Here is a 115343-nt window from a genome sequence, read left to right as displayed (position 1 = left end):
GTTGCAATGCATCTCGGACACTTGGGCATCGCCGATGCGAAGCCCGCGGCAGCCCGCAGCGTCGACCAGCTCCCACGCCTTCCTGCCCGGCGGATTCTTGAAGGTGGAGCCGCCCGTGCGGGTGTTGACCGGCTGCGTCAAGGAACGCGCCTCGGTGATCGCGTTCATCTCGGCGAGGATCTCGTCCGAATTGCCCGGACGGCCCTCGAACAGCGCTTCCGTGAAGATCACGTCGTCCGGCACGCTCGAATGGCGATAGGTGAAGCCCATCTGCGCATTGGAGAAGCTCACCGCTTCGCCATTGCGTGTGACACCCTTGGCCTCGACGAGCACGTCCTTCGTCTCGCCGCCATAGGCGCCGCCATTCATGCGCAAAGCCCCACCGATGGCGCCGGGGATGCCGCGCAGGAAGGACAGGCCCGCAATACCGGCCTCCGCCGCCGCGCGCGCCACCTTCACGTCAGGCGCGCCAGCGCCGGCACGCACGCGATGCCCCGGCTCGACCGACACATCGGCAAGGCCTTTGCCCAGACGGATGATCACACCTTCCCATCCGCCATCGCGAATGAGCAGGTTTGAGCCGAGGCCCACGACGAGAACCGGCACGCTGCGATCGAGGTGCTGCAAAAAGTATGCGAGATCATCCGCATCGACCGGCGTGAACAGCACCTGCGCCGGACCGCCTGTGCGGAACCACGACAGCGGCGCCGTCGGCGCATTCGCCTCCAGCTTACCACGCAGTTCGGGCATGCCGGCTTTCAGGTCGGGAACGATATCGGCAAACATCAGGCAGCCTTCTCGCCCAGATGCTCGAGCTCGCCCGGCAGCGCGTAGGCCCATTGGGTGATGTTGCCGGCGCCGAGGCAGATCACGTAGTCACCCGGCTGCGCTATGCCCTTCACGAGGCCTGCGAGGTCCTCCGACTTTTCGAGCGCCATCACGTTGCGATGGCCGCGCGCCTTCAGGCCCGACACGAGGCCGTCGCGGTCGGCGCCCGGGATCGGCTGCTCGCCAGCGGCATAGACCGGCGCGACGATGACCGCATCCGCATCGTTGAAGCAGGTGCAGAACTGGTCGAACAGGGACGACAGGCGCGAATAGCGGTGCGGCTGCACCACGGCGATCACCTGTCCGTCCGTCGCGGCGCGCGCGGCTTTCAGCACCGCTGCGATCTCGATGGGATGGTGGCCGTAATCGTCGAACACGGTGATGCCGTTCCAGTCGCCGGTGCGGGTGAAGCGGCGCTTCACGCCGCCGAAGCCGGCAAGTGCCTTGCGGATCGCATCGGGCGAGACGCCGAGCTCGTGCGCGACGGCAATGGCGGCGGTTGCGTTGAGCGCGTTATGGGCGCCCGGCATCGGCAGCACGAGGTCTTCCAGCTCGAGACGGAAACCCGGACGGCGGTCGCGGATCATGACACGGAACTTGGTCTGTCCGCCGCGCGGATCGACATCCATGATGCGCACGTCCGCCTGCGGGTTCTCGCCATAAGTGATGATGCGCCGGTCCTCGATGCGACCCACGAGATCCTGCACGGTCGGATGGTCGATGCACATCACCGCGAAACCGTAGAACGGGATCGAGTTGATGAAGGAATGGAACGCGTCCTTGATCGCGTCGTACGTGCCGAAATGGTCGAGATGCTCGGCATCGATGTTGGTGACGATGGCGACGTCCGCCGGCAGCTTCAGGAAGGTGCCGTCGGATTCGTCCGCCTCCACCACCATCCACTGGCCATCGCCCATGCGGGCATTGGTGCCGTAGGCATTGATGATGCCGCCATTGATGACAGTCGGATCGAGCCCGCCCGCATCGAGCAACGTGGCGACGAGCGACGTCGTGGTGGTCTTGCCGTGGGTGCCGGCCACCGCGACGCAGGACTTGAAGCGCATGAGCTCGGCCAGCATCTCGGCGCGGCGCACGACGGGCAGGCGCTTCTCGCGGGCGACGATCAGCTCTGGGTTGTCGCGCTTGATAGCGGTCGAGACCACGACGATCTCCGCATCGTCCACATTCTCGGCCTTGTGGCCGATGAAGGTCTTGATGCCCTTATCGTTGAGGCGCCGGACGTTGTAATTGTCGGCGGCGTCCGAGCCCTGCACCGTGTAGCCCAGATTGTGCATGACCTCGGCGATGCCCGACATGCCGATCCCGCCGATGCCGATGAAGTGAATGGGACCAAGCTTCGGCGGCAGTTTCATGGTTTTTTTCCGTTATTGTTCGAAGGAATGAGGGTAAGAACGGCTTGCGCCAGACGTTCCGCCGCATCCGTGATCCTGGCGCTATGTGCAGCGGCGGCGGCTTTGGTCAAGCGGTCAGGCTCTTGAAAAAAGAGCTGAATTTCGTTTGCCAGACGCTCAGGGGTGAAGTCCGATTGCGGACAAACGATGGCAGCGCCCAAATCTCCAAGGGTTTTGGCGTTGGCCGCCTGGTCCTGATCGAGAGAGCCCGGCAGGGGCACGAGGATCGAGGGACGGCCGATCACCGCCAGTTCCGCCACCGTCGAGGCGCCCGACCGCGAGACCACGAGATGGGCCTGGGCCAGTCTTTGCGGCAGGTCCTTGAAGAAGGGCTCCGCCTCGAATTCCACATCGAGATTCCGGTAATGCTCGCGCACGCGCTCCAGATCCTCGCCCCTTGCCTGCTGCGTGACGCCGAGACGTGAGCGCAGATCCGGTGGAAGCAGTTCGATTGCGGGCGGCACTACATCGCTCATCACCCGCGCGCCCTGGCTGCCACCGACCACGAGGAGGCGGAGTTTTCCGTTGGGCTCCAGGCTCGCATAGGGATGCTTCGCCGCCTCCAGAACCGCGGGACGGATCGGGTTGCCCGTGTGGACGAGTTTGCCCGGCACATTCGCCGGAACGCCCTTGATGTCGGCGAAGCCCGTGGCGATCACGCTGGCGCGGCGGGCGAGCAGGCGGTTAGCGCGGCCCATTACGCCGTTCGCCTCGTGGATCACTGTCGGCACCTTGAGGAAGGATGCGGCCAGAACCGGCGGCACGGTGGGATAGCCGCCGAAGCCGGCGACGACATCGGGCTTCATCTGCCGAATGAGAGAAGCCGATTTCAATGTTCCCCGCCCCAGCAGCAGCGCGGCCTTCGCCATCTGCGGTAGCGAGCGGCCGGACGGAGTAGCGGAGGGAATTTCGACGATCTCGTCGGCCGGGAACGAACCCGCATAGGCGTTGGCACGCTTGTCGGTGGCGAGCGCCACCTTGGCGCCGGAGGCCTTCAAGGCATTGGCGAGCGCTTCGGCCGGAAACAGATGACCGCCAGTGCCGCCGGCGGTCAGGAGAATGAGAGGAGCGCTCATCAATGCGCCCGATCCTGATTGTAGTGGTCCATCATCTCGGCGCGCGGGCGCCGCCGCGTGAGCGCGATGAGGAAGCCCATGCCGAGAGCGAGCGAGAGCAGCGACGAGCCGCCATAGGAGATGAAGGGCAGCGTCATGCCCTTGGCCGGCATGAGATGCACGTTCACCATCATGTTGATGCAGGCCTGCAGGCCGAACATGAAGATGAGGCCCGTGGCCGCGAGGCGGCAGAACGTATCCTCGCTGCGCCGCGCGAGCGTCAGGCCGCGCAGCACGATGAAGGCGAAGACCATGAGCAGCACGATGCAGACGACGATGCCGAATTCCTCGGCCGTCACCGCGAAGATGAAGTCGGTATGCGCATCGGGCAGGATGCGCTTGACCGTGCCCTCGCCCGGACCGCGCCCGAGCCAGCCGCCGCGGGAGAAGGATTCCATCGCCGTGTCGACCTGGAAGGTATCGCCGGAATCCTTGTCGAGGAAGCGCTCGATGCGGGCGCGCACGTGCGGCAGGAATTCATAGGCCGCCACGATGCCGACAAGCCCGGCGCCGCCGAGACCCATCACCCAGAACCAGTGCAGGCCCGCGATGAAGAACAGGCCGCACCAGACGATGGTGACGAGCATGGTCTGGCCGAAATCAGGCTGGAGGATGAGCGGGATGATGGTGGCGGGCAGAAGCAGGAAAGCCAGCAGGGTGCCCGGTACGTCCTTGCGCCGCGCGCCTTCCGAGAAGGCCCAGGCGGAGAGTACCACGAAAGCGGGCTTCACGAATTCGGAGGGCTGCAAGCCGAGCGGGCCGATCATGATCCAGCGATGCGCACCCTTGATCTCGGGACCGTATTGGAACGCCAGCAGGATCAACACCATGCCGACCGCATAGACCAGCAGCGCCAGACGCCGGATGTGGCGAAGCGACAGGAACGAGACAGGGATCATGATCGCGAGCGCCGGGATGAGGAACATCACCTGCCGGTTCACGAAGTGGAAGGTGGAGAGGCCGAGCCGCTCTGCGACAGGCGGGCCGCCCGCCATGAGGAAGACGAGGCCCGCCAGCATGAGGATGGCGAGACCTGCGAGGAGCAGGCGATCGACAGTCCACCACCAATCGCCGAAGGCCGAGCGTTCCGCACGTGACACCATGTCTAAGCCCCCTTGGCTTCGATGCCGGGTAACGCCCGGACCAGATCGCGGAAATGATTTCCGCGCACTTCGTAATTCGGAAATTGATCGTAGGACGCGCAGGTCGGCGACAGCAGCACGACGGCGGAGCTGCCCAGCGCCTGGGCATCCGCTGCCGCCTGTGCCACAGCCTTATCGAGAGTGCCGCTCTGGACATGGGGAACGTCGCTGCCGAGCGTCCCGGCAAATTCATCCGCGGCCGCGCCGATGAGATAGGCCTTGCGGATCCTCGGGAAGTAGGCTCTCAGCGGCTCGATGCCGCCTTCCTTCGCCTTGCCGCCGAGGATCCAGAAAATGTCGTCGAAGGACTTCAGCGCCTTCTCGGTGGAATCCGCGTTGGTGGCCTTCGAGTCGTTGATGAAAAGGGTCGATCCGATGCGGCCGACCTCCTCCATGCGATGCGGCAGGCCAGGGAAGGTCTGCAGGCCGGAGCGGATCTGCTCCGGAGAAACATTCAACGCCAAAGCGACCGCGACTGCCGCAGCGGCGTTCTGCGCATTGTGTGCACCGCGCAGAGAACCGATGCCCGACAGATTGGCGATGGGAGCAGCGTCGGAATCCGTCACGCCGACAAGCGTTTCACCGTCCGCAAAGACGCCCTTCCCGCTTAACGGCTCGACCGAGACGCGGGCAACGTTGACGCCAGTGCCTTCGCAGGTATCCGCAATCGCGCGGCTCGTCGGATCATCAACCCCGATGACGGCAAGCCCCGCCTTCGCCACCAGACGCTCCTTGATCGCCGCATAGAGCGCCATCGTCCCGTGCCGGTCGATGTGATCCGGCGACAGGTTGAGATGAACGCCAATCGTGGCGCTAAGCGACGGCGCGAGGTCGATCTGGAACGAGGAGCACTCGACCACGTGGATGCGGCTGTCCGACGGCGGCTCGAGCGACAGGATCGCGGTGCCGATATTGCCGCCCATCTGCACGTCGCGGCCGGCCTCGCGCAGGATATGCGCGATCAGCGCCGTTGTGGTGGACTTGCCGTTCGTGCCGGTGATGGCCACGAAGGGTGCGTTCGGTGCGATTTTCGCCCGCTCGCGGCAGAACAGCTCGATGTCGCCGATGATCTCGACACCGGCTTGCCTCGCCAGCGTCGCCGACCAGTGCGGCTCGGGATGGGTCAGCGGCACGCCCGGCGAGAGGATGAGGGATGAGAAGCGCGACCAGTCGGCCTTGCGCAGGTCGGCGGTCTCGATGCCCTTCGCGTTGGCCTCGGCCATCTTTGCCGGGTTGTCGTCGCAGGCGATCACATGCGCCCCGCCCTCCTTCAGGGCAAGCGCTGTCGCGAGCCCCGAGCCGCCGAGGCCGAAGAGCGCGACCGTTCTGCCAGCGAAGGTGGTGACGGGGATCATGCGTCTTACCGCAGCTTGAGGGTGGCGAGGCCGGTGAGCGCGAGCACGACGGCGATGATCCAGAAGCGGATCACCACCTGCGGCTCGGTCCAGCCCAGCTGCTCGAAATGATGGTGGATCGGCGCCATCTTGAAGACGCGCTTGCCCGTGAGCTTGAACGACGTGACCTGGATGATGACGGACATGATCTCCAGCACGAAGAGGCCGCCGACGATGGCGAGCACGATCTCGTGCTTGGCCGCGACCGCGATGGTGCCGATCATGCCGCCGAGCGCCAGCGAGCCCGTATCGCCCATGAAGATCTGGGCCGGCGGCGCATTGAACCAGAGGAAGCCCAACCCCGCGCCGATGAGCGCGCCGCAGAGCACTGCCAACTCGCCGGTGCCGGGGATGAAATGGATCTGCAGGTAGTTGGAGAACACCGCGTTACCGGACAGGTAGGCAATGAAGCCGAAGGTGCCTGCCGCGATCATCACCGGCACGATGGCAAGGCCGTCGAGACCGTCGGTGATGTTCACCGCATTGCCTGCGCCGACGATCACGAAACCGGCGAAGACGATGTAGAACCAGCCGAGGTTGAAGATCAGGTCCTTCGAGAACGGCAATGCCAGTTTGTTGGCAAGGCCGGGCGTCGCCATATAGGAAATCGCGATGCAGGCAAGGGCTGCGATCAGCGCTTCGATGGCAAGGCGCGAGCGGCCGGAAAAGCCCTTGTGCGACTGCTTCGTGACTTTGAGATAATCGTCATAGAAGCCGATGGCGCCGAAGCCCACGGTGACGAACAGCACGATCCAGACATAATGGTTTTCAAGGTTCGCCCAGAGTAGGGTCGAGATCAGCACACCCGCGAGGATCATCAATCCGCCCATGGTCGGCGTACCACGCTTCGTCAGCAGGTGCGATTGCGGCCCATCCTCGCGGATCGGCTGGCCCTTGCCCTGGCGCAGACGCAGGAGCGAGATCATCCACGGGCCGAACAGGAAGACGATCAGCATGGCGGTCGCGGTCGCGCCGCCAGTGCGGAACGTGATGTAGCGGAAGACGTTGAGGGGGCTGAAGTAAGGGCTGAGCTCAGCCAACCAGGTGAACATCGATCATCCTTTCAGCGCGTGGGCGGTCGGGCTCGCGCCGTAACGTTCTTTCAAGGCTTTGACAATCAAGGCCATCTTCATGCTGAGCGAGCCCTTGACGGTGACGGCATCACCTGGACGCACAGCCGCGCAGACCTCATCGACCAGTTCGGCGGAGGTATCCGCGTGGACTGCGATCTTCGCCTTCGGCAAAGCATCGACGAGATTTTTCATGAGGGGACCGCCGGCAAACAGCAGGTCGATCTTGTTGGCCTCGATGGCTTCCGCGAGCTCCGCATGCAGGCGCGGGCCCGTTTCGCCCAATTCCTTCATGTCGCCGAGAACGGCGATGCGCCGCGCGCCGCGGCCGAGTTCGACGGCGCCGAGATTGGCGAGTGCCGCGCGCATGGAGGCCGGATTGGCATTGTAGCTCTCGTCGATCAGAAGCGCCTCACCGTCGCCGATGGTAAGCATGGTCCGCTCGCCGCGCCCGACCGGCGGCTTCAGCTCCGCGAAGGAGAGCGCCACCAGCGCGAGATCGGCGCCGAGTGCGTGGGAGGCTGCGAGCACGCTTAAGGAATTGAGCGCGATGTGCCGGCCGGCCGTGCCGATCCTGTAGGTCAGGGGCTGACCGAAGATCGTGGCATCGACCACGGAATGATCGGGCTTCACGATGATGCGGTGAGCGCGGATATCCGCCGCCTCGTGCTCGCCGAAGGTGATCACACGGCCCGCCGCGGATGCAGAGGCATGGGCACGCATGCGCTCGAAATAGGCGTTGTCGCGGCTGATCACCGCCGTGCCGCCGGGCTCAAGGCCGGAAAAGATCTCGCCCTTGGCATCGGCGATGCCCCAGAGCGAGGGAAAGAACTCGATATGGACCGGCTCGATGGTGGTGATCACGGCCACATGCGGACGCACCATGCCGGTCAGCGGCATGATCTCGTAGGCATGGTTCATGCCGATCTCGAACACGCCGAAGGTGGTCTCGCGCGGCATCCGGGCCAGCGTCAGCGGCACGCCCCAGTGATTGTTGTAGGACGCGACCGAGGCATGCGTCGCGCCTTCGCGCGACAATGCAAGGCGCATGGCCTCCTTCGTGCCGGTCTTGCCGACGGAGCCGGTGATCGCGACGATCTTCGCATCGGTGCGCTTGCGCGCGGCACGGCCCATCTGGCGCATGGCCTCGAGCACATCCGGCACGACGATGAGCCTGTCGGAGCCTTGAAAGGCAGGAGCCTTTTCCTCTGACACGACGGCGGCAGATGCGCCTTTATCCAGCGCGGCCCGCACGAAATCGTGCCCGTCATGAACGTCGCCCTTGATGGCGAAATAGAGATCGCCCGGCTCCAGCGTGCGCGTATCGATGGACGCGCCTGTGCCTTTCGCGAAGCCGGCGCCGATGCGGGCGCCGGTGGCGGCTGCAATCTCATCTTTTGTCCAAAGGGGCGAATTCATCCCTGCCTCTCCGCAATGGCCGCCCGGACCTCGTCGTGGTCCGAGAACGGCAGGGTCCGGTCGCCGATGATTTGGCCGGTTTCATGGCCTTTTCCGGCCACGACCAGAATATCGCCTTGGCGAAGCTCGTTCACGGCCGTGCGGATGGCTTGAGCCCGATCCCCGATCTCGCGGGCGCTGGGTGCAGCTTTGAGAACTTCGGCGCGGATTGCGGCCGGGTCTTCCGAGCGAGGATTATCGTCCGTGACGATGACAACATCCGCCTTGTCGGAGGCAATGCGTCCCATGAGCGGACGCTTTCCCCGATCCCGGTCACCGCCGCAACCGAGGACGCAGATCAGCTTTCCCTTGACGAAGGGACGCAGCGCATCGAGCACATGGGCGAGCGCATCGGGCTTGTGCGCGTAATCGACGATGCAGATGGCGCCGTCCACCTCGCCCACCTGCTCCAGGCGGCCGGACACGCCTTTGAGGGTTCGGAAGCCCTCAAACACCTCTGCCGCCCTGCTCTCGCTTTCGACGGCGAGTACAAGGCCTGCGGCCACGAGCGCATTCTCGACCTGGAAGGCGCCGAGAAGAGGTAGCGTGGTTCGGATGGTTTTCCCAAAAGCATCAACGGTGAGTGCCTGCGTGAAGCCTTCCGCGCGCGCTTCGACGAGACGAATCGCCTCGCCCGTGCTGCCGGTGGTGAGAAGCTTCAGGCCGCGATTGCGCACGCCCTGCAGGAACACATCCGCATAAGGGCCGTCCGCATTGATAATGGCGGGCGCGTCGCCCGGCAGAAGCGTGTCGAACAGGCGCATCTTCGCCGCCGCATAGGCTTCCGTCGTCGCGTGGTAATCGAGATGATCGCGGCCGAGATTGGTGAAGCCCGCAGCATCGAGATGCACGCCATCGAGACGGCGCTGGTCGATGCCGTGCGAGGAGGCTTCCATCGCAAGCCGCGTGATGCCATCGTTCGCTAAGCGATCGAAACTCTCGTGCAGGGAGATCGGATCGGGTGTTGTCAGCGAGCCGTAGGCTTTTCCGTCCGAGGTGATCACGCCAAGCGTGCCGACGCTGGCGGATTTGTATCCCAGATGGGCGAACAACTGGCGCGTGAAATCGGCCACTGAGCTCTTGCCGCTCGTGCCCGTGACGGCGACGATCTTCTCCGGTTGCCTCGGATAGAAGCGTGCGGCGGCGAGAGCCAGCGTGCGGCGCACGTCGTCCACCTGAACATAAGCGATATGGCCCGGGAGATCCGACGGACGCGCCGCCTCACCGACAATGGCGACGGCGCCTGAGGCCACGGCCTGCGGCACGAAGCTCATGCCGTCCACCCTCGTGCCGGGCACGGCGAAGAACAGGGTGCCCTGCTCCACCTTGCGGCTGTCGGAAGCGATCTTCGAAATGACGAGAGGGGCATGCTCATGCCCCTGTGCCAGATCGACAAGATCGCCGAGATGCATGGTCCGCGCGCTCATCGGTTGCTGCCCCAGGCACCGAGGCGCGACATCAGCGGGAAAGGCTGTGCCGGCGGCTCGAAGCGCGGCGGAACACCGAGCAGCGGCGCCACGCGCTCGATCACGTTGCCGGTCACGGGACCCGCGTTCCAGCCTGCGGTCGAGAAGCCATAGGTGCCTTCCACCGCCTGCGGCTCGTCCATGATGGTGAGGAACACGTATTTCGGCTTGTCGGCCGGAACGACGGCGGTGAAGGTGGTGAAGTTCTTGTTCTTGGCGTAGCGGCCGTTGATCACCTTCTCGGCGGTGCCGGTCTTGCCGCCGACGAAGAAGCCTGCGACGGAGGCGGAGCCCGCCGAGCCTTCCGGAGTCGATGCGTTGAGGCGCATCACATAGCGCATGGCCTCGCTCGTCTCGGGCTTCAGAACCTGCAGCGCGTTCTGGCGCGCTTCGGCCTCGTTGCGTTTGAGAACGGTCGGCTTGATCAGCACGCCGCCATTGACCAGCGCGCCGACAGCCATGAGCGCCTGAAGCGGCGCGACCGCGAGGCCGTGGCCGAAGGCGATGGTCATGGTGTTGAGTTCGCCCCAGCGCGGCGGAATGATCGGCAGGGCGTTTTCCGGCATCTCGGTTTCGAGACGCGAGAGCTGGCCCATCTTGCGCAGGAACGTCTTGTGGCCCTCGACGCCGATGCCGAGCGCCATGCGCGCGGTGCCAATATTCGAGGAGTGCACGAACACTTCTGGCGTGCTGAGAACGCGCCGCGTCGGGTGATAATCGCCGATGGTGAAGCGGCCGTAACGCAGGCCCGAGCGCGCATCGAAGGTCGAATTGATGTTGTACTTGCCGGAATCGAGCGCCATCGCGACGGTGAGCGCCTTAAAGGTCGATCCCATCTCGAACACGCCGACATTGATGCGGTTGATTCGGTCCTTGTCGAGCGCATCGACCGGGTTGTTCGGGTCGTAATCCGGCAGCGACACGAGAGCGATGATCTCGCCGGTGTTGACGTCCAGGATAGCGCCGGCGGTGGCCTTGGCCTTGAACTTCGCCATGCCCTTGGCAAGCTCGTCACGAAGTGCGTGCTGCACACGCAGATCCAGCGACAACTGGATGGGTTTGAGGTCGGCGGCGGAGATGTTGAAGCCTGCGCCGTTGAGATCCTGCAGGCCCATGCTGTCGATGTATTTCTCGATGCCGGCGATGCCCACATTGTCCACGTTGGCGAAGCCGAGCACGTGCGCAGCCGCCTCCGCATTCGGATAGACGCGCTTGTTCTCCGGCAGGAATCCGATGCCGGGAATGCCGAGGCGATGCACCTCCGCCTGCTGGCGCGGTGTGATCTCGCGCTTGACCCAGACGAAGCCCTTCTTGGTGCCGAGCTTGTTGCGCAGATCCGTGGCGTCGAGGTCGGGCAGAACGGCGGTCAGGAGTTCGACCGCCTCATCCTTATCGACGATGTTGCGCGGCTCGGCGAAGACGGAGACCATCTTCACGTCAGTGGCGAGGATCTCGCCGTTGCGGTCGACGATATCGGGACGCGCAGCGGAAATCTCGGAAGACGCGACGCGGCGCACCTCGCTGGTGTTCTCGCTCGTGACGGCAAGGTAGACGAGGCGTCCGCCAATGAGACTGAACAATCCGACGAAGCAGGCTGCCGCGAGGCCAACGCGTGATGTGCTCTTGTCGTGGCGCAGACGAAACAGCTCGCGGGCGTGACCGAGCACACCACGTTTCTGTATGGGTTTCTTACCCTGCCATTCGGTTTGGGGCTCTTGCAACACGAGGCTCACCGTCTCGGGGTTTGGGTCGTCGGGGTGCGGGCGTCCGAACTCTTGTCCTTCGGCGTCGATGTCGGCCCGAGAAGCCCGAGCGCTTCGAGCTTGCGGCCGATCTCGTCCTCACGCGAGGGACGGTTCGGCAGGTCGGACAGGCGCGCGAGCTGCTGGATCTTCAGGGGCTGGAGATCGAGATGCTTGTCGGCGGCTTCCTGCAGACGGTCGGGGCGGTCGAGATATTGCCATTCGGCCTGCAGCACCGCGATGGCTTCGCGCTCGCGCTGCACCTTGGATTTCAGCTTCGCGACCTGCTCGGCATAATAGAGCGTGTCGTACTTGATCGAATAGGCATAGCCTGCCGATGCGATGAGAACAGAGATCGCAATGATGTGGAGCAGCCGGATCATCGGCGCCCTCCCCGTTTTTCGGCCGTCTGCGGCAACTCAGCCAGCATGGTGATGGCGCTCAAAGGCTCCTGCGGCGGCGTGTCGGTGCGTGCACCGGCCCGCAGCTTCGCGGAACGCGCCCGCGGATTGCGCGCCATTTCCTGCTCGCTCGGTCCGACAGGACCTCTGGTGATCGCATCGAAAGTGGGCTCCGGTGCGGCAGCCGTCGGCAGATGGCGCGAGCCGGTGGCCGCGCGCCCGGTACGGGCAGCGAAGAACTGCTTCACGATGCGGTCTTCGAGCGAATGGAACGTGACGACGACGAGACGACCGCCGGGCTTCAGAATGCGCTCAGCCGCGTGCAGCGCGCGCACCAATTCGCCGAGCTCATCGTTGACCGCAATGCGCAGGCCCTGGAACACGCGTGTCGCCGGATGGATGCCGCCGGGCTCCTGCCGGATCAGCGAAGCGACGAGATCGGCCAGCTGGCGCGTGGTTTCGAACGGCTGGCGGCGGCGCATCTCGATGATGGCGCGGGCGACCGCGCGGGCGCGACGCTCCTCGCCATAATGGTAGAAGATGTCGGCGAGCTCGGCCTCGGATGATTCGTTGATGAGATCGGCCGCGCTCGGGCCGCTTTGCTCCATGCGCATATCGAGCGGGCCCTCGTTGCGGAACGAGAAGCCGCGCTCGGCCTGATCGAGCTGCATGGACGACACGCCGATATCGAGCACGACACCATCGACGCTCTCGAAACCCTGCGATTGCGCAAGATCATCGAGATCGCCGAAGCGACCGGGAACGAGCATCAGGCGCTTCTTGAACTTGACCGCAAGGGAAGCCCCGCCCGTGATCGCATCGGGATCGCGGTCGATCGCAACAACCTTGTTTTGAGGATGCCCATCGAGAATGGCGCGGGTATATCCGCCGGCGCCGAACGTGCCATCGATGAATGTGCCGCCGCGCTTCACATCGAGCGCCGTGCACACCTCCTCCAGGAGAACAGGAACGTGACGGGACGGTCCGCCAGCGGCTCCGGCTCCTGGGCCGTCGCCGCGTCCCATCATCGTTCCCGTACTCCTGGTGAGGTGTTCTGCACTAACCTTGGCTCCATAACTCGACTTCCCAATGCTTTCTTCAGGTCTCGGACCTTCGTGCGCGCCTCCTCCAAGTGCGCACGGAAGCGCTCGGGCTCCCAAATCTGGAACTTGTGACCGAGTCCGACGAACGTCACCGTATCGCCAATCCCGGCATGCACTTTTACCGTATCCGTCAGGATGACACGCCCTTCCGGATCGACTTTCAGAATCTCGCTTGTCCCGAACAACGCCGTCGACAGCTGATCCCGCTCGTCCGAATAGGGCGACAGCGTCGACAAGAACGCATCGATCTCGTTCAGAAGCGTATTGCCGCCTGCGTCCAAGGCCTGCGCGTCCAGCGCCGGATGAACGTAGAGCCCCTCGAATCCGTCCCTGGCCAACACGGCCCGGAAGGATGCTGGGATCGAGACGCGACCCTTCGAATCCAACTTGTTGGTGAAATTGGACACGAAGCGGTTCATTGGCCGCAGCTCGCACGCTCCTGATTGTCAGCCCCAAGGCAGATCTTGAGGATCCGCCACCCGCAGCCGGTGATGACGCTACTTTCAGAAGCAGGGTGTCAGCATTTCTTGAGTGCTTGACGCCCCCTTCGGAAGACACCGTCGACGGGATGATTTGGGATAACATGGGATACTATGGGCGTCAACGGAACGGAGGTGGAGCACACGCCTCATGGCATGCGCTCTCCATGAGACGCATTTACGGTTAATGAATCGTAAGCAGAGCAAAGGTTTGCTCCGCTTTCCTGCAAATTTCAGGCCTGTGGAAAGATGGGGTCAGCCGGCCTATAAGCCGGGTTCTGTAGAGCCCAAAGTCTAAGACCTTGGACGTGGCGACCATTCCTCTGGGACGGTCATCGCTGACCGCCTCAAGCAACCAACCCGGACGACGAGCCTGGAAGCAGGCCTGGCGCGAACGCCTGTCGTCCCTATTCGGTTTTGCTCCTGGTGGGGTTTACCTTGCCGTCCGCATTGCTGCGTCCGCGGTGCGCTCTTACCGCACCCTTTCACCCTTACCCCGAGATCCGAGAACCTTTGCGGGGCGGTCTGCTCTCTGTGGCACTTTCCCTGGGGTTTCCCCCGCCGGACGTTATCCGGCACCTTGCTTCCATGGAGCCCGGACTTTCCTCCCCGAGATGAACTCGAAGCGGCCGCCCGGCCAGCTGACGGTAGGGATGTGGTGCAAAAGGCGGCCCCGCGTCAAGGCCGAAGGTTAATCGGCCGCGGCCGTCAACACCTTCACCTTGGCGCAATAGGCGCGCGATGCACCCGTCATGGCCTGCGTGCGGTGACCGAACTGATAGCGCAGGATGGTGCCGCAGGTGTCACCGCCGGCGAGCTTGTAGGCCTTGGCGAGATATTTCAAACCGTAACGGAGATTGGTTTCCGCATCGAGAAGGCCCGTTGCCGGACCCTGATAGCCGAGCGATTGCGCAGTGCGGACATTGATCTGGGTCAGGCCCATGTTCGGGCCGTTGCGGGCGCTGGCATTGTAGCGGCTTTCGAGCCGGATCACGGCATCCGCCAACTCATAGGGCAAGCCGTTCTCGGATGCATAGCGGACGATCAGCGGCTTGATCGCACTGCCACGAACGGCGTCGGATTGCCGGAGCTTCAGCCTGGCATCCATTGGCGTTGATGGAAGCGAAGCGGTCTGGTTGCCAGCCTCCTCGTCGTCCGACGGAGCGGCAGCCTTTACGACATTCTTGGACTGGGATTTGCCATCCTGAGCCTTGTCGGTCTTGGCCGCGATAGAGTTGTCCTTTGGCTTCTTCTTGTCCGATCCCTTGGCGGCCTTCGCAGGCTTCTCGGACTCGGCTGCCGCGGCGGTTTCTTCCTCGGCGACGGCTGCAGCCTCGGCGGCCGCAGCATTCAGGAATTCCTCGGCCTTGTCGGGGGAAATGACGTTATCGGCATTCCCGCCTTCCGCCCGGGCCTCGGCGGCCAGGATCAGTGCCGCGGCACCAAGAAACGCAATCGCGAGGGTTCTGAGCAGATGTTGCCAAGTCAAACCGAGACTCCAGCCGGCATAAATCGGAAGGCGCGGTCGGTGACGGCCAAATAAGGCGAAGATGTGGCTCCTCAGGCCGCATATTTGTTCAGAAAACGTTCAAGCTTGACCGTGTTCCCTCTACGCTGCCTGGCTTTGCGGCCTCAATTCTAGCCTCGGCCGAATTTGAAAATTTTTCGACAGCTTATCCGGAATGGGGAGGAACTCTTTCTCCTCCCGGGAGTTGGCGACAGCGTAAGGTCAAGCTAAACAGGAATGGGCAGCCTACAGCCCGCTCAACAACAGGGAAGCCTCCATGAAGAAGATCATGACAGCCATTGCCGCCGGTGCCCTCACCCTCTCGATGGCAGCCTGCAATACCCCCGGCGAGCGCGCAGTCGGTGGCGCGGCGATCGGCGGCCTTGCTGGTGCGGCCATTGGCGGTGCAGCCACGGGCCGTGGCAGCGGCGCTCTGGCGGGTGCGGCCATCGGTGCTGCCGGTGGCGCGATCGTCGGCGCGGCAACCACCCCGGCTCGCCCGGCCTGCCCCTACGGCACGTATCAGGACGTCTACGGCAACGTTTACTGCCGCTGATCGCGCATCCGAGACCGAATTCAGGGGTCGGGACATTCCCGGCCCCTTTTCTTTTGCCTGCACTTGAGCGTACGACTAATCGCAAGATGATTCAGTCGATTTGGGGTAAGCTGGGTGGCGCTGGCATCGGGCTCGCATTGGGCGGGCCGATCGGTGCTCTCCTGGGCGGTGTGGCAGGCCACGTTCTCATTGACCGCGAGGGCGCTCCTTTCGGAAAGCCGCCGCGCGACGTGCTGTTCACCATGGGTCTCGTGGCGCTCGCCGCCAAGATGGCGAAGGCCGACGGCGTCGTGGTCGATGTCGAGGTCAGGGCCTTCGAGCAGATCGTCGAGGTGCCGGAGAACGAGCACAGCAAGGTCGAGCGCCTGTTCAACCTCGCCATGCAGACCTCCGATGGTTTCGAGGCCTATGCCCGCCAGATCGGCGACGAATTCAAGGAAGAGCCTGCCCTGCTCGAGGACGTGCTCGACGGCCTGTTCCACATCGCCAAGGCGGACGAGGCGATCCACGAGGCCGAGTATGTCTATCTCAGGGACGTGGCGACGATCTTTTCCTTCTCCGACAAGGATTTCGAGCGCATCGCGGCGCGCCATGTGCGGCGACCGGACGATCCCTATCTCATCCTCAAGGCCGACCGGGGCATGAGCGACGAGGAGCTGAAGCGGCACTACCGCAGGCTCGTCGCCGAAAACCATCCCGACCGGGAGATCGCCCGCGGCCTGCCGCCCGAAGCCGTGAAGATCGCAACCGAGCGCGTGGCCGCCATCAACGCCGCCTGGGAACGCATCGCCGCCGAGCGGAACCTCAGGTGACGGCATGAGCGCTCTTTCCCCGGAAAGCCCGGTCGCCGGCAAGGTGTTTCCGTCGCCCAACCATGGGGAGCGCAAGGATGGCCGGCGCCCGAGCATGCTCATCCTCCACTACACGGGCATGCCGGACGAAGGCGAAGCCCTGCAATGGCTGTGTAATCCGGTCTCGCAGGTCTCGGCCCATTACTTCGTATTCGGCGACGGGCGCGTCCTCCAGCTCGTGCCGGAGATGCGCCGGGCCTGGCATGCGGGCCTCTCCTATTGGGATGGCGAGGCGGACATCAATTCCAGCTCCATCGGCATCGAGATCGCCAATCCCGGCCATCCGGGCGGCCTTCCCTCCTTCCCCGATGCGCAGATCGAAAGCGTTGCCGCGCTGGCCAGGGACATCGTCTCCCGCTGGCGCATTCCCGCGACCCGGGTGCTCGGCCATTCCGACGTCGCGCCCGGCCGCAAGGTCGATCCGGGCGAGCTGTTTCCCTGGCAGCGCCTGCACGAGGCCGGCGTCGGCCATTGGGTCACTCCTTCAGCCACGAGCGACGGCCGCTTCTTCTCGCGCGGCGACCAGGGCATGCCCATCGAAGCCCTGCAGGCGATGCTCGCCATGTATGGCTACGGCGTGAAGATCAACGGTGTCTTCGACGAGGACACGGAAAAGGTCGTCGCCGCCTTCCAGCGCCATTTCCGGCCCGAGCGCGTCGACGGCGTGGCGGACGCCTCGACCATCATGACCCTGCGCAACCTGATCGCCACGCGGCCACAGCTTGCCGCATGACAAAGAGTTAACTCGTAACGTCCCGGAAAATCGGCCACAATCACCCCTCATGACATCCTGTGTCAGAGCATCGGACCTAAAAGTGGTTTCCACTTTTAGGATCAATTCGATGCTCATCTATTGGAAGAGCGCATCGTTCGGAGCGGAAAACCGGATCCACTTTTCCGCACGATGCGCAGGAGAGAGGGTTTTTCGGTGCGTCGCGTCTGGTTGTGGGTGATCGGCATCTTGCTCATGGCAGGGACGGCTGGCTTCGTGCTGTGGAAGCCGACGGGCGGCAATGCCTCCGATCAGGCCTATCGCCTCGGCACGGTGGATCGCGGCCCGATCACGGCAAGCGTGCGCGCCACCGGCACGCTCAACCCGGTCACGACGGTGCTGGTCGGCTCCCAGCTTTCGGGGCAGGTGGTCGAGATCCTGGCCGACTACAACACGCCCGTGAAGGAAGGCCAGGTGGTGGCCCGCCTTTACGCCGAGCAGATCAAGTCGCGCCGCGACGCGGCCCTGGCAGATCTTGCCCAGGCGAGAGCCGATCTCGAGACCAAGCGCGCGCAGATCGACAAGGCGCGCTCCGCCCTGCAGCGCTCCGAAGCGCAGGCGAACGATCTTGCCGCGCAGCGCGACCGGGCGCAGGCGCAGCTGACGGAAGCGCAGCGCAATCTCGACCGGCAGCGGGAACTCAACACCCGTGCGGTGGGAACGCAGACGGCGCTGGAACAGGCCGGAACGCAGCTCGACATTCAGAAGGCGAACCTCACATCGGCCGAAGCGCAGATCGCCTCCAACAACGCCGAGACGGAAGGACTCAAGGCGGACCTCGCGCTGGCCGAGGCCGGCGTCAAATCGGCCGAGGCGATCATCCTGCAGCGGCAGGCCAAATTGAGAGACATCGAGATCGATCTTGCCCGCACGGACATCAAATCCCCGGTCGAGGGCGTCGTGGTCAAGCGCGACATCGAACTCGGCCAGACCGTCGCCGCATCTCTCTCCGCCCCGACCCTGTTCACCATCGCGCAGGATCTGCGCGAGATCGACATCTACGCCAATATCGACGAGGCGGATGTGGGCCGTCTCAAGGACGGGCAGAAGGTGAGCTTCACCGTCAACGCCTATCCGAACCGCAGCTTCGAGGGCAGCGTGCGCATGGTGCGCCTCTCCGCGCAGACGGTGCAGAACGTGGTGACCTACACCGCCGTGATCGGTGTGAGGAACCTGGATCAGGCGCTCCTTCCCGGCATGACGGCGAACCTCCAGATCATCACGGACGAACGCGAGGATGTGCTGCGCATCCCGAACGCGGCTCTGCGCTATCGGCCGACTATTGCTGTCGCCTCCGCTGAGCCGAGGACTGTTGCGCAGAACGGCCAGTCTCAACGGCGGCGTGCACGCAACCAGGACGCGGAAGCACAGCTGGACGAAGGCACCAGCGGACGCATCTACATTGTCGGGCAGGACGGCCATCCGCAGGCGGTGCATGTGCGGCTCGGCGTGACGGACGGGGCCTATACCGAGATTATGCGCGGCGATGTGCAGGAAGGCGCGGCGATCATCGTCGGAGCCCAGCGCGCCGATGCGGCGGAGGATGCGAACGGCTCGTCGTCGAACCGCCGCCCACGTCCGCCACGCATGTTCTAAGGAGCACGATGTGGCTCTCATCGAAACGCGCGATCTGAGACGGGTCTACGATCTCGATGCCGGCCGTGTCGTGGCGCTTGACGGAGTTTCCCTCGACATCGAGAAGGGCGATTTCGTCGCCGTCATGGGTCCGTCCGGCTCGGGCAAATCGACCTTCATGAATCTCGTCGGCTGCCTCGACAAGCCGACCGGCGGCCATTACCGGCTCGCCGGAACCGCCGTCGAAAGCCTCGACGCCGACGGCTTGGCACGTCTGCGCAACCGCGAGATCGGCTTCGTCTTCCAGCAGTTCAACCTGCTGCCCCGCGTCGATGCACTCGGCAATGTCGAGCTGCCGATGATCTATGCGGGCTTCGACCGCAGGACGCGCCGCGAGCGCGCCCTGCAGGCGCTTGGCCGTGTCGGCCTTGCCGAGCGCGCGCATCACCGGCCGATGCAATTGTCCGGCGGACAGCAGCAGCGCGTCGCGATTGCGCGCGCGCTCGTCAACGGCCCGAGCCTGCTGCTCGCCGACGAGCCGACCGGCGCCCTCGACAGCCGCACGGCGAACGAGATCTTGGGCCTGTTCCAGGAGCTCAACCGCGAGGGTGTGGCCATCGTGCTCGTCACGCACGACGCGGAGGTGGGACGCCACGCGCACCGCCTCGTGCGGTTCCGGGACGGGCGCGTGATCGAGGATCACCGCCAGATCCCTGTCGATGCGCGCGCGCTCACGCAGGAGGCTGCGGAATGAGACTGATCGAAGCCATCCGCTCCGCGCTCTCGGCCATTACGGCGAATGCCCTGCGCAGCCTGCTCACCATGCTCGGCATCGTCATCGGTGTCGCGGCCGTCATCGCCATGGTGGCGATCGGTTCGGGCGCACGCAATCTCGTCGACCAGCAGATCCGCTCGCTCGGCGCCAACCTCGCCATCGTCACGCCGGGAAACGTGACGCAGGGCGGTGCAAGGCTCGGCGCGGGCGCGGCCTCATCGCTGACCGACGACGACGCGCACGCGATACGGCGCGAAGTCGACGGCGTGGTGGCAGCAGCGCCCTTCGTGCAGGGCGGTGCGCAGGTTGTGGCCGGCGGCAGCAACTGGGGCACGCGCATCTACGGCATCGATCTCGACTGGTTCTCCGCCCGCGAATGGGATGTCGCCACCGGCCGCACCTTCGATCCGGAAGAGGTTCGTCGCGGCGACATCGTCATCCTGCTCGGCCAGACGGTGGCCAAAAATCTCTTCGGCGAGGACGATCCCATCGATCGGATCGTGCGCGTGCGCAACGTGCCCTTCCGGGTTATCGGCATCATGGCGCCGAAGGGCCAATCGGCCTTCGGCCAGGACCAGGACGACGTGGTTTTCGTGCCGCTCGATGCAGGCCGCCGTCGCGTGATCGGCCGCAATTACGCCAAGGACGGCTCCGTCGGGTCGATCTTCGTCAAGTTCGCCAATGAGAGCGACATCGAACCAGGTATCGAGAGCATGACGGAGCTCTTGCGCCAGCGGCACCGCATCAACGGCGATCAGGAGGACGATTTCTCGATCCGCAACCTGACCGAGATCGCCAACACCGCCTCCGCCTCCGCCAACACCCTGTCCATGCTGCTCGCGGCTGTGGCCGCCGTGTCGCTGCTCGTCGGCGGCATCGGCATCATGAACATCATGCTGGTCTCGGTCACCGAGCGCACCCGGGAGATCGGCCTGCGCCTCGCGGTCGGCGCGCGCCCGCGCGACATCCTGAGCCAGTTCCTGATCGAGGCGACGACGCTCTCCACCATCGGCGGAGCCCTCGGCATCGGTCTCGGCGCAGGCGCTGCCTATCTGGTCGCGCAACTCGCCGGCTGGCCTTCGCTCGTGTCAACCAACGCCATCATCCTTGCAGTGGGCTTCTCGGCGCTGGTGGGCATCTTCTTCGGGTTCTATCCGGCGCAACGCGCGGCGAAGCTCGATCCCATCGAGGCGCTGCGGCGGGAGTGACATCTTACGCGTGTCATCCCGGACGAGCGAAGCGAAGATCCGGGATCGTGAGGCGAGTAAAGCACTGTCATTCCGGGGCCGCGCAGCGGAGCCCGGAATCCATAACCACAACGTCTCAGGAAGGGACGAACCGCGTCACGCCTCTTTCTTCGACGTCAGCGGTTATGGATCCCCGCCTTCGCGGGAATGACAGTGTTGAGGTTCCAGCACCAGATCCTGCAAGCGATCCCGGGTTCCGCTTCGCGGCCCCGGGATGACAGTGAGAAACGCAAAGCTACTCCGCCGCCATGACGCGATAGCTTGCCGGATCGTAGTTGAGGATCGGGGCGAGCCAGCGCTCGACTTCCGCCACGCTCATGTCCTTGCGGGCCGCGTAATCCTCGACCTGATCGCGCTCGACCTTGGCGACGCCGAAATAGTAGGCGTCCGGATGCGACAGGTAGAGGCCCGACACGGAGGAGCCCGGCCACATGGCGTAGGATTCGGTCAGCGCCACGCCGATGCTGCGCTCGGCGCCGAGCAGGCTGAACAGCGTCGCCTTCTCCGTATGATCGGGCTGCGCGGGATAGCCGGGCGCCGGGCGGATGCCCTGGTACTCCTCGCCGATCAGGCCTTCGTTCGAAAGGCTCTCGTCCGCGGCATAGCCCCAGAACTCCTTGCGCACACGCTCGTGCATGCGCTCGGCGAAGGCTTCCGCGATACGGTCGGCGAGCGCCTTGACCATGATCGAGCGGTAATCGTCGTTGGCGCGCTCAAAGCGCTCCGCGATGCGCACTTCCTCGATGCCGGAAGTCACCACAAAGGCGCCGATCCAATCCGGCTTTCCGCTCTCGGCAGGCGCTATGAAATCGGACAGGCAGATATTGGGTTTGCCATCACGCTTCGAGAGCTGCTGACGCAGGCCGTGGAAGGTGGCGAGCTTCTCCGTGCGGCTCTCGCCCGTATAGAGGCGGATATCGTCGCCCACCGTGTTGGCGGGCCAGAAGCCGATCACCGCCTTCGGATTGAACCAGCGCTCCTCGACGAGCTGCTTGAGCATGTCTTGCGCGTCCTCCCAGAGCTGACGCGCGGCCTCGCCCTGCTTCTCGTCTTCGAGGATGGCCGGGAAGCGACCTTTCAGCTCCCAGGTCTGGAAGAACGGCGTCCAGTCGATATAGGGCACGAGTTCGCCCACATCGTAGCTGCGGAACACGCGCGCGCCGGTGAAGGTGGGCTTCGGCGGCTGATAGGCCGACCAGTCGATGGCGAGCCTGTTGGCGCGTGCCTTCTCGATGGAGAGGCGCTGCTTGTCGGCCTCCGAGCGCGCATGCGCATCGGCCACCTTGCGGTATTCGGAGCGCAGCGTGTCCACATAGCCGTCCCTCATATCGGGCGAGAGCAGCGACGACACGATGCCGACGGCGCGGCTCGCATCCGTCACATAGACAGCCTGACCTCTGTTGTAGTTCGGATGGATCTTCACCGCCGTGTGCACGCGGCTCGTGGTGGCACCGCCGATGAGGAGAGGAATGTCGAAGCCCTCGCGCTCCATCTCGCTCGCCACGTTCACCATCTCGTCGAGGGACGGCGTGATGAGGCCGGAGAGGCCGATCACGTCCACTTGCTCCTTGCGCGCCGTCTCCAGGATCTTCTGGGCCGGCACCATGACGCCGAGATCGATGACCTCGTAATTGTTACAGGCGAGCACGACGCCGACGATATTCTTGCCGATATCGTGCACGTCGCCCTTCACGGTCGCCATCAGCACCTTGCCGGCGGCGGAGCGCTCGCCACCGCCGCCATTGGCTTCCTTCTCCGCCTCCATGAACGGCATGAGATAGGCCACGGCCTGCTTCATGACGCGGGCAGACTTCACCACCTGCGGCAGGAACATCTTTCCGGCACCGAAAAGATCGCCCACCACGTTCATGCCGGCCATGAGCGGGCCTTCGATCACGTGCAGCGGACGCTCGGCCGATTGGCGAGCCTCTTCCGTGTCCTGTTCGATAAACTCGGTGATGCCGTTGACGAGGGCATGCTCGATGCGCTTCCCGACCGCCCAGGAACGCCATTCGAGATCGGCGGCCTTCACGGCGCCTGACCCGTCACCCTTGAATCGGGGTGCAGCCTCCAGCAGGCGTTCCGTCGCATCGGGACGGCGGTTGAGCACCACGTCCTCGCAGAGCTCGCGCAGCTCCGGATCGATCTCGTCATAGACGGCCAACTGGCCGGCATTCACGATGCCCATATCCATGCCGACCTTGATGGCGTGGAACAGGAACACGGAGTGCATGGCCTCGCGCACCGGCTCGTTGCCGCGGAACGAGAAGGACAGATTCGACACGCCGCCCGAGATGTGGGCATGCGGCAACGTCTCGCGGATGATGCGGGTCGCCTCGATGAAGGCGACGCCGTAGCCGTTGTGCTCCTCGATGCCGGTGGCGACCGCGAACACGTTCGGATCGAAGATGATGTCTTCCGGCGGAAAGCCGACCTGTTCGGTCAGGATCTTGTAGGCGCGCGTGCAGATCTCGACCTTGCGCTCCAGGCTATCCGCCTGACCCTGCTCGTCGAAGGCCATGACCACCACCGCCGCGCCATAGGAACGGCAGATCCTCGCGTGCTCCATGAAGGATTCCACCCCCTCCTTCATGGAGATCGAATTCACGATGGCCTTGCCCTGGATGCATTTGAGGCCGGCCTCGATGACGTGGAACTTGGAGGAATCCACCATCACCGGCACGCGGGCGATATCGGGCTCGGCCGCGACGAGGTTGAGGAACTCGGCCATCGCCTTCTCGGAATCGAGCAGGCCCTCGTCCATGTTGACGTCGATGATCTGAGCGCCGTTCGCCACCTGATCGCGCGCCACGTCGAGGGCGGCAGCATAATCGTTGTTGGTGATGAGCTTGCGGAACTTGGCGGAACCCGTGACGTTCGTGCGCTCGCCCACATTCACGAAAGTGATGTCGGAGGTGAGGTTGAAGGGTTCTAGACCCGACAGGCGCATGAGCGGCTTCATCTTCGGCACCGAGCGCGGTGCCTTGCCGGCGACAGCCTCCGCGATGGCGCGGATGTGATCCGGCGTCGTGCCGCAGCAGCCGCCGACTACGTTGACGAGACCCGCGTCGGCGAATTCCGCCAGCATCCTGGCGGTCGCCTCAGGGCGCTCGTCATAGAGGCCGAACTCGTTGGGCAGGCCCGCGTTCGGATAGGCGCAGACCAGTGTGTCGGCGACCTTGCCGATTTCCTGGATATGCGCGCGCATTTCACGCGCGCCGAGCGCGCAGTTGAGGCCGATGGAGAACGGCTCCGCGTGCCGCACCGAATGCCAGAAGGCTGTGGGGGTCTGGCCCGAGAGCGTACGGCCGGAGAGATCCGTGATTGTGCCCGAGATCATGATCGGCAGCTTCACGCCCTTCTCGGCGAAGACCTGATGCGTCGCGACGATGGCGGCCTTGGCGTTGAGTGTATCGAAGATCGTCTCGATCAGGATGATCTCGGAACCACCGTCGATCAGTCCCCTCACCTGCTCGGCATAAGCGTCGCGCACCTGATCGAAGGTCACGGCGCGATAGCCAGGATTGTTCACATCCGGCGAGATCGAGAGCGTGCGGTTCGTCGGACCGATGGCGCCGGCGACGAACCGGCGACGGCCGTCTTCCTCTTGCGCGATGAGCGCCGCCTCGCGGGCGAGGCGCGAGCCCTCAAAGTTCAGGTCGTAGACGATCTCCTCCATGCCGTAATCGGCCTGGGCGATGGAGGTGCCGGAGAAAGTGTTGGTCTCGACGATATCCGCGCCGGCGCGGAAATAGTCGAGATGCACGTTGCGGACCGCATCCGGCTGCGTGAGGATCAGAAGGTCGTTGTTGCCCTTGACGTCCTGCTTCCAGTCCTTGAAGCGCTCGCCTCTGAAATCCTCTTCCGAGAAGCGCGAGCGCTGCAGCTCCGTTCCCATCGCGCCGTCGAGCACGAGAATCCGCTTGGAGGCGGCTTCACGGAGCGCCTTGATCACGTCAGTGCCATTGGCGGGGCGAGGAATATACGCAGTCATTCGATCTGTTCTCGTTTCACCGCAGCCGAGTTGCTTCGACCGTCGGCGCAATTTCTGTAGGACACACACAAAGAATGCCCGGGAAAACCGGGCACCTGAAAACTTAAGCTGCGACCTTCACGCTCTGGTCGCGCAATCCGAGCAGATGACAGATCGCATAGACCAGATCGGCGCGGTTCATGGTGTAGAAGTGGAACTCGTTCACGCCACGATCGACGAGATCGATCACCTGCTCGGCTGCAACGGCGGCAGCGACGAGCTTGCGGGTCTCGACATCGTTGTCCAGTCCCTCGAAGCGGGCCGCGAGCCAATCGGGCACGCTCGCGCCGGTCTTCGATGCGAAGTTCGCCGTCTGCTTGAAGTTCTGCACCGGCACGATGCCGGGCACGACGGGAATGTCGATGCCGCGCGCACGGACGCGGTCGAGATAGCGGAAGTAATGGTCGTTGTCGAAGAAGAACTGGGTGATGGCCCGGTCTGCGCCGCAATCGACCTTCGCCTTCAGCACGTCGATATCGGCGTCGAGCGACGCGGCTTCGGGATGCTTCTCCGGATAGCCGGAGACGGAGACTTCGAAATCGCCGATGGCCTTGATGCCGGCGACGAGATCGCAGGTCTGCTGATATCCACCGAGATGTGGAGTGTAGGCCGTGCCGAGACCCGACACCGGATCTCCGCGCAAAGCCACGATATGACGCACGCCCGCATCCCAGTAGGACTGAACAACCTCGTTCACCTCCTCCTTCGTTGCGGCAACGCAGGTCAGATGTGCGGCAGGCTTGAGATGGGTTTCCTGCACGAGACGCGAGACCGTGGCGTGCGTGCGCTCGCGGGTAGACCCGCCAGCGCCATAGGTGACGGAAACGAATTGCGGATTGAGCGGAGCCAGACGCTGAATGGAAGACCAGAGCGTCGTCTCCATCTCGGGCGTCTTCGGCGGGAAGAATTCGAAGGACACCTTGATCGGACAGGAGATCTGCCGGCTGGGGCGAAGGAGCGGTGACATCAGGCGACCTCTCTGTCGGGTTCACTCAAGGGCCAATCCGTCACTACACGGCGATCCTGGCCAAGCCAAAGGGATACCGTCAATTGCTCGTCGCCTGTCCGTGGCGGAGCGATCTCCCGGTTAAGCGTGCAATCGAGCCCCGCCTCGTCGAGCCAGCCGGCAACCTGGGCAGGCGCAAAGCCGAGGCGGCGATGGGCCTGCGCTTCACGCAGGAACTCGAGATTGTGAGGCGCGAAATCCACCACGAGAATCCGTCCACCCGGCGCGACGAGGCGCGCGGCCTCCCGGATCGCCCGGGCCGGGTCGTCGAGGTAATGCAGCACCTGATGGATGACGACGAGGTCGAAGGTGTTGCGCGGGAACGGGGGCGCATAGATGTCCCCCTGCCGCAATTCGATGCCCCTCAGACCCGCCTTCTCGAGATTGGCACGTGCCACTGACAACATGGCGTGACTGGCATCGAGTCCGACCGTCCGACTGGCACGCGGTGCCAGCAATTGCACCATGCGGCCGGTGCCGGTGCCGAGGTCGACGAGGTTACGGATCCTGGCCGGTCCCAGAGCATCGAGAACCGCCGCCTCGACGACCGCCTCGGGAGCATGGAGGGAGCGAATGCGGTCCCAATCCGGCGCCAGACGGGAGAAGAAGGCCTGAGCGGCTTGGGAGCGCTGGGCCCGCACGGCCTCAAGCCGGGTGCGGTCCTCCAGCAATTGCGGATCGGACCGGTCGAGGCTCTCCAGGGTCGGTCGGATGATGCGTAGGGCCACGCCCCGGTCGGTAAGCCGGAAGAAGGCCCAAGCCCCTTCCCGGTGCCGTTCCACGAGGCCAGCCTCGACGAGAAGCTTCAGGTGGCGGGAAATGCGCGGCTGGGACTGCCCGAGGATGTCCGTGAGGTCGGAAACGGAGAGCTCCCCTTCCGTCAGCAAAGCAAGGATCCGCAGGCGCGTTTCCTCGGCGGCGGCCCGCAGGACGTCCAGGGTCAGATCCAGCGATGGAGACGGGGTGTCAGGCACAGCCAAATCTCGCTCTTACATATAAAGATATATTTATATCTATTTTGAAGAGAGGGCAAGCGGAGGCTTGGCTTCGGGGCGACCATCGTTGCCATTCCCGGCCGGAGCGTCAGCGGAGGGGAAAAGAAACCATAGCAACAGCGCGTGGGAGTGAATCCCTTCCCTCGCTGCGCTCACCGGGGATGACAATCGTGACGTCATGGCCGGGTCTATTCCGGCCATGAGGGGGAAAGCGCTGCGCCTCATTCAAGCGAGATCACCGGCACAAGGCCGGTGATGACGAGGCGGATGCCGATGAATCGGCGGCTTAGCGGAACGGCGGTTCGTCGAAGCTGCGCAGCTTGCGGGAATGCAGCGAGGACCGCTGGCCTTTCAGGATGTCGAGCGCCGCCAAGCCGATCATGAGGTGCTCGCTCACGGCACGCTCGTAGAAGGCGTTGGCCGCGCCCGGCAGCTTGATCTCGCCGTGCAGGGGCTTGTCCGAGACGCAGAGCAGCGTGCCGTAAGGGACGCGGAGGCGATAGCCCTGAGCCGCGATGGTGCCGCTTTCCATGTCCACCGCGATGGCGCGGGACAGGTTGATCTGGCGCCGCTCCTGGCTCCAGCGCAGTTCCCAGTTCCGGTCGTCATAGGTCACGACCGTGCCGGTGCGCAGGCGCCGCTTCAGCTCCTCGCCGCGCTCGCCGGTGACCTGAACAGCTGCGTCCTGCAGGGCGACCTGGATCTCGGCGAGGGCCGGGATCGGGATTTCCGGCGGGACGGCGCTATCCAGAATGTGATCGCGCCGGAGATAGCCGTGGGCCAGCACGTAATCGCCGATGGACTGGGATTGGCGCAAGCCCCCGCAATGGCCGACCATGAGCCAGCAATGGGGCCGCAGCACTGCCAAGTGATCGGTGATGTTCTTCGCATTCGATGGGCCGACGCCGATATTGACCAAGGTCACCCCATGCCCGTCCTTGCGCATGAGGTGATAGGCCGGCATCTGGAAACGGTGCCAGGGCGATGAGCCGATCAGCTCCTCGACCACGGCCTCATCAAGCCCCCGCTCGATGGTGATGCCGCCCGGCAGGACGAGCCGGGTAAAGGGCCCCTCCTCGTTCGCCAGCTCCTTCACGGCCCAGCGGATGAACTGGTCCACATAGCGGTGATAGTTGGTGAGCAGGATCCAGGGCTGGGCGCAGCGCCAGTCGCTGCCGGTATAGTGCACGAGGCGACGCAGCGAATAATCCACCCGGGCCGCGTCGAACAGGGCCAGCGGTCGAGGCTCGTCCTCATGGAAGATCCAGGTCCCGTCGGCAATCTCGTCGCCGACCTTGGCAAGAAGCGGGGTTGGGAAATGCTGGGCGAGTTCGGAGGCGGAATGCGCGCCCCGACCCAGCTCGTCGCCGCGCTCGAAGACGTAAGGGTAAGGAATCTCCTGGTCGCTGACGCCCACCTCCATAGTGGCCCCGTAATCGCGGACGAGATAGTTCAGCTGCTCCAGCAGATAGCTTCGGAAAAAGGCCGGCTGCGTGATGGTCGTCGCATAGACGCCGGGCCCCTGGAACTTGGCATAGGCGCGCTGCTTGACGGGCGGCAGGGAAGCCGACCGGTAATCAAGACGCAGCTCCGGATAGCGGAAGCGGGATCGCTCAAAGGGCGTGGGCGGCGTGCCAGTGGCAAAAAAATGCTCCAGAGCCTGGCGCTGCGCCTCGATGGCGCTGTCATGGAGCTCGATCAGCCGCTCGACGGCTTCTTCAGGGGTGGCAACGGATTGGAAGGTGGAGATGTGATCGACTGGCACGTGGACTCTCTTCTTATGTCTCGTGCCTCAAAGGTCATACACTGTTTCGTTGAAGAACCCAACTGGGTTGATTCAATTCGCGTCGGCGGGCCTGGGCAAAGAAAAAGGCGGAGGGCCTCAAGAGCCGCATCCGCCTTTCCCAAATCTGTCCTGTGAGAAGGATTACCGCGAGAACTTCTTGTACTTGATCCGGTGCGGGATCGTGGAATCCGTGCCGAGGCGGCGCTTCTTGTCCTCTTCGTAATCGGCGAAGTTGCCCTCGAACCATTCCACATGGCTGTCGCCCTCGAAGGCGAGGATGTGAGTGGCGATGCGGTCGAGGAACCAGCGATCGTGCGAGATGATCACGGCGCAACCGGCATAATCCTCCAGCGCCTCTTCGAGCGCGCGCAGGGTATCCACGTCGAGATCGTTGGTCGGCTCGTCGAGGAGCAGGACGTTGGAGCCCGACTTCAGGATCTTGGCGAGGTGAACGCGGTTGCGCTCGCCGCCCGAGAGCACCCCGACCTTCTTCTGCTGGTCGGAGCCCTTGAAGTTGAAGGCCGAGCAATAGGCGCGGGCATTGATCTCGCGCTTGCCGAGATAGAGAACCTCGTTGCCGCCCGAGATCTCCTCATAGAGGGTCTTGTTGGCATCCAGCGAGTCGCGGCTCTGATCGACATAGCCTAGCTTCACGCTCTCGCCGATCTGGATTGATCCCTCGTCCGGCTGCTCCTGACCCGTGATCATGCGGAACAGCGTGGTCTTACCGGCGCCATTCGGGCCGATGACGCCGACGATGCCGCCCGGCGGCAGCTTGAAGGACAGGCCGTCGATGAGAAGCTTGTCGTCGAAAGCCTTCTGGAGGTTGTCGAACTCGATGACGTTGTTGCCGAGGCGCTCGGCGATCGGGATGATGATCTGGGCGGTCGTAGGGCCCTTCTCGCTGGCCTTGGCCACGAGGTCCTCATAACGCTGAATACGAGCCTTCGACTTGGCCTGACGGGCCTTCGGCGAGGCCGACACCCACTCGCGCTCACGCTCGATGGTGCGCTGGCGCGATTCTTCCTCGCGGCCCTCCTGCGCGAGGCGCTTCTGCTTCTGCTCGAGCCAGGACGAGTAATTGCCCTCGTAGGGAATGCCCCGGCCGCGGTCGAGCTCGAGGATCCAGCCCGTCACGTTGTCGAGGAAGTAGCGGTCGTGGGTAACGATCAAGATCGCGCCCGGATAGTTGCGCAGATGACCTTCGAGCCAGGCAGTGGTCTCGGCGTCGAGATGGTTGGTCGGCTCGTCGAGGAGCAGGAGTTCCGGCTGCTCCAGGAGCAGCTTGCACAGGGCCACGCGGCGGCGCTCACCGCCCGAGAGCTTATCCACGGACCAGTCGTCCGGCGGGCAGCGCAGGGCGTCCATGGCCTGATCGACCTGGGAATCGAGATCCCACAGGCCCTTGGCCTCGATCTCGTCCTGGAGACGGGTCATCTCGTCCGCCGTCTCCTCGGAATAGTTCATGGCGAGCTCGTTGTAGCGGTCGAGGATCGCCTTCTTGGCGGCCACGCCTTCCATGACGTTCTCGCGGACATTCTTCGACGGGTCAAGCTGGGGCTCCTGCGGCAGGTAGCCGACGCGGGCCCCCTCGGCGACCCAGGCCTCACCGGTCCAGTCCGTATCGGTGCCGGCCATGATACGCAGCAGGGTCGACTTACCGGCGCCGTTGACGCCGAGCACGCCGATCTTGGCATCCGGGTAGAAGGAAAGATGGATATTGTCCAAGACCTTCTTGCCGCCCGAATAGGTCTTGGAGAGGCCACGCATGTGGTAGATGAACTGACGGGACACGGGAAAAGCCCTGCTGATGTGATGGAGTTGAATGGAGTTGCGCGTCAGTTAGCAGGGGGAGCCTGTATGGGCAAGGCGGATGGATGTCGCCCATCCTTTCGCCGTCATCCCGGACGGCAGAGCCGATCCGGGATCGTCGGCAGGACCAAGCGCCATTTTCGGCCTGCGATCCCGGGGCCGCGAAGCGGAACCCGGGATGACGGCTGCCCTTAAAGCCCGAACGGATAGGTCTCCGGCATACCCTTGCCATGGGCATGGGTGAGCGGGGTTACCGCCCTGGTTTCCTCGAACCAGACGAAGGCGTCGAACTGCTCTGCCAGAATGGCCTCGAAGTAATGGCTGTAGAGTTCCGTTTCCGGCCGGTAGATCACCCCGATGGCCCGCTCCAGGCGTGGCCGGGAGAGAATCTCCGTCAGGTCTGTCTGACCGGTCTCGCGCCAGTCGATCAGGAAGCAGCCGAGGTCCGTATCCCGGAAAATGCGCTCGTGGCTGTCCGGCCGGACGGGTCGCACATCCTTGACCTGCATCGGTTCGTCCCAGTTGTCCGCTGCCGCCACCGTGCCGCGATCGGTTCCGAAGCCGATCAGTACGGCCTCATTGCGGTATGCCTTGCGGCTAAGCTCGCCGATGTTGAACTCGCCCTGCCATCCCATGGCCGTGGCGGCGGCATTGCCAATGTGAGAATTGTGGGCCCAGATGACCGCCTTGGCGTTGTCGCGTCGCGCGAGGAGGCTTTGCAGGGTCTCGAACATGTGCCTGTCGCGCAGGTTCCAGGATTCCGTCGCGCCCTCATACATGATCCGATAATAGTGCTCGGCCGCATGAACGATCTTGGCGTTCTGCACCGCGTCGAAGAATTCCTCGCCGCCATCAGCCTGAAGGTACTCCAGACGCTTGTCGAGAATATCCTGGAGCTGGCGCAGTAGCGCTTCGTCGCAAGGCTTCTTCTGTCCGGTCAGGACGGCCCGGCCGTATTGCGCAGGATCCGACTGCCAGGGGCTAAGGCAACCGTAACGCCCCCTCGCCTCCCTGGCCTCCTCCGGATCGACCTTGTCGAGATAGTCCAGCACGGAGCGGATGGAAGCGTTCAGACTGTAAACGTCGAGGCCACGGAACTCGGCGCGTTCGTCCTCCCCTCGCTCCTTGTTGTACGCGCGCATCCAGTTGACGAAATCGGCGACCTCCTCATTGCGCCACATCCAGGTGGGGAAACGCTGGAAGGCGGCATCGTCGCCATCGGGAACATGGCGATGGCGGACATAAGCATCGATGCACGCCGCATCCGGCCAGTCGGCTTCGACGGCAACGATGGAAAAACCGTGGTGCTTTATCAGGCGCTTCGTGATGGCGGCTCGCGCCCGGTAGAATTCCGATGTGCCATGGGTGGCTTCACCGAGGAGCACGACCTTGGCATCGGCAAAGCGATCGAACATGGCGCCGAAGGCTTCTTCATCGGCAATTGACGGCAGGGATTCCCCATGCTCGCGCACCAGATCGATTGCTTCCCTGATGGAGGCGTCGTTCTCGCTCTGCTTCCAGGACAAGCGTGCCATGGCTTTCATCTCTCATTGAGCCAGGCACAATTGCCCGGCTCCGCCGGAGAACGATGGCGGGAGACGGCTTGTTCCAGACGACGGGCGTGCCTGATGGAAATGCAAACGGCCGGAGATGCCCTCTCCGGCCGCTTTCATTTGGTGGACGAGGAGCGCTTACCAGTAGAAGTAGAAGTGCTCTGCCTTCAGGTCCTTCATCTGGACGTTGGCCAAGGTCAGTTGATCATCGCCACCGAGCCATTCGCCCTTACCGAGATCCATGACGACGTTCTTGCCTACTTGCTTCATGTGCGGCTTGAGCGTGTTGAAATCGACGATGCTGGAATGGTTGATATCGTGGCGGATCAGCAGCATCTCGCCCTGCTTGACTTTGAAGTCATAGACGATGTCCTGACCCATGTCCGAGTTGAACACGTAGCGATCGGACCCCGTGCCGCCCCAGAGCTTATCATTGCCGGCTCCCGGATCGAGCACATCGCTACCGGCGCCGCCCCAGAGCTTGTATGGGGCTGTTTAAGTCAAGAGCTGATTCATCAGTTTTAGTTTTGGTCTGCGTGTCCTCCAGTTGAGTGGAACCTAGCGGAGGCGGGACATGCAACAATCCGAGGGGAGCTGGCCGTCTGGCACGGGCGATCGCCCGGCACCCTTGTATTCGGCGGATCACTGCGATCCGGGCCCATGATGCAATCATGCGCATCGCTGGCGCAGCTCCGCGGCGGCGGGCCCATTCTGATCACGGCAGGATGGCCATGCTCTGGGTCGGGTTGCCGCCACCTCGGATCATTGTCGGCCGTTGGCGGCCGAAGCTTGATCACCTCTCTGGTCTTTGCCTCACGCGGCCGGGCGAAGGATGAGCCCCTGCGACAGGTCCCCGGTCGTTGCCAAACGCCACAGAGCAATGAGCAACTTCCTCGCCAGAGCGACAATCAGGGTCTTGCGCGTGGCTCCCCGGCCATCTGCGGTTCGGGCCCGGTACCAGCGCGCCAAATCACTCTCGGCTTGGAACCGCAGAAATCGCCAAGCGAGCTGGAGCATGCTGCGACGGACCCGAGCATTGCCCACCCTCGCCAAGCCCTTCTCCCGGCGCTTGGCTCCACTCTCGTCCGGCGCTCCGGTGAGGCCCGCGTAGCGCGCCACGGCCCTGCGGTCGCGCAGATTGCGCGAGAGGATCTCATTGACGAGCAAGTCCGCCGTTTCGACCCCCAGCCCGATCACCCGGGCCAGCAGCCGAACCATGGTGTTATGCCGCTCTCCAGGGGCCCTTTCCAGCCGCTCCAGACGGGCCTGTTCGATCTCCCGGATCTGCTCCCGCACGACCTGCAGCCGGGCCAGATCCCGGCGCATCTCGGCCAGGGTGTTGGGCGGCAGGGGAACACCCTCAGGGGTGCGCAGCGCCTCAAGCTGTTCGGGCGCGGTCCGCAGTGTCGGCCGGAAGCTGCGAATTCCAAAGCGGGCGAGGGTTGCCTTCATGCGGTTGCCGAGCCGGGTGCGCTCCTCGACCAGGTTCTCACGCTCGCGGCTCGGACGCTTGGCGTCCTCGTCCGCCAAAGACGGGATCGCCGCCATGCTGCAGTGATCCGACTCGCCACGCAGCCAGCCGAGAAAGGCCCGCTTGAGCAAGGCGGTATCGAGCCGGTCGGTCTTGGCTCGCCGATGCTCGCGCGAGACGGCGATGCTGGTGGGATGAATGACGTAGGCCTCGATGCCGCGCGCCCGCAGCCAGCGGGCGAGCCAGAAGCCGTCACGGCCGGCCTCGAAGGCGACGGCAATGCGGGTGATCGGGCGGCCGGCCTGGACGGCCTCGTCCTGCCAGCGCCGCAGAAGGCGCAGCAGCCCGTCCTGGTCCGGCTCGAGCTTCTTGAGCGGATGGCGATCAAGGCCTGGCACCATGGCGGCCACGAGCCAGCTGGCCTGGCTCATCTCGACGACGGCGATGATTGTGCTGTCTTGTACGAGGGCACTCCGGGATCGGCTCAAGTCATGGCACTGGGGCATGGGGCGCTCCTTTGGCTGGCTCCGCCGGCGATGATGCACTGTCCTCGCCGTATCCCCATAGCTTCTGATCGGTGCCGAACCAGCCCAGCAGCACATCATCGCCATTGCCGCCATAGAGCTTGTCGTTGCCGTTCTCGCCCTCAAGTTCGTCTTTTCCGTCGCCACCCTGGATGACGTCGTTGCCCTCGCCACCGGTGATCTGGTCGTCCTGGGCTTCGCCATAGAGCTTGTCGTCGCCGTCACCGCCGTCGAGAAGATCATGGCCGTTGCCGCCGCGGAGAAGATCGTTGCCGGCATCGCCATAGAGCATGTCGTCGTCATTCTCGCCGCGAATCTGATCGTTGCCGGCGCCGCCATAGAGGATGTCATAACCGTCGCCGCCATAGATCCGGTCGACGCCATCGCCGCCATCGACGAAATCATCGCCGAGACCGCCATACAGTGCGTCGTTGCCTGTACCGCCATCGACCGTGTCGTCGCCAACCTCGCCGGTCAGGTTGTCATTGCCGGCAAGACCATTGATGAGATCGTTGCCCGCGAGCGCATTGATCACATTGGCCTTGGCAGTGCCGGTGATCTCATCGTCGCCCGATGTCGGCTTGGTCGAAGGTCCAGACTGGCCAGTGCCATTGAAAGCGAACCAATCCGCGGACAGAGCCTCCGTGGTACGAATGGTCAGGCTCCCGCCATCAGCGAAGCGCACGACGTAGCCACCCGATGTGCTGGAGATATCGAGATCGCCGAAGCCCGTTGCCCCCGTATTCATCAGGGCGATCTTGTCGCCTTCTGAGAACTTGAAATCAGTGATCGTGTCCGCGCCGTCTCCAGCGTAGTACATGAAGACGTCGGCACCGGCTCCGCCGAGCAGCGTGTCGTTTCCTTGTCCACCGATCAGTGTGTCATGGTTGAAGCCGCCAAGGAGGGAGTCGCCACCTGACGTACCGACAAGAGCGCGGCCGGCGACGGAAACCGGGTTCTTGAAATACTGCTCGACCAGCGCATCGGTGCGCTTGCCATGCGTAGAAAAGCCGTCGTCGGGGCTCGGATCGGAGACGGCCTCGCTGGCGTCGTAGTTCCACAGCCAGTAGCCACCCATCCAACCTTCACCGGCGCGATCAGTGATGATCTTGTAGAAGGCCTGATGCATCATGTACTGCTCGCGCTCGTCGATGCGGCCATTGCCCCACATCCACGGCGTGGCGTTGCTGCCGTCGAGGCTGCGAAAGCCTGTTTCCGTGAAGATCAGCTTCTTGCCGTACTGCTCGGCGATCCGTTTCAGAGCATCCATGGCGGAGATATTCTCACCGAACCTCTCCTCGATGGGCGTTCTCACTCCCCAGACGTTGGACGGTTTGGTCCAGCCGTCGATCAGTTGTTGCAGGGACGGATTGGTGCTGTCCTGAGTGAAGCTGATATAGGGATTTGCCCCCATGTAATCGAGCTTGTCCCAGAAGCTGAGGTTGAGAGCCTCGGTCCAGGTCGCGGCATAGGTCAGCTGTCCATCGTAAACGTCGCGGACCGCCTCGATGATATCGACCCAATACTCACGATACTGCGCACCTGTCATGCTTTCGCATTCATTGCCGATGGCGAAGGCCGTGACACCCTGCTCCTGCGCAAGTTTGGCGTAGTGGACCACGGCTTCCTTATAGGAAGCAAACCATGCATCAGCCCAGACCTTGGCCTGTGCGGGCGTCGAACCTTCCGGAGGACCGATAAGCGCGTTCCAATCGTCGTTCTGCATGTTCACATGCAGCTTGAAGATGACCTCCAGACCACGAGCCTGAGCCTTGGCGATCGCCTCCTTGATCGAGCCGTCGCTCTCCGTGCGCGGATTTCCGTCGACGTTGTGACCACCCGGATCGTCGTTGTCGCGATAGACCCGGGTAGACGTCAGGCTGTCCATGTAGACGGTCGGGACAATCACAACTTGAGAAGCACCATCGCCCTTGATCAGGTCGAGATTCGTCTCCGTCCACGGCATCCGGTAATTGCCGTCCCACCACGACGGGAGACTTTCGGCCTGGAAGTCGAATAATTTGGGCATAATGGATGGGTCCCTGAAGATAGCTGGCTACGCTGAATAGGCTTCTAGCATCTATATTTCGATATAGCGTTACAAATAGAATCTCTCAAGTGCGAAAGGAGGAAATAAAGTTAAGCTTCCGTTTCTGAGAAGGCGGAAAGCAATTCCGGCTACGCTGGAAGTAATGCATAGCCACGGGCCGGGATGTCAGAAGAAAATATTCATGTGCCGGCTATGCTGAAGTCTGCCCGTCATCCAGCAACCCAACCAGAATCCCATAAAAGAAAGGGCACGCCTCACCCGTGGCGTGCCCTTTCCTGTCCGTAGCCGGTGAGTCGACGCCCCGGCGTCTGGCGCTACTTCAGGTCGTTGCCGCCAGGATCGACGCGTAGGCTTCCTCGGCGGCGATCACGGTCGCCATCTGCACCGTATGGGCGAACCGGTAGGCGTCCCCGTAAACCGTCTCGTCCGGGAACTCCGTGATGAGGGTCAAGGGAGAAGGATGGCGCTCGTCCGCGGTGATCAGGCACGGCACATCGTTGATGATCTCGTACGGCGTCCCGCCGGAATGGATCGAGCAGATTTCGATCTGACGGCGATTGAACTCGGCGAGGCCCGGCACGGCCGACAGGCCGGTGGTGACGGCTTCGATCAGCGTCCTCGCCGTGTCGCCCCATGAGGGATGATGCCTCATGATCAGGAAAAAGCCTTTCGGGATCGTCCAGAGTTCGAAGCCGCGGGGCAGATAGCCGGTAAATGGCCTCGTCCATTCATGCGCCGGATAGCCGTGGAAGTTGAGGTGCAACTGAGCACCGGACATCTCCAGCGCTTGGTTGCGCGCGCCGATCTCGTAGAGCGGTTCGTTTCGTCCATATTCCAGATCGCAGCCGAGCGAGGTGTAGCGCGCCGCATGATGCATGTGGCGTGGATTGCCCTCGCAGAGCCGTCCATGCAACGCATAGCCATCCGGGTTCTCGACCGGAATATACGCGATGTTGGCCTCCGGATGGGCGAGCAGCCGACGCACGGCCCGCAACGTTCCTACCGGCGCCGACGTCTCGTTGGCGTGCTGGCCGCTGGTGACGAGAACCGGCGGACGCGAGCCCGCGCGATAGATCCCGCGCACCGGACGCCCCTCGCGGGAGATCCCCTCGAAGGTCTCGCCCGGAAGCGCCGCGAGTTCACGGTAAATCTGCGCGAGGCCCGGTGCAGCATCGGCCGTCTCGATGTCCTGTTCCGGCTTCACAGGATCCTGCGGCGGTCCAAACGAGCGCAGGGTCACGCGCACATGCGCATCGCCCCCGCCGGCGCGGATATCCGGCACGATCTGGCCCGGCTGCACGCTGCGATCCTCGGGCGGACGGCCCGACTTGCGCTTGAAGAATTCGAGCAGCGAGAAGTAAAAGTCCTCGTGCAGCGCCTCGCGCGTGCTCATGACCTCGTCGCCGTAGTCGAGCGGACGCTCGATGCCGGGGATCGACACATCAATGGCGATTATCTCCGCGTAGGGCTCCGCCTCAGGCCAAGCATGGGCTGCAACACTTGCCATGACCTTGTGAAAAACCTGCTCGGCCTCGGTCTCAAGCGCCTCGTCGACGTCCGGCGCACCATCCGCCCGTCCGGTCACCTTGAGCCAGCCGGTCGGCGTAAGATCGACTTCGTCGAGATGGTTGGTGCGCAGACGGTTCGGCGCAAAAACCGCATGCTCCGCCACGCGCCCGTCCTTATATTCAAGGATCACGCGATAGGTCAGATCCGCGGTGCCGGACTCGAAGAGAGTCTCGATACCGTCGAGCAACGCCGCGACAGGATAACCCTCCGAGAGGAAGCGCAGGCGGTCCGCGTCCTCATGCACGGGATAGCGCACGGTGACGCGCTTCAGATCAGCGGTATCGATTTCTTCGAGAAAGGCATGAACGAGCGGCTTGTAAGCGCTGCGCAGCCGCGCCCGGACGCCTGCCCCCGACAACACGGCCTCCGCCGCGCGCCGCTCCGCCTCGCCCTCGAACAGCCACGCCTCGAGGATCACGCCGCGATGATCGCTCCTGGTCCATTCACGCAGGAGGATATCGAGAGTGCGCGGGATACGCTCGTCGAGCAAAGTCGTCATCGTGAAGTCTGTCCTGTCGGGTCGAGAAGATCGCGCAGCCAATCGCCCAGAAGGTTCAGGCCGAGCACGGTGAACATGATGGCAAGGCCTGGAAAGACGCTGACCCACCAAGCCGTCTGCAGATAGGTGCGCCCGTCGGCCAGCATGCCGCCCCAGCTTGGAATGAGCGGATCGACGCCGAGGCCGAGGAAGGTCAGGCTGCTTTCGAGAAGAATGTTGTTGGCCACCTGCAGTGTCATGAGAATGACGATGGGGCCGAGCACGTTGGGCAGGATATGCGTGAAGATGATGCGCCCATTACCGACCCCGATGGCGCGAGCCGAGAGGATGAACTCCCGATCCCGCAGGGCCAACACGGAGCCGCGGACGAGGCGCGCATATTGCACCCATTGGGCAACGATCATGAAGAAAATGATCTTGTCGACACCCGTGCCTAGAATGGCGAGGAACATGATGGCGAGCAGGATGAAGGGCAGCGCCAGTTGAATGTCGGCAAAGCGCATGAGCAGGATCTCGGCGATACCGCGGTAATATCCGGCGACAAGGCCGACAATCGTGCCGACGACGACCGCTCCCATCACCGAGAGAATGCCGACGGTGAGCGAGATCTTGCCGCCGACGATCACGCGCGCCAGCACGTCACGGCCGAGGGGATCGGTGCCGAGAGGATGGGCAAGATCCTGGAACGGCGACGTGAGACGCGCCATGAGGTCCATGCTCTCGCCGCCATCGGGAAAGAGGAAGCCCGAAAACAGCACGGCCAGCCCCATGCCGCCGGTGAGCAGAAGACCGAGGACGAGTTCGATCGAGCGAAAATGCCGGCGCGCCGACGACACAGCCTGAGCGGATGCCATGGCCTCACTCCGTCCGGATACGCGGATCGATCAGCCCATAGGCGATATCGACCAGAAGGTTGATGAGAACGATGAACAGCGCGAGCACCGTGATGGTGCCTTGGAGCACCGGATAGTCGCGGTTCGAGATAGCGTCAAACGCAAGCGTGCCCATGCCGGGCCAGTTGAACACGCGCTCGATGATGACGATGCCGCCGATGAGGCCGCCGAATTGCAGACCGATATAGGTGACGAGCGGAATAGCCGAGTTGCGCAGGGCATGCTTGTAGAGGACGACGCGGTCGCGCAGGCCTTTCGAGCGCGCCACCATGATGTATTGCTGCGACAGCGTCTCCAGCATCGAGGTGCGCACGAGGCGTACATTCGTGGCAGTCAGAATGATCGCCATGGTAAGCGCCGGCATCACGAAACTCTCCGGCCCCTCCATGCCGCTCGGCGGCAGCAGGCCGAGCACAATGGAGAACAGAAGCACCATCATAATGGCAAGCCAGAAATTCGGAAAGGACAGGCCCACAAGCGACAGGATGCGGATGAGCTGATCGGGCCAGCGCCCACGGTTCACAGCCGCGTAGACGCCAAGAGGCACGGATAGGACGATAGAGGTCAGGAGAGAGGCAAAAGCCAGAAGGAGTGTTGCCGGAAGCGCGCGTGAAATGAGCAGGGAAACCGGCGTCCCGCCCATGAAGCTGTTCCCGAAATCCCCGACGAAGAGCCCCTGGAGGAAACTCAGATACTGAACATAGAACGGGCGTTCGAGGCCGAGGGCCTGTCGGATGTTCTTGAGATCCGCCTCGGTGACGTTGCCGCCTCCCATCATCATGATGGCCGGGTCGCCCGACAACCTGATCGCAAAGGAAACGATCAGCGTCACCGCGAGGACCACGAAGATGGCCTGCAGCAATCGCTTGAGAATGAAGCCCGCCACGCGGTGATCCTTCTTCTGGCGCTTGGAAAAACGGCCCCGCTTACGCGGGGCCTTCTCTTGTATTGTCCGATCTTCGGGCGCCTGCCCTTACTGCAAATGCCCAAAGATCCTCAAGTCATTCCACCGTGGTTTCCGTGAAACGGAAGCGGCGGTCGGCCGGAGCATCGAAATTCTTCACACGCTTGTTCACGCCATAGATCGTGTTCTGATTGTAAAGCGGGATTTCGAGCGCCTGATCGGCCACGTAGCGGGCGATCTCCTGCAGAACCTTCTCACGCTCCTTCACGTCATAGATCGTGCGCTGCTTCTCAAGGAGAGCATTCAGCTTGGGATCGTTGTCGTAAGGATTCCACTTCTCGCCCGAATGGTACATCAGGTAAGCGGTGTTGTCGTAATCGAAGGTCCAGCCACCCCAGGCCTGATGCCAGGCCTCGCCGGTCTTGCCGTTCGGGATGATATCGTTGAGCAGAACCGGCGGCTCGTGCGGCTGGAGCGAGGGCTTGAGGCCAAGAGCCTGGAGGAAGCCGGCGGCTGCCTGCGCCACCTCGCGGAAGGTCGCGTCATTGCCGCGGAAGTCGATCCGCACCGGTGCACCGGCCGGGACCTTCGCCTGCTGCAGCACCTGCTTCGCCTTGGCGAGATCGAAGGGCAGCGGCTTCAGGCTCGGATCGTAGCCGAAGGACAGATCGGCCTGGAAGCTCGCAATCGGCTTGCCATGGCCGAGGAGCACGGCCTTGATGATCGCCTCACGGTCGATGCCCATGATGAGCGCCTTGCGGACATTCACATCCTTCGTAATGCCGTCCTTGGTGTTGAGGCGCAGTGCGACGACGGTCGGGCCGGTGATGCTGAGCAGGCTCAGGTTGGGGCTCTTCTCGACCGTCGGCGCAAGTCCGAAGGGAATGAGCGTCGCGACATCGATGCGGCCGGACTGGAGCTCGGCGACCTGCGTGTTCGCCTCGGAGATGAAGCGGATCACGACCTTGTCGAGTTTCGGTGCGCCGCCCCAATGCTCAGGGAAGGCTTCCAGCGTCAGGTTGACCTTCGGGCTATACTCCACGAACTTGAACGGCCCGGTGCCGACCGGATTCATGTTGAAATGAGCGTCGCCCTTTTCCTGAATGTATTTCGGCGGCACGATCATGGCGCCATAGCCGGCGAGCTTCGTCAGCAGTACGGGGTCGGCCTGCTTCATGACGAAATCGACGGTGCTGTCGTCCACGACCTCCACATGATCGATAGAGGTATAGTTCGACTGCTGCGGCCCCTTCTTGCCTTCTTCGCCGAGGAGTCGGTCGAAGGTGAACTTCACCGCTGCGGCATTGAACGGCTCGCCGTTGTGGAACTTCACGTTCTGCCGCAGCTTGAAGCGGATGCGATTGTTGTCGTCGAGGAACTCCCACGAGGTCGCGAGGCCGGGCTTCAGCTTCATATCTGCGCCGCGAGCGGTCAGACCATCGAAGATGTTGTTGGCGGCAGACGACCAGTCGACCAGGAAGGTGTCGATCGGATCCCAGCTGCCGGGATCGATGGCAACGGCCGTAGTCAGCGTTCCGGCGGCTTGAGCGCCGGATGCCATCAGCGGCGCCAAGGCGACAGCGGCCGTAAGGCCGAGCGCTTTCATGGTGTTAGAGAACTTCATCTTATTGCCTCCCTTTGGAAAATCGTATCTCACGCCGCCCCACGGAGCTGATCGGGCTCGATCGCAACCCAATGTCCCGGCTCGACCTCGCGCATGCGATGAATGGCGGGCTCCTGCCCGACCGGACGAACGGGACTTGGGATTTCGCCCTCGATCCGCGTCTTTGCCCGCTCGCGCTGCGGATCGGCAATCGGCACCGCCGAGAGCAGCTTGCGGGTATAGGAATGCTGCGGATTCTCGAAAATCGCCTGTCGCGTGCCGAGCTCGACGATCTGTCCGAGATACATCACCGCGACCCGATGGCTGATCTTCTCCACCACGGCCATATCGTGGGTGATGAAGAGATAGGACAGCCGTCTCTTCTCCTGCAGTTCCATGAGCAGATTGACGATCTGCGCCTGGATCGACACGTCGAGCGCGGACACGGATTCGTCGGCAATGACGAGCTTGGGATTGCTTGCGAGCGCCCGTGCGATGCAGATGCGCTGGCGCTGACCGCCCGAGAATTCGTGCGGATAGCGCTTGGCATGCTGCGGCTGAAGGCCGACCTGCTCCAGCAATTCATGCACGCGCCGTTCGCGCGCCTTGCTGTCGTTGATCAGGCCGTGGACGATGATCGGCTCGGCGATGCTGTAGCCCACCGTATGGCGCGGATCGAGCGAGGCGAAGGGATCCTGGAAGATGTACTGGATCTCCTGGCGCAGACGCCGCCGCTCGCCATGGCTCATGGCGGCCATGTCACGCCCGTCAAAGCGTACCGTGCCGCCCGTCGGCTCGACGAGCTGCTGCAGCGTGCGCCCGATGGTGGACTTACCGCTGCCGGATTCACCGACCAGAGCCAGGGTCTCGCCGGGATAGATGTCGAAGCTAACCTCCTCCACCGCATGGACGCGATGGGTCACGCGGCCGAAGAAGGTTTTTCCGACATCGAAGCGGGTGGTGAGCTTCTCCACCTGGAGAATGGGCTTGGTGTAGTCAGCGGTGTTCTGCTCATGCGTGTCGCCGACGGACTTCGCCACGCCGCCATCCATCACCGTCACAGGCGTGCGCTTCGGCAGCGGCTGGCCCTTCAGGCTGCCCAGGCGCGGTACGGCGGAGAGCAACGCGCGGGTATAGGGGTGTTGGGGTGCGGCGAAGATGTCGCGCACGGGCGCCTGCTCCACCTTCTCGCCCTTCCACATCACCACCACGTCGTCGGCCATCTCGGCCACCACGCCCATGTCGTGCGTGATAAAGATGACGGCGGTCCCCATCTCCTGTTGCAGGTCGCGGATGATATTGAGGATCTGCGCCTGGATCGTCACGTCGAGCGCCGTCGTCGGCTCGTCGGCAATCAGGAGTTTCGGATTGCAGGCGAGCGCCATGGCGATCATCACGCGCTGGCGCATGCCGCCGGAAAGCTGGTGCGGATAACGGTCGAGGAGCTTGTCCGCATCGGGTAGACGCACCTTCTGCAGCAGCTCCTTCGCCCGCAGGCGTGCATCGCGTCCGTTGAGGCCCTGATGTAAGATCAGAGTCTCGGAAATCTGATTGCCGATGGTGAAGACCGGATTCAGCGACGTCATCGGCTCCTGGAAAATCATCGCGATGTCGTTGCCGCGAATCTCCCTGAGCTTGCTGTCTGATGCCTTGACGAGATCGATGGCCTCGCCCCTGTCAGGGCGAAACAGCACCTGCCCTCCGGTGATGCGCCCGCCCGTGTAATCGGTCAGGCGCATGATCGCGAGAGAAGTGACGGATTTGCCGGATCCCGATTCTCCGACGACCGCGAGGGTCTTGCCCGGCTGCGCGTCGAAGCTGACGTCCTTGACGGCTTTGAAGGCCCCATTTCCCCCGCCGAACTCCACCGACAGGGAGCGAACCGACAGGAGAGCCCGATCTTGAGGGTTACGATTGGCTGTGTCCGACATCCATCTTCGCTCTTGCGAAGGCACCGGCCTTACGGAGAGTAAGACCAGTACCTCTTTGATACCTGTCTTCAATCACAGCCACAGGCCCGATGCGTCAAGCTCTGTTTGCATCAGATCAGGTAATAGTGACGATCATAGATCCGCTGCGGCAAAAAACGCCAGCCCTTTGTTACTGAGTAACCCACTCTCCGCCCCGCATCAGCGGCTCTGCCCTTCCGTCCTGTGTGAGACCATCCACATCGATCTGATCGGACCCGATCATCCAGTCGATATGGATCAGGCTCTTGTTGGAGCCGTGCGAGGTGAGTTCGTCCTCACTCATGGAGCCGCCATTGCGGATACACTTGCTATAGGCCTGGCCCAGGGCGATGTGGCTCGAGGCATTCTCGTCGAACAGGGTGTTGAAGAAAAGAAGCCCGCTCTGCGAGATCGGCGAGGAATAAGGCACGAGGGCGACCTCGCCGAGGCGGCGTGCGCCCTCGTCCGTGTCGAGAACCTTGTTCAGCACGGCCTCGCCGGTGCGTGCCTTGCTCTCCACGATGCGCCCGCCCTCGAACCGCACCTGGATGTCTTGGATCAGGGTACCGTTATAGGAGAGCGGCTTGGTGCTGGTGACGATGCCATCGACCCGGTCCTTGTGCGGCGTGGTGAAGACCTCTTCGGTCGGGATGTTGGCGTTGCAGACGATGCCGTTCTTCGCCGCGGTCGAGCCGCCGTTCCATTCATGCCCGTCCGCGAGACCGACGCGCAGATCCGTGCCGGGGCCGCGGAAATGAAGGGCGGCATAGTTTTTCTCGTTGAGCATGCGCGTGCGCGCCTGGAGGCTCGCATTGTGCTTCTCCCATGCGGCGATGGGGTCCGGAGTATCGACGCGGGAGGCAGAGAAAATCGCCTGCCAGAGCTTGGCGACGGCCACCTCCTCCGGATCCTCCGGGAAGACCGTCCTGGCCCAGGCCGGCGTGGCGGCGGAGACGATGGTCCAGTTGATATCGAAGCCCGCGATCATGTTGAGCGCCGGCATATAAGCCTTGGAGCGGGCCCGGTTGGCACGGGAAACTTTTTCCGGATCCTCCTTAGCGAGCAGCGACGGGTCCTCGCCGACGATGGCGAGCCGGGCTGCACCGTTCTTGTAGGCGGCCGCCATGCCCTCATAGAGCCACGCCGGAGCCGCGTCGAAACCCTCGTTGCGCCCATGGCGGAAGCGCATGAGCGTGCTCTCCTCATCGGAGAAGATCGTCGTCACGAGAGAGGCACCGGCCTTGTAGGCATGCTCCGTGATGCGCCGCACCAGCGCGGCGGCGTCGAGCGGTGCGGTCACGACCAGCTCCTGTCCCGGCTTCAGCCCCAGCCCGACGCGGACGGCGACCTCCGCCAAGCGGTCGAGAAGCTTGGCATGGGACATGGCATCGGCCGGATTCCGGAATTGTTCGTTCATGGTCCTCGTCTCTCGAAGCTGAAAAAGTTGGCTGGAGAGGCTACACGGCTCCGCCACCGGTGCAACCTCGATGGGCAAAAATCTCACATATCCTACGGCTTTGCCGCACCAAGAGCCTCCGGATCGAAAGCGATGCTCTTGATGATGGCGTGGACGGAAAGCCCTGGAACAAGGCCAAGCTCGTGCACCGATTTGCAGGTCACGCGGGCGACAAGGCTATCGCCGCCGCAATCCAGCATCACGTCGACGCTCGGCCCGCTGATGTCGTCGATGGAGGAAATCTTTCCGGCTAGGACGTTCAACGCGCTCAGTCCCTCGGGCCGCTTCAGGGACAGGATGATGTCGCGCGCGCGAAGGCGCACGCGCAGCGTGGCCCCGATGGGACGATCGAGCCGCGGCACCATCAAGGCTCCGGCATTGGCCTGAAGCACGGTCAGATCGAAGGCGTCCTCATGTCTCAAGACCTTGGCCTCGATCAAGGCTCCGGCTTCCACCGGACCGGATTGCGCGAAAAGATTGGTATGCCGCAGGATTTCCGAAGCAGAGCCCAATGCCGTCACCCGTCCCTCGGACAGTGTGACGATGGATGTGGCAAGCCGCGCAATCTCGGCGACCGAATGGCTGACGAGAACGATGGGTACGCCACCCTCGTCGCGCAGCCGCTCGACATAGGGATAGATCTCGGCCTTTCTCGCATCGTCGAGAGAGGCGAGCGGCTCATCCATCAGGAGCAATTGCGGATCGGCCAGAAGGGCGCGCCCGATGGAAACCCGTTGCTTCTCGCCGCCTGATAACGTGGATGGCCGCCGGTCGAGCAGACGGCCGATGCCGAGAAGATCGACGACACCATCGAAGCTCGCTTCCCGCTCCCTCCCAGGCGTGAACCAGCGGCCGAAGAGAAGGTTCTGCCGTACGTTGAGATGCGGAAAGAGGCGTCCCTCCTGAAACACGTATCCGATCCGCCGCTTGTGCTTGGGAACGAAGATGCCCTTCCTCGTGTCGACGAGCATTTCACCCTGCACGACGATCCGTCCGTGATCTGGCCGGACGAGACCGCCGATGGCATTGACGATGGTCGTCTTGCCGGAGCCGGAAGGGCCGAACAGAGCCGTCAGCTTGCCATCGGACTGGAAGCGCGCCTGCAGCACGAATGCGCCCTGCTGATGCCGGATATCGACATCGAGGATCATCACGCATGAATCCGTGAACGCGCCCGCCGTGCCAGCCATTCGGAGCACCAGAGAGCAGCGATGGAAATGACGATGGAGACGAGCGTCAGCCGCATCGCACCGCCCTCGCCTCCCGGCACCTGCGTATAGGTATAGATGGCGCTCGGGATGGTCTGCGTCTCGCCGGGAATGTTGGACACGAAGGTGATCGTCGCGCCGAATTCGCCCATCGCCTTCGCGAACGACAGCACCATGCCGGCAATGATGCCGGGAACGATCAACGGCAGCGTCACGACGGCGAAGACCCAGACGGGATGCGCGCCCAATGTGCCGGCGGCATCCTCGAGCTTGCGGTCGACCGCTGCGATCGACAGGCGGATGGCGCGGACCATCAGCGGAAAGCCCATGATGGCGCAGGCCAACGCCGCTCCCGTCCAGCGAAACGACAGGACGATGCCGAATTGCTCGGCGAGAAATGAGCCGATGGGCCCGCGCCGTCCGAAACCGATCAGTAGGAACCAGCCAACCACCACCGGCGGCAGAACCAGCGGCAGGTGCACGAGAACATCAAGAATCTGCCGCCCCCAGAACCGGCCGCGCTCCAAAAGCAGCGCGACGGCAATGCCGGGAATGAGGCTTGCCGTCATCGCCACCAAGGCAACCTTCAGGCTCAGACGAACGGCCGTCCATTCTTCTGGGGAAAGCCAATCCGTCACGAACCGGAGGTCGCCTTCCCGACGAATGTAAAGCCCTGCTTGTCGAAGAACGGCTTGCTCTTGTCCGAGCGCAGGAAAGCCAGGAACGCCGGAGCATCAGGATTGGTCGAGTCCTTCGTGAGCGCAACCGGATACACGATCGGCGGATGGCTCTCTTCCGGAAACGTTGCGACGATGCTCACATTCGGATCGGAAACGGTATCGGTCTTGTAGACGATTCCGAGCGGCGCCTCGCCGCGGGACACGAGAAGGAGAGCGGCGCGCACATTATCTGCCTGCGCGACCCTGTCCTTCACGCCGTTCCAGGCGCCGAGATGCTCAAGCGCCGCCTTACCGTATTTTCCGGCAGGCACTGCATCCACGTGGCCCATCGCCAGTCGGTTGCTGCCGAGGATCGCGGCGAGATCGACCCCGGGCTGGAGCGCAACCTGCATTGTCGAGCCCTTGGGCGCGATGAGGACGAGAGAATTGCCGAGCAGGCTGACGCGGCTCTCGGGCCTGATCAGTCCCTTCGAGGCCAGATAATCCATCCAGTCGAGATCGGCGGAGAAGAAGAGATCCGCAGGAGCGCCGGACTCGATCTGCTTGGCCAGGGCATTGCTGGCGGCATAGGAGATGGTCACCCGCTTGCCGGTCTCGCGCATCCAGGCGGCGCTGGCATCGTCGAGCGCGTTCTTCAGGCTGGCGGCTGCGAAAACCACCACGTCTTTGGTCTGGGCCGAGGCCCCGCCAACCAGCGCGAAGCCTGAGAGAAACAGTCCGAGGACAATCCCTTTCGCAAATTTGCCGATTGAAGCTCGTCTCGAACGCATCTCCTGTCTCCCGCTCGGTGATGGTCTGCCGCGCAGGCATCCTAACGAACCTGGACAGGCCTTCAAGCTGGCCGCCGTCGTGGAGAGGGTTTCTTCACCAGGGAGCGGACTAGCCGGTAGCCAAGCAGCGCGGCCACGATAGCGGCATAGACGAGCGGCTCGGGCGGCCAGGACTTCACCACGAGCACGAAATGCAGGGCTGCGCCGATGGCCGCCACATAGACGAGGCGGTGCAGCTTTGCCCAGGCCTGCCCGCCCATGCGTCGGATCGCAGCGTTGTTGGAGGTCACCGCCAAGGGCACGAGAATGACGAAGGTCGCCATGCCGATGGTGATGTAGGGGCGCTTGATGATGTCGGCCACGATTGCCGCCATATCGAGGCCCTGATCGAGCACGAGATAAGTGGTGAGGTGCAGGGCCGCATAATAAAACGCGAGCAATCCGAGAGCCCGGCGATAGCGCAGCAGGTTGATGTTGAAGAGCTGGCGCAGCGGTGTCACTGTCAGGGTCGCGATCAGGAACCGCAGAGCCCAAAGGCCGAGCCCCTGCTCCAGATAGCGCATCGGATCGGCCCCGAGCTGATCGGTGATGCCGGCATAGAACAGCCAGATCGCCGGGATGAAACCGACGATATAGACGGCGATCTTCGGCACCTGAGGCAGCGCAAAGCTTTTCTTGTCTGCCTGAACGGAGGCTTGTCCCGCCATCAATAGAGCTTCCGAAGGTCCATGCCGTTATAGAGGCTCGCCACCTGCTCGGCATAGCCGTTGAACATCAAAGTCGGGCGACGCTTCACGAACAATCCGCCCTCCCCGATGCGCCGCTCGGTCGCCTGGCTCCAGCGCGGATGGTCCACGCTCGGGTTCACATTGGCGTAGAAGCCATATTCGCCCGGGGCCTGCTTGTTCCAGGACGTTTCCGGCTGCTTATCGACGAAGCTGATGCGCGTGATCGACTTGATGCCCTTGAAGCCGTATTTCCACGGCACCACGAGCCGGATCGGCGCGCCATTCTGGTTCGGTAGCGTCTCGCCATAGAGGCCGACCGCCAGGATGGCCAGCGGGTTCGTGGCCTCATCGAGACGCAGCCCCTCCACATACGGCCACTCGAGCACCGGAAAGATGGAATCCACCCCCGGCATCTCCTCCGGCCGATAGGCGGTCTCGAAGGCCACGTATTTCGCGCTCCCCAAAGGTTCCACGCGCTTGATCAGGTCTGCCAGCGGGAAGCCGACCCAGGGGATCACCATGGACCAGCCTTCGACGCAGCGCATGCGGTAGATGCGCTCCTCGAGAGCCGATGACTTGATGAGATCCTCGATCGCGAACTCGGCGGGCTTGCCGACCATGCCGTCGACCTTGACCGTCCATGGTGAGGTCTTGAGGGTGTGGGCCTTGGCCGCCGGGTCCTCCTTGCCGGTCCCGAACTCGTAATAATTGTTGTAGCTCGTGACATCCTCGCGGCTCGTCTTCTTCTCGTCCGTGGAGAAGGGACTCTTAGTGGCGGAGAGGGGTGCGGCCTCCAGGCCCTTGGGCAGGGCGGCCGCCAAGGCCAGCCCGGCCGCGCCGGCCATCCATTGGCGGCGGCTGAAATAGACCTCCCGAGGCGTGATTTCGGACGGCAGGATATCGGCAGGGCGACGGATCAGCACGGCATCAACCTCGTTTGAAACCCATTGTGAATGGGTACACCCGAGAACGCCAGAGATGCTCTCACGTTTCCGTTACAGTTTTTCTTCCAAAGCCTTATCGGGAGCTCAAGGCCTTGTAGCCCGGGCAAACCTTCTCGTGATTTCGCGCGGATTCGTGATCGCGGTCCCCACCACCACCGCGTGCGCCCCACACCTGAAAGCCTCGGCCACGAGCTCCGGCGTGTCGAAGCGCCCCTCGGCAATCACCGGCACCGGGAGTTCCGCCACGAGAGCGGACAGAAGCTCCAGGTCGGGCCCCTCGGTTTTGCGGGAAGCGGTTTCCTCCGTGTAGCCGGCCAGCGTGGTCGCAACATAGGTCGCGCCGGCCCCATGGGCGGCTCGCCCCTCCTCCAGGGTGGCGATGTCGGCAAAGACCTCCTTGCCAAGCTCGGTCCGAATACGTCCGATCAGGCGCTCCACGGGATCGCCGTTGCGCGGACGTGGCGTCGCATCGATGCCGATAATGTCGGCGCCCGCCTTCGCGATATGCTCAGCCTGCTCGAAGCCCGGCGTGATGTAGACCGGAAAGCGGTCGTCCCATACTTTGGAGATTCCGATGATCGGAAGCCGCGTCACGGCACGGATCGCCGCCACATCCGCCTCGCCATTGGCGCGAATGCCCCTGGCTCCGCCGGCCTCGGCCGCCTGCGCCATGGCGGACATGTAGACCGGGCCATGCAGCGGATTGTCGGCACGAGCCTGGCAGGAAACGACGAGCGCGCCTTTCGGAATCAGCATCTTTCGCCTCCTACTTCACCGCGCCGGCCGTCATGCCCTGGATGAACTGGCGCGACAGGGCGATGTAGAGAAGCGTGATGGGGGCCGCCGCGATGGTGAGGCCGGCAAACAGCATGCCCCAATCGGTGGTGTATTCGCCCATGAAGGTGGTGAGCCCCTGCGGCAGGGTCTTACGTGAATCGGTCTGGATGAAGACCAGTGGGAAGAAGAAGTCGTTCCAGATCGGCACCGCGTTCTGAATGGCAGCAATCGCCATAGGCGGACGCGCCAGCGGCAGCATGACCGACCACATGATGCGAGGCTCCGAGGCGCCGTCGATGCGCGCCGCATCCTCAAGCTCCGCCGGCAACGTACGCAGGAAGCCCGCCATGATGAACACGGTCGAGGGCAAACCGATGGCCGTATAGGTGACGATCAGGCTCCAGCGGCTGTCGAGCAGGCCGAGATCCCGCAGCAGGATGAAGAGCGGGATGACGGCGAGCTTTAAGGGCAGCATCAGCCCTGCCAGGAAGAACAGCAGGATGAAGGTGTTGGTGCGCGACTCGTAGCGTGCCACCGCATAGCCCGCCATGGTGCCGAGCACGAGGATCAGGATGATCGAGGTGCCCGTCACGAGGACCGAATTGACGAAATAAATCGGCATCGCGGTTTCGCCGAGCACTTTGGCGAAGTTCCCGACTTGCGTGAAATCGGGCAAGGCAAAGGGATGCTCGAAGATCTCGCCCGTCGTCTTGAAGGCGGAGAGCACCATCACCACGACCGGATAGAGCATGATGAAGGAGTTCGCGATCAGGATGACCTGAGCGAGCAACACGAAGGGAATCGCCTGACGCGTTGCCGGCGTATCGGAGGTGATGGCGGTCAAAACTGGATCTCCCGACGGCGCAGCCACAGGGTCAGCATGGACGCGAAGACGACGATGAAGAGGAAAAGAAGCGTGGCGAGAGCCGAGCCCAAACCGAAATTCTGGATGCTGGCGCTCTGGTTGCCGAAGGCCGTGCGGTAGAAGACAAGTCCCAGCACGTCCGTGGAGCCGAAGGGCGAACCGTCGAGACCCACCATTACGTAAGGGATCTCGAACCAGTTGAACGCGCCGATGAAGAGCAGCGTGAAGAGGATCGTGGTGCTCGGCGCTACCAGAGGCCACACGATATTCCTCAGAAGCTGCCATTCATTGGTGCCGTCGAGCCGCGCTGCCTCGATGACTTCCGGCGGGATGCGCTGCATGCCAGCGAGATAGACGAGAGCCGGGAAGCCGACGAAGTGCCAGGCATTGGCGAGGATGAGCGAACCGAGCGCCGTCGAGGAATCGCCGAGCCATGGCTTGGCCCAAGAATCGAGCCCCACCGAATAAAGTGCCTGGTTGACGATGCCGAAATTCGGATTGAGGAAAAGCTTCCAGAGGAAGCCGACGATGATCGTCGACAGCACCACCGGCACGAAGATCGCCACACGGTGGAAGCGGAAGCCGAAGGGCTCCTTGTAGAGAAGCCAGGCGAGGAAGAACCCGCCGCCATTCTGGATGATCATCAGCGCGACGAGCGCATAGACGTTGTGCAGGAAAGCGTTCCACACGACCGGCGCCATGGTGGCGCCGAACAGCACTTCCTTGAAATTCTTCAGGCCGACGAACTCGCCGCGTGCCAGCCCCTGCCAATCGTAGAAGGCATAGGCGAAGGCCGAGAGGATCGGATAGACCACAAACAACGACATGAAGACGATGGGCGGAACGACGAGAAACGCCACCCATAATTGGTGCTTCAGCGTGCGGGGCTGTTGGCGCGAGGCTTGCATAACATGCATTCTTTCAGGAAAAGGCGGCAGACCTCACGGCCCGCCGCCTCTTCGTCAGTGTCTTACTTCTGGAACGGCTTGTAGTAGGTCGCGATGCCCTTGTTGATCTCGGCCGCGGCCTGCTCGGGGGTCTGCTGGCCGGCGAGCATCTTCTGCACGTTCGACTGCAGCAGCACCGAACCGCTCGGCTCCTGATAGCGGAAGCGCACGAGCATCAGGTAGGACATGGAGTTCTCGGCGAGCTTCGCCACATCCTGCGTGATCGGATCCTCGATCTTGATGCCCTTGATCGGCGAGAGGTTCTTCAGCGTGTTGGTGAAGGCCGTGCCGTATTCCGGCGTGGCGAGGAAGCGCACGAACTTGAGCGCAGCGTCCTTCTTCTCGGTCTTCGCGTTCACTGCGTAGCCGCCATCGTAATAGGTGGCGATCAGCGCCTGGTCGCCCGCCTTCAGGACGGGAGCCGGGAACACGCCGAGATCGAGCGTCGGGTTCTGGTTCTTGAAGTTCGCCACCTCATAGGAGCCGCCCGCGAACATGGCTGCGCGACCCGCCACGAAGAGCTGCTGCGAGGATGGATAATCCACGCCGATGAAGTTCGGCGAGAAGTACTGGCTGATATCCTTCAGCTTGGCGAGCGCGCTGACGAAGCGCGGATCGGTGAAGTTCGCCTTGCCGGAAACGATGTCGGCTTCGAAGTCCTTGCCGAGCATGGACGAGAGCAGACCGCCGACAATCGTCTCGTTCTGCCAGGCCGTTGCCGTGCCGTTGGAGAACGGATTGATGTTCTTGGCCTTCAGCGCCTGAGCCAGCGTCATCATCTCGTCCCAAGTCTTCGGCGGGTTAAGGCCGTTATCCTTGAAGATCTTCTTATTGTAGACGACGAGCTGCGCCTGCATGGCGAACGGAACTGCATAGACCTTGCCGTCCGAACGCAGGGTCTCGGCCGCGAGCGCTGCTTCCGGGAAGTTCGCCAGTTCCGGCACGTTCTGCTTGTCGAGGGCGAGCAGGTAGCCGGGGGTCGCGATGGTCTCGAGGTTGCCATAGGCGCGCACCTGGATCACGTCCGGACCGCGGCCGGCGGCGAGCGCCGTCGACAGGATGGTCTGGTAGTTCTCGGGCGCGTAGGTCTCGAACTTCACGGTAATCCCAGGCTCCTTCGCCTGGAACTTCTTGATGACGTCCTGGTAGAAGGCCTTGTCTTCCTGGCGCCAGCTCCAGAAGGTCAGCTCGGTCTGGGCCATGGCGGCGGTGCCTGAGAGCAGGAAGCTGCCGGCGGCAGCGCCCATCAGAATGCGTCGGGTCAGTTTCATTTTGAGTTCCCTCATTGTTGAAGTCCTTGTCCTCCCACCGCGAAGCCTGCCTTTCCAACAGGCTCTGCGGAATTTCTTCAGCCCTTTGGCTCGGCTGCGATTACGAGAAAAGTTGCGTCGTCGTGGGTTTTAACACGAGGATAGGCGCCTGCCATAAGGTCGCTCCGCTCCCTTTCCCGCAATTCCTGCATCAGATCGCGTCCCCGGCCCGCAGCAAGCTGGGCATGAAGGGAGCGATCCGAATAAGCTTCGAAAACATCGACGAGCCGCATGAAGCCATCGGTCGCGAGCACGATAACCTCACCTGGCCCGACCTGTGCCTCGAACCGCAACTCGTGCCCGGCCCACGGGCGGAGCGGGCTCACGACCCAGTAGCCATCCGGCCTATTGAGCCTGGTCCGGTTCTCGAGAATCTGGCGTCGCACGGCTGCGGGGATGAAGCCCGGCTCATGCTCCTGAGCTCCCAGGGCGGCCAGTGTCTTCTTCTCGAATGGCTTCGCCCGCTCATCCGTCCACCGGACGATTCCATTTTCAGTCGGCACAAGGGCGATCACATCGCCCAGGAAGCGCCCCTGAATCCTGATGCTCTCGCCCTCCCCTGGCTCCACGCCGATCAGGCCGAGACAGGCTGAGGGGGGATGGTGATCGCCGATCTCGCCAATATGCTCCGTTTCCGTTCGGAAGGCTGACTCGATATCGGCCTCCAGGCGGCTCAGGACAGCGTCCGCCCTTCTCACGCCAGCCAAGGCCGTCAACCGGTTGTCGATCAGACCGGAAAGCCAGGCGGCGTCGCTCCCCCCGGACGTCAACTGCTCCTCCGACAGGCCCGTGGCGCCATCGATCACCCAGGCAAAGGGCCCGCGCAGGCCGATCCCGTCCTCATTGACACGGGAGCCTGGCAGGGACAGCCGGTCCAGGGACCGGAAACAGGGAATGGGGCCAGTTGCGTTCACAGCTTAACTGGTCTCATATTGGTCGCTTCGTGTCTATACTGGTCTTAAGGGCTTTTCACACCCTTCCTGGCACCCAAAAGTCTTACGCAGGGTCGGTTTGATCGAATCTGAGCCTTAAGCGTTAGTGCTTTGATCAACCTATCGGTGAAGGAAGAGCCATGGTCACTCTGGAAATAGCCGGCAGAGCGGTTGCCGTGACGAACGCAGATGAGGGGCAAGCCCGCGAACTCTTTCTCAGCGAGAGCTTTAAAGATGACCTGAAGTCGTTTAAGAGCGAGGGCCGCTCCCTCTGGGACGGCTCAGCTGCCTTGACGACACGGCCCGCATCGGAAGACGAGATCGATGCCTTCTATGAGGCCCTGGACGAAGAGGACGAGGTCGAAGACGACGAAGACTATGACGACGACCTCGATATCGATGTCGTGTTCCTGGTGTCCATCGACGAAATAGACGACGCCGCTGCCTCCGGCTGATCATCCTTATTCGGAGCCCTCGCCGGCTCCCCAGACACGGTTCAGCCACACCCTCATGCCCTTTCCCAAGACCAATCCCAGCCTCGAACGCGCCCTTTCCGATCGAGGCTACAACGATCCGACCCCCGTCCAGGCGGCCGTTCTGCAGCCGGACGCGCTTGATCACGATCTGCTCGTTTCCGCCCAAACTGGCTCGGGCAAGACCGTCGCCTATGGCCTCGCCATGGCGTCCACTCTCCTGGGCGATGCCGAGCGCTTCGATGCGCCGCGCGAACCGCTCGCCCTGATCATCGCCCCGACCCGCGAACTCGCCCTCCAGGTCAACCGGGAGCTCATCTGGCTCTATGGCCCGGCCGGCGCACGCGTCGCCTCCTGCGTCGGCGGCATGGATGTCCGCCGCGAGCAGCGAGCACTCGCCGATGGCTGCCATATCGTCGTCGGCACGCCGGGCCGCCTGCGCGACCACCTGGAACGCGGGCGTCTCGACACTTCGAAGATGCGCGTCGTGGTGCTCGACGAGGCCGACGAGATGCTCGATCTCGGCTTCCGCGAGGATCTGGAGTTCATCCTCGACGCCACGCCGGAAGAGCGCCGCACGCTCCTATTCTCGGCAACCTTGCCGAAGAACATCATTACCCTGGCACGGCGCTATCAGCGCGAGGCGCATCGCATCGACACCTTGGTCGAGAACGAGCCCCACGGCGACATCGAATACCGCGCGCTCAGGATCGCACCCAATGAAGTCGAGCATGCGGTTGTCAACGTACTGCGTTTCTACGAGAGCCGTGGCGCCATGGTGTTCTGCCATACTCGTGAGGCGGTACGGCATCTGCATGCCAGCCTGATCGAACGCGGTTTCGCGGCGGTCGCCCTCTCCGGTGAGCTGACCCAGAACGAACGCAGCAACGCCCTGCAGTCGCTACGCGACGGGCGCGCCCGGGTCTGTGTGGCCACCGACGTCGCCGCCCGCGGCATCGACCTGCCCGATCTCGGCCTTGTCATCCATTTCGATCTGCCGAACGACCACGAGACGCTTCTGCACCGCAGCGGCCGCACGGGCCGCGCCGGGCGCAAGGGCACTTGCGTGATGCTCGTGCCCTATACGCGCCGCCGCAAAGCCGAGAGGCTGGTGGATATGGCAGGCGTGGACGTGACCTGGGCCGGCCCGCCCTCCGCGGACGAGATTCGCCTGCGCGACCGGGAACGGCTGATGCAGGATCCGATCTTCACCGAGGAGACGACGGAGGAAGATCTCTCCATGGCGCGGGCGCTCCTCGCAGAGCGTTCGGCTGAAGAGATCGCCAATGCGCTGGTGCGCTTCAACCGTTCGCGGCTGCCCGCCCCCGAGGAGATCGTGGATACGGGCCCAGATCGCGAACCGCGCCAGCGCAAGGACAAGCGCGAGCGGCAGGATGAGCGCCTGCGCGGCTTCAAGGACAGAGGCCGGGATTCTTCTGAGGGCGGGTTCGAGCGCTCGTCCGAGGACATGGTGTGGTTCCGTATGAGCGTCGGACGGCGCAACAATGCCGACCCCCGCTGGCTCCTGCCGATCATCTGCCGTCTGGGCCACGTGACGAAGAAGGAGATCGGTTCGATCAAGATCTTCGACCGCGAGACGAAGTTCGAGATCGCCAAGTCTCACGCGCCGAAATTTGCCTCCGCCGTGCGCAAGACCAACGACGAGGACATCCGGATCGAGCCCGCCGATGCCGGTCCCGGCAAGCCCCGTGACATGAAGCCTCGTGACAGCAAGCCCTGGGATAAGCCGAAAGGGAAAGGTCCAAAGGAACGGGGCGGGCCTCCCCCGCACAAGAGATCGAAGGACAGCAAGAGTCCGAATGATCACAAGCGCCCGAAGGACAAGAAGCGGTCATCGGACAAGCGCTCCTAATCGATACATCAGGCCGGGACATGTCCCGGCCTGATTTATTTCATTGCTTAGCGCATTGTGCGGACCTGAGGGGCCCCAACAGTCAAAAGTGGATCCAGTTCCCCGAAAGAAGGCTCCAAAGGCGTAAGGAGCGACGCTACTCCGGCTTCTTCATTCCCTTGAGCACTGCGCCGGCGAGCGGCACGAGCAGACTCGGAAGAACGGAGTCGAGCGGGTGGCGCACGAAACCGACCACCGCTTCCCGGACACCGCGAACCTCATCACGAAACTCCGCAAGCTGCTGCTGGATGGCTTGTGCATCCGTCTCGAGAGCCTGCAGCGCGGTGTTTCGCACCTCCAAAGCCAGTTCCATCTCCCGCCCTGGCTTCGATCGCTGAGCAATCACCAGCAACACGACCGCCAGCAGAAGATTGGCAAGTCCGATCAAAGCGGCCGCCCAGATCGGACCCCAGGCCTGCTCCAGCGCGAAGAACAGGGAGAGATTGCCCATCAGGAAAGCGAAGACACCCAGCAGAGCGGCAACGCCCCGCAGGGAGGAGCGGGTCATCATCTGCCGGACGCGAATATCCGCAATGATTGATTCCGCACGCCATAGGATGCGCAGATTGCGGGCGACGTTGTCCATCATGGCCTCACGCTCTCACCATCGATCGCCCAACCGCGACGCCCAGCACGAAGGCCGCCAGGGTCGATGCCAATTGATGTTCCTTCAGGAAATCCTCGACGCTTTCCATATGTTCGGACAGCATCTTTCCCAATTCGCGCAACTGCTCTTCACATTCGACTTTTCCGCCGAGCGCCTTCGCAGCCGGAGCGTTATCCTTCGGCGGGGCCTGCTCCGTCCTGGTTGCATCTCGCCGAGACTCCGAGGTCTTGCGAAGATCCGCATGCAACATGTCGAGCTCGTTATGGAGGTCCGATGCTTTCGCCATGATCAAAGCGCCTTTCGGATCCTGGTGAAAGCGTCCCTGAGCTCGGATGCCAGAATTTTCACTGCGTCGCTCACGTCCTTGGCACTCTTGTCGAGTTCCGCCCTGCTCTCGAAGCTGCTCCAGCGCTGCTCGATCTCGAACCATTCGTCCTGCATGTCCTTTGAGCCGAGATGGATCTTGAGCTTGATCTCATCGCGGGTGCGCTTGAGGTCCTCAACAAGTCTTGCGAAATCCGGCATGATCTTGGTCCTTGCAAAGGCATTTCATCCGACAGGCGGACACAGGGCGATTAGCCGGGACCGTTCGTCGCAGCATTGATCTCAGTCAAGAAACGGCCAAGCTGAGAGAGTGAGTTGTCCTGAATGCATCGCTTGCAATATTGCATTGCAGCAAACATATTGTGCGCCGCAACATAGTCCCCATATGAGGCGTTAAGCTTTGAGATAACTCCTTACCGAAAGGGCCCCGCCATCATGCAGCGCTTAGGGCAGATGATTCGCCAATTGGCTCATTACCGACGCCAATGGGAAACCATGATGAAGGCGTCGAGTGCGGCCGCCACCGCGTTCGAGAGTTCATCGATGCCAAGCCGGCTGACGGAGGTCACCGGTTTTGGCTCCAATCCCGGCAACCTGCGAATGCTGACTTACGTTCCGGAAGACCTTCCGCTCTCGCCGGCTCTCGTGGTCGTCCTGCATGGATGCACGCAGACGGCTTCCGGATACGATCGCGGCTCAGGCTGGTCGGCGCTCGCGGATCGCTATGGATTCGTTCTTCTCTATGCGGAACAGCAGGAGGCCAACAATCCGAAGCGGTGCTTCAACTGGTTTCAACTCGGCGACATCGAACGCAACCGCGGCGAGGCTCACTCGATCCGACAGATGGTCGACCACGCCGTTCAGCAACATGGTGTCGATCGCAGCCGTATCTTCGTCACCGGACTCTCGGCCGGCGGAGCGATGACCGCAACCATGCTCGCAGCCTATCCGGAAGTGTTCGCCGGCGGGGCCATCATCGCGGGCCTTCCCTATCGCTGCGCCACCAGCGTTCCGGAGGCCTTCGAGTGTATGTTCCAGGGCCAGACGCGCACGGCAGACGAGTGGGGCGACCTCGTGCGAAGCGCCTCCACCCACGAGGGCCCTTGGCCGAAGATCTCCGTCTGGCACGGCAGCGCCGATGCGACGGTCAAACCGATGAATGCAGGTGAAATCATCAAGCAATGGACGAACATCCATGGTCTTCAAGCCGATCCGAGCCACAGCGATATCGTGAACGGCTATCCCAGGCGCGCCTGGACCGATGCGGCAGGCGAGGAGGTCATCGAGGAATACGTCATCACCGGCATGGCGCATGGCACACCGCTGGCCATCGGCAACGATGAAAACAGCTACGGCGCAGCAGGCCCCTTTCTTCTCGATGTCGGCATATCATCGAGCTATCAGATTGCGAAATTCTGGGGGCTGACGAAGTCAGCCGGAAGCAAGACCTGGGATCGTCCGGAACCTAAACGCACTCTGCAAGAACGCACTCTGCAAGGAGCGGAAACAGTTCTTCACGTTTTTCCGGCTGAGGCGGAAGCGCCGAAAGCGGAGGCTGCCGCACGCAAGCCGCAGCAGCAGAGCCGGCAATCGGCCTCCTCGCATCTGGACATCGGCTCGGTGATCACGAAGGCCCTCAGGGCGGCAGGCCTGATGAAGTGAGCGCCTCGGAGTCGGGAGCAGCGTCGGCGCCTCTAGGAGCCAAGCGTCACTTGGCGCTTGGCTCGTTAGGGTTTCTTCTCCTGGCTCAGCAGATCCTCCTGCCTGCGCCGTTCGCCCGTGATGCAGTTCATGCTTCCTAGCTGGGTCGGGACGATCAGGGATCGCTTGTCATCGATTCCTGCGATCTCGCGCATGATCTTCGTTCGAACAACCATGGCGAATTGTTCGGGATCGTGCAGAGGCAGCACGAAGGAACCGACACCGCCGATGACGCATTCCTTGAAGTAGAGATCAAGATCCTCTAGCTCCGTGCTGCCCGAGGCTCGCTTGAACATGATCGGCAGGCCGTTGATGATGATGCCGTCCGCAACGGCCTCATCGCGCGCATAGACGACGTGGCGGCCATCGTTGTTGGGGCCGTCTCCCGATATGTCGATGACACGGCGAACCGGAGCGCCGCCCAATTGCTCGAAGAGCTTGCGGCTGTGGTCGATGATGCCGGAGATCGAAGTCATTCCCGCCTGACGAATGGGCTGATAGGCAAGCTGGTTGGAAAATGACCTCGCCTTCTCAGGGCTATCGATGACCGTCCAGGGCACGATGACCCTTTGGTCCTTCACACCTGACCATTCGACATAAGTGACGGCAATGCGGCCATGCGGCCCATTCTCGACAGCCTCATGGACGAGAGACGAACGGAATGCGTCGATGAAGCCTTCACGCTGAATGCCCTGTTCCTCGCTCTCCATGGATGACGAGACATCGACTGCAATGACGAGAGCAACATCGAGCTGGGTTTCCGGAACGCTGGGGCTGCCCGCAAGAACATCACCGGCCAGCAGAAAAAACGCGAGAGTACTCAGGAACCTATTCGCCATGATCACCTCCGCTCCCAGCCCTCGATCCGTCGACCGCTGCCAAGTTTATTGTCTGTCAACGCTCCAATCCGGCTTTTGATGCTTCGGCCGAGCGGCTTCTGGCTCTACTGCGGCGATTGGCGCCAAGGTGCCGTGAAAGCGGCCAAGTTGAGAAATACCGGCCCTGAGGAAACGTAACAAAATCCACTCTCTATACGCAGAGCAGACAGGGGGTGGGCGTTTCGGGTAAAAATCTCTTACGCTACGCAAGGGGCAAACAATGAAACCGGATATGGACCTGATCGGCGCTCTCACCAGCTTCTCCGTCGGCACCCTCGATGGCCGCGATGCGATGATGGTGATCGAACTCGCGACCACGCCTGAGGAATACGAGCGCGGCATTCGCCGCCAGATGCCTGTCGCCATGACGCCCGAGCATGCCCGGGAGCTCGGCGAAGCACTGCTGCTGGCAGCCAAGGCCGCCCAGATGGGCGAGGCCCCGAGCTACGCGTTCAACTGATCCTCGTTCTCTGTCGGGAATCGTCTTCGATCCGGGTCCTCACCGGCAGGCCCGGTAGGATCCCATGTCGAAATGGAAATGATCGTGGTGAGCCTCATTATAGTCGGGGCTGAGCACGACATCGAAGAAGTTGCACGCTCCACCTCTCAGGGCGCGCAGGAACGCCACCCGGTGCGCGTTGCTCCCCGCCCAGTCGGCCTTCACTGTAATCTGCTGCCCATCCGCCAGAACGAAGCCGGCGATGTCGATGGCATTGGCGGTCGCATGCTCGCTGCGCCGGCCGCCCGCACGATGATTGACATTACGGCAGGCATAAGTGCCGAAATGCGTGACCCGCGCCACGTTCTGCCCGAAATGCTGCCGCGCGGCCGGACGTAAGGTATGTGCCTCGAACAGCGCCCAGGCCACCGCGAGCGGGCAGGTCGCCGTGAACTCTTGGTTCAAGCCCACCGAGGATCTCGACACTTCAACGGCATCGGAGAGACCGCATCCCTGCTCCATGGCACGATCCGGCACGGATCTGTGCGAGACGGACGCTTCCCTCAGAACCGCACGGCATTGCGCGCCATCCCGCTCGAGACGGGAGAGCTTGAGACGCGTCAGCCAGCTGACATCGTCGGCGATGCGCAAGGGCGTGAATGGATTGAGGCGGTTTGGAATTGCAATGACCTCGCCCCAGATCAATCCGCCGACGATCCCGAGCCCCAGGAGGATCGAAAGAGCCAACCGACCGAGAATGACCCGGGCGATTCGCGAGCGGCGCTGCGGTTGGGGCTGATCAGTCTGCACAACTCTGTTCTAGCGCGTCGCAAGGAAAAGTGGATCCGGTTTTCGCTGACGTGGCCCTTAGGGTCGGTGACGCGGACCTCCGGCTCCGCTCCCAACAATGCGCTCTTCAAGAGCTGGAGCATCGGACCCAGCTGAGAGAGACAGCCGGACCGCCCCTGAAACGGAGATGCCCGATCCCGGCAAGAGGATACGCGTCCATAAACAAAAAGAGCAAGGCAGGTAGCCTGCCTTGCTCTTTGCATCGAACCAACTGCTCGATTGATCGGAAAACACGCGAGGCGGTTTTCCATGCGCCGGAAGATTAGATGGCTTCCTTGAGGTCCTTGGCCGCGCGGAAGGCGATCTTCTTCGAGGCCTTGATCTTCACCGGCTCGCCGGTCTGAGGATTGCGGCCCATGCGAGCGGCGCGCTTGCGCACCTGCAGGATGCCGAGGCCGGACAGGCGAATCTTGTCACCCTTCTTCAGGCTCTTGGTGATCATCTCGACCACCTGGGTCATCAGCTCGTTAGCTTGGCGCTTGGGAAGCTCGTGCAGCTCGGAGATCTTCTCTGCGATGTGGCGCAGCGTCAGGATCGGAGACGACGCCGAGGAGGAAGCCTTCGCGACCTTCTTCACAGACGCCTTCTTCGCCGGTGCCTTCGCAGCCTTTGCAGGTGCCTTGGCAGCCTTCGATGCCTTTGCTGCAGCCTTCGGCGCCGCGGCCTTCTTGGCCGGAGCCTTCTTGGAAACTTTGGTTGCAGTCTTGGCCATCAGAAACTCCTTTGTAGATGGTGAATGCGTAAGACAGCAGAATCTCCATAACGCGTTCAGCCAAGAATTAAAGATGGCAAAGCTCGGTTTCCGCATAATAGTAAGAATTACTTGTCGATTTCTCGTCAATTCGGGCCTGATTGCTGCCTCTAGGGCCCTAATGGTGCTCTGCAGCCAAACCCTGAACGAGGCCGGAGCGGCTTGAATGCAAAGAAACATCACTGGCAGAACGGCTTCTTGAAGATCGGAGGCGAGTTATCCCGTGATTGCCTGACCTTTTCGGGTACTTAGGGGCTGGACATCAGTGGAAAATTTGATGTCACTTCCCCTGTCGCAAAATGGCAGCTTTGCGGGTATTGGATCGATTAACGAGCTTAAGCTCGCCACATTCGGGAAACGCCACGGTGAAAACATGACAAAGGTCGCCTGCATCGGAGAGTGCATGATCGAGCTTCGGGAGGAGGCCGACGGCCGGCTATCCCGCGGCTATGGCGGCGACACGTTCAACACCGCCGTCTATCTGGCTCGCCTGGGAACCCAGACCGACTACATCACCGCGCTCGGCGACGACAGCTGGAGCGAGGAGCTGATCGCGGCCTGGAACGCAGAAGGCGTTGGGACACAACGCGTGCTGCGCCTGCCGGGGCGTCTTCCGGGACTCTACATCATCCAGACCGATCCGAAAGGCGAACGCCGATTCTCCTACTGGCGCGAGTCTGCTGCCGCACGCCTGCTGTTCCAGGCGCCTGAAGCCGAGAATATCATTGATGCTATCGGCACATACGACCTCATCTATCTCTCAGGCATCTCCCTTTCTCTGTACGGAGACAATGGACGGGAACGCCTGTTCAACGTGCTTCGCGCCGCGCGGTCCAAAGGCGGGCGCGTGGCTTTCGACACGAACTTCCGCCCGCGCGGCTGGCCCGATCCGGACATCGCTCGGGCTGCCTTCCGTCAGGCCTTTGAGCATGCCGACATTATTCTCGCCTCGACTGAAGACCTCGATCTCCTCTTCGGCAAGAGCGGTGTGGATAAACTCCTGGCCTTCTCCGACAGGGCCGAAATCGTGCTCAAATATCCCGATCTGACCTGCCGTGTCCTGTCGCAAGGTGAGGATATCGTCGTGCCGGGCGAGTCTGCCGACGATGTGGTCGACACCACGGCGGCCGGCGACAGCTTCGCGGCGGCCTATCTGAACGCGCGCCTGTCAGGCAAGGGCCCACAAGCTGCTGCTGCGGCAGGCCACCGCCTTGCCGGCCAGGTCGTGCGCTACCGCGGCGCGATCATCCCGCGCGACGCAATGCCATAAGCCTTTCTTGCCAATCTCCACACGAGGAGTTCCTCCCATGCCTCAAGACCAGAAGGACCTCGCCGGCTCCCGCAACAAGAAGCTCGCCGACCTCCTCCGCGCCGGTCCTATCGTTCCGGTCATCACGCTCGAGCGTGTGGAGGATGCGGTTCCCCTCGCCCAGGCTCTCGTGGCGGGCGGCTTGCGGCTGCTGGAGATCACTTTGCGCACGCCGGCGGCGGCGGATTCGGCAGCCGCCATCATCAAGGAAGTTCCGGACGCCATCGTCGGCATCGGGACCGTGCTGACCCCGAAGGATCTGGAGCGCGCGCAGTCGCTCGGCGCACGCTATGCCTTGAGCCCGGGCGCGACACCGGACCTGCTCGAAGCAGCAAGCCGGAGCGAGATGCCGTTCATTCCCGGCATCGCTACAGCGTCCGAACTCATGGCGGCCCTCGCCCACGGCTTCCAGACCGTCAAGTTCTTTCCGGCCGTTGCAGCCGGCGGCATTCCGGCACTGAAGGCTCTCGCGGGCCCCTTCCCGCAGGCACGCTTCTGCCCGACAGGCGGCATCGACGAGAAGAACGCCCGCGACTGGCTGGCCCTGTCGAATGTGGTGGCCGTCGGCGGATCGTGGGTGTGCCAGACCTCCGACATCCGCGCTCAGGCCTGGGGCGAGATCACAGCGAAGGCGCAACGCGCAGTCATGTCCGTGAAGGAATGATCCTAGCGCATCGTGCGGACCCGAAGGGCCGCGCCCAAGGATGCGCCAGCCAAGAGAAGGAGCATCGGACCCAGAAGTGGACCCCACTTCTGGGTCCGATGCTCTAGGGCCGGCATAGTCGCTGACATTTCGTAGGATTGTCAGGCCCTTCCCCCTTGGTGATACTCCTCACCAAGGGGAGGAAAGATAGTGGTCTCGACGATCTACGACACGAACCTCGACAAGAACCCGGCGAATTATCAGCCGCTGACGCCGCTTTCCTTCCTGGAACGTGCAGCAAGCGTCCATCCGGACCGCCCGGCTGTGATTCATGGGGCCCTGAAGCGCAATTATCGTGACCTCTATGCCCGCTCCCGACGTTTGGCCTCGGCCCTCGCCCAGCGCGGGATCGGACGCGGCGACACGGTGTCGGTCATGCTCCCCAACACGCCGGCCATGCTCGAATGCCATTACGGCGTGCCCATGGCCGGCGCGGTGCTCAACACGCTGAACACCCGCCTCGACGCCAAGATCATCGCCTTTTCGCTTGAGCACAGCGAAGCCAAGGTGCTGATCACGGACCGGGAATTTTCGGCCACCATCAAGGCGGCCCTTGAGCTGTCCTCGGTCAAACCCCTCGTCATCGATTACGACGATCCGGAATTCACCGGCCCCGGCGAACGGCTTGGCACCATGGAATATGAGGAGTTCCTCGCCGCAGGCGATCCGAACTTCGCCTGGAGCCCGCCGCATGACGAGTGGGATGCGATCACCCTGAACTATACGTCCGGCACCACTGGCGATCCGAAAGGCGTGGTCTATCACCATCGCGGCGCCTATCTCCTCGCCTTGGGCAACATCCTCACCGCCGGCATGGGACAGCACCCGGTCTATCTGTGGACGCTTCCCATGTTCCACTGCAACGGCTGGTGCTTCCCCTGGTCGCTCTCCATCGTCGCGGGCACCCATGTCTGCCTGCGCACCGTGCGGGCGAAGCCCATGTATGACGCGCTCGCCGACCATAACGTCACGCACCTGTGCGGCGCACCGATCGTCATGTCGACACTGCTCAACGCGCCCGATCCCGAGAAGCGCTCCCTGCCCCACACGGTCAAATTCATGACCGCCGCGGCCCCGCCGCCGGAAGCCGTGCTCGCCGCAATGAAGGCTGCAGGCTTCGACGTGACGCATCTCTACGGCCTGACGGAGGTCTATGGTCCGGCGGTCGTCAACGAATGGCATGAAGAGTGGGATGTGCTCGACTCGGGCGGCTATGCGGCGAAGAAGGCCCGTCAGGGCGTGCGTTATCCGGTGCTTGAAGCGCTTGACGTGCTCGATCCGGAAACCATGCAGCCGGTACCTGCAGATGGCCGAACCCTCGGCGAGGTCATGTTCCGCGGCAACGTGGTGATGAAGGGCTATCTCAAGAACCCGTCCGGCACGACGAAGGCCTTCGAGGGTGGCTGGTTCCATTCCGGCGATCTCGGTGTGAAATATCCTGACGGCTATGTGCAGCTGAAGGACCGCTCCAAGGACATCATCATTTCCGGCGGCGAGAATATCTCCTCCATCGAGGTGGAGGATGCTCTCTACAAGCATCCCGCCATCCAGGCCGCGGCCGTCGTGGCGATGCCGGATGAAAAATGGGGCGAGACGCCCTGCGCCTTTGTGGAACTGAAGCCCGATCAGTCAGTCTCGGCGGAGGACATCATTGCATGGTGCCGCCAGCACTTGGCGTCCTACAAGTGCCCGCGCACCGTGATCTTCACGGAGCTCCCGAAAACCTCCACTGGCAAGATCCAGAAATTCCAGCTGCGCGAGATGGCACGGGCTCACAAGGCAACGAGTTGAAGACGAGGCGCTTAATCAACGTCCCTTCCAGACGGGTTTGCGCTTCGCGATGAAGGCATCGATGCCCTCGGCAGCATCTTCCGCCATCATGTTGCAGGCCATGACATTGCCCGCATAGGCGTAGGCCTCCTCCAGGCCCATGGAGCGCTGACGGCTGAACATGGCCTTGCCCGTGCGGATCGCGACAGGGCTCTTGGCGCAGATGTCGGATGACAACGCGGCAACGGCGCGGTCAAGCTCCGCATCCGGCGCGATTCTGTTGATGAGACCGAAGGACAGAGCCTCAGTGGCTGAAATGAAACGTCCCGTCACCAACATGTCGAAGGCATGCTTGGGCGATACGTTACGGGAGAGCGCCACGGCCGGCGTGGAACAGAAAAGCCCCACATTGATGCCGGAAACGGCAAAGGTTGCGCTCTCCGCGGCAACGGCGAGATCGCAGGAGGCGACCAGCTGGCAACCCGCGGCCGTCGCCATGCCGTGCACGCGGGCGATCACCGGCACGGGTAGATTGACGATGCCCTGCATGACCCGGCTGCATTGCGCGAAGAGCGCCTCATAGTAGCCCTGACGCGGATTGGCGCGCATCTGCTTGAGATCGTGCCCCGCACAGAAGGCCCTGCCGGAAGCGGCAAGCACAACGCAGCGAACCGCCTCATCTACCTTCAGATCGTCCAGCGCACCTTGAAGCGCCGTCAGCATTTCCTCGGACAGGGCATTGAACTGGGCCGGGCGGTTTAGCGTGAGCGTCACTACCCCATCCCGATCCTCGCGCAGCAGAATGTCGTCGCCGGATATGGCCTGCTGAGCACTCATGGGCATTCTCCTCCGGATCGTTCCAGGAATGTTGTTCGCAGGATCCAACCCGAATAAGCTCGATCTGACAATAAGACCCTTGAACGACACCATCCTACAGGGTCCAGACAACGAGGTGCCTTTCGTGAGCAAGCCGCCCATCAGCCGCTTTCCCGTTCCCGAGATTGCCGACCTGCCGGAGGATATCCACACGCGCATCCTCGCGGTCCAGGAAAAATCGGGCTTCGTGCCGAACGTCTTTCTGGTGCTGGCTCATCGCCCGGACGAGTTCCGCGCCTTCTTCGCCTATCACGACGCCCTGATGGACAAGCCCGGCAATCTGACGAAGGCCGAGCGCGAGATGATCGTAGTGGCGACAAGCAACGCCAATCAGTGCCAATATTGCGTCATCGCCCATGGGGCGATCCTGCGGATCCGGGCCAAGAACCCGCTGATCGCCGATCAGCTCGCCATCAATTACCGCAAGGCCGACATCACACCTCGGCAGAAAGCGATGCTGGATTTCGCCATGAAGGTATCGTTGGAAGCCTATGCCGTCGGCGACGCCGACATCGCGGCTCTGAGCCTACACGATTTCACGGAAGACGACGTGTGGGACATCGCCGCCATTGCCGCCTTCTTCGCCATGTCGAACCGTCTCGCCAATGTCACCAGCATGCGGCCGAACGACGAGTTCTATACGCTCGGCCGGGGTTAAGCGGAAAGCACCTTGCCCGGATTGAGCAGGTTATCGGGATCCAGCGCCCGCTTGAGCGTGCGGGCGAGTTCCATCTCGGTTGGGGCGCGATAGCGCGCGAGCTCGCCGACCCGGTACTGGCCGATGCCGTGCTCCGCCGAGATGCTGCCGCCGAAAGCCGCCACCACATCATGCACGATGCGGTTCACGACGCCTGAATCATGGCTGGCGTCGACGAGCACATTATAATGGATGTTGCCGTCGCCAAGATGCCCGAAGGCGTTCACGCGCGTGCCCGGGGCTCCGGCAGCGAGCGCCTCCCCTGCCTCGATGAGGAAGCGCGGAACCTCGGTGAGCGGAACGGAGACATCGTGCTTGACGCTCTTGCCCTCCCGCGCCTCGGATTCCGTCACATGCTCGCGCAGCGCCCAGAGCTGGGCCGCCTGTGCGCCTGATTCGGCAATGACGCCATCGAGCGCGATCTCCTGCTCGAAGGCCGCGCCCAGCATCGTCTCGGCCGCTTCGCGCAGGCCCGCGAGACTGGACGCCGCCTCGATCAGCACGAACCAATCGCCCTCGGCGATGGGAGCCTTCAGGCCGGCATGCCGGGCAACGAGTTGCATGGAGGTGGCCGAGATCAGCTCGAAGGCCGAGATCTGATCGCCCAATTCGTCCTGGGCGAGTGCGAGAAGCCGCAGGGCCGCTGCGGGATCGGCCACCGAGAGCAGCGCGGTCACGGAATGCTTCGGCCGCGGCAGAAGCCGTAAGATCGCCGCCGTCACGATTCCGAGCGTGCCCTCGCTGCCGATGAAGAGCTGCTTCCAATCATAGCCCGCATTGTCCTTGCGCAGCTTCCGCAGGCCATTGGCGATGGTGCCGTCCGGCAGCACCACCTCGAGGCCAAGCACGAGGCTGCGGGTCATGCCGTATCGCAGCACGTTCACGCCGCCCGCATTGGCCGCGACTACGCCCCCGATGGTGGCCGAGCCCTCAGCCGCCAGGCTGATCGGTAGCAGGCGCCCTGCAGCCGCGGCGGCATCCTGCGCCACTTTCAGAATGCACCCGGCCTCCGCCTCGATGGTCAAGCCGACCGGATCGACATTGCGGATGGCGGCCATGCGGTTGAGAGACAAGATAACCTGCGTGCCTGAAGCATCTGGCACCGCGCCGCCGGCGAGCCCCGTATTGCCGCCCTGCGGGACGATGGCCGCCCCCGCCTCACGGCAGATCCGCACGATCGCGGCGACCTGCTCGGTCGAGGACGGACGGACGACACAGGCCGGCTTGCCCGGAAAGAGCTTGCGCCAGTCGACGGCATAGGGCTCGAGATCCGGCCCTTCGGTGATGACGGCCGAAGGGCCAAGAAGCCCCGTCAGGCGCTGCAGCAGGTCCGTGGGCTTGGTCATCGAAAAATCCCTCGCGGCTTCGACCACCGCTCCTGACCGATCAGGGCGCAATCGTCAACGTGGAACCGCGAGGAACATATCGGCGAGAAGGACGCAGCACAGTTGCGCTTAGCGCTTGCCTGATCCGGGCTCGGCCATTTTGCGGTGCTGCTCGGCGAGCATGCCGGCTGGCGTCACATTGGAAAGGATGGTGGTGAACTTGTTCTTCCAGCCGCTCACCACATCACCATCCCCGCGCATCATGGCATCGAAGCCGACCTTCGCCACGAAGGCGGGATCGTCCTTCTTGTCCTGACCAACCTGTGTGTCTTCCATGCCGGCGCGCTTGAAGAACTCGGTCTCGGTGGCGCCGGGCATCAGGCAGGTGACCGTCACATTCGTATCCTTCAACTCGTTTCTGAGCGCGAAGGAGAAGGAGTCGATGAAGGCCTTGGTGCCGTTGTAGACCGCCTGGAAGGAACCCGGCATGAATCCGGCGATGGAACCAGTGATGAGGATGCGCCCTTCGTTCCTTGCGCGCATGTCTCGGCCGACCTTCTGGATCAGGTAGAGCGTACCGGTAATGTTGGTGTCGATCACATGGCGTGCCTCAGCGAAATCCTGATCGAGAAAACCATGACCGAGTCCGTGCCCTGCATTGGCCAGAAGCGCATCGACCGGCTGGCCTTTGGCAGCCGCATAGAGCTTGTCGACGCCCTCATGGGTGGAGAGATCGACCTCCAGAGCCTCGACCTTGGCGCCAAGGCCTCGGAACTCCTTGGCCGCATCCTGGATGGCGGCCCGATCGGCGGCGATCAGCAGATCGTAGCCGTTTTGGGCGCAGAGTTTCGCGAGCTCATAGCCAATACCTGAGGACGCGCCCGTCACGATGGCAAGCGGCTTTGCAGTGTCTGGCATGGCATTCCCCCAGCCGGTTCGAGAAATGGACCGGCCACTATCGGGGAGGAGCGAAACCGGCACGTGGTGCTTGAACTCTCGAAGGGCGTTTCAGTTCAAAAATTACCGATTGAGCGCCCGGTCTCGCCACGCCAAGCGTCCGTGGATTCAGTCCAGTCAAAGACCAGTTCGAGGCTGGTGCCGGACAGTTGCTTTCGCTTTTGGGGCAAGATACCTTCACCATAACAATAAAAGAAAGCTCAGGCTCTGAAGGGTCTGCAGCCGGGAGAGGCGCTCTTGGGTTCGCAAGAATCGGCGACGTTCGACGCCGCAGTAAGGGTTAGCGCATGCGGGCATGATAGGGCCCGAAACGCGGCGGAACATGGCGCCGCGACAATCTCCACATATCTTGCAGCTGCTGCCTTCGAACCTGCTCAAATCCCAGGGACGTGCTGATGACTCTCGCTCTCGAAGGCGTTTCGAAGAAAGTCGGAGCAGCGGTTCATATCGACGATGTCCATCTGACCCTGGAGCGCGGCTCCCTCAATGTGCTGCTCGGGGCGACGCTTGCCGGAAAAACCTCGCTCATGCGGCTCATGGCCGGGCTCGACGCGCCCACGACCGGCCGGGTTCTCGTCGATGGCAAGGATGTGACGGGCTGGCCTGTGCAGCGCCGCAGCGTGGCCATGGTCTACCAGCAGTTCATCAACTATCCCTCGCTCGATGTTTACGAGAACATCGCCTCGCCCCTGCGCGTCTCCAGCCTGCCTAAGAATGAGATCGAGACACGTGTCCGCGAGGCGGCCAAGCTTCTGAAGCTAGAGCCCTATCTCGACCGCAAGCCGCTGAACCTCTCCGGCGGCCAGCAGCAGCGCACCGCCATCGCCCGAGCGCTGGTGAAACGGGCGGATCTCGTCCTGCTCGACGAGCCCTTGGCCAATCTCGATTACAAGCTGCGTGAGGAACTGCGTGAGGAGTTGCCGCGGGTCTTCGCGGCCTCGGGCGCTATCTTCGTCTATGCCACGACGGAACCGTCCGAGGCCCTGCTTCTCGGTGGCAACACAGCCACGTTGTTCGAAGGTCGGGTGACCCAGTTCGGATCGACACCGCAGGTCTACCGCCATCCTCACGACCTGACCACGGCTCGTGTTTTTTCCGATCCGCCGCTCAACACCCTGAAAGCCCGCAAGATCGGCAGCAGCGCGACCTTGAGCACAGGCGGCGAGATTCGGGCGTCAGGCCCGCTCGAAGCCGTACCCGACGGGGAATACACGGTCGGATTCCGAGCCCATCATCTTGAGCTTGAGCCGGCCAATCCGGACGAGATCGCCATTCCGGCCATCGTGTCCGTCTCCGAGATCACGGGGTCGGAGAGCTATGTCCATCTCGACGCCAACGAGCACCGCCTCGTGGCGCTCGTCCCCGGCGTGAGGCGGCTCGAGCCGAAATCCGCCGTGACAACCTACATCGATCCGCGACACCTGTTCCTGTTCGATGCCGCGGGCCGTCTCGCCGCTGCCGACCCGGCGCAGAAAGCGGCATGAGGAGAGAGAGATGGCCCGCATCACGCTCGATCATCTCGCCCATGCCTACAAGCCCGATCCCCGCACGGCGGACGACTACGCTCTGAAGGAGATCAACCATGTGTGGAACCAGGGCGGCGCCTACGCGCTGCTGGGTCCCTCGGGCTGTGGCAAGACCACCCTGCTCAACATCATCTCCGGTCTCGTGCGCCCCACACGCGGCCGCGTGCTCTTCAACGATCTCGATGTGACGGATCTGCCGACGGAAGCGCGCAACATCGCACAGGTGTTTCAGTTCCCCGTGGTCTACGACACGATGAGCGTGCGAGAGAATCTGGCGTTCCCGCTCAAGAACCGACACGTGCCACGTGACAGGACGGCCCAGCGGGTGGAGGAGATCGCACGACTGCTCGATCTCACCCGCGTGCTCGACCGCAAGGCCAGCAATCTCACGGCCGACATGAAACAGAAGATCTCCCTCGGGCGAGGCCTCGTGCGCCCCGACGTGGCTGCGATCCTGTTCGACGAGCCGCTCACGGTGATCGACCCGCATCTGAAATGGCAGCTGCGCTCGACCCTGAAGGAAATCCACCGCGCGCTCGACATCACCATGATCTATGTGACGCATGATCAGACCGAAGCGCTCACCTTCGCCGACAAAGTCGTGGTCATGCATGACGGCGCCGTGGTGCAGACGGGGACTCCGGACGAGCTGTTCGAGCGCCCGGCCCATACCTTCGTCGGACATTTCATCGGCTCGCCGGGAATGAACATTCTGCCCTGCCGAGTCGAAGGCGCCACCGCCTTCATCGGCGATGAAGCGATCCCCCTACAGCGGAGCTACCGCGCCCTGTCGGACGGCGAGCGGGTCGAGCTCGGCATCCGGCCGGAGTTCGTGCGGCTCCAGCCGAAGGGAACGGGACTGCCGGTCCAGATCCGGCGCATCGACGATATCGGGCGTGCCCGCATCGCCCGCGTCGAGATGAGCGGGCGCGCCCTTGCCGCCAGCGTTCCGGAGGGCATTTCCATCGAGGGGAGCGAGGCCGCGCTCGCCCTCGATCCGCGCCAAATCCACATCTATGCCAATGGGCATCTCGTCTCGGGCGAGCCCATCGGAGGGCACAGGGCATGACGAAGACCGTCAACAACAGAGCTTGGCTCTTCGTTCTGCCGGTCTTTGCCATCGTGGCCTTCTCGGCCGTGCTGCCGCTGATGACGGTGGTGAACTACTCGGTCCAGGACACGTTCGGCAACAACCAGTTCTTCTGGAATGGAATCGGCTGGTTCCAGGAATTGCTCGATCCTTCGACCGAGCTTGGCGGACGCTTCTTCGGTGCCCTGTGGCGCAGCCTCCTGTTCTCGGCGATCATTCTCATGATCGAGGTGCCGCTCGGCATTGCCGTAGCGCTCGCCATGCCGCGCGAAGGTTGGACGGTTGCGCTCTGCCTCGTGCTCATGGCGCTGCCGCTTCTCATCCCGTGGAACGTAGTCGGCACGATCTGGCAGGTCTTCGCCCGCAGCGACATCGGCCTTCTCGGCTGGACCGTCAACCATCTCGGCATCGACTACAATTACACCAACGATCCCATCGACGCCTGGGTGACACTGATCGTCATGGATGTATGGCATTGGACAAGCCTCGTCGCCCTCCTCTGCTATGCCGGGCTTAAATCCATTCCCGACGCCTATTATCAGGCCGCCCGCATCGACGGTGCCTCGCGCTGGGCGGTGTTCCGCACGATCCAGCTGCCGAAGATGCGGCGCGTGCTGCTGATCGCGGTGCTGCTGCGCTTCATGGATTCGTTCATGATCTACACCGAACCCTTCGTGATCACCGGCGGCGGTCCCGGCAATGCCACCACCTTCCTGTCCATCGATCTGGTGAAGCTGGCGCTCGGCCAGTTCGACCTCGGCAAGGCGGCGGCTATGTCGCTGGTCTACAATCTGATTATCCTCGTCATCTGTTGGGTCTTCTACACCGTCATGACCAATGTGGATGCCGAACGCGAGAGGGTCGAAGCATGACCGGAACCATCGCCGTCGGTTCTTCCGAGACCAAGCCCATCGCAGCGCCCCTGGCTGCGAACCGCGCCCTGTCCAGCCCGCGCGTCAACGGACGCGTGGTGGTGATGACCCTCTATCTTCTGTTCCTGATGCTGCCGATCTACTGGCTCGTGAACATGAGCCTGAAGACCAACATGGAAATCACGTCCGGCCTCACGCTCTGGCCGCGGGAGATCACCTTCGATAATTACATCAAGATCTTCACCGACGAGAGCTGGTATTCGGGCTATATCAACTCACTGACTTATGTCGTCATCAACACGGTGCTGTCGATCTCCTTCGCGTTGCCGGCGGCCTATGCCTTTTCCCGCTATAAATTCCTGGGCGACAAGCATCTGTTCTTCTGGCTATTGACCAACCGCATGGCGCCGGCCGCGGTCTTCGCCCTGCCCTTCTTCAACCTCTATTCGGCCATCGGTCTCTTCGACACGCCTTGGGCCGTCGCCTTGGCGCATTGCCTCTTCAACGTGCCGCTGGCGGTGTGGATTCTGGAAGGCTTCATGTCGGGCGTTCCGCGGGAGATCGACGAGACCGCCGCCATCGACGGCTATTCCTTCCCGCGTTTCTTCGTGAAGATCTTCATGCCGCTGATCGCCTCCGGCATCGGTGTCGCTGCTTTCTTCTGCTTTATGTTCTCCTGGGTCGAGCTGTTGCTGGCGCGCACGCTGACCTCGGTCAATGCCAAGCCCATCGCCGCCACCATGACGCGCACCATCTCGGCCGCCGGCATGGATTGGGGCCTGCTTGCCGCCGCCGGCGTGCTCACCATCGTGCCGGGGGCGCTCGTGATCTGGTTCGTCCGCAACTACATCGCCAAGGGCTTCGCCCTGGGCCGGGTTTAAGGAGAACATCATGCCTGATCTCGCCTGGATGGCCTGGACGTGGCAGACCGGCCTCTTCTTTGCCGGCATCGCGAGCCTGCTGCTGCTCATGACCCTGCTCGCGATCTATCGTCCCGAGACGGAACGCGTTGGCGTGTTGCGGATCCCGACGACGCGCGGCGACCGCCTCTTCATCTCGCTTCTTGGTGCGGCCTTCATCCACCTCGCCTGGCTGGGCTTCGTCGGTCCTGACCTGTGGTGGGCTTCCGGCCTTTCCCTGCTCTACGCAGCAGCCGTGTTTCGCTACGTCTAGAAGGGAAAGGCCCAAGTGAATCCTCCGGTTAGCCCGGACCGGAGGGAACAAGACCAGCGCACAAGCCGGCCAGGGCACTACTTGGGAGGAACGAATGAAACTCACCCAATCTCATCGGCACTTGAAACTGTTCATCTCGACAAGCGTCCTCGCCGTGGCGCTCGGATCCAGCGCTGCTCTCGCGGGCATGGAAGAAGCCCGCCGCTGGATCGACAGCGAATTCCAGCCCTCCACGCTCTCGAAGGACGAGCAGCTGAAGGAGATGGAATGGTTCGTGAATGCGGCCAAGCCTTTCGCGGGCCAGGAGATCAACGTGGTCTCCGAGACCATCACGACCCATGAATACGAAGCGCGGACCCTTGCGAAAGCGTTCTCCGAAATTACCGGCATCAAACTCACCCACGACCTGATCCAGGAAGGCGACGTGGTGGAGAAGATCCAGACGCAGATGCAGTCGGGGCGCAACATCTACGATGCCTGGGTCAACGATTCCGATCTCATCGGCACCCATTTCCGCTACAAGCAGGCTATCCCGCTCGACGACTGGATGGCGGGAGAAGGCAAGGATGTGACCTCGCCGACCCTCGACGTCGCCGACTTCATCGGCAAGTCGTTCACCACGGCACCAGACGGCAAGATGTATCAATTGCCGGACCAGCAATTCGCGAATGTGTACTGGTTCCGCTACGACTGGTTCCAGCGCCCCGAGTTCAAGGAGAAATTCAAGGCCAAGTACGGCTACGATCTCGGCGTTCCCGTGAACTGGTCGGCCTATGAGGACATCGCCGAATTCTTTACCAACGACGTGAAGGAGGTCGATGGCGTCAAGGTCTATGGCCACATGGATTACGGCCGCAAGGACCCGTCGCTCGGCTGGCGCTTCACCGATGCCTGGCTCTCCATGGCCGGCAACGGCGACAAGGGCATCCCGAACGGCCTGCCCGTCGATGAATGGGGCATCCGCATGGAGGGCTGCCGCCCGGTCGGCTCCTCCGTCGACCGCGGCGGCGACACCAATGGCCCGGCTGCCGTCTACGCCATCACCAAATATCTCGACTGGATGAAGAAATATGCCCCGCCTCAAGCGCAGGGCATGAATTTCTCCGAGTCGGGACCGGTGCCGGCGCAGGGCAACATCGCGCAGCAGATCTTCTGGTACACGGCATTCACCGCCGACATGGTGAAGCCCGGTCTTCCCGTGGTGAATGCGGACGGCACGCCGAAATGGCGTATGGCGCCCTCGCCCCACGGCTCATACTGGAAGGACGGCATGAAGCTCGGTTACCAGGATGCGGGATCGTGGACGTTGCTGAAGTCCACTCCCGTCGACCGCCGTAAAGCGGCCTGGCTCTATGCGCAGTTCGTCACCTCGAAGACGGTCTCGCTGAAGAAGAGCCATGTGGGCCTCACCTTCATCCGCGAGAGCGATATCTGGCACCCATCGATGACGGAGCGCGCACCGAAGCTCGGCGGCCTCGTCGAGTTCTACCGCTCGCCCGCCCGCGTGCAATGGACGCCGACCGGCAACAACGTGCCGGATTATCCCAAACTCGCGCAGCTCTGGTGGCAGAATATCGGCGACGCGGCTTCAGGCGCCAAAACCCCGCAGGAAGCGATGACCTCGCTTGCCGCAGCCCAGGACGAAGTGCTCGGCCGTCTCGAGCGCGCCAATGTGCAGGGCGAATGCGGCCCGAAGCTGAACCCGAAGACCTCCGCCGAGGAATGGTACAAGAAGGCGGAAGCCGCCGGCACCATCGCGCCCCAGCGCAAGCTGGCCAACGAGAAGCCGAAGGGTGAGACGGTGGATTACGACACGCTCATCAAGAGCTGGCCCGCTTCTCCGCCGAAGCGCAGCTGACCGATACAGGCCCCGCCCGCAAGGCGGGGCCTTTTTCATGTGAGGCGGCGCGCACCACCTAGCCGCTCGGTCAGTACCGAAGAAGGCCGATTGTCGGCAGGATCGTCTGGACGATGACCGAAGAGGTTTGTCATGCCAGATCCATCAACCGGTTTCTCCCTCGACGCGATCTCGAACCATGTCGCTGACCTGCTCGATGGCATCGCGCCCCGACTCGTGACAGTTCACGGTCGCAGACGCGGAACGTCGAGCGGCTTCCATTGGCGTCCTGGGCTCATCGTGACGGCGGAGGAAGCACTGGAGGCCGATGGAGACGTGACAATCACTCGTCCCGATGGAAGCCAGGTCTCAGCCAGTCTTGTCGGCCGCGACCCAAGCACGGACATCGCTCTTCTTCGCACGGAAGAGCAACCGCTGGAGGAGATCGTCTTCGGTCCGACCGACGGGCTCCGGACCGGCCACCTCGTTCTCGCTGTAGGGCGGATGCCGGAGGGCCTGAGTGCGGCGCTGGGCATCGTTGCCCTGGCAGGCGGCCCCTGGAAGAGCCTGCGCGGCGGCCATATCGACCGCAGGATCCATCTGGATCTCAGGCTCAACTTCCAATCGGAAGGTGGCGTCGCCCTCGATACCAGCGCCCGGATCGTCGGCATGACGGTCCTCGGCCCGCGTGGCCGCGTTCTCGTCATCCCATCGGAGACCATCGAGCGGGTGGCTCCCCAGCTTCTCGACAAGGGTCGCGTGGCCCGCGGTTATCTGGGCCTCGGGCTCCAGCCGATCCGCATCGACAAGGCTGCAGCCGATGCGGCGGGGCTTGCGGAACCGCGTGGCCTGATCGTCGTCAGCGTGGACCAGGACGGTCCAGGACAGAAGGCCGGGATTCGCCAAGGCGACATCCTCGTCCGATGGAATGCCGACGTCCTGCCCTCGGTCCGCCGCGTCTATACGCTTCTAGGCCCCGAGAGCGTGGGCCGATCCGTCAATCTAGGAATTGTGCGGACGGGTGCGCATATGACTCTTGCGGTAGAGATCAGGGAGCGCCCGAAGCCTCAGTAGCGAAAGGCGCCGATGGGGTGAAGCCTTGTGGAAGGTCGCTCTTCACATCGACGATGCGAGCCTGCTCGATCACATCGCCACGATCCTGGCTGAGGAAGCCGGAATCAGTACCCTGCACTCAGACAGTCCTGACGTGGTCATCACGGATCACCTGCCCCTGTCCGAGACAACACCGATAATCCTCCTGGGCGACGGGCTGAATGGGCCCGAGATGCTTAGGGCGGGAGCGAGCGGGATTCTCCCCCGCCATGTCACCGCCTCAGATCTTCTGCTAGCGATGGAGGTCGTCAAAAGGGGCTTCGCCATCATGCCGCCAATAGGGAATGACAGCAGCCAGGACCTCCCACGGGATGATCTTCTCACGGCGCGCGAGCTCGAAGTCCTGCGGCTGCTGGCGGAAGGCGCCTCGAACAAACTCATTGCCCGTAAGCTCGGGATCTCGTTCCACACCGCGAAATTCCACGTCGCCTCCATCGCGGCGAAACTCGATGCAACCGGAAGAACGGATGCCGTCGCGCAGGCGGTCCGTCTCGGCCTCATCCTGCTGTAACATACCGGCGATGCGTTCCGAGTTCTTGGGTCTTGTACTTCGCATCACCACATGATGTGAAATAGCGTTATCCCTGGAGGGCTCCATGCTCGATCGCACTCCAACCTTTCTCCTCCACACGAGTGACTCCCCATCGCCGTCACGGCCGGCTTCCGATGCCCGCGATGACGATAAACTGCTCGATTCCTACTCGAAGGCCGTGACAAGCGTCGTGGACCGCATCGGTCCCGCGGTGGTACGGGTCGAGCCTCAGGCTTCGGGACGAGTAGCCGGCATGGGTTCGGGCGTCATCATCTCGCCCGATGGGCTGCTGCTCACCAACAGCCATGTCATGCAGGGCGCGCGGGAGGCGCGTCTCACCGGATCCGATGGACGTACCATCGACGCCCGGGTGATCGGTGATGATCCCGACACGGATCTCGCCCTGCTGCGCGCCAATGGCGACAGGTTTCCCTTCGCCACCCTGGGCGATTCCAAACGACTGAAGCGCGGTCAGATCGCAATCGCCATCGGCAACCCGTTGGGATTCGAGTCGACAGTGACGGCCGGTGTGGTCTCCGCTCTCGGGCGAAGCCTGCGAGCGAAGTCGGGACGGCTCATCGACGATGTGATCCAGACCGATGCAGCCCTGAACCCGGGCAATTCCGGCGGCCCACTTGTGGCGACCTCCGGCGAGGTGATCGGCATCAACACGGCCGTCATCATGGGAGCTCAGGGCATCTGCTTTGCCGTCGCGAGCAACACGGCAAGTTTCGTCGTGTCGGAACTGATCCGCCATAGCCGCGTTCGCCGAGCCTCGATCGGCATCGCGGGACAGACGGTGCCGCTGCCGCGGCGCATCAGCTATGCGGCCGGTTTGACCGGAAAATTCGGCGTGGTCATCGCCGCAGTGGAACCGGGCAGCCCAGCGGAACATGCGCAGCTCGAACAGGGCGATGTCATCCTCTCGCTCGACGGCGAGCCGGTCGGTGGCGTCGACGATCTGGTGCGCCTGCTGAACGGCGAGCGGATCGGGCGCTTCGTCGAACTCGTGCTTCTCAAGAAAGGTGAAATGCGTACTGTGACCATCACCCCCGTCGAGCGAAAGACGAAAGCCGCTCGTGTGGAATAAGCGGAGCCCAGTTTCCTATTCCGCGTCCGCTCGAAATCCCTCGTCCTCCAGGCGTGAGGGATCGAGCGTGAACAGCTCCTGCGGCCGGGCAACGCCTCTCAGCGCATAACGGCCGACCGACACGAGGCATTCCTGATCATCCTTCGACGCAGTGGCGTGAAAGGCTGAAGAGACCAGAACGTCTCTCTCGACGGAACGGCACAAAGCGCCGATCCGGCTCACTTCATTCACGGCCGGTCCCACGACCGTGAAATCCAGGCGGTCCTGGCTGCCGATATTGCCGTAAAAGACCTCGCCGATATGCAGGCCGAGATAAGCGCTCGTGACCGGCAGGTTGCATGATCGGCGCTCGTCGTTCAGGGCCTGGATGCGAGAACGCATCAGTCGCTCCGCCTTGAGAGCGGACCGGCAGGCTTCACTCGCATTCTCCTCCTTGAAGATTGCAAGTGCGCCATCCCCGATGAGCTTCAGGACATCGCCGCCTGCTTCATAAATGGACGAGATGACGGCTTCCGAATAATCGTTCAGGAAGGGGATGATCTGTTCGGGATCTGCCGTCTCCGTGATGTGGGTGAAACTGTGCAGGTCGCTGAACCACAGAACAGCTTGGATCCGGTCCGTGACGCCGCGGGCAATGCGACCGTTCAGGACGAGCCGGCCGGCGTCGCGCCCGAGATAGGTCTCGACGAGAGTCTTGGCGATGCGCGCGAGCGAAGCGCATTTCAGGGCGAGCATCAGGGGTGAGGCCAGCTCGCGCAGAAGCGCGATGTGTTCATCGGTAAAGCCGGAATGAGCGTCCGTCGTCCAGGAGGAATAGAAGCAATCCATCTCGCCGATCGCGCCTTCGACGGCAAAGCGATGGATCAGAACCACATAATCCGTCTGCCCATCGGCCCGCAGATCCTTGAGGACGGAGAAGTCCTCGGGATGGCCGGGACCGATTCGCCGTCGCAGGAAGTCCTCTCCGCTGACGAGAAGATGGTAGTAGGTGCTCCGGCGCCAGTTTTCGGCCGCCTCGCCTTCCACATTGGTGCGGCCATATTCGACCACCGGATTGAGGCTTTCCTGATCGTCACGACGCCAGCGGAAAACGCGTCCCTCATGGATCGGGTGCAGCGTGTCGATGACGATATTGACCCGCGAGACAGGCAATCCTTCCGCAATCAGGCGGTCGCAGAAGCCATGCAGAAGCTCCAACTCCGACATGCCGATCAATCCGGCCTCGGTGACCCATTTCGCGATGCTGGCTGCCCTGGCTGCGTCCATAGGGGTCTCTTCACGACGATGATTCTGCCAGCCATCCATGACGGCACATTGGATGATTGGTCAAAGCCGAATGTCGATCAAGCGGCGCGCCTGCCATCGATCTACTCAGCGGGTTTCGGTTGAGTTTCCACGGCACCGGCTCGCTTCATGCCCGCGCGCCTGAACATCCGAAGGATCACAAGCCGTACGGCCACGTAGAAGACCGGGGTCAGGAACAACCCGAACACGGTCACGCCAAGCATGCCGGCGAACACGGCCGTGCCCAGGGCCTGTCTCATCTCGGCCCCGGGTCCGGTCGCAATCGCAAGCGGCAGCACACCGAGGATGAAGGCGAATGCCGTCATCAGGATGGGACGCAGCCTCAGCCGGCAGGCTTCGACGACCGCCTCGACCGGCGTCTTGCCTTCAAATTCCGCCTGCCTTGCGAATTCGACGATAAGGATCGCATTCTTGGCGGCCAATCCAACCAGAACCACCAGGCCGATCTGAGTCAGGATGTTGTTGTCCTGCCCACGGATCATCACGCCGATCAGCGCGGAGAGCACGCTCATTGGCACGATGAGGATAATCGCGATGGGCATCGACCAACTTTCATACTGGGCCGCCAGCACGAGGAATACGAAGAGCACCGACAAGGCGAAGATGAACACCGCCGTGTTGCCGGTCTGCCGTTCCTGGAATGCCAGCTCCGTCCACTCAAAACCCATGCCGGGCGAAAGGTTCTGCTGAACCAATTGCTCCATGGTATCGAGGGCGGTGCCCGAGGACATTCCTGGACCGGCATTGCCCTGCAGGGCAACCGAGGTGAACATGTTGTAGCGCTGGATCAGATCGGCACCAGAGACCTCGCGCATCTCGACGAGCGTGCCCAAAGGCACGAGAGCGCCCGTGGACGAGCGAACTCGCAATCGGTTGATATCTTCCTGATCGATACGGAAGCGCTGATCAGCCTGGGCGCGCACCTGGTAGACGCGCCCGAAGGCATTGAAGTCGTTGACATAGGCGGTGCCGAGATTGATGCGCAGCGTCTCGAAGATGTTCGGGATCGGCACGTTCAGGATGCTCGCCTTCTGGCGGTCGATCTCCAGATAGACCTGCGGCGAATTGGCCGAGAATGTCGTGAAGACGCCGGCCAGGTTCGGGTTCTGCCGCGCCTGTCCCATCAGCTGATAGGCGACCGCCAGAATGCCGCGCACATCGTCGCCTGTCCGATTCTGGATCTGGACCTTGAAGCCGCCGGAATTGCCGAGCCCGCGCACCGGCGGCGGCGGAATGGCAATGATGAACGCCTCCTCGATCTGCTGCATGCGGGCGAAAAGATCGCCGATGATCTTAGACCCGGTATCGCCCGCCTCGATCCGCTCGTCGAAAGGCTTGAACCCGGCGAAGATCGCTGCAGAATTGGTCGCATTGGTGAAGGTGGCGCCCGAAAACCCCGCGAAGGCCACAGCATTCTTCACGCCTGGCGTTTCTTGAATGATCTTCGATGCCCTTTGCACCACTGCATCGGTGCGCGACAGGGAGGCGCCATCCGGCAGCTGGATCACCACGATGGCATAGCCCTGGTCGAGCGTCGGAATGAAGCCGCGCGGTACGTGGTTGGCGATCCATACGGTGCCGGCCAGAAGGCCGACATAGATCGGCAATACAATCAGCTTATGTCGCGCCAGCGTTCCCACAGTCCTGGCATAGCCATTGGCTGTGGCATCGAAACCGCGATTGAAGCCATTGGCCAGTGTTCGTCCAAACCGGGCAATCGGATTTCTGGAGTGCTCATGGCTATGGGGTTTCAGGAGGAATGCCGCGAGGGCCGGCGACAATGTCAGGGAGTTGAAGGCCGAGATGACTGTAGAGACTGCGATGGTCAGGGCGAATTGCCGGTAGAACTGACCGGATATACCCGGAATGAAAGCCGTCGGCACGAAGACTGCCACCAGGACTAGCGCGATGGCCACGAGCGCGGTGCCGACCTCGTCCATGGTCGTGTGGGCGGCATCCCGCGGCGACATGCCGAGAGCGATGTTACGCTCCACATTCTCCACCACCACGATGGCATCGTCGACCACGATGCCGATGGCCAGAACCATGCCGAAAAGGGTCAAGGTGTTGATCGAGAATCCAAGGGCCGCCATGAAGGCAAAGGTGCCGATCAGCGAGACGGGAATTGCCACGATGGGAATGATCGCCGTGCGCCAGCTCTGCAGGAACACGAACACCACGATCACGACGAGCACCGTGGCCTCGAACAGGGTCTTGTAGACCTCGTTCACGCTCTCGGCGATAAATTCCGTGGGATTATAGACGATCTGATAAGCTATGCCAGGCGGAAAGTTGCCCTTGAGCTCCTCCATGGTCCGGGTAATCTGATCCGACGCGGCGAGCGCGTTGGTGCCAGGCCGCTGGAAAATCGCGAGGGCGACGGCAGGCTTGCCGTTAAGATAGGAATTCGTCACGTAATCCTGGGCGCCGAGCTCGATGCGGGCGACGTCCTGCAGCCGCACGAGACGGCCCTGCGGTGTCGCCTGAACGATGATCTGCCGGAACTGGCGTGGATCCTCGAAGCGCCCCTGTGTCGTCACCGTCAGCTGGAACGCCGCATCCGTCGGTGTCGGCTCCTGCCCCAAGGCGCCGCCGGACACTTGAACATTCTGCTCCTGAATCGCGCGCACCACCTCGCTCGACGTCATGCCGTAGGAGGCAAGCTTCTCCGGATCGAGCCAGATGCGGATGGAATATTGCCGCTCGCCGAAGATGATGAGATCGCCCACGCCATCGAGCCGCAACAGGATGTCGCGCACATAGTTGCGGGCGTAGTTCGAGACATAGAGCTGATCATACGAATTGTCCGGCGAGAGCATGTGCACGACCATCATCAGATCGGGCGAGCTCTTGAGTGTCGTCACGCCGAGGCGCCGCACCTCTTCCGGCAGGCGCGGCGTTGCAATGGCCACGCGGTTCTGAACCAGCACCTGGGCCTTGTCGAGATCGGCGCCGAGCTTGAAGGTGATCGTCAACGCCATAGCACCGTCGCCGGTCGAATACGAGGACATGTAGAGCATGTCCTCGACACCGTTGATCTGCTGCTCCAGCGGTGTCGCGACCGTCGCCGCAACCGTCTGCGCATCGGCTCCCGGATAGCTCGCCCGGACCACCACGGTTGGCGGCGCGACCTCCGGATATTGCGCGACCGGCAGGGTCGTGTACGCGATCCCGCCGATGACCAGGAACAGCACCGACAGGACCGTCGCGAAAATGGGGCGGTCGACGAAGAAATGGGCAAAGCGCATGAAAAGCGCCCTCCTCGCGTAAGATCAGCTGCCGTTTCGTTCCCGCATCGGGGGAAGGGTCGTCATTTGCGGCGTGATCGGCGCTCCGGGCCGAATCCGGACAAGACCGTTTACGACCACCGTCTCGTTGCCGGTCAGCCCGTCCCGGATGACCCTGTAACCGTCGATCCTTGGACCGATACGCACGGGCTTAAGATTGACAGTGTTGTTCTCGCCGACCACGTAGACGACGCGCCTGTCCTGGTCGCTGCCGATGGCCTCGTCGGGCAGGAGAATGCCCTTGTAAGGATCGGAGGCGCCCACCGTGACGCGGCCGAACAGGCCGGGGGTCAGGAAACGATCCTTGTTCTCGAAGACCGCGCGCACACGGATCGTGCCGCTTGCCGAGTCGAGCCGGTTGTCGACGAAATCGAGATGTCCCTTGCGCTGCCCGAGGCGCTCGTCCGTCAATGTGAGCACGACTTCATTGGTCTCTCCGCTGGCGGAGGTATTCGTGCCGCCACGAGTTTGCCGCGAAAAGGCCAGGTAGGAGCGCTCATCGACGTCGAAGTAGAACTGGATCGGATCGAGCGAGAGAACGTTCGTCAGGATCGTCTCGTTGGCATTGACCAGATTGCCCTCGGAGACGAGCTTGCGCGAAATTCTCCCCGATAGGGGCGTTTTGATCTCCGTGAATTCGACATCGAGCTGCGCTTGCCGCAACGCTGCCTGCGCACGGTCCAGCTCCGCCTTGGTCGTCAGGAACGCCTGCCGCCGCTGATCGTAAAGCTGATCGGTGATATTGCCGGTTCGGCGCAGCTGCTCGGCGCGTTCGAGATCGCTCTGCGCGAATTCCAGGCGAACCTGAGTCGATGTGACGGCTGATTGCGCCTGCTCAAGCGCATTGCGATAGGGCCGCTGGTCGATGGTGAAGAGAAGGTCTCCCGCCTTGACAAAGGTGCCATCTTGAAAATGCACCTTGTCGAGGTAACCCGAGACCCGCGCCCGTATATCGACCTGATCGATGGCCTCGAAGCGCCCGATGAAATCATCCCGCTCGACGATATCTTTCACGAGGGGTTTTGCGACTGTGACCGGTGGCGGCGGCGCAGGACCGCCCTGGGCCAAGGCCAGGCTCGCCGCGCCGAACCATGAAAAAAGAACGCTGGAAACAAACACGGATCGAGGAAAGCGCATGCGTAACCTCCTGATCGGGACTATCGACGCAGCACCATACTTCCAAATTTCGGCTCTCAGCCCTGTGTGCAACGGCACGTGGAGGAGCCTTTATCCTTATTGCGATGCAATACTACGCATTGATGAGTTTCTGACAAGATACGCAACAGTGATACGCAACAGGTACAGAACCTGGCTGCACCTTCGATCTGCTTAAGCTGTCCATGAGATTCGATTGAAACGGTGCCCACAGCTTCAATGATGGGATGGCACCCATGGCCGCACACCTAGCCGGTTGGCTAGGTGCTCAGGTATAGGCATTGCGCAGATCGAGCGTGCTTTCCTGCCCGATGAACCGGTAGTTCTTGGCAAGCCATGTGCGGGCGGCATTTCTGCCAAGATCCTTGAGCTCCTTGAAGAAGCTCCATTGAGCACTGAGGCGGGACGCGGCGGTGAACTCATCAAGCTCCTGCCCGCCATGGATCCGGTGCATGAAGACGTGCTTGTAATCCTTGGTCGAAAGCTTTCCCTCCTCGATCAGCCGCGTCACGAACTCGACCGATCTGAGCTGCTGCAGCAGATTGGCATTGAACGTGATTTCGGTCAGCCGGTTCTGGATTTCCTGCACGGTTCGCGGCGTCGTCCGGCGCTCGATCGGATTGATCTGCACCAGCAGGATATCGTCCGTTTGTGTTTCGTAGAAAAGCGGGAAGAGCGCCGGATTGCCCGTATAGCCGCCATCCCAGTAAGGCTCTCCGTCGATCTCGACTGCCTTGAAGAGCATCGGCAGGCAAGCTGAGGCGAGCACATGGTCCACGGTCAGCTCAGGGCCGGTAAAGATTCGGATCTTTCCGGACCAGACGTTGGTCGCGGCGATGAACAGCTTTGCATCCTTGCAGGCCCTCACCCGCTCGAAATTGATCAGGCTGTTGAGGGCATCGCGCAGGGGATTGATGTCGAGCGGATTTAGGTCGTAGGGACTCGCGACGCGCGACCAAGCATCGAACCAAAGATGAGATGAGGAGCCATTGAAGCTCCAGTAGCTCAACAGGCGATCGAACAGTGAACGCTGGAGCGGCGAGAGCACACCGTCGAGGCTCACCCGTTTCCAGAACTTGCGCAACTGTTCGCGCGCGCCGTCTCGTCCGCCTTCGAGCCAGCCTTCGAAAAGCACCACCGCATTCATCGAACCGGCGCTCGCGCCCGTGATCGCCTCGATGGTGAGCCGGCCATCTTCAAGAAGATAATCGAGAACGCCCCAGGTGAAGGCACCATGCGCGCCACCGCCCTGCAGCGCCAGCGAGACGGATTTTTCGGCATTCGGGCACACCAGCCCACGCACAGGGTTTTTACGGCTCTCTGTTCGACCAGTCATTCCGGGCTCCCGTCGTCGCTTGGGAGATTACCATGACGGAAGCCCGGGAACACAAGTCGGAACGTTACGCCGTGAATGCGACGAGAGCCGCGATCATTCTGTTCCGACAGGCGATCCGGATAAGCTTGGCTTTGCGCCCAAGGCGCATTATCTGTGACATAGAGGCGAGGGCCACCGCCGATGGGCCAGTATTTCACCGACCTGATCACCTTGTGGGTCGTGATCGACCCGATTGGAACACTTCCGGTATTTCTGGCCGTTACGGCCGGCATGAGCGCCGTCGCCGCGAGGCGAACCGCCTTCAGGGCAACGGTGGCGGCCTTCTTCGTCCTCTTGTTTTTCGTCGTTGCGGGTCAGGCGCTGCTTCAGGCCATGGAGATCGACCTCGATGCCTTCCAGATCGCCGGCAGCGTGGTTCTCTTCCTGTTCGCACTGACGATGATTTTCGGGGAGCCGAAGATCGAAGCCGAGGAGAAGGATATCGAGACCTCGGATATCGACCGGTCGATCTACCCGCTTGCCATTCCCTCCATCGCGAGCCCGGGCGCCATGCTGGCCGTCGTCTCGCTCACGGATAACACCAAGTTCAGCATTGCACAGCAGGCTGAAACCGTGGCTCAGATGGCTCTCATCCTGCTCATGACGCTGATCCTCATGCTTATGGCCTCCCGGATCATCAAGATCATCGGCGACGCCGGCGCCAGCGTCATCAGCCGGGTCATGGGACTCATCCTCGCCAGCGTGGCCGTGAACGGCATCGTTCTGGGCATCAAGCACGCGTTCAACCTCCCGCCGTAGTGCAGGCTGAGTTGCCACTGAAAACCAACGCATTGGAGAGTGGTGGGCCTGGCAGGACTCGAACCTGCAACCAGACCGTTATGAGCGGCCGGCTCTAACCATTGAGCTACAGGCCCTTCCGAGGAAGGCAAGGGAACCTCTAATGGAGGGAAAGCCTTTCGTCACCCCTTGTCGTGGCGGAAGGCTGTGCCCTTTTCCGGGAACCGAAGCTCAGAGAGAAGGGCAGTCCAGGACGAACCTGGACCCTTCATGTTCCTGTAATACATCTCAAATCCCGTCAAGCCGGTTTTGCCCTCCTCTTCCGGGCCGGCTATCGCATGCGCTCTCGAGGCATCGGAGATCCAGGATGCCTCTTGACCCGTGCCGGGTTCGACCATCTGTCTGCTTTCACGCTCGAATCGGGTCTCCCGGACGAGGCCGGAGATGGAGGATGGGATGGGGTTGCTGATTGACGGTGTGTGGCAGGACCGCTGGTACGACACCAAGAGCACAGGCGGGCGCTTTGTGCGCAAGCCTTCTGCCTTCCGGAACTGGGTCACCGCCGATGGATCTCCTGGTCCGACGGGAGAAGGCGGGTTCAAGGCGGAACCCGGGCGCTACCATCTCTATGTCTCGCTCGCCTGCCCCTGGGCCCACCGCACGCTGATCATGCGCAAGCTCAAAGGCCTGGAGAGAATGATCGACATCTCCGTCGTGCACTGGCGCATGCTGGAGCATGGCTGGACCTTCGAGGACGGCCCCGGCGTCCTTCCGGATCCCATCAACAACGCACAGTATCTCCATCAGGTCTACACCGCAGCCGAGCCCGATTATACCGGCCGCGTGACGGTGCCCGTGCTCTGGGACAAGGCGACCGGCACCATCGTGAATAACGAATCGGCCGAGATCATCCGCATGATGAACTCCGCCTTCGACGGATTGGGAGCGAAGCCAGGCGATTACTGCCCGGAGGAGCTGCGGGACGAGATCGACGCTTTGAACGCGCGCGTCTACGACACTCTGAACAACGGCGTCTACAAGGCGGGCTTTGCGACGACGCAGCAGGCTTATGAAGAGGCGATCCATCCGCTTTTCGAAACGCTCGATTTTCTCGACGAGCGCCTGTCCTCACGCCGCTATCTCTGCGGCGACAGGATGACCGAAGCCGATATCCGTCTCTTCACCACGCTGCTGCGCTTCGATCCGGTTTATGTCGGCCATTTCAAATGCAACCTGCGCCGCATCGCGGATTATCCGCATCTCTTAGGCTACCTACGCGATCTCTACCAGACGGACGGTATCGCCGAGACGGTGAACATGGCTCACATCAAAGGGCATTATTACGAAAGCCACAGGACCATCAATCCAAGCGGCATCGTGCCGCTCGGGCCGATCATCAATCTCGACGCGCCGCATGGACGCGATAGCTTTTAAGGCTTGTAGACCTCGACTGCCTCGGCAAAACCCTGGACCGCGTGCGCGCCGAGCGGCGAAGGGTTGCCCCACAGATGTTCGACGAAGGGCTTCGACATGAGCAGCGGCTCGCCGAGGCTCTTGTTCAACTCCGCAATGCGGCTCGCAAGATTCACGTCGCGGCCGATCACCGTGAAGTCAAGGCGCTGACCGGAGCCGACATTGCCGTAGGCCGCATCGCCATGATGGAGCGCGAAGCCGACATTGATCGGCACGGGAAAGCGTCCTTCATTGTTGGCCGCCTCGATGCGACGAAGAGCCTTGGTGGCGGCGGTGAGCGCCGATTGCGCCGCACCGCCCGTATCGTCGCCCTTGTCGCGTACGATGGCGAGTAGCCCGTCGCCCAGATACTTCAGCACCTCTCCGCCCTCATCCTCGATGGGCGGCACGAGGCAATCGAAATAGTTGTTCAACAGCTCGACCGCATTTTCAGGGCTCAGCGTCGAGGAGATATGCGTGTAGTCGCGCATGTCGGCGAACAGAATGGCCGAGCGTATCCGCGTCACCTGTCCGCGCTGGATGGCGCCCGACAGAATCGCCTTGTGCGGATCGTCCCCCACATAGATGCGCAGCACCTCGTCGAGTCGGTTGCTCGTGGCACGCAGCTCGGTCACGAGCGCGAAGGACGGCATGACCATGCGCAGGATCGTCAGTTCACGCATGCCGAATCCTTCCGGCGACCTCGTTGCAAACGAGATCGCGTTCTCAGCCCCGTTGGTGAAGCGGATCGGGATGGTGACGTAATGACGGTAGCCTGCTTCCTTCAGCTCCGGGACGATCGGAAAGAGATCGTCGGGCGTGATCGCGAGATCGAGGATCAGCCACTCGCCGGTGCGGTTGACATGGGCGAAGGGGCTGGTCTGATAAATCGCCTCGCGGCGGTCCCCGTGAGGAAGGTAGCGCACGATGGTGCCCTCCTCCCGGGTCCAGAAGCGGCCGATCCCGGCATATTCCGAATGCAGCGTCTCGATGGCGGAAACGGCCCGGTCGATGGGCAGGCCAAGATCGATCAGACGGGTGAGGAAGCCAGCCAGGACCTCGTTCGAATCCTCCATCTGGCCTGCGGCCGTGATTAGCCAGTCCCGCAAAGCGATGACACGTGCGAGGCTTTCGGCATCGAGGCTTCGAGCCATGGTCAGAAGATCGCTTGAAGCGGTCGGGACGAGGGAGGACGACATCATGAGGCCAAGGTGTGTTGCCCTCATGGATCCTTCAAGCCATGAGGAAACTTTCCAACATGAAAGCTGGGATGCCCGTCCCGAAAGAGCAATGGCTTTGACAGAAACCGGCGGCCGGAATAGAGCCAAGCTATGGCAAGTATCGACACGCTTTTCGTCACCAAAGTCTACCGCGCCGAGCTGACCGGCGCCAAGGCCGAGAGCCGCAATGCGGAGCTCGAAGCCGCCTGCCTGTCCATTGCCGAGGACGACGAGGCGGGCCAACGCTGGTGCGCCAAGCATGGCTATCCGGGCTACACGTCCTATGCCTCCCTGAACGACCTGCCTTGGCGAGTGCCGGTCTTCGGCGAGCTTCTGAAGGAGCTCGACAAGCATGTGGCGGCCTTCGCCAAGGAGCTGGAATTCGATCTCCAGGGCCGCAAGCTTGTCCTCGACAGCCTGTGGATCAACATCCTCCCGCCCGGAGGCATCCACACCTCGCACATCCACCCGCATTCGGTGGTGAGCGGCACCTATTACGTGACAATTCCGGAAGGCGCGAGCGCGCTCAAGCTTGAGGATCCGCGCCTCGGCTTCATGATGGCCGCCCCGCCACGCAAGGCCAAGGCCAAGCAGGAGAACCGGCAATTCGCCTATATGAAGCCTGCCCCCGGCACGGTACTGCTCTGGGAAAGCTGGCTGCGCCACGAGGTGCCCCTGAACGAGGCCGAAAGCGAGCGCGTCAGCATCAGCTTCAACTACTCCTGGCAGTAGGACACAGCGGGTCCAGGCAAGTCCGACTCCATATCAACCTGCACCTCCTCAGGATGGGAGCGGAGTGATAGCCGGACTGGGAAGTCGGACGCTTACACCTCCGCCCACATCCGAAAAAGATTGGCGCTGCTTTTCGCCAGGAGGTCGAATTCCGGTGTCTTGCCGGATTGGGCGAACAGGCTGCGCTTGGCGGTTTCGAGATCGAACAGAAGCTCGCGCCGGGCGCTGTCGCGGACATAGCTCTGCGCCCAGCCGACCGCCACCATGCGCTCGCCGCGGGTGACCGGTGCCACCCGATGCAGGCTCGTCGAATCATAGGCGATGAGGTGGCCCGCGGGCAGCTTCACCTCCTCCTCGCCGGAGACGGATTCGATCACGAGTTCGCCGCCGTCGTAAGATTCCGGATCGGCCAGGAAGAGCGTGAAGGACACGTCCGTGCGAATACCGTTCATCAGCGGATTGTCCACATGGGAGCCGTATTCCTTGCCTTGTCCATAACGGGCAAAGGTCAGCGGCGTCAGCGCTTTCGGGCGCACGGCGAGGCTGAAGACCTCGTTGCCGAGAATGGCCTTCGACACCTTCTCCCGAAGCAGCGTCAGAGCGGCCCCCTCGCGGACCTGCTCGTTGTCCTTGACGAGTCTGGCGCTCCAGCCCGCCGTCGCGCGGCCATCCTCAAAGCGCATGGAGCCCAGCATCGTGCGGACTTCTTCGAGTTCACCTTGGGGCAGCACGTCCGCAATCGTGATCAGCATGGGAAGACCCCCTTCAGGCTTGTCAGAAATCCCCATAAGATGTAGCTAAATCCTTGTAAAGAAAGACAGTTTTTAATTTTTCTAAACTGGCCGCGGCGACCTTGTCCTGCCGAGGGGAGATGTCATGAAGAAACGGAAGATTTGGGCGGGCCTGAGCACCGCCGTCCTGGTCGCAGCACCCGCAGCTTCTCAAGCAACGATCCTGCACGCTCCTCCCCCGGCCGGGATCGAGGCCAAGGCCGATCAGCCCCTGCTTCACCTCGCCCAGCACCAGGGCCACGCCGCACCCGCGGCCACGGCCGGCGGCGAGGGAGAAGGCGAGGGTGGAGGCGCCGCGCAGCTGGAGCCTTCCCTCCATCTCTATCGCGGCATCGAGATGATCCGCGGCCATCTTCTCGTCGGTGCCGAACTCATCGAGGCCGGGCGCTGGGCAGATGCCCTGCCCCATTTCCTGCATCCGGAAGAGGAGATCTATGCCAGCATCCGGGATCAGTTGAAGACCTTCAACGTCGCGCCGTTCCAGGTCGCCCTGAAGGCCCTTTCGCAAACCGTGAAAGCCAAGAACCAGGAAGCCTATGCCCGCGCCCGCGCGGCTCTCGACGAGCGTCTGGCGGCGGCCGAAACCGCCGTGAAGGCGAAGGAAGAGAATGGCCCCTATTTCGTGCTCGAAACGGCTCTCGAGGTGCTGCAGCAGGCGGCCGACGAATATGAAGAGGCCGTCGAAAAAGGCCGTATCGCCAACGTGGTCGAATATCAGGATGCACGCGGCTTCGTGCTGGAAGTGGACCGCCTCGTCGGAACGGTCATGCCCGCCGCCACCGCGAAAAATGTCGATGCGGCCAAGGCTCTGCAGGCGAGCCTCAACGAGCTGAAGGCGACCTTCCCGTCCGTGACGCCGCCGAAGCAGGCCGTCAAGGATTCCGGAGAGTTCCTGAGTAGCGTGTCGAAGTTCGAGCTGCAGCTCGGGAATCTTCGCTAACATTCATGACGCGTGAAGGTTTTGCCAAAGCCGGCCGAGTGCTTGCGAGCCTCCTGCTCGCAGGCCTCGTCGGCGGAGCAGCCGACGAGGCCGCTCCGTTCGACACAGAACATTGGCGAAAGGTTTTCGCGCGTCCTGATCATATGCCGACGCCTGCAGACAATCCCGCCACCCCGGAAAAGATTGTTCTCGGGGCGAAGCTGTTTGAAGAGACGCGCCTGTCGGGCTCCGGCGATATGGCGTGTTCGACCTGCCATCAGGCTGACCTGTCCTTCTCCGACGGCGTCGACCGCCATATCGGCCACGACGGACAACCTCTCGGCCGTCGCACGCCCCCGCTCTGGAACCTGGCCTGGGGCCTGTCCTTCTTCTGGGACGGGCGGGCATCGAGCCTTGAAACGCAGGCCATGGCGCCGATCGAGAACGAGCGCGAGATGGCCGGCAACCTGCAGACGGCCTTGCGTGAGCTCGGCGCCGATCCGCAAATGCACCAAGCCTTCGCTGCTGCCTTCCCGGACGATCCCGCGGTGAAGCAAGACAATCTCGCAAAGGCGCTCGCCGCGTTTCAGCGCACGCTCATCTCGCCGGAAACCCGCTTCGACCGCTGGGTGAAGGGCGACGACAAGGCTCTGGAGCCGGACGAAATGGCGGGCTTTGCGCTCTTTGTCGGCAAGGCCAGCTGCGTCGCCTGTCATCAAGGCTGGCGCTTCACCGACGAAGCCTTCCACGACATTGGCCTGCCAAGCGAGGACAGGGGACGTGGACCCATTCTCGGTTTAAAGGCCGCCGACCATGCCTTCAAGACGCCGAGCCTGCGCGAGCGGGTCTGGTCCGCACCCTATATGCATGACGGCTCGCTCACGACCTTCGAGGACGTGGTGGATCACTACGCGAAACGCATCGTGCAGCGCCCTACCCTTTCAGCGGATCTGCCGCAGCGGATCGAACTCAGCACGACGGAGCGGGCGCAACTCGTCGCGTTCCTCAACACCCTCTCCAGCGACGATCCTCCCCGTCCGGCAAGCCTGCCTCCGAGGACGATGAGTTGGGGCACGAATGCGGAGGCGGTCGCCACATCCACCGTCAGCCAGAAGGACCGGCGCTTCTCGCCAGGCGCCGTCATCCTGAAGGTGGGCGAGGCCCTGCGCATCCTCAACGACGATACACGCGTCCACAACGTCCGTCTCGACGGGCCCGGCAAGAGCTTCAACTCGGACGCTCAGAATCCCGGCGACACCGTTGCCATTGGTTTCGACCAGCCGGGCCATTACGACGTGATCTGCGGCATCCATCCGGAGATGCGCCTGAGCGTGGATGTTGCGCCGGTCCCCTGAGCGGGACCCGCGGAAAGAAAAATACACGCCTCGTTTCCGGCGACACGGGCCTAAGGGTTGCGCTAAAACAGGGTCATGCCAATGCTCCGTGACGACGACACCCTCTTTGCCGCCCTGATCGCCCGCGATCCTTCCTATGAGGGGTTCGCCTATGTGGGCGTGAAGACGACCGGTATCTTCTGCCGCCTGACCTGCCCGGCCCGCAAGCCGAAGCGCGACAATGTGGTGTTCTTCTCCTGCAGGGACGCGGCGCAGGATGCAGGCTTTCGCGCCTGCCTGCGCTGCAAGCCCCTCGACATCAAACGGCCGACGAGCGGCGCGCTCGACACCTTGAGGGACAGGATCAGGGCCGAGCCGGAACGGCGGTGGAGCGCCGAGGATGTCAAAGCTCTCGGCTACGATCCATCTACTGTCCGCCGCGCCTTCCAGCGCGAATACGGCATCACCTTCGCGCAATACGCGAGATCGCAGCGTCTGGGGCTCGCGGTGAACACATTGCAACAGGGAGGCTCCGTGATGGATGCCCAACTCGATGCCGGCTATGAGTCCGGCAGCGGCTTTCGCGATGCGATCAGCAAGCTCATCGGCGACGCACCGATCCGCACGACAACGCGTCAGATCCTGACTGCCCAATGGCTCGACACGCCCATTGGCGCGATGCTCGCTGTCGCGGACGATGCCGGCGTACATCTGCTCGAATTCGCGGAGCGCAAGGCGCTTCCAACCGAGATCGAGCGACTGCGCAAGCGCGTCGGGCCGATCTCATTCGGGCAGCATCCTATGCTCGACACCCTCGCTCATCAGGTGGAAGAATATTTTGCCGGCCGCTCGATCTCGTTCGACGTGCCCATCGTTCAGAAAGGCACGCCGTTCGAAGCCACGGTCTGGGAGGCCCTGCGCCAAATCCCGACTGGCACCACGCACAGTTATGGCGAGATCGCCCGCTTCCTCGACCGTCCCGACGCGGCCCGCGCGGTGGCGCGGGCGAACGGGGCCAATCAGGTCGCCATCATCGTGCCCTGCCATCGTGTCATCGGTGCGGATGGATCTTTGACCGGCTATGGTGGCAAGATCTGGCGCAAGCAATGGCTGCTCGAACACGAGCGCCGCCTCGCAGCAACATTCTCCAAGGGGTGAAGGACATGACCGATCAAGTCACGAAGGCCAAGACGTTCAGGGCCCTCAACATTCCCGGACAACCGATCATCCTGTTCAATGTTTGGGATGCGGGCAGCGCCAAGGCCGTAGCGGCAAGCGGCGCGAAGGCTCTTGCGACCGGCAGCTGGTCGGTTGCGGCGGCGCATGGCTTCGAGGACGGTGAGTTCATGCCGTTCGATCTTGCCATCGCCAATCTCGAACGCATCGTGGCGGCCACCGATCTTCCGGTCACCATCGATCTGGAAACCGGCTACGGCGCCAACCCGGACGAGGTCGGCGGCACGATTGCCCGCGCTATCGAGGCAGGCGCCATCGGCTACAATATCGAGGACAGTTTTCGCGAGTCGGGTCCTTTGCGTGAGATCGCCGATCAGGCTGCGCGTCTCACCGGCGCCAAAAAAGCGGCCGACCGGCTCGGCATCCCCGCGTTCCTCAATGCGCGCACGGACGTGTTCCTGCTCGCGGCTCCGTATCAGCACGACGAGAGCCATGTCGCGACAGCCCTGGAGCGCGGCCGCGCCTATGCCGATGCCGGTGCGGATGGCTTTTTCGTCCCGGGCCTCGTCGACGAAAAGCTCATCGCGCGTGTCGTCGAAGGTTCGCCTCTGCCGGTGAACATCATGGCGAGCGCCAAGACACCCCCGGCTGCACGCCTCGCAGAACTCGGTGTCGCCCGCATCAGCCATGGACCTGGACCGTATCGCATGGCGATGAAGGCTCTGGAGGACGCCGCAAGGGCGGCGCTGGGCTGACAGGACTTCCTTCTAGGCCCGGGGCTTTTCGATCTTCGGCAGGAAATACGCGAGAAGACCGATGGCTGGCAGGAACGAGCAGATCGTATAGACGGTCGCGATGCTCGTGATGTCGGCGAGATGCCCGAGCGCCGCGGCGCCGAGGCCCGCCATGCCGAATGAGAATCCGAAGAAGAAGCCCGCGATCATGCCGACGCGGCCTGGCACCAGCTCGATGGCATAGACCAGGATGGACGAGAAGGCGGAGGCCAGGACCACGCCCACGATGACGCTCAGCACGGTCGTCCAGAACAGATCGGCGAAGGGCAGCGCGAGGGTGAAGGGCAGGACGCCGAGGATCGAGAGCCAGATCACATAGCGCCGTCCGATCCTGTCGCCGATGGGCCCGCCGAGTAGCGTGCCGACGGCGAGCGCACCGAGGAAGATGAAGAGGTGGATCTGCGCGTCCTGCACGGACAGCTGGAACTTGGAGATCAGGTAGAAGGTGAAATAGTTGGTGAAGCTCGCGACGTAGAAATCCTTCGAGAAGATCAGCAGCATCAGGATTCCGATCGAGACCACGACGCGCCGCTTCGAGAACAGCGATCCGGCCTCGCTCATGCGCGGCTTGGCGCGCAGATCCGCGAGCTTGGCCTGATACCAGCGCCCCACGACAAACAGGATCAGCATCGCCAGCAGAGCCACCGCGGAAAACCAGGCGATGCTCGGCTGCCCGAAGGGAACGACGATGAAGGCGGCAAGCAAGGGCCCGAGCGCACTTCCGGCATTGCCGCCGACCTGGAACACCGACTGCGCCAGTCCGTGCTGTCCGCCGGAGGCCAGGCGTGCGACACGGGAGGATTCCGGGTGGAACACCGAGGATCCCATGCCGATGAGCGCCGCCGCCAAAAGCAGGACCGGATAGGATCCCGCCTGCGACAGCGTCAGCAACCCGATCAGGGTGAAGCCCATGCCGACCACGAGGGAGAATGGCTGCGGCCGCCGGTCCGTGAACGTGCCGATCATCGGTTGAAGCAGCGATGCAGTGCACTGGAAGGTCAGCGTGAGCAGCCCGATCTGGCCGAAATCGAGGTGAAAATTGCTCTTGAGGATGGGGTAGATCGCCGGCAGCAGCGATTGGATGAGATCGTTCAGCAGATGCGAAATGCTGATGGCAACCAGGATCGGGACCGCGACCCTCTCCGCCGAGATGGGACGGGATGCAACGGACATGGCTGATGTTTGGTTGGTCATCGACATTCTTCGTTATGCTGCCAAGCTTGGCATAAGGCGTTTCCGGGTTCCGCTATAGACCAGAATGCGGCCCCGATCTCCCTCTCATGCTGCAGAGCAGGGTTACAGCGCAGGTAGGGCAAAGTTCCTCTCGACCATACGTCAATAGACGCGCCAGACAGCTCGAAACCCTATAACGATCGAGCCACAACTTCTTCCCATTTAGTCTCTAAGCCCCAGGCCATTAGCCCGGACAACGGGAAAACGAATAAGCACCAAGGGGTATTTGATGTCGCAAGCCACGGCCTATGAGCAGTTCATGCTCGAACTGGTGAACCGTGAACGGGCGAAGACGGGCGCTCAGCCGCTCACCTTCAACGGCGATCTCAACGAATCGGCGGATTCGCACAGCAACTGGATGATCGCGACCGACACGTTCTCCCATACGGGAGCAGGCGGGTCTTCCCCACATCAGCGGATGATTCAGGCAGGCTACACCTTCTCGGGTTCCTGGACCTCGGCGGAGAATATCGCGTGGGCCAGCACGCGCGCTCCTGCGGGCCTCCAGGACGAGGTGGAGCTGCTGCACACGAGCCTGATGAACAGCCCGGGCCACAAGGCGAATATCCTCAACGGGACCTTCCGCGAGATCGGCATCGGCTTCGACACCGGTCCGTACCAGACCTGGGACGGGGCCTTCGTCACGCAGAACTTCGCCAAGTCCGGCACGAAGGTGTTTCTGACTGGCGTCGGCATGGACGACAAGGACGGCGACCTTTTTTACGACATCGGCGAGGGCCTCGGTGGATTGACGGTGACGGCCGTGAGTTCGACCGGCGCCCGATACAGCACGACGACGGAAAGCGCCGGCGGCTACGGCTTGGCGCTCGCGGCCGGCACCTATGAGGTCACGTTCTCCGGCGGCGGCTTTGCCGCGGTGACCAAGCAGGTGACGATCAGCGCCTCGAATGTGAAGCTCGATCTCATCGACCCGACAACGGGAACCCCCTCCACGCCGACCTCGACCACGATCAGCGGCACCGCGAGCAACAACACCCTCAAGGGAACGTCCGTAGCCAATACGATCAAGGGCAATGGCGGCAACGACAAGCTCTACGGCAACGGCGGCAACGACAAGCTCTATGGCGGCACCGGCAACGATGCCCTCACCGGCAATGCCGGGAACGACCGGCTCTATGGCGACAGCGGAAAGGACACGCTTTCCGGCAGCAGCGGCAACGACATCCTCACCGGCGGCACGAACACGGACACGTTCCGCTTCTCGGGCCAATGGGGCAAGGACAAGATCACCGATTTCAGGAACGCCAGCGACCGCATCGATCTGCGCGCCACCGATCTGAGCTTCAACGATCTCAGCATCCGCAAATTCAACGCGGACAGCGACGGCAAAGTTGACGACGTGCTGATCAAGGCCGACGGCCAGTCGATCACGCTCATCAACGTGAAGCTCTCGCTGATCGGCGCTTCGGACTTCCTGTTCTGAGTTCGAACAAACCCAAAAAGAAAAGGCGGGCTCAGCAGGCCCGCCTTTTTTGTTTTTCGCGTTCGTAGCTAACGATTATTCGGCGGCGACCAGAACCGCTTCACCGGCCGGCGTATGCGTCTCGACATTGCCGTCATAGACGGCCTGATCGAGAATGCGCTCCTCCTTCGCGACGATCACCGGCACGAGGATCTGACCCGTCACGTTGGTCATGGTGCGCATCATATCGACGACGCGGTCGATGGCGATGATGTAACCGATGCCTTCGAGCGGCAGACCTGCTGTACTCAGGGTCAGCGTCAGCATGACGATGGAGGTGCCAGGCACGCCTGCCGTGCCGAGCGAGCCCAGAACCGCCGTCAAGCCGATGAGCACGTACTGCGTCAGCGAGAGATCGAGACCGAAATACTGCGCGATGAAGATCGACGCGATGGCGGGATAGATCGCGCCGCAGCCATCCATTTTCACGTTGGCCCCGAGCGGCAAAGCGAAGCTCGCATAGCTCTGCGGCACGCCGAGCTTCTCGACCGCGACGCGCAGGGACATCGGCAGCGTGGCAAGGCTCGACGAGGTGGCGAAGGCCATCTGCATCGCCGGCGCAGCGCCGCGGAAGAAGCGGCCGACCTTCAGGCCGTGCACCTTCAGGAGACCGCCATAGACCACGACGATGTGGAACAGGCAGGCGAGATACATGGCCGCGATGAACTTGCCGAGCGGCAGCAGCGAGGCGAGACCGTAGCGCCCGACAACCCAGGCAATCAGGCCGAAGGTGCCGATGGGCGTGAGCTGTAGCACCCAGCGCGTGATGCGAAAGACGACGGTCGCGCCCTGGTCGACAAGGGTGCGGATGCCGGCCGTCTTCTCTCCGAGCGAGACGAGGGCAGCGCCGACGATGCCGGCGAAGAAGAGCACCTGCAGCACGTTGGTATCGGCCATGGCCTTGATCGGGTTCGTCGGCACGATGCCGATCAGGACCTCGAGCGGCGTTGGGATCGTGCGCGGCTTCACCTCGCCGAGCGGCAGGTTCGACAGGCCGAGACCCGGATCGATGAGATGCCCGAAGGCGATGCCCACGAGCACGGCGATGGCCGAGGTGGCAATGAACCAGAACAGGGTGCGCAGGCCCAGGCTGGCTACGTTACCTGCTTCGGCAAGCTTCGCCACGCTGGACGTGATGGTGAAGAACACCAGCGGGATCACGATCATCCGCACGAGGTTCAGGTAGAGGTCGCCGAGCGGCTTGAACCATACGGCGGCCTGCTCCCCGGCCAGCACGCCGGCAAGGATGCCGAGGGCAAAGCCTACGGTGACCCGCTGCCAGAGCGGGCGGGTAAACCACGATTTCAACATGTTGATTGCCTTAGATTTACAAATTTATCTGGAAATAAGGGATCGGCGGCAAGAGCACCAATGCCACCCGTGCAGGGCTGGGGGCGGGCTGCCGCATGGATGGTCGATGCTCACAATGGCGTGTGAGGGCGTTGCCCCGCCGGAACGCCCGTCCATCTCGGTTCTTGTCCGACAGCAACACAATGTCAGAACTCTCTATGCTCTGCCTCTCAAGCTTCACCCTCCCCAAAGCCGGTTTGGCTTTTCTCCTGATGCTGACCGGCGCCGTTGGCGCATTGGCCCAGCCCACCTCTCCTCCACCGGCGCCGGTGCCCGATGCGAAGCTGATCGAAGAAGCGGCCACGCGCGCCAGCGACCTTCCGAACCTCCGTTCCCTGATCGTGTCCCACAATGGAAGCGTCCTGGTGGAGCGGGGATTCAGTGGTGCACGGCTTGACCGCCCGACGAACATCAAGTCCGCATCGAAGACGATCATGTCGGCATTGGTCGGCATTGCCATTGAGCGCGGCACTCTGCGGGGTGTCGACCAACCGGTCGCATCGATCCTCGGGCAAAGCATCCCCTCCGATGCCGATGCGCGGATCAAGAAAATCACCATCGGCCATCTGCTCTCCATGCAAGCGGGACTGGGGCGCACTTCCGGCCGCAATTACGGCGCATGGATCAGCAGCGACAATTGGGTGCGCTACATTCTCTCGCGCCCGTTCGTCGACGAGCCCGGTGGGCGCATGCTCTATTCGACCGGAAGCACGCATCTCTTGTCGGCTGCGCTGACACGGGCCTCGAAGCGCAGCACGCTGGAACTGGCGCGCGATTGGCTCGGCGAGCCGCTCGAAGTCGATGTCGCGCCCTGGACGCGCGATCCGCAGGGCATCTATCTCGGCGGCAACGAGATGGCGCTCTCGCCGCGCGCGCTTTTGCGCTTCGGCGAGATGTATCGTCAGGGCGGCATGATCGACGGCAAGCGCGTCGTGTCGGAGAACTGGATCAGGGAATCCTGGACGCCGCGCACCTCCTCGCCCTTCACCGGCGATGCTTACGGCTATGGCTGGTTCATGCGCGAGATGCACGGGCACAGAGCCCATTACGCCTGGGGCTTCGGCGGACAGATGCTCTACGTCATTCCGAGCCTCAGCCTGACGGTGGTCATGACCTCCAACGCAACCGAGCCGTCGCGAGAGGACAATTACATCGGTCAGTTGCACGCATTGGTCGCGGACGGCATCGTTCCGGCGTTCCTGCCGAGACAAAGCGAGACGACGGGCAGCTTGGGGACGAACGGTTCGCAGACGGAGAAGCCACTTTAGGCAAAGGCGTGTTGTCCGAGGAACTGCGGGTCAGGATCGGAAAGTGGACCCTGCTATTGGACTCACCAAGGAAGCAGCGGCCAGATTGTAACAAACTTCATTTCTGCGTAGCATCGGCCCAAGCCTTTTTTGAGGAACTTTGGGGAGATCCTGCAGCATGGCGAAGCTGGTGTTCGCTTTGAACCAGTCCTTGGACGGCTATGTCGATCACATGGAATTTGCGCCTGATCCTGCGCTCTTTCGTCATTTCATCGACGACGTGCGCGGCCTGGCCGGCAGCGTGTACGGTCGCCGCATGTACGAGGTGATGCGATATTGGGACGAAGACCATTCCGAGTGGGACGAGGCGCAACGCGACTATGCAGCGGCGTGGCGGAGCCAACCGAAATGGGTCGTATCGCGCTCGCTGAAGTCCGTCGGCCCGAATGCCACTCTTATTGGGGAAGACATCGAGGCGACGATCCGCGGGCTGAAGGCCCAACTGGACGGGGAGATTGAAGTTTCCGGACCTGAGCTAGCGCAAAGTCTGACCGAACTTGGTCTGGTCGATGAATATCGACTGTACACCCATCCCGTCGTGCTTGGTCGCGGCAAGCCTTTCTTCGCCGGCCCGCGGCCGCCGCTGCGCCTCATGGCAAGCGATCGCATTGGCGGGGACGTGATCAGGTTAACATACGTTCCCGCATAGTCGCGCGACTAACCCGACGTTCGTACGTGGTACGACCTGCCAGAGTCCTATGGCCCCCGCACATCTGCTCCACCTCGCATGAGGGAAAAGCGGTGCGTGCGTTTTTATGTTTCAGCCGCCGACTTCCCTTTACGGCTGCCTGCCTTCTTCGCCACGTTCAGCGCCACAGCCGCACGGATGAGCGCCTTCAATGCCTCTTCATCGATCGCATCGCCTTCATGAAAATCGATGGCGCGCCGCGTATTGCCCTCAAGGCTCGCATTGAAAAGGCCGGATGGATCATCGAGCGAGGCCCCTTTGGCAAAGGTCATCTTCACGGCGCTCTTGTAGGTCTCGCCGGTGCAGATGATGCCGGCATGCGACCACACCGGAACGCCCCTCCACTTCACCTCCTCGATCACATCGGGATCGGCCTGCTTGATGAGGGCGCGCAGGCGCTTGAGCGTCTCACCACGCCAATCGTTCAGTTCCTTGATCTTTGCATCGATCAGCTGAGAGGCAGAGGCGCCTTTATCGGCGTCCTGCGAAACGGTCTTCATCGTCGTCATGATTGTTGCCGCCTACATTTTCTCGCCGGGTAATTCGCTGGCCTGCTTCACCCAGGAGACGAATTGAGCTTCGTCCAGTTGGTCGTGCTCATGGATGTGGAAGTAGCGCACATCCTTGTGCTTGGACGCTTCGGGAGGGATGGGATTCAGCGACCCGCCGCGGAAGAAAGCCACCTTGATGTATTTCGCGAAGCAATGGATGCTGAGGAACCATCCCTGACCTTCGACGCCGTACAACGGCGAGTTCCATTTGACGGCTTTGCGCACGCCGGGAACGGTGCGCACGATGAGCGCATCGAGCCGGCGCCCGACATCGCTTTTCCAACCCGGCATGGCAGCGATATAGGCCTGCACGGGAGCATCGCCATAGCCCTTCGCGATCTGAGGGTTGCCGCCCGAGAGAAGAACCGGCTCCCCGGCGTTCACAGCGACTGGCTTCGCCTCGGCCGATTTTGCATCCTTCGCTGGCTTCTTAGACGTCCTCTTGAGCGCAGGATCGGTCATTGGTCCATTCCCCATTGGCGACATGCTATCGCGCTCCATGGTACTGCTATTGTGTAAACAAGGCCTAATCCAGCAGCAGCCTCAGCACCAGCGGCAGAAGCAGCGCGGTAACCAGCGCATTGAGGCCCATGGCGATGCCGGCAAAGGTGCCGGCAAGCGAATTGACCTGAAACGCGCGCGCCGTCCCGATGCCGTGCGAGGCAAGTCCCACCGCAAAACCGCGCGCACGCCAATCCTTCATGCGCAACGCATTCATCAGCGGCGTGACCATGATCGAGCCGGTGACGCCGGTGAGCATCACCAGGATAGCGGTGAGCGCCGGATCGCCGCCGAGCGCTTCCGTGATGCCCATGCCCACGGGAGCGGTGACGGATTTCGGCGCGAGCGCAATGAGAATGGGATTGGGAATGCCGAAGAGCTGCGCGACGGCGACGGCCGACACGATGGCCGTGACGGACCCCACGACGAGCGACACCACCATCGGCACGATGGAGCGCAGCACGATGTGCCGGTTCTCGTAAAGCGGAATCGCGAGCGCGACCGTCGCGGGACCGAGCAGGAAATGCACGAACTTCGCGCCTTCGAAATAGACCGGGTAGGACGTACCCGTGCCCCACAGCACGAGGGCGACCGTCACCACGGAGATCAGCACCGGATTGAAGAGCGGATGTCGCTTGAAGGTAAGCGAGATGCGATCCGCGATGACATAGGCACTGAGCGTCACCACGAGCCAGAGCAGCGGGGTCTGCGAGAGATAGACCCAGAGGGAGAAGGCCTGATCAGTCACGGGCTTTTCCCTCCTCGGCCGTTTCCATCGCGGAGCCGCTGAGGCGCGACACCACCACGAAAGCGACGACGGTCACGACGAGCGTGACGAAGGTGGAGACCACGAGAGCAACGGCAAGGCCGACGCCGTAATCGGCCAGCACGTCGAGCCGCTGGATCACGCCGACGCTCGCCGGAATGAACAGCAGCGAGAGATGGGCCAACAGCCCCTTCCCTGTCGAGTCGAGCGTCCTGCCGAATTCCGGCACCTTCGTCCTGATCCGGTCCCGTAGGTTCAGGAACACGAACAGAATCAGCATGCCGAGCACCGGCCCCGGCAACGACCAACCGAAGCCGCGGGCGACCACCTCGCCAAGCAACTGGCAGAGGAGGATAATGGTCAGACTGACGATCATGGGCAGGCCTCGAGAGCGGAACGCCCACCACAGGTATCGCGGCAGAGGGTCCAAGCAAAGCATCGATGGGCGCGTTTGAGAAAGCTAGACTGTTGCTCGAAAGTTGCCCGTGCTAAACAATCAAGGAATGGTCGGTAACCGCGATCTGTCAGGCTGGCCGGCCGGGTGACTCAAGTGCCATGAACGACACGTCTCTGCTTTTCCGTCTTGTCGTTGCCCTGGCCATCGGGCTGCTCATCGGCCTGGAGCGGGGCTGGAAGCAGCGCGAGGAGGCGGAGGGAGAGCGCACCGCCGGCCTGCGGACCTATACGCTGATCGCCCTTCTTGGCGCCCTGTCCGCCATCCTGACGACCCACACCAATGTCGTCTTTCTGGCTCTCTCCTTCCTCGGCTTCTCGCTCGCCTTCAGCGCCTTCTCCTGGCTGGAAGCAAAGGCGGAGGAGAACTTCAGCGTCACCGGCGTCGTCGCCGGGCTCATCACCTTCTCTCTCGGCGCCTATGCGGTTCTCGGTAATCTTGAGATCGCAACAGCGGCTGGCGTCGTCGTCACGCTCATCCTGGCTCTCAAGCAGCCGCTGCACAGCTGGGTCAGGCGTCTGACATGGCTGGAGATCCGCTCCGCTCTCATTCTTCTCGCGATGACGTTCCTCGCCCTGCCCCTGCTGCCGGACCGGACCGTCGATCCTTGGGACTCCGTCAATCCGGCGGAGATCTGGCTGCTTGCCATCATCATCGCGGCGATCTCCTTTGCCGGTTACATCGCCGTGAAGATCATGGGGAGCCAAGCGGGCGTCGCGCTCGCGGCGCTCGCCGGCGGTCTGGCCTCCTCCACCGCAACCACCGTCACCCTCGCCCGCATGGCGCGCGAGCATCCGACTGCGAGCCCGCTTCTCGCCGGCGGCATTCTTCTTGCCGGATCGGTCATGGTCGGGCGCGTGCTCGTCGTCGCGAGCGCTTTGAACAACGCGCTGCTTCTTCCGCTCGCATGGCCACTCGGCGCGGCGGGGATCGTCATGATCGCGGTCGCAGGGCTGCTCTTCTTCACCCATGGGCGGGGCAGCACGGAGAGTCCTCAGCTCACCATGAAGAGCCCCTTCGAACTCGGAACCGCCTTGAAACTCGCTGGCCTGATCGCCGTGATCAGCCTGCTCGCGAAGATCATCAGCACCTACGCGGGCGATGTCGGTATCACCATCCTGGCCGCCCTCTCCGGCATCGCCGATGTGGACGCCATCACGCTTTCCCTCGCGCGTCTCGCCAACAGCGGCGGCATTGCGGTCCACACGGCGGCGCTCGGAATCGCCATCGCCGTTGCGGTGAACACGGCGGTAAAGGCGGGCATGACGTTCAGTCTCGGCGGTACTCAAGCGGGCTGGATCGTCTCGGCCGCGAGTGCCGCGGCGATAGTGGCGGGCGGCGCGGCTTTCGTGCTTTTCGGCTGATCCTCAAAGCTCAATGTTCAAGAAGTAGTTTCGCAACGAGGGCAGGAAACGGAGCGGCGCGCGAAGTAGCGGACAGCGCATTGAGGACAGTTGGCAAGAACATCCTTCTGAGCCCAGAAACTATCCCAATCCATCTTCTCCTCATGAATCTCGACAGCAGCCTCAAGAGACTCGGCCTGGATTTGATGAAGAAAAACCGGTTCCTTCAACCAGCACCCGATCGATCGCAACCGATGGACTTCGTTCAACGGAAGCAAGGCAACGCTGTTGTCAGCGAGCTCGTACCATGCCTCGAAAATGCTCTCGTCCATGAGGACTTCCTAACAAGCACCTCGTCAATGAAAAGGCGGGTCTGAAACCCGCCTTTTCAATTCGCTTAGTTGTCGAGGAAGCTCCTGAGCTTCCGGCTCCGCGAGGGATGCTTCAGCTTGCGCAGGGCCTTCGCCTCGATCTGGCGGATACGCTCGCGGGTCACGGAGAACTGCTGACCGACCTCTTCGAGGGTGTGGTCGGTGTTCATGCCGATACCGAAGCGCATGCGCAGCACGCGCTCCTCGCGCGGCGTGAGCGAGGCGAGAACGCGCGTCGTGGTCTCGCGCAGGTTCGACTGGATCGCCGCGTCGATGGGCAGGATCGCGTTCTTGTCCTCGATGAAGTCGCCGAGGTGCGAATCCTCCTCGTCACCGATGGGCGTTTCGAGCGAGATCGGCTCCTTGGCGATCTTCAGGACCTTGCGCACCTTCTCCAACGGCATGGCGAGTTTCTCGGCCAGTTCCTCCGGGGTCGGCTCGCGGCCGATCTCGTGCAGCATCTGGCGCGATGTGCGGACGATCTTGTTGATCGTCTCGATCATGTGCACCGGAATGCGGATCGTGCGGGCCTGATCCGCAATGGAGCGCGTGATCGCCTGACGGATCCACCACGTGGCGTAGGTCGAGAACTTGTAGCCGCGCCGGTACTCGAACTTGTCGACCGCTTTCATGAGGCCGATATTGCCCTCCTGGATCAGGTCCAGGAACTGCAGGCCGCGGTTCGTGTACTTCTTGGCGATCGAGATCACGAGGCGCAGGTTCGCCTCGATCATTTCCTTCTTCGCCTGACGGGCCTCGCGCTCGCCCTTCTGCACCATCATGACGATGCGGCGGAATTCCTGGATCTCCAGGCCGGTCTCGCTCGCCAGGTTATGGATGTTCTCGCGCAGGTCGTGGATGCCGTCCTTCGCCTTGGCGACGAAATCCTTCCACCCCTTGCCACCGAGCTTGGAGACGCGCAGCACCCATTTCGGGTCGAGCTCCCAGCCCTGGTAATGCTTGAGGAATTCCTCGCGGGCGACGCCGTGGCTCTCGGCCAGCCGCATCAGGCGGCCCTCATGGGAGATGAGGCGCTTGTTGATGTCGTAGAGCTGCTCGACCAGGGCCTCGATGCGGTTGTTGTTCAGCGACAGCGACTTCACCGCCGTGACGATATCCGCCTTGAGCTCCTTGTACTTGCGCTCCTGGGCCGGGGTCAGCTGCTTGTTCTGCATGCGCTGTTCCACATGCTCGACCTGCAGGCGGCGCAGCTTCTTGTAGTTGTCGGCGATGGAGTCGAAGGTCTCGAGCACGCGCGGCTTCAGCTCGGCCTCCATGGCCGAGAGCGACACGTTGTTCTCCATGTCGTCGTCGTCGAGCTCGCCCTCGGGCGGGGTCATGCCCTCTTCGCCCTCGGCCGTCTCTTCGGCCTCGCCCTCGTCACCGAGCGCATCCACCTTCGGCGCGCCCTTGCCGTCCGGGCCGGCATAAGTGGCCTCGAGGTCGATGATGTCGCGCAAAAGCACCCGGCCTTCGACGAGCTCGTCGCGCCAGATGATGATGGCCTGGAAGGTCAACGGGCTTTCGCAAAGGCCCGCGATCATGGCCTCGCGGCCGGCCTCGATGCGCTTGGCGATCGCGATTTCGCCCTCGCGGGAGAGAAGCTCCACCGAGCCCATCTCGCGCAGGTACATGCGCACCGGATCGTCCGTACGGTCGGTCGGCTCCTTGGTCGTGGTCTCGCGCACCGTGACGGCGCGGGTCTGCGAGGCCTCGACGAGGTCGCCGCCTTCGGCCTCCTCCTCGTCCGCTTCCGGCTGGGCGCCTTCGTCGGTCTCCTCGGACTCGACGACATTGATGCCCATCTCGGAGAGCTGGCCGAGCACGTCCTCGATCTGCTCCGAGGAGAACTCCTCCGGAGGCAGAACCTCGTTCAATTCGTCATAAGTGACATACCCGCGCTTCTTCGCGAGCTTGATCATCCGTTTAACGGCGGCATCGCTCAGGTCGAGCAGGGGCCCGTCGCTCTGCTGCTCCGGAGCTGCCGTCTCGCCTTCGTCCCGTTCGGTTGCCTTCGTCGCCATGCTTTGCTCAACTCCAGCGCCCCGCTCATCCCCCCTACAGGACCCGCGATGCGCGAATGGGCGGCCAAGCCTTTAGAGCTCCGCCACCCGAAATTCATTTCCGACTATAAACAGTGAGTCGCTTGACTAACCGTTAACCATCCCCTGCTCAAACTGCCGCAACCGCCTGGCTTGCCGCACTCTGACGTATAAGGACATCAGTGACCCCCGGGGATCCCTGCCTTGTCCATGTCGGCCTCGGCACCCTCGACGGAGGACAGTTGGTTTTGGACCTCTCGCAGCCAGGCGAGATTGGCCTCGTTGTCCTCTTCGGCGAGTGCGCGCTCAGCAGCTCGAAGTTCGCTATGTAACGTGCGTGCGCGGCGATGCAAGGTGATGGCTTGCCTCAATGCGTCCTCAAGCCGCAAGGGATCCGCATGCGGATCCAGCATCCACCGGTCGCCGGGACGGACCAGAACCGTCAACCGATCCGCCGCCGGCGTCAGGCCGGCCCGTTCGAGGCGGGCCTTCATGACCGTCAGATCGGTCGGTTCGCCGCTCGCCGCTCCATCGAGCAAGAGACTGCGCACCATTTGGGTGGAGCGGCCCTCAAGTTCAAGATCTGCAAGGGTTTCTGCGTGATTCTGGATGAGTTCCGGATGCACCAGGAAGGTGCAGAGGATCATCGCTTCCCGCGGGCTCTCGGCCGTGCTGCCGGCAAAAAGCGGGTTGCGGGCGAGCAGTGGCGAGACGCTCAGGCGGGCGCTCGGCGTCATCGGCTGGGGCTTCTGAAAGTCCCGCCGCCCGCCCCCACCCTGGCGGTTGAAACGGCCCGGCCGGGTGTCGGGGCTGAGGGCCGCGAGGCGGCTTTCGACCTCCTCCCGGTAGTATTTCTTGAGAGTTTCGTCGCGAATCAGTGCCAGTGATTCGCGCAGGCGCCGCTCCAGGGCTGCCCGCCGCTCGGGCGTATCGAGGGGGCCCGCCTCGAATTCCCGCGTCCAGAGCACATCGACCAGAGGCCGCGCCGAGGCGAGCACCCGCTCCACCGCGGCAGCCCCGCCCGCACGCGCCAGATCGTCCGGATCCTGCCCTTCCGGCAGCATGGCGAAGCGCAGGGATTTGCCCGGCATCAGATTGGGCAGGGCAACATCGAGCGCCCGATAGGCCGCCCGCTGCCCGGCCTTGTCGCCGTCGAAGCAGAGGATCGGCTCCTCGGCGAGGCGCCAGAGCAGCGTGAGCTGGTCCTCCGTCAGGGCGGTGCCGAGGGGCGCGACCGCATGGGGAAAGCCCGCCGCGCTCAACGAGATCACGTCCACATAGCCCTCGACCGCGATCACCGTGCCCCGGTCGTGGGCCGGCTGACGGGCGAGGTGGTAATTGTAGAGAAGCCGGCCCTTGTTGAAGAGCGGCGTATCGGGCGAGTTGAGATATTTCGCCGGAACGTCGGCGCTCATGGCCCGGCCGCCGAAGGCGATGACCCGGCCGCGCACGTCGCAGATCGGGAACATGACCCGGTCGCGGAAGCGGTCGGCGGGGATCTTCCCCTCCTCGCCCGCATGAACCAAGCCTGCCTCCACCATCATCTCGACCGGCACGCCCTTGCCGGCGAGATGGTCCCGCAGGGCATAGCGCTCGGACGGGGCATAGCCGATACGGAAGCGGACCTGCGTGTCGCGACTTAAGCTGCGCCCGGCGAGATAATCTCGCGCCTTGGCGCCGGAGCGGTCCTGGAGCGAGGCCTCGAAGAACTTCGCCGCCAGCTCCATGACGTCATGGAGGTTCTTGCGCTTGACCTCCTCCTGATGGTCCTCGCGGGAGAGCTTCGGCAGCGGCACCCCCGCCTCCCCGGCCAGCCGCTCCACGGCCTCGGGGAAGGAGAGTCCCTCCGTTTCCATCAGGAAGGTGAAGATGTCGCCGTGCTTGCCGGAGGAGAAGCAGTGATAAAACTGCTTCTGGTCGTTCACGTAAAAGGACGGCGTCTTCTCCGCGTTGAAGGGCGACAGCCCCTTCCATTCCCGCCCCGCTTTTTTAAGGCGCACGCGCTTACCCACGACGGCCGAGGTCGGCAGCCGGGCGCGGATCTCTTCGAGGATTTGAGGCGGGTAGCGCACGAAGCGTGAATCTCCAAACCTGTTCCATAAACTAGGGCGGTCACGGCGAAGTTAAAAACAGAAAGGCCACGCTTTCCTGTGCCCGCAATCCACAGGGGGCGCGTCTGTGGGACACGTCTCAACCGGGGCCGATGGAACCACGAAGCGTGGCCTTCGCTTGATTAGATAGAAGCCTTTCATGGGAAAGGATTTTTCAAGCTCGAGGCTACCCATGCCGCTCACTCAAAACCCCATCGTCGAATGGCCGACGGAGTTCCTCCACCTTCTGGCAGGCTTCGAAGTGGCGGCCGGCGGGGACGGCAAACGCTTCGGCCGCGTCGACATCGACATCGATCCCCAGACGCTGTGCCTCCTCAACGAATTCGAGGCGCACGTGCGGCATCGTCAGGTCCGGCTCAGACCTGCAGACGGTGCCGGTTGTCTCGTGGGCGAGATGAACGTGCTGATCGGTCTGGGGGCCGCTGCCGATCCGACCCAGCATGCCAGCCGGATCCGGATCAGCTTTCACGATCTTCTGGATGACGACTGCGTCGATCGCTTCGCGCACACGTGACGGCGTCGAAGGAGATCCCCGACAGGACCGGCCGCGACGGAAGAGCCATCATGGCGAGACAATGTTCGAGTGGATAAGACGAAGTTCCTCATTCCTCCCGAACCATGAACGTTCCAATCTTCGTTAGTGGATGTGGATGGAGCGTCGTGAATCAGAGCATTGCCCATATCGCCCTCGTCGTTCGTGACTACGACGCGGCGATTGACTTCTATGTCAGCAGGCTCGGCTTCGAGCTGGTCGAGGACACCTACCAGCCGGAGCAGGACAAGCGCTGGGTGATCGTCCGGCCGCGGGGCAGTGCGAGCACGTCGTTGCTTCTGGCCCGTGCATCCTCCGCCCATCAGGAGACCTTCATCGGCAACCAGGCCGGCGGCCGCGTCTTCCTGTTCCTGCGGACCGACGATTTCTGGCGCGACCACGCCGCCATGATCGAGGCAGGCATCACGTTCATCCGTGAGCCGAAGCACGCCTCCTACGGCATCGTTGCCGTGTTCGAGGATCTATACGGCAATCTGTGGGATCTCGTTCAATTCACGGATGGCCGCCCGTGAAGATCATCGCTAGAGCATCGGACCCAAAAGTGGATCCACTTTTGGGATCGATCTGATGCTTCTTCTCATGGCTGGCGCATCGTGCGGACCCAGAGGGCCATAAGCGGGCCCGAAGCCGGATGACCGATGGTCTCCGGTTTTGCGCCTCGAGCTTAAGCACTACGCCGGCGCGTGTCCGACTTGCTCGCCCGCTTGGCGCGTTCGGCCTTGGTCTTCTGCAGGGCGGCCTGGGTTTCCTTGGCCATCTGCTCGCAGCGCTCGTGGAGGACTTCCAGTTCCTTATCGGTCAGCTTCTCGATTCCCATGAACACGTCGTCCGCATTCGAGGTGCGGATCAATTCGTCCAGCTTGGTTTGAAGAGCAGCACCGTCGCGGTTCTGCGTATTCTGGATGAGGAAGACCATCAGGAAGGTTACGATGGTCGTTCCGGTATTGATCACCAGCTGCCAATCTTCCGAGAAGCTGAAGAAGGGGCCTGACATCGCCCAGACCAGCACGAGGACGACGCAGGCCAGGAACACTGTCGGGGTTCCCGCTATGTGGGCCGTTGCATTGGCGAATCTGGCAAAGAATTTGTCCATCGTGACTCCGTGGCCTTGGTGGAATCACAACGGTCGAGCTGGCTTTTCCGTTCAATACGAGGACGTCGCTCGCAACCTTTAACGGCTCGCTGTCGTCAGCGCCGCGCCGATGCCGACGAAGGTCGCGCCCGCGCCGCGGTTGAACCACCGTCCATGACGGGTCAGCCAGGGAGCGATGCGCTGCGCCATGATGGCGAGAAGAAGTTCGTAGACGATCTCCACCACCACGAAGGTGCCGCCGAACACCGCGAGCTGGACGGGAAAGGACACGCCCGGGACCATGAATTGCGGGAGGAAAGCGGCGAAGAAGATCAGCGCTTTCGGGTTCGACACAGCTACGAGGAAACCCTGGTTGAACATCCAGAGGGGCCTTGCCCTGCGCACCCCCTCGTCCTGCGCGGCAACGTCCAGGACGGAAGCGGGCGCCCGCCAGATGCGGATGCCGAGATAGACGAGATAGGCGGCGCCGATCCACTTGGCGATCGTGAAGGCCTGTTCGGAAGCCGCGAGCAGCGCCCCCATGCCGGCCAGCGATGCCGCAATAAGGATGAAGAAGCCGAGCGCGCCACCCAGCACCGTATAGATCGTGGGCCGGAAGCCGTAACAGACGCCGTGCGTCAACGACAGCAGACCGTTCGGTCCCGGTGTCAGTGAAAGGCCGATCGCGGCAATCAGATAGATCAACCAGAGTTCAAGGCTCATCGGTCACCGATGCTCATTCGTGTGGGCGCATCGTCGGATGCGGGAAGGGAGTTGCCTTTTAGCACGATACGCAGGAAATCTCCGAACGGAATGTCCGTCCCGATCAAATCGCACTTTCCCGTGTTCTTTGGCTCTGTCCTCAGGAGGAAGGCCGAGAAATCCACGACGGGACTCGCCGCAAATAACGCCTCTCACGTCATTATCGGCCACGTGCCGGTGACCCCGATGGGAAAGCGCGACGCTTCCCGCATCGGAATAGCTGGTGCCATCCCCGGCGAGCAATCGAGGGAGGGGATCCACTCAGACGCGCAGTGCCATGGATTCCCTTCCCCTCCGCTGTGCTCCGGTCGGGAATGACACCGGATTCTAAACTCTCCCACGATTCTAAACTCTCCCCCCGTCATCACAGGCCTCGTGCCGGTGATCCCGATTGTGTGACATGCTGCGCTTCTCCGCATCGGGATGGCCGGGACAGGCCCGGCCATGACGTCGAGGAGAGGACCGGCAGAGCAGAGCAATGTTATGTTCATCTTTTGTTCTTGACAATTGTCCCAATCTTGGCTATATCATTGCCTTAGATCTGCTCCTGTCGAGGGGCGCGCTCGCGAGGCGTCGCAGTGTGGGAGCAGGCACGGTCCCGTGAGGCTGACTCGCAATCGGCTTCGACGGGAGGCCCAGGATGTGGGCGGGTGGTCGGGATCGGTCGCAGGCCGCCGTCGCGCAGACGGTCACCGCCGGCGGCGGTCGACTGAGCTGGCCTCTCCTGTCCGCCTAAAGAAGCCGTGCGCGAAGAGGCAGTTCGGCTCTTCCATCCCACACCAGACATCGAGCCGGGCTGCCTGTCGCGCCACCCTCGATCACCACTCAGGCTCGCAGCTCACGCTGCGGGCCCACAGGTGCTGGCTCTTTGATATTGGCTGACATCATACGGCTGACAGGAGCGACTAATCCCGGGCCCATTCCGTTGCGAGAACGATATGGGTCGTGGCGGTAGCCACACCCTGCACGGACGCCACCACGTCCCTGATCCGGTTGAGAGAGGCATTCGAGTCGCAGGACACGTTGACCATCAGGTCGATGGAGCCTGTCAGGGAATGGCAGGCGACGATCTCGGGGATTCCGGCAAGGCGCGGCACCACCTGCTTGCAGCGAAAACCGGGTTCGAAGGTAACGGCGATCATGGCGCGCACGGCCGGATCGTGCTCCGAGGCGAGCTCGACCGTGTAGGCCTTGATGATCCCTTCCCGCTCCAGGCGACGCATCCGCTCCTGCGTGGCACTGCGCGACAGCCCGACGCTGCGGGCAAGGCCCACGAGACTTTCTCTCGCGTTCCTCCGTAGGGTGGCGATCAGGATCTTGTCTTTGTCGTCCAGTACCATTCCGAAAAGATCCGCCTCGCAGGTCCTATGACCGGCATTTCGTCTGTCGGCCGGTCATCTTGTCGAGTGAAACCGGCAGAGAAAAGCGTGAAGACGAGGGCATAAGGAGATGTCCCATGACTTTTGCCAATACCGTTCTTCTGCCGGTGGATATGCAACGAGCCTTCGACGAGCCCTCCTGGCCACTTCGCTGGAACGACGCCTGCGACCGCAACGGGCAAGCCGTCCTGAGCGCATGGCGGTCGGCGGGACTTCCCGTGATCCATGTGAAGCACGATTCCGTCACGCCCGGCTCGACCCTGACACCCGGTCAGCCAGGGAACGCCTTCCGGCCAGGCTTCGAGCCCCGCGACGGAGAACCCGTGATCTCGAAAAGCGTCAATTCAGGCTTCATCGGGACGGATCTCGACCTGCGTCTGAGGCGGCTCGGCATCCGCACGGTCGTGGTTTTCGGCATCTCGACCGATATGTGCGTCTCGACGACGGTGCGGGTCGGGGCCAATCTCGGCTATGACATGATCCTCGTCGAGGATGCTTGCGATTGCTTCGACCTGCCCGATGGCGCGGGCGGGACGATCCCCGCCCGAGCGATCCATCAGGCCCATGTGGCAACGCTGGGCTTCGAGTTCGCCAAGATCATCACGACCCGGGAATTGTTGGCCGGGCTGACATCGGCCAGCCCAGCCGCGGCCTGACTTAGCCCTTCGGCAGCATGTCCTTCACGAGGCCGCTTGCCTTGGCGAAGTCCATGCGGCCGGCATATTTTCCGCGCAGGACACCCACGACCTTGCCCATGTCCTTCATGGAGGCGGCGCCGGTCTCGGCGATGGCGGCTTCGATGGCCGCCTTCGTCTCGGCCTCATCCATCTGCTGCGGCAGATAGGAGGTGATCACCGCGACCTCGTTCTTCTCCTGATCGGCGAGCTCGGTGCGCCCGCCCTGCTCGTACATGGCAATCGATTCCTGGCGCTGCTTCACCATTTTCTGCAGCAGGGCCAGGATTTCCTCGTCGGAGAGAGGCTCCTTGCCGTTGCCGCGGGCCTCGATGTCCTTGTCCTTGAGGGCCGCCTGAATCAGGCGGATGGCACCGAGCTTGCCCTTGTCGCCGGCCTTCATGGCTTCCTTCATCTCGGCGGTGAATCGTTCGCGCAGCATGGAGTTCTCCTTGGTTTCAAGTCACTTGAGCGTTGACGGAACGCGAACGGCCCCTTAAGTCACGGGGGTAGTTCAAGGGCGGCCCGGGTATGGCCTGCTCAAGCACGGCCTGTTGGCCCCGGACTTACAAGAGATCATGACGATGCTGCAAGACAAAGACGCCACCGGGTCCCTCTCGGGTGGCTGGGCCGAGCCGCGCGCGACCGCGGTTCTTGTGCTCCAGGACGGAACGGTTCTCGAAGGCTTCGGCATCGGCGCCGTCGGCGAAGCGACCGGCGAGGTCTGCTTCAACACCGCGATGACGGGCTACCAGGAGATCCTGACCGACCCGTCCTATGCCGGCCAGATCATCACCTTCACCTTTCCCCATATCGGCAATGTGGGCACCAATGAGGAAGATATCGAGAGCGTCAACGCCGCCTCGTCCTCTGGCGTGCGCGGCGTCGTGCTGGCCGCGACCATCACCGAGCCGTCCAACTGGCGCGCCTCCCGCGACCTGGACGCCTGGCTGAAAGCCCGCAACATCGTTGGCCTCTCGGGCATCGACACGCGGGCGCTGACCGCGCTCATCCGCGACAAGGGCATGCCGAACGCGGTCATCGCCCATAATCCGGAAGGTCAATTCGACATCGAGGCCCTAAAGGCCAAGGCCGCCGCCCTCCCCTCTATGGACGGCCTCGACCTCGTGCCCCTCGTGACCAGCGCCCAGCGCTTCGACTGGGACGAGACCACCTGGACCCGTGGCGAAGGCTATGGCCATCAGGATGGCGCACCGAAGCACCACGTGGTCGCCATCGATTACGGTGTGAAGCGCAACATTCTGCGCCTTCTCGCCCGCGCCGGCTGCAAGGTCACGGTGGTTCCCGCGACCGCCTCGGCGGAAGACGTGCTGGCTCTGAAGCCCGACGGCGTGTTCCTCTCCAACGGCCCCGGCGATCCCGCAGCGACCGGTGAATACGCCGTGCCCGTGATCCGCAAGGTGCTCGACGAGAAGATCCCGACCTTCGGCATCTGCCTCGGCC

The 115343-nt window shown here is 62.7% G+C and carries 103 protein-coding genes, 1 tRNA gene, 1 other RNA gene and 1 pseudogene (2 of these 106 cut by a window edge); 38 read left to right on the top strand and 68 right to left on the bottom strand.

Annotation, left to right across the window (positions count from 1 at the left end):
* The 14 genes from murB to JO965_RS07485 all read right to left on the bottom strand — a co-directional run.
* Positions 1–786 carry the 5' portion of a UDP-N-acetylmuramate dehydrogenase gene (gene murB, locus JO965_RS07550; protein ID WP_371826845.1) on the bottom strand. 135 nt of this gene lie to the left of the window's left edge, so only the first 786 of its 921 coding nucleotides appear in the window; the start codon lies at positions 784–786; the stop codon falls past the left edge of the window.
* Positions 786–2201 (bottom strand): UDP-N-acetylmuramate--L-alanine ligase, encoded by a 1416-nt coding sequence (murC, locus tag JO965_RS07545; RefSeq protein WP_203443066.1) that lies wholly within the window; start codon positions 2199–2201, stop codon positions 786–788. The genes murB and murC overlap by 1 nt, the downstream gene beginning before the upstream one ends.
* Positions 2198–3316, bottom strand: coding sequence for an undecaprenyldiphospho-muramoylpentapeptide beta-N-acetylglucosaminyltransferase (murG, locus tag JO965_RS07540; RefSeq protein ID WP_203443065.1), 1119 nt, complete (start codon positions 3314–3316; stop codon positions 2198–2200). The genes murC and murG overlap by 4 nt, the downstream gene beginning before the upstream one ends.
* Positions 3316–4458, bottom strand: coding sequence for an FtsW/RodA/SpoVE family cell cycle protein (locus JO965_RS07535; RefSeq protein WP_203443064.1), 1143 nt, complete (start codon positions 4456–4458; stop codon positions 3316–3318). Before JO965_RS07535 ends, murG begins: the two co-directional genes overlap by 1 nt.
* A gap of 2 nt (positions 4459–4460) precedes the next feature.
* Complete coding sequence (murD, locus tag JO965_RS07530) at positions 4461–5852, bottom strand: UDP-N-acetylmuramoyl-L-alanine--D-glutamate ligase (protein ID WP_203443063.1); 1392 nt, start codon at positions 5850–5852, stop codon at positions 4461–4463.
* A gap of 5 nt (positions 5853–5857) precedes the next feature.
* Positions 5858–6943 carry a phospho-N-acetylmuramoyl-pentapeptide-transferase gene (gene mraY / locus JO965_RS07525; RefSeq protein WP_203443062.1) on the bottom strand — a complete coding sequence of 362 codons (1086 nt, stop codon included), beginning with the start codon at positions 6941–6943 and terminating at the stop codon, positions 5858–5860.
* 3 nt (positions 6944–6946) lie between these two features.
* Positions 6947–8380, bottom strand: coding sequence for a UDP-N-acetylmuramoylalanyl-D-glutamyl-2,6-diaminopimelate--D-alanyl-D-alanine ligase (locus tag JO965_RS07520; protein WP_203443061.1), 1434 nt, complete (start codon positions 8378–8380; stop codon positions 6947–6949).
* The gene (locus tag JO965_RS07515) at positions 8377–9846 is read right to left on the bottom strand and encodes a UDP-N-acetylmuramoyl-L-alanyl-D-glutamate--2,6-diaminopimelate ligase (RefSeq protein WP_203443060.1); all 1470 of its coding nucleotides are present in this window, start codon (positions 9844–9846) and stop codon (positions 8377–8379) included. Before JO965_RS07515 ends, JO965_RS07520 begins: the two co-directional genes overlap by 4 nt.
* Positions 9843–11609 (bottom strand): peptidoglycan D,D-transpeptidase FtsI family protein, encoded by a 1767-nt coding sequence (locus JO965_RS07510; protein ID WP_371826844.1) that lies wholly within the window; start codon positions 11607–11609, stop codon positions 9843–9845. Before JO965_RS07510 ends, JO965_RS07515 begins: the two co-directional genes overlap by 4 nt.
* Positions 11610–11614: 5 nt before the next feature.
* The gene (locus JO965_RS07505; RefSeq protein ID WP_203443058.1) at positions 11615–12010 is read right to left on the bottom strand and encodes a hypothetical protein; all 396 of its coding nucleotides are present in this window, start codon (positions 12008–12010) and stop codon (positions 11615–11617) included.
* Positions 12007–13056 carry a 16S rRNA (cytosine(1402)-N(4))-methyltransferase RsmH gene (gene rsmH / locus JO965_RS07500; RefSeq protein WP_203443057.1) on the bottom strand — a complete coding sequence of 350 codons (1050 nt, stop codon included), beginning with the start codon at positions 13054–13056 and terminating at the stop codon, positions 12007–12009. The genes JO965_RS07505 and rsmH overlap by 4 nt, the downstream gene beginning before the upstream one ends.
* Positions 13053–13550: a division/cell wall cluster transcriptional repressor MraZ gene (gene mraZ, locus JO965_RS07495; protein WP_114943002.1), complete on the bottom strand. Its 498-nt coding sequence runs from the start codon at positions 13548–13550 to the stop codon at positions 13053–13055. Before mraZ ends, rsmH begins: the two co-directional genes overlap by 4 nt.
* Positions 13551–13861: 311 nt before the next feature.
* An RNA gene (gene rnpB / locus JO965_RS07490) (RNase P RNA component class A) lies at positions 13862–14255 on the bottom strand.
* A 46-nt stretch (positions 14256–14301) separates the two neighbouring features.
* On the bottom strand, positions 14302–15099 hold the full coding sequence (locus JO965_RS07485) for a lytic transglycosylase domain-containing protein (protein ID WP_203443056.1): 798 nt from the start codon (positions 15097–15099) through the stop codon (positions 14302–14304).
* Positions 15100–15394: 295 nt separating this feature from the next.
* On the opposite strand from JO965_RS07485, the gene JO965_RS07480 reads away from it, so the two are divergent.
* From JO965_RS07480 to JO965_RS07455, 6 genes are all read left to right on the top strand, one after another.
* The gene (locus JO965_RS07480; RefSeq protein ID WP_203443055.1) at positions 15395–15673 is read left to right on the top strand and encodes a glycine zipper domain-containing protein; all 279 of its coding nucleotides are present in this window, start codon (positions 15395–15397) and stop codon (positions 15671–15673) included.
* A gap of 86 nt (positions 15674–15759) precedes the next feature.
* On the top strand, positions 15760–16485 hold the full coding sequence (locus JO965_RS07475) for a TerB family tellurite resistance protein (RefSeq protein WP_203443054.1): 726 nt from the start codon (positions 15760–15762) through the stop codon (positions 16483–16485).
* 4 nt (positions 16486–16489) lie between these two features.
* Positions 16490–17257: an N-acetylmuramoyl-L-alanine amidase gene (locus tag JO965_RS07470; protein ID WP_203443053.1), complete on the top strand. Its 768-nt coding sequence runs from the start codon at positions 16490–16492 to the stop codon at positions 17255–17257.
* 195 nt (positions 17258–17452) lie between these two features.
* A complete protein-coding gene (locus tag JO965_RS07465) occupies positions 17453–18892 on the top strand; it encodes an efflux RND transporter periplasmic adaptor subunit (protein ID WP_203443052.1) in 1440 nt (479 codons plus the stop codon).
* Positions 18893–18902: 10 nt separating this feature from the next.
* Positions 18903–19625, top strand: a complete 723-nt coding sequence (locus JO965_RS07460; protein WP_203443051.1) for an ABC transporter ATP-binding protein — start codon at positions 18903–18905, stop codon at positions 19623–19625.
* Positions 19622–20854: an ABC transporter permease gene (locus tag JO965_RS07455; RefSeq protein WP_203443050.1), complete on the top strand. Its 1233-nt coding sequence runs from the start codon at positions 19622–19624 to the stop codon at positions 20852–20854. Before JO965_RS07460 ends, JO965_RS07455 begins: the two co-directional genes overlap by 4 nt.
* Positions 20855–21128: 274 nt before the next feature.
* Here JO965_RS07455 and metH read toward each other — a convergent pair whose 3' ends face one another.
* The 25 genes from metH to JO965_RS07330 all read right to left on the bottom strand — a co-directional run bounded on the left by metH (position 21129) and on the right by JO965_RS07330 (position 54139).
* Complete coding sequence (metH, locus tag JO965_RS07450; RefSeq protein ID WP_203443049.1) at positions 21129–24887, bottom strand: methionine synthase; 3759 nt, start codon at positions 24885–24887, stop codon at positions 21129–21131.
* A gap of 103 nt (positions 24888–24990) precedes the next feature.
* Positions 24991–25893: a methylenetetrahydrofolate reductase [NAD(P)H] gene (gene metF, locus JO965_RS07445; protein WP_203443048.1), complete on the bottom strand. Its 903-nt coding sequence runs from the start codon at positions 25891–25893 to the stop codon at positions 24991–24993.
* Positions 25893–26906, bottom strand: a complete 1014-nt coding sequence (locus tag JO965_RS07440; protein ID WP_203444099.1) for a metalloregulator ArsR/SmtB family transcription factor — start codon at positions 26904–26906, stop codon at positions 25893–25895. Before JO965_RS07440 ends, metF begins: the two co-directional genes overlap by 1 nt.
* Before the next feature lie 307 nt (positions 26907–27213).
* Positions 27214–28692 (bottom strand): AMP nucleosidase, encoded by a 1479-nt coding sequence (locus tag JO965_RS07435; RefSeq protein WP_203443047.1) that lies wholly within the window; start codon positions 28690–28692, stop codon positions 27214–27216.
* A gap of 162 nt (positions 28693–28854) precedes the next feature.
* A complete protein-coding gene (gene ettA, locus JO965_RS07430; protein ID WP_203443046.1) occupies positions 28855–30507 on the bottom strand; it encodes an energy-dependent translational throttle protein EttA in 1653 nt (550 codons plus the stop codon).
* 209 nt (positions 30508–30716) lie between these two features.
* On the bottom strand, positions 30717–32060 hold the full coding sequence (locus JO965_RS07425; protein WP_203443045.1) for an erythromycin esterase family protein: 1344 nt from the start codon (positions 32058–32060) through the stop codon (positions 30717–30719).
* A gap of 156 nt (positions 32061–32216) precedes the next feature.
* The gene (locus tag JO965_RS49155) at positions 32217–32534 is read right to left on the bottom strand and encodes a hypothetical protein (protein WP_203443044.1); all 318 of its coding nucleotides are present in this window, start codon (positions 32532–32534) and stop codon (positions 32217–32219) included.
* 357 nt (positions 32535–32891) lie between these two features.
* Positions 32892–34055: an IS110 family transposase gene (locus tag JO965_RS07415; RefSeq protein ID WP_203443043.1), complete on the bottom strand. Its 1164-nt coding sequence runs from the start codon at positions 34053–34055 to the stop codon at positions 32892–32894.
* Positions 34039–36102 carry a hypothetical protein gene (locus tag JO965_RS49150; protein ID WP_203443042.1) on the bottom strand — a complete coding sequence of 688 codons (2064 nt, stop codon included), beginning with the start codon at positions 36100–36102 and terminating at the stop codon, positions 34039–34041. Before JO965_RS49150 ends, JO965_RS07415 begins: the two co-directional genes overlap by 17 nt.
* Before the next feature lie 340 nt (positions 36103–36442).
* Positions 36443–38191 carry a peptidase M14 gene (locus JO965_RS07405; protein WP_203443041.1) on the bottom strand — a complete coding sequence of 583 codons (1749 nt, stop codon included), beginning with the start codon at positions 38189–38191 and terminating at the stop codon, positions 36443–36445.
* Positions 38188–39045 (bottom strand): ABC transporter permease, encoded by an 858-nt coding sequence (locus tag JO965_RS07400; RefSeq protein ID WP_203443040.1) that lies wholly within the window; start codon positions 39043–39045, stop codon positions 38188–38190. The genes JO965_RS07405 and JO965_RS07400 overlap by 4 nt, the downstream gene beginning before the upstream one ends.
* A gap of 4 nt (positions 39046–39049) precedes the next feature.
* The gene (locus JO965_RS07395; RefSeq protein ID WP_203443039.1) at positions 39050–39970 is read right to left on the bottom strand and encodes an ABC transporter permease; all 921 of its coding nucleotides are present in this window, start codon (positions 39968–39970) and stop codon (positions 39050–39052) included.
* 115 nt (positions 39971–40085) lie between these two features.
* Positions 40086–41612, bottom strand: coding sequence for an ABC transporter substrate-binding protein (locus JO965_RS07390; RefSeq protein ID WP_203443038.1), 1527 nt, complete (start codon positions 41610–41612; stop codon positions 40086–40088).
* Positions 41613–41641: 29 nt separating this feature from the next.
* Entirely contained in the window at positions 41642–43522 is a 1881-nt protein-coding gene (locus tag JO965_RS07385; protein ID WP_203443037.1) for an ABC transporter ATP-binding protein, read from the bottom strand.
* A gap of 169 nt (positions 43523–43691) precedes the next feature.
* Positions 43692–44957 carry an aminopeptidase gene (locus tag JO965_RS07380; protein ID WP_203443036.1) on the bottom strand — a complete coding sequence of 422 codons (1266 nt, stop codon included), beginning with the start codon at positions 44955–44957 and terminating at the stop codon, positions 43692–43694.
* Between the two features lie 92 nt (positions 44958–45049).
* The gene (modC, locus tag JO965_RS07375) at positions 45050–46147 is read right to left on the bottom strand and encodes a molybdenum ABC transporter ATP-binding protein (RefSeq protein WP_203444098.1); all 1098 of its coding nucleotides are present in this window, start codon (positions 46145–46147) and stop codon (positions 45050–45052) included.
* Positions 46147–46842 (bottom strand): molybdate ABC transporter permease subunit, encoded by a 696-nt coding sequence (gene modB, locus JO965_RS07370; RefSeq protein ID WP_203443035.1) that lies wholly within the window; start codon positions 46840–46842, stop codon positions 46147–46149. Before modB ends, modC begins: the two co-directional genes overlap by 1 nt.
* Positions 46839–47654, bottom strand: a complete 816-nt coding sequence (gene modA, locus JO965_RS07365; protein ID WP_203443034.1) for a molybdate ABC transporter substrate-binding protein — start codon at positions 47652–47654, stop codon at positions 46839–46841. Before modA ends, modB begins: the two co-directional genes overlap by 4 nt.
* 62 nt (positions 47655–47716) lie before the next feature.
* Positions 47717–48361: a protein-methionine-sulfoxide reductase heme-binding subunit MsrQ gene (gene msrQ, locus JO965_RS07360; RefSeq protein WP_203443033.1), complete on the bottom strand. Its 645-nt coding sequence runs from the start codon at positions 48359–48361 to the stop codon at positions 47717–47719.
* Positions 48361–49305 carry a protein-methionine-sulfoxide reductase catalytic subunit MsrP gene (gene msrP / locus JO965_RS07355; RefSeq protein ID WP_203443032.1) on the bottom strand — a complete coding sequence of 315 codons (945 nt, stop codon included), beginning with the start codon at positions 49303–49305 and terminating at the stop codon, positions 48361–48363. Before msrP ends, msrQ begins: the two co-directional genes overlap by 1 nt.
* Before the next feature lie 105 nt (positions 49306–49410).
* Positions 49411–50082, bottom strand: a complete 672-nt coding sequence (locus tag JO965_RS07350; protein ID WP_203443031.1) for an N-acetylmannosamine-6-phosphate 2-epimerase — start codon at positions 50080–50082, stop codon at positions 49411–49413.
* 10 nt (positions 50083–50092) lie between these two features.
* The gene (locus JO965_RS07345; protein ID WP_203443030.1) at positions 50093–50947 is read right to left on the bottom strand and encodes a carbohydrate ABC transporter permease; all 855 of its coding nucleotides are present in this window, start codon (positions 50945–50947) and stop codon (positions 50093–50095) included.
* Positions 50944–51876: a carbohydrate ABC transporter permease gene (locus JO965_RS07340; RefSeq protein WP_203443029.1), complete on the bottom strand. Its 933-nt coding sequence runs from the start codon at positions 51874–51876 to the stop codon at positions 50944–50946. Before JO965_RS07340 ends, JO965_RS07345 begins: the two co-directional genes overlap by 4 nt.
* A gap of 62 nt (positions 51877–51938) precedes the next feature.
* Positions 51939–53186: an extracellular solute-binding protein gene (locus JO965_RS07335; RefSeq protein ID WP_203443028.1), complete on the bottom strand. Its 1248-nt coding sequence runs from the start codon at positions 53184–53186 to the stop codon at positions 51939–51941.
* A 77-nt stretch (positions 53187–53263) separates the two neighbouring features.
* Positions 53264–54139 (bottom strand): hypothetical protein, encoded by an 876-nt coding sequence (locus JO965_RS07330; RefSeq protein ID WP_203443027.1) that lies wholly within the window; start codon positions 54137–54139, stop codon positions 53264–53266.
* 158 nt (positions 54140–54297) lie between these two features.
* On the opposite strand from JO965_RS07330, the gene JO965_RS07325 reads away from it, so the two are divergent.
* Positions 54298–54612 carry a hypothetical protein gene (locus tag JO965_RS07325; RefSeq protein ID WP_203443026.1) on the top strand — a complete coding sequence of 105 codons (315 nt, stop codon included), beginning with the start codon at positions 54298–54300 and terminating at the stop codon, positions 54610–54612.
* 55 nt (positions 54613–54667) lie between these two features.
* A complete protein-coding gene (locus JO965_RS07320) occupies positions 54668–56503 on the top strand; it encodes a DEAD/DEAH box helicase (RefSeq protein ID WP_203443025.1) in 1836 nt (611 codons plus the stop codon).
* 136 nt (positions 56504–56639) lie between these two features.
* Here the strand turns inward: JO965_RS07320 and JO965_RS07315 are convergent, their stop codons facing one another.
* Genes JO965_RS07315 through JO965_RS07305 form a run of 3 tightly spaced genes read right to left on the bottom strand, consistent with a single transcriptional unit; the run spans position 56640 to position 57674 of the window.
* Complete coding sequence (locus JO965_RS07315) at positions 56640–57131, bottom strand: phage holin family protein (protein ID WP_203443024.1); 492 nt, start codon at positions 57129–57131, stop codon at positions 56640–56642.
* A 4-nt stretch (positions 57132–57135) separates the two neighbouring features.
* Entirely contained in the window at positions 57136–57435 is a 300-nt protein-coding gene (locus JO965_RS07310) for a hypothetical protein (protein WP_203443023.1), read from the bottom strand.
* 2 nt (positions 57436–57437) lie between these two features.
* A complete protein-coding gene (locus tag JO965_RS07305) occupies positions 57438–57674 on the bottom strand; it encodes a hypothetical protein (protein WP_203443022.1) in 237 nt (78 codons plus the stop codon).
* Between the two features lie 234 nt (positions 57675–57908).
* Here JO965_RS07305 and JO965_RS07300 point away from each other — a divergent pair, with 234 nt between their 5' ends.
* On the top strand, positions 57909–59135 hold the full coding sequence (locus JO965_RS07300) for a PHB depolymerase family esterase (RefSeq protein ID WP_203443021.1): 1227 nt from the start codon (positions 57909–57911) through the stop codon (positions 59133–59135).
* Positions 59136–59200: 65 nt separating this feature from the next.
* On the opposite strand, the gene JO965_RS07295 is transcribed toward JO965_RS07300, so the two are convergent.
* On the bottom strand, positions 59201–60013 hold the full coding sequence (locus JO965_RS07295) for a DUF1194 domain-containing protein (RefSeq protein ID WP_203443020.1): 813 nt from the start codon (positions 60011–60013) through the stop codon (positions 59201–59203).
* 259 nt (positions 60014–60272) lie between these two features.
* Between JO965_RS07295 and JO965_RS07290 the strand changes: the two genes are divergently transcribed.
* A complete protein-coding gene (locus JO965_RS07290) occupies positions 60273–60512 on the top strand; it encodes a hypothetical protein (protein WP_203443019.1) in 240 nt (79 codons plus the stop codon).
* Positions 60513–60551: 39 nt separating this feature from the next.
* On the opposite strand, the gene JO965_RS07285 is transcribed toward JO965_RS07290, so the two are convergent.
* Together JO965_RS07285 and JO965_RS07280 are read right to left on the bottom strand one after the other, a co-directional pair.
* Positions 60552–61301 carry an extensin family protein gene (locus tag JO965_RS07285; RefSeq protein ID WP_203443018.1) on the bottom strand — a complete coding sequence of 250 codons (750 nt, stop codon included), beginning with the start codon at positions 61299–61301 and terminating at the stop codon, positions 60552–60554.
* A 301-nt stretch (positions 61302–61602) separates the two neighbouring features.
* A complete protein-coding gene (locus JO965_RS07280) occupies positions 61603–61917 on the bottom strand; it encodes an HU family DNA-binding protein (RefSeq protein ID WP_203444097.1) in 315 nt (104 codons plus the stop codon).
* 577 nt (positions 61918–62494) lie between these two features.
* Between JO965_RS07280 and JO965_RS07275 the strand changes: the two genes are divergently transcribed.
* The 3 genes from JO965_RS07275 to JO965_RS07265 all read left to right on the top strand — a co-directional run bounded on the left by JO965_RS07275 (position 62495) and on the right by JO965_RS07265 (position 65894).
* The gene (locus JO965_RS07275; RefSeq protein ID WP_246776772.1) at positions 62495–63361 is read left to right on the top strand and encodes a sugar kinase; all 867 of its coding nucleotides are present in this window, start codon (positions 62495–62497) and stop codon (positions 63359–63361) included.
* A gap of 37 nt (positions 63362–63398) precedes the next feature.
* A complete protein-coding gene (eda, locus tag JO965_RS07270) occupies positions 63399–64064 on the top strand; it encodes a bifunctional 4-hydroxy-2-oxoglutarate aldolase/2-dehydro-3-deoxy-phosphogluconate aldolase (protein ID WP_203443017.1) in 666 nt (221 codons plus the stop codon).
* 186 nt (positions 64065–64250) lie between these two features.
* Positions 64251–65894, top strand: coding sequence for an acyl-CoA synthetase (locus tag JO965_RS07265; RefSeq protein WP_203444095.1), 1644 nt, complete (start codon positions 64251–64253; stop codon positions 65892–65894).
* A gap of 15 nt (positions 65895–65909) precedes the next feature.
* On the opposite strand, the gene JO965_RS07260 is transcribed toward JO965_RS07265, so the two are convergent.
* Complete coding sequence (locus JO965_RS07260; RefSeq protein WP_203443016.1) at positions 65910–66710, bottom strand: enoyl-CoA hydratase; 801 nt, start codon at positions 66708–66710, stop codon at positions 65910–65912.
* A 124-nt stretch (positions 66711–66834) separates the two neighbouring features.
* Between JO965_RS07260 and JO965_RS07255 the strand changes: the two genes are divergently transcribed.
* Complete coding sequence (locus JO965_RS07255) at positions 66835–67407, top strand: peroxidase-related enzyme (protein ID WP_203443015.1); 573 nt, start codon at positions 66835–66837, stop codon at positions 67405–67407.
* Here JO965_RS07255 and JO965_RS07250 read toward each other — a convergent pair.
* Together JO965_RS07250 and JO965_RS07245 are read right to left on the bottom strand one after the other, a co-directional pair.
* Positions 67404–68792: an FAD-binding oxidoreductase gene (locus tag JO965_RS07250; protein WP_203443014.1), complete on the bottom strand. Its 1389-nt coding sequence runs from the start codon at positions 68790–68792 to the stop codon at positions 67404–67406. The genes JO965_RS07255 and JO965_RS07250 overlap by 4 nt on opposite strands.
* Before the next feature lie 108 nt (positions 68793–68900).
* The gene (locus JO965_RS07245) at positions 68901–69689 is read right to left on the bottom strand and encodes an SDR family oxidoreductase (RefSeq protein WP_203443013.1); all 789 of its coding nucleotides are present in this window, start codon (positions 69687–69689) and stop codon (positions 68901–68903) included.
* Positions 69690–70123: 434 nt separating this feature from the next.
* Here JO965_RS07245 and JO965_RS07240 point away from each other — a divergent pair, with 434 nt between their 5' ends.
* From JO965_RS07240 to JO965_RS07200, 9 genes and pseudogenes are all read left to right on the top strand, one after another.
* Positions 70124–71212 (top strand): ABC transporter ATP-binding protein, encoded by a 1089-nt coding sequence (locus JO965_RS07240; protein WP_203443012.1) that lies wholly within the window; start codon positions 70124–70126, stop codon positions 71210–71212.
* A gap of 10 nt (positions 71213–71222) precedes the next feature.
* Positions 71223–72323, top strand: a complete 1101-nt coding sequence (locus JO965_RS07235) for an ABC transporter ATP-binding protein (RefSeq protein WP_203443011.1) — start codon at positions 71223–71225, stop codon at positions 72321–72323.
* The gene (locus JO965_RS07230; protein ID WP_203443010.1) at positions 72320–73216 is read left to right on the top strand and encodes a carbohydrate ABC transporter permease; all 897 of its coding nucleotides are present in this window, start codon (positions 72320–72322) and stop codon (positions 73214–73216) included. Before JO965_RS07235 ends, JO965_RS07230 begins: the two co-directional genes overlap by 4 nt.
* 104 nt (positions 73217–73320) lie before the next feature.
* Positions 73321–74097: a carbohydrate ABC transporter permease gene (locus JO965_RS07225; protein WP_203444094.1), complete on the top strand. Its 777-nt coding sequence runs from the start codon at positions 73321–73323 to the stop codon at positions 74095–74097.
* Between the two features lie 10 nt (positions 74098–74107).
* Positions 74108–74389, top strand: a complete 282-nt coding sequence (locus tag JO965_RS07220) for a DUF2160 domain-containing protein (RefSeq protein ID WP_203443009.1) — start codon at positions 74108–74110, stop codon at positions 74387–74389.
* Between the two features lie 94 nt (positions 74390–74483).
* On the top strand, positions 74484–76247 hold the full coding sequence (locus tag JO965_RS07215) for an ABC transporter substrate-binding protein (RefSeq protein WP_203443008.1): 1764 nt from the start codon (positions 74484–74486) through the stop codon (positions 76245–76247).
* 132 nt (positions 76248–76379) lie between these two features.
* On the top strand, positions 76380–77300 hold the full coding sequence (locus JO965_RS07210; RefSeq protein ID WP_203443007.1) for a S1C family serine protease: 921 nt from the start codon (positions 76380–76382) through the stop codon (positions 77298–77300).
* Positions 77301–77649: 349 nt separating this feature from the next.
* Positions 77650–77850 (top strand): annotated as a pseudogene (locus tag JO965_RS49280) (LuxR C-terminal-related transcriptional regulator); the annotation flags it as partial.
* 85 nt (positions 77851–77935) lie between these two features.
* A complete protein-coding gene (locus JO965_RS07200) occupies positions 77936–78961 on the top strand; it encodes a S1C family serine protease (RefSeq protein ID WP_203443006.1) in 1026 nt (341 codons plus the stop codon).
* A gap of 15 nt (positions 78962–78976) precedes the next feature.
* Here the strand turns inward: JO965_RS07200 and JO965_RS07195 are convergent, their stop codons facing one another.
* The 4 genes from JO965_RS07195 to JO965_RS07180 form a co-directional block, all read right to left on the bottom strand.
* Positions 78977–80227: an adenylate/guanylate cyclase domain-containing protein gene (locus tag JO965_RS07195; RefSeq protein WP_203443005.1), complete on the bottom strand. Its 1251-nt coding sequence runs from the start codon at positions 80225–80227 to the stop codon at positions 78977–78979.
* A gap of 101 nt (positions 80228–80328) precedes the next feature.
* On the bottom strand, positions 80329–83514 hold the full coding sequence (locus JO965_RS07190) for an efflux RND transporter permease subunit (RefSeq protein WP_203443004.1): 3186 nt from the start codon (positions 83512–83514) through the stop codon (positions 80329–80331).
* A 24-nt stretch (positions 83515–83538) separates the two neighbouring features.
* On the bottom strand, positions 83539–84690 hold the full coding sequence (locus JO965_RS07185) for an efflux RND transporter periplasmic adaptor subunit (protein ID WP_203443003.1): 1152 nt from the start codon (positions 84688–84690) through the stop codon (positions 83539–83541).
* 286 nt (positions 84691–84976) lie between these two features.
* On the bottom strand, positions 84977–86044 hold the full coding sequence (locus tag JO965_RS07180; RefSeq protein ID WP_203443002.1) for a patatin-like phospholipase family protein: 1068 nt from the start codon (positions 86042–86044) through the stop codon (positions 84977–84979).
* A gap of 180 nt (positions 86045–86224) precedes the next feature.
* Here JO965_RS07180 and JO965_RS07175 point away from each other — a divergent pair, with 180 nt between their 5' ends.
* Positions 86225–86842: a MarC family protein gene (locus tag JO965_RS07175; protein ID WP_203443001.1), complete on the top strand. Its 618-nt coding sequence runs from the start codon at positions 86225–86227 to the stop codon at positions 86840–86842.
* Between the two features lie 40 nt (positions 86843–86882).
* Here the strand turns inward: JO965_RS07175 and JO965_RS07170 are convergent.
* Positions 86883–86958, bottom strand: a tRNA-Ile gene (locus tag JO965_RS07170).
* Between the two features lie 319 nt (positions 86959–87277).
* Between JO965_RS07170 and JO965_RS07165 the strand changes: the two genes are divergently transcribed.
* A complete protein-coding gene (locus tag JO965_RS07165) occupies positions 87278–88255 on the top strand; it encodes a glutathione S-transferase family protein (protein WP_203443000.1) in 978 nt (325 codons plus the stop codon).
* On the opposite strand, the gene JO965_RS07160 is transcribed toward JO965_RS07165, so the two are convergent.
* On the bottom strand, positions 88252–89499 hold the full coding sequence (locus tag JO965_RS07160) for an adenylate/guanylate cyclase domain-containing protein (protein ID WP_371826843.1): 1248 nt from the start codon (positions 89497–89499) through the stop codon (positions 88252–88254). The genes JO965_RS07165 and JO965_RS07160 overlap by 4 nt on opposite strands.
* A gap of 105 nt (positions 89500–89604) precedes the next feature.
* Between JO965_RS07160 and JO965_RS07155 the strand changes: the two genes are divergently transcribed.
* Entirely contained in the window at positions 89605–90225 is a 621-nt protein-coding gene (locus tag JO965_RS07155) for a TIGR02466 family protein (RefSeq protein ID WP_203442999.1), read from the top strand.
* Positions 90226–90317: 92 nt separating this feature from the next.
* Here JO965_RS07155 and JO965_RS07150 read toward each other — a convergent pair whose 3' ends face one another.
* The gene (locus JO965_RS07150; RefSeq protein ID WP_203442998.1) at positions 90318–90977 is read right to left on the bottom strand and encodes a Fe2+-dependent dioxygenase; all 660 of its coding nucleotides are present in this window, start codon (positions 90975–90977) and stop codon (positions 90318–90320) included.
* Between the two features lie 124 nt (positions 90978–91101).
* Between JO965_RS07150 and JO965_RS07145 the strand changes: the two genes are divergently transcribed.
* The 4 genes from JO965_RS07145 (at position 91102) to JO965_RS07130 (ending at position 95200) form a co-directional block, all read left to right on the top strand.
* Positions 91102–91956: a hypothetical protein gene (locus tag JO965_RS07145; protein ID WP_203442997.1), complete on the top strand. Its 855-nt coding sequence runs from the start codon at positions 91102–91104 to the stop codon at positions 91954–91956.
* Between the two features lie 5 nt (positions 91957–91961).
* The gene (locus JO965_RS07140) at positions 91962–93290 is read left to right on the top strand and encodes a cytochrome c peroxidase (RefSeq protein WP_203442996.1); all 1329 of its coding nucleotides are present in this window, start codon (positions 91962–91964) and stop codon (positions 93288–93290) included.
* Between the two features lie 81 nt (positions 93291–93371).
* Positions 93372–94427, top strand: coding sequence for a bifunctional transcriptional activator/DNA repair enzyme AdaA (locus JO965_RS07135; protein WP_203442995.1), 1056 nt, complete (start codon positions 93372–93374; stop codon positions 94425–94427).
* A gap of 5 nt (positions 94428–94432) precedes the next feature.
* Entirely contained in the window at positions 94433–95200 is a 768-nt protein-coding gene (locus tag JO965_RS07130) for an isocitrate lyase/phosphoenolpyruvate mutase family protein (RefSeq protein ID WP_203442994.1), read from the top strand.
* 12 nt (positions 95201–95212) lie between these two features.
* Here the strand turns inward: JO965_RS07130 and JO965_RS07125 are convergent, their stop codons facing one another.
* Positions 95213–96433: an MFS transporter gene (locus JO965_RS07125; RefSeq protein ID WP_371826842.1), complete on the bottom strand. Its 1221-nt coding sequence runs from the start codon at positions 96431–96433 to the stop codon at positions 95213–95215.
* A gap of 268 nt (positions 96434–96701) precedes the next feature.
* Here JO965_RS07125 and JO965_RS07120 point away from each other — a divergent pair, with 268 nt between their 5' ends.
* On the top strand, positions 96702–97916 hold the full coding sequence (locus JO965_RS07120; RefSeq protein WP_203442992.1) for a CAP domain-containing protein: 1215 nt from the start codon (positions 96702–96704) through the stop codon (positions 97914–97916).
* A 75-nt stretch (positions 97917–97991) separates the two neighbouring features.
* Here the strand turns inward: JO965_RS07120 and JO965_RS07115 are convergent, their stop codons facing one another.
* Positions 97992–99266, bottom strand: a complete 1275-nt coding sequence (locus tag JO965_RS07115) for a dicarboxylate/amino acid:cation symporter (protein ID WP_246776770.1) — start codon at positions 99264–99266, stop codon at positions 97992–97994.
* Between the two features lie 182 nt (positions 99267–99448).
* Here JO965_RS07115 and JO965_RS07110 point away from each other — a divergent pair, with 182 nt between their 5' ends.
* Together JO965_RS07110 and JO965_RS07105 are read left to right on the top strand one after the other, a co-directional pair.
* Positions 99449–100573 carry a serine hydrolase gene (locus JO965_RS07110; protein WP_246776769.1) on the top strand — a complete coding sequence of 375 codons (1125 nt, stop codon included), beginning with the start codon at positions 99449–99451 and terminating at the stop codon, positions 100571–100573.
* Positions 100574–100730: 157 nt separating this feature from the next.
* Positions 100731–101261, top strand: a complete 531-nt coding sequence (locus tag JO965_RS07105) for a dihydrofolate reductase family protein (RefSeq protein WP_203442990.1) — start codon at positions 100731–100733, stop codon at positions 101259–101261.
* 104 nt (positions 101262–101365) lie between these two features.
* On the opposite strand, the gene JO965_RS07100 is transcribed toward JO965_RS07105, so the two are convergent.
* The 4 genes from JO965_RS07100 to JO965_RS07085 all read right to left on the bottom strand — a co-directional run bounded on the left by JO965_RS07100 (position 101366) and on the right by JO965_RS07085 (position 103494).
* Positions 101366–101809, bottom strand: coding sequence for a DUF1801 domain-containing protein (locus JO965_RS07100; protein ID WP_203442989.1), 444 nt, complete (start codon positions 101807–101809; stop codon positions 101366–101368).
* Positions 101810–101821: 12 nt separating this feature from the next.
* A complete protein-coding gene (locus tag JO965_RS07095; RefSeq protein ID WP_203442988.1) occupies positions 101822–102313 on the bottom strand; it encodes a DUF1801 domain-containing protein in 492 nt (163 codons plus the stop codon).
* Between the two features lie 64 nt (positions 102314–102377).
* A complete protein-coding gene (locus JO965_RS07090; RefSeq protein WP_203442987.1) occupies positions 102378–103100 on the bottom strand; it encodes an LrgB family protein in 723 nt (240 codons plus the stop codon).
* Positions 103093–103494, bottom strand: coding sequence for a CidA/LrgA family protein (locus JO965_RS07085; protein WP_203442986.1), 402 nt, complete (start codon positions 103492–103494; stop codon positions 103093–103095). The genes JO965_RS07090 and JO965_RS07085 overlap by 8 nt, the downstream gene beginning before the upstream one ends.
* 179 nt (positions 103495–103673) lie before the next feature.
* On the opposite strand from JO965_RS07085, the gene JO965_RS07080 reads away from it, so the two are divergent.
* The gene (locus JO965_RS07080; RefSeq protein ID WP_203442985.1) at positions 103674–104936 is read left to right on the top strand and encodes an MgtC/SapB family protein; all 1263 of its coding nucleotides are present in this window, start codon (positions 103674–103676) and stop codon (positions 104934–104936) included.
* A gap of 17 nt (positions 104937–104953) precedes the next feature.
* Here JO965_RS07080 and JO965_RS07075 read toward each other — a convergent pair whose 3' ends face one another.
* The 3 genes from JO965_RS07075 to dnaG all read right to left on the bottom strand — a co-directional run bounded on the left by JO965_RS07075 (position 104954) and on the right by dnaG (position 109400).
* Positions 104954–105247, bottom strand: a complete 294-nt coding sequence (locus JO965_RS07075; protein WP_203442984.1) for a hypothetical protein — start codon at positions 105245–105247, stop codon at positions 104954–104956.
* 65 nt (positions 105248–105312) lie between these two features.
* The gene (gene rpoD / locus JO965_RS07070) at positions 105313–107310 is read right to left on the bottom strand and encodes an RNA polymerase sigma factor RpoD (RefSeq protein ID WP_203442983.1); all 1998 of its coding nucleotides are present in this window, start codon (positions 107308–107310) and stop codon (positions 105313–105315) included.
* Positions 107311–107507: 197 nt separating this feature from the next.
* Positions 107508–109400, bottom strand: coding sequence for a DNA primase (gene dnaG, locus JO965_RS07065; protein ID WP_203442982.1), 1893 nt, complete (start codon positions 109398–109400; stop codon positions 107508–107510).
* A 211-nt stretch (positions 109401–109611) separates the two neighbouring features.
* On the opposite strand from dnaG, the gene JO965_RS07060 reads away from it, so the two are divergent.
* Both JO965_RS07060 and JO965_RS07055 read left to right on the top strand, forming a co-directional pair.
* Positions 109612–109953, top strand: coding sequence for a hypothetical protein (locus JO965_RS07060; RefSeq protein ID WP_203442981.1), 342 nt, complete (start codon positions 109612–109614; stop codon positions 109951–109953).
* Between the two features lie 146 nt (positions 109954–110099).
* Complete coding sequence (locus JO965_RS07055; protein WP_203442980.1) at positions 110100–110504, top strand: VOC family protein; 405 nt, start codon at positions 110100–110102, stop codon at positions 110502–110504.
* Between the two features lie 152 nt (positions 110505–110656).
* On the opposite strand, the gene JO965_RS07050 is transcribed toward JO965_RS07055, so the two are convergent.
* From JO965_RS07050 to JO965_RS07040, 3 genes are all read right to left on the bottom strand, one after another.
* The gene (locus JO965_RS07050) at positions 110657–111085 is read right to left on the bottom strand and encodes a low affinity iron permease family protein (RefSeq protein ID WP_203442979.1); all 429 of its coding nucleotides are present in this window, start codon (positions 111083–111085) and stop codon (positions 110657–110659) included.
* Positions 111086–111163: 78 nt separating this feature from the next.
* Positions 111164–111787 (bottom strand): LysE family translocator, encoded by a 624-nt coding sequence (locus JO965_RS07045; protein WP_203442978.1) that lies wholly within the window; start codon positions 111785–111787, stop codon positions 111164–111166.
* A gap of 944 nt (positions 111788–112731) precedes the next feature.
* Positions 112732–113166 carry an Lrp/AsnC family transcriptional regulator gene (locus JO965_RS07040; protein ID WP_203442977.1) on the bottom strand — a complete coding sequence of 145 codons (435 nt, stop codon included), beginning with the start codon at positions 113164–113166 and terminating at the stop codon, positions 112732–112734.
* Between the two features lie 116 nt (positions 113167–113282).
* Here JO965_RS07040 and JO965_RS07035 point away from each other — a divergent pair, with 116 nt between their 5' ends.
* Entirely contained in the window at positions 113283–113861 is a 579-nt protein-coding gene (locus JO965_RS07035) for a cysteine hydrolase family protein (RefSeq protein ID WP_203442976.1), read from the top strand.
* Position 113862: 1 nt separating this feature from the next.
* Here the strand turns inward: JO965_RS07035 and JO965_RS07030 are convergent, their stop codons facing one another.
* A complete protein-coding gene (locus JO965_RS07030) occupies positions 113863–114321 on the bottom strand; it encodes a GatB/YqeY domain-containing protein (protein WP_203442975.1) in 459 nt (152 codons plus the stop codon).
* A gap of 142 nt (positions 114322–114463) precedes the next feature.
* Here JO965_RS07030 and carA point away from each other — a divergent pair, with 142 nt between their 5' ends.
* Positions 114464–115343, top strand: partial view of a glutamine-hydrolyzing carbamoyl-phosphate synthase small subunit gene (gene carA / locus JO965_RS07025; protein WP_203442974.1) — the 5' portion only. Its footprint extends 326 nt past the window's final position; only the first 880 of its 1206 coding nucleotides appear in the window; the start codon lies at positions 114464–114466; the stop codon falls past the right edge of the window.

The sequence above is a fragment of the Microvirga sp. VF16 genome, from assembly GCF_016864375.1.
In the GTDB taxonomy this organism is placed as follows: domain Bacteria; phylum Pseudomonadota; class Alphaproteobacteria; order Rhizobiales; family Beijerinckiaceae; genus Microvirga.
This window is presented reverse-complemented; position numbering and strand designations above follow the sequence as displayed.

What these genes read in the sequence shown, in the direction of transcription:
- murC (WP_203443066.1), bottom strand. Translation starts at nt 2,201, where the DNA reads ATGAAACTGCCGCCGAAGCTTGGTCCCATTCACTTCATCGGCATCGGC.
- murG (WP_203443065.1), bottom strand. Translation starts at nt 3,316, where the DNA reads ATGAGCGCTCCTCTCATTCTCCTGACCGCCGGCGGCACTGGCGGTCAT.
- JO965_RS07535 (WP_203443064.1), bottom strand. Translation starts at nt 4,458, where the DNA reads ATGGTGTCACGTGCGGAACGCTCGGCCTTCGGCGATTGGTGGTGGACT.
- murD (WP_203443063.1), bottom strand. Translation starts at nt 5,852, where the DNA reads ATGATCCCCGTCACCACCTTCGCTGGCAGAACGGTCGCGCTCTTCGGC.
- mraY (WP_203443062.1), bottom strand. Translation starts at nt 6,943, where the DNA reads ATGTTCACCTGGTTGGCTGAGCTCAGCCCTTACTTCAGCCCCCTCAAC.
- JO965_RS07520 (WP_203443061.1), bottom strand. Translation starts at nt 8,380, where the DNA reads ATGAATTCGCCCCTTTGGACAAAAGATGAGATTGCAGCCGCCACCGGC.
- JO965_RS07515 (WP_203443060.1), bottom strand. Translation starts at nt 9,846, where the DNA reads ATGAGCGCGCGGACCATGCATCTCGGCGATCTTGTCGATCTGGCACAG.
- JO965_RS07505 (WP_203443058.1), bottom strand. Translation starts at nt 12,010, where the DNA reads ATGATCCGGCTGCTCCACATCATTGCGATCTCTGTTCTCATCGCATCG.
- rsmH (WP_203443057.1), bottom strand. Translation starts at nt 13,056, where the DNA reads ATGATGGGACGCGGCGACGGCCCAGGAGCCGGAGCCGCTGGCGGACCG.
- mraZ (WP_114943002.1), bottom strand. Translation starts at nt 13,550, where the DNA reads ATGAACCGCTTCGTGTCCAATTTCACCAACAAGTTGGATTCGAAGGGT.
- JO965_RS07480 (WP_203443055.1), top strand. Translation starts at nt 15,395, where the DNA reads ATGAAGAAGATCATGACAGCCATTGCCGCCGGTGCCCTCACCCTCTCG.
- JO965_RS07475 (WP_203443054.1), top strand. Translation starts at nt 15,760, where the DNA reads ATGATTCAGTCGATTTGGGGTAAGCTGGGTGGCGCTGGCATCGGGCTC.
- JO965_RS07470 (WP_203443053.1), top strand. Translation starts at nt 16,490, where the DNA reads ATGAGCGCTCTTTCCCCGGAAAGCCCGGTCGCCGGCAAGGTGTTTCCG.
- JO965_RS07455 (WP_203443050.1), top strand. Translation starts at nt 19,622, where the DNA reads ATGAGACTGATCGAAGCCATCCGCTCCGCGCTCTCGGCCATTACGGCG.
- metH (WP_203443049.1), bottom strand. Translation starts at nt 24,887, where the DNA reads ATGACTGCGTATATTCCTCGCCCCGCCAATGGCACTGACGTGATCAAG.
- metF (WP_203443048.1), bottom strand. Translation starts at nt 25,893, where the DNA reads ATGTCACCGCTCCTTCGCCCCAGCCGGCAGATCTCCTGTCCGATCAAG.
- JO965_RS07425 (WP_203443045.1), bottom strand. Translation starts at nt 32,060, where the DNA reads ATGGCACGCTTGTCCTGGAAGCAGAGCGAGAACGACGCCTCCATCAGG.
- JO965_RS07415 (WP_203443043.1), bottom strand. Translation starts at nt 34,055, where the DNA reads ATGCCCCAGTGCCATGACTTGAGCCGATCCCGGAGTGCCCTCGTACAA.
- JO965_RS49150 (WP_203443042.1), bottom strand. Translation starts at nt 36,102, where the DNA reads ATGCCCAAATTATTCGACTTCCAGGCCGAAAGTCTCCCGTCGTGGTGG.
- JO965_RS07405 (WP_203443041.1), bottom strand. Translation starts at nt 38,191, where the DNA reads ATGACGACTTTGCTCGACGAGCGTATCCCGCGCACTCTCGATATCCTC.
- JO965_RS07400 (WP_203443040.1), bottom strand. Translation starts at nt 39,045, where the DNA reads ATGGCATCCGCTCAGGCTGTGTCGTCGGCGCGCCGGCATTTTCGCTCG.
- JO965_RS07390 (WP_203443038.1), bottom strand. Translation starts at nt 41,612, where the DNA reads ATGAAGTTCTCTAACACCATGAAAGCGCTCGGCCTTACGGCCGCTGTC.
- JO965_RS07385 (WP_203443037.1), bottom strand. Translation starts at nt 43,522, where the DNA reads ATGTCGGACACAGCCAATCGTAACCCTCAAGATCGGGCTCTCCTGTCG.
- JO965_RS07380 (WP_203443036.1), bottom strand. Translation starts at nt 44,957, where the DNA reads ATGAACGAACAATTCCGGAATCCGGCCGATGCCATGTCCCATGCCAAG.
- modC (WP_203444098.1), bottom strand. Translation starts at nt 46,147, where the DNA reads ATGATCCTCGATGTCGATATCCGGCATCAGCAGGGCGCATTCGTGCTG.
- modA (WP_203443034.1), bottom strand. Translation starts at nt 47,654, where the DNA reads ATGCGTTCGAGACGAGCTTCAATCGGCAAATTTGCGAAAGGGATTGTC.
- msrQ (WP_203443033.1), bottom strand. Translation starts at nt 48,361, where the DNA reads ATGGCGGGACAAGCCTCCGTTCAGGCAGACAAGAAAAGCTTTGCGCTG.
- JO965_RS07350 (WP_203443031.1), bottom strand. Translation starts at nt 50,082, where the DNA reads ATGCTGATTCCGAAAGGCGCGCTCGTCGTTTCCTGCCAGGCTCGTGCC.
- JO965_RS07340 (WP_203443029.1), bottom strand. Translation starts at nt 51,876, where the DNA reads ATGCAAGCCTCGCGCCAACAGCCCCGCACGCTGAAGCACCAATTATGG.
- JO965_RS07335 (WP_203443028.1), bottom strand. Translation starts at nt 53,186, where the DNA reads ATGAAACTGACCCGACGCATTCTGATGGGCGCTGCCGCCGGCAGCTTC.
- JO965_RS07325 (WP_203443026.1), top strand. Translation starts at nt 54,298, where the DNA reads ATGGTCACTCTGGAAATAGCCGGCAGAGCGGTTGCCGTGACGAACGCA.
- JO965_RS07320 (WP_203443025.1), top strand. Translation starts at nt 54,668, where the DNA reads ATGCCCTTTCCCAAGACCAATCCCAGCCTCGAACGCGCCCTTTCCGAT.
- JO965_RS07315 (WP_203443024.1), bottom strand. Translation starts at nt 57,131, where the DNA reads ATGATGGACAACGTCGCCCGCAATCTGCGCATCCTATGGCGTGCGGAA.
- JO965_RS07310 (WP_203443023.1), bottom strand. Translation starts at nt 57,435, where the DNA reads ATGGCGAAAGCATCGGACCTCCATAACGAGCTCGACATGTTGCATGCG.
- JO965_RS07305 (WP_203443022.1), bottom strand. Translation starts at nt 57,674, where the DNA reads ATGCCGGATTTCGCAAGACTTGTTGAGGACCTCAAGCGCACCCGCGAT.
- JO965_RS07300 (WP_203443021.1), top strand. Translation starts at nt 57,909, where the DNA reads ATGCAGCGCTTAGGGCAGATGATTCGCCAATTGGCTCATTACCGACGC.
- JO965_RS07295 (WP_203443020.1), bottom strand. Translation starts at nt 60,013, where the DNA reads ATGGCGAATAGGTTCCTGAGTACTCTCGCGTTTTTTCTGCTGGCCGGT.
- JO965_RS07290 (WP_203443019.1), top strand. Translation starts at nt 60,273, where the DNA reads ATGAAACCGGATATGGACCTGATCGGCGCTCTCACCAGCTTCTCCGTC.
- JO965_RS07275 (WP_246776772.1), top strand. Translation starts at nt 62,495, where the DNA reads ATGATCGAGCTTCGGGAGGAGGCCGACGGCCGGCTATCCCGCGGCTAT.
- eda (WP_203443017.1), top strand. Translation starts at nt 63,399, where the DNA reads ATGCCTCAAGACCAGAAGGACCTCGCCGGCTCCCGCAACAAGAAGCTC.
- JO965_RS07260 (WP_203443016.1), bottom strand. Translation starts at nt 66,710, where the DNA reads ATGAGTGCTCAGCAGGCCATATCCGGCGACGACATTCTGCTGCGCGAG.
- JO965_RS07250 (WP_203443014.1), bottom strand. Translation starts at nt 68,792, where the DNA reads ATGACCAAGCCCACGGACCTGCTGCAGCGCCTGACGGGGCTTCTTGGC.
- JO965_RS07245 (WP_203443013.1), bottom strand. Translation starts at nt 69,689, where the DNA reads ATGCCAGACACTGCAAAGCCGCTTGCCATCGTGACGGGCGCGTCCTCA.
- JO965_RS07240 (WP_203443012.1), top strand. Translation starts at nt 70,124, where the DNA reads ATGACTCTCGCTCTCGAAGGCGTTTCGAAGAAAGTCGGAGCAGCGGTT.
- JO965_RS07235 (WP_203443011.1), top strand. Translation starts at nt 71,223, where the DNA reads ATGGCCCGCATCACGCTCGATCATCTCGCCCATGCCTACAAGCCCGAT.
- JO965_RS07230 (WP_203443010.1), top strand. Translation starts at nt 72,320, where the DNA reads ATGACGAAGACCGTCAACAACAGAGCTTGGCTCTTCGTTCTGCCGGTC.
- JO965_RS07225 (WP_203444094.1), top strand. Translation starts at nt 73,321, where the DNA reads ATGACCCTCTATCTTCTGTTCCTGATGCTGCCGATCTACTGGCTCGTG.
- JO965_RS07220 (WP_203443009.1), top strand. Translation starts at nt 74,108, where the DNA reads ATGCCTGATCTCGCCTGGATGGCCTGGACGTGGCAGACCGGCCTCTTC.
- JO965_RS07215 (WP_203443008.1), top strand. Translation starts at nt 74,484, where the DNA reads ATGAAACTCACCCAATCTCATCGGCACTTGAAACTGTTCATCTCGACA.
- JO965_RS07210 (WP_203443007.1), top strand. Translation starts at nt 76,380, where the DNA reads ATGCCAGATCCATCAACCGGTTTCTCCCTCGACGCGATCTCGAACCAT.
- JO965_RS07200 (WP_203443006.1), top strand. Translation starts at nt 77,936, where the DNA reads ATGCTCGATCGCACTCCAACCTTTCTCCTCCACACGAGTGACTCCCCA.
- JO965_RS07195 (WP_203443005.1), bottom strand. Translation starts at nt 80,227, where the DNA reads ATGGACGCAGCCAGGGCAGCCAGCATCGCGAAATGGGTCACCGAGGCC.
- JO965_RS07190 (WP_203443004.1), bottom strand. Translation starts at nt 83,514, where the DNA reads ATGCGCTTTGCCCATTTCTTCGTCGACCGCCCCATTTTCGCGACGGTC.
- JO965_RS07185 (WP_203443003.1), bottom strand. Translation starts at nt 84,690, where the DNA reads ATGCGCTTTCCTCGATCCGTGTTTGTTTCCAGCGTTCTTTTTTCATGG.
- JO965_RS07180 (WP_203443002.1), bottom strand. Translation starts at nt 86,044, where the DNA reads ATGACTGGTCGAACAGAGAGCCGTAAAAACCCTGTGCGTGGGCTGGTG.
- JO965_RS07175 (WP_203443001.1), top strand. Translation starts at nt 86,225, where the DNA reads ATGGGCCAGTATTTCACCGACCTGATCACCTTGTGGGTCGTGATCGAC.
- JO965_RS07165 (WP_203443000.1), top strand. Translation starts at nt 87,278, where the DNA reads ATGGGGTTGCTGATTGACGGTGTGTGGCAGGACCGCTGGTACGACACC.
- JO965_RS07160 (WP_371826843.1), bottom strand. Translation starts at nt 89,499, where the DNA reads ATGAGGGCAACACACCTTGGCCTCATGATGTCGTCCTCCCTCGTCCCG.
- JO965_RS07155 (WP_203442999.1), top strand. Translation starts at nt 89,605, where the DNA reads ATGGCAAGTATCGACACGCTTTTCGTCACCAAAGTCTACCGCGCCGAG.
- JO965_RS07150 (WP_203442998.1), bottom strand. Translation starts at nt 90,977, where the DNA reads ATGCTGATCACGATTGCGGACGTGCTGCCCCAAGGTGAACTCGAAGAA.
- JO965_RS07145 (WP_203442997.1), top strand. Translation starts at nt 91,102, where the DNA reads ATGAAGAAACGGAAGATTTGGGCGGGCCTGAGCACCGCCGTCCTGGTC.
- JO965_RS07140 (WP_203442996.1), top strand. Translation starts at nt 91,962, where the DNA reads ATGACGCGTGAAGGTTTTGCCAAAGCCGGCCGAGTGCTTGCGAGCCTC.
- JO965_RS07135 (WP_203442995.1), top strand. Translation starts at nt 93,372, where the DNA reads ATGCTCCGTGACGACGACACCCTCTTTGCCGCCCTGATCGCCCGCGAT.
- JO965_RS07130 (WP_203442994.1), top strand. Translation starts at nt 94,433, where the DNA reads ATGACCGATCAAGTCACGAAGGCCAAGACGTTCAGGGCCCTCAACATT.
- JO965_RS07125 (WP_371826842.1), bottom strand. Translation starts at nt 96,433, where the DNA reads ATGACCAACCAAACATCAGCCATGTCCGTTGCATCCCGTCCCATCTCG.
- JO965_RS07120 (WP_203442992.1), top strand. Translation starts at nt 96,702, where the DNA reads ATGTCGCAAGCCACGGCCTATGAGCAGTTCATGCTCGAACTGGTGAAC.
- JO965_RS07115 (WP_246776770.1), bottom strand. Translation starts at nt 99,266, where the DNA reads ATGTTGAAATCGTGGTTTACCCGCCCGCTCTGGCAGCGGGTCACCGTA.
- JO965_RS07110 (WP_246776769.1), top strand. Translation starts at nt 99,449, where the DNA reads ATGTCAGAACTCTCTATGCTCTGCCTCTCAAGCTTCACCCTCCCCAAA.
- JO965_RS07105 (WP_203442990.1), top strand. Translation starts at nt 100,731, where the DNA reads ATGGCGAAGCTGGTGTTCGCTTTGAACCAGTCCTTGGACGGCTATGTC.
- JO965_RS07100 (WP_203442989.1), bottom strand. Translation starts at nt 101,809, where the DNA reads ATGACGACGATGAAGACCGTTTCGCAGGACGCCGATAAAGGCGCCTCT.
- JO965_RS07095 (WP_203442988.1), bottom strand. Translation starts at nt 102,313, where the DNA reads ATGACCGATCCTGCGCTCAAGAGGACGTCTAAGAAGCCAGCGAAGGAT.
- JO965_RS07085 (WP_203442986.1), bottom strand. Translation starts at nt 103,494, where the DNA reads ATGATCGTCAGTCTGACCATTATCCTCCTCTGCCAGTTGCTTGGCGAG.
- JO965_RS07080 (WP_203442985.1), top strand. Translation starts at nt 103,674, where the DNA reads ATGAACGACACGTCTCTGCTTTTCCGTCTTGTCGTTGCCCTGGCCATC.
- JO965_RS07075 (WP_203442984.1), bottom strand. Translation starts at nt 105,247, where the DNA reads ATGGACGAGAGCATTTTCGAGGCATGGTACGAGCTCGCTGACAACAGC.
- rpoD (WP_203442983.1), bottom strand. Translation starts at nt 107,310, where the DNA reads ATGGCGACGAAGGCAACCGAACGGGACGAAGGCGAGACGGCAGCTCCG.
- JO965_RS07060 (WP_203442981.1), top strand. Translation starts at nt 109,612, where the DNA reads ATGCCGCTCACTCAAAACCCCATCGTCGAATGGCCGACGGAGTTCCTC.
- JO965_RS07050 (WP_203442979.1), bottom strand. Translation starts at nt 111,085, where the DNA reads ATGGACAAATTCTTTGCCAGATTCGCCAATGCAACGGCCCACATAGCG.
- JO965_RS07045 (WP_203442978.1), bottom strand. Translation starts at nt 111,787, where the DNA reads ATGAGCCTTGAACTCTGGTTGATCTATCTGATTGCCGCGATCGGCCTT.
- JO965_RS07040 (WP_203442977.1), bottom strand. Translation starts at nt 113,166, where the DNA reads ATGGTACTGGACGACAAAGACAAGATCCTGATCGCCACCCTACGGAGG.
- JO965_RS07035 (WP_203442976.1), top strand. Translation starts at nt 113,283, where the DNA reads ATGACTTTTGCCAATACCGTTCTTCTGCCGGTGGATATGCAACGAGCC.
- JO965_RS07030 (WP_203442975.1), bottom strand. Translation starts at nt 114,321, where the DNA reads ATGCTGCGCGAACGATTCACCGCCGAGATGAAGGAAGCCATGAAGGCC.